At 64.1% G+C, this 112,427-nt stretch carries 112 protein-coding genes and 5 pseudogenes (2 of these 117 only partly in view); 37 read left to right on the forward strand and 80 right to left on the reverse strand.

The genetic code is table 11. The annotated features are described in order from the left end of the window. Window positions 1-6,071 carry the 5' portion of a hypothetical protein gene (locus SPYCW_RS19385; RefSeq protein WP_232014757.1) on the reverse strand. 2,944 nt of this gene lie to the left of the window's left edge, so 6,071 of the gene's 9,015 nt are visible here — the first part of the coding sequence; its start codon is at window positions 6,069-6,071; the stop codon falls past the left edge of the window. A gap of 39 nt (window positions 6,072-6,110) precedes the next feature. Here SPYCW_RS19385 and SPYCW_RS19390 point away from each other — a divergent pair. The 18 genes and pseudogenes from SPYCW_RS19390 to SPYCW_RS17890 form a co-directional block, all read left to right on the forward strand. Continuing rightward, window positions 6,111-7,709, forward strand: a pseudogene (locus SPYCW_RS19390) (BapA/Bap/LapF family large adhesin); the annotation flags it as partial. A gap of 91 nt (window positions 7,710-7,800) precedes the next feature. Further along, on the forward strand, window positions 7,801-9,144 hold the full coding sequence (locus SPYCW_RS17810; protein ID WP_172595547.1) for a TolC family outer membrane protein: 1,344 nt from the start codon (window positions 7,801-7,803) through the stop codon (window positions 9,142-9,144). After that, entirely contained in the window at window positions 9,141-11,363 is a 2,223-nt protein-coding gene (locus SPYCW_RS17815; protein WP_120217873.1) for a type I secretion system permease/ATPase, read from the forward strand. The genes SPYCW_RS17810 and SPYCW_RS17815 overlap by 4 nt, the downstream gene beginning before the upstream one ends. Then, window positions 11,360-12,616: an HlyD family type I secretion periplasmic adaptor subunit gene (locus SPYCW_RS17820; RefSeq protein ID WP_120217874.1), complete on the forward strand. Its 1,257-nt coding sequence runs from the start codon at window positions 11,360-11,362 to the stop codon at window positions 12,614-12,616. The genes SPYCW_RS17815 and SPYCW_RS17820 overlap by 4 nt, the downstream gene beginning before the upstream one ends. Next, on the forward strand, window positions 12,613-14,379 hold the full coding sequence (locus SPYCW_RS17825; protein ID WP_145986013.1) for a hypothetical protein: 1,767 nt from the start codon (window positions 12,613-12,615) through the stop codon (window positions 14,377-14,379). Before SPYCW_RS17820 ends, SPYCW_RS17825 begins: the two co-directional genes overlap by 4 nt. Further along, entirely contained in the window at window positions 14,376-14,981 is a 606-nt protein-coding gene (locus SPYCW_RS17830; protein WP_120217876.1) for an aspartyl/asparaginyl beta-hydroxylase domain-containing protein, read from the forward strand. The genes SPYCW_RS17825 and SPYCW_RS17830 overlap by 4 nt, the downstream gene beginning before the upstream one ends. 201 nt (window positions 14,982-15,182) lie before the next feature. Beyond that, entirely contained in the window at window positions 15,183-15,593 is a 411-nt protein-coding gene (locus SPYCW_RS17835; RefSeq protein WP_145986014.1) for a hypothetical protein, read from the forward strand. Beyond that, window positions 15,590-15,868: a hypothetical protein gene (locus tag SPYCW_RS17840; protein ID WP_120217878.1), complete on the forward strand. Its 279-nt coding sequence runs from the start codon at window positions 15,590-15,592 to the stop codon at window positions 15,866-15,868. Before SPYCW_RS17835 ends, SPYCW_RS17840 begins: the two co-directional genes overlap by 4 nt. 206 nt (window positions 15,869-16,074) lie before the next feature. Then, a complete protein-coding gene (locus SPYCW_RS17845) occupies window positions 16,075-17,001 on the forward strand; it encodes a D-alanine--D-alanine ligase (protein ID WP_120217879.1) in 927 nt (308 codons plus the stop codon). Between the two features lie 46 nt (window positions 17,002-17,047). Next, on the forward strand, window positions 17,048-18,070 hold the full coding sequence (locus SPYCW_RS17850; protein ID WP_197715645.1) for a hypothetical protein: 1,023 nt from the start codon (window positions 17,048-17,050) through the stop codon (window positions 18,068-18,070). Window positions 18,071-18,093: 23 nt separating this feature from the next. Continuing rightward, window positions 18,094-18,885: an O-methyltransferase gene (locus tag SPYCW_RS17855; protein WP_120217880.1), complete on the forward strand. Its 792-nt coding sequence runs from the start codon at window positions 18,094-18,096 to the stop codon at window positions 18,883-18,885. Window positions 18,886-19,136: 251 nt separating this feature from the next. Further along, entirely contained in the window at window positions 19,137-20,447 is a 1,311-nt protein-coding gene (locus SPYCW_RS17860) for a UDP-N-acetylmuramoyl-tripeptide--D-alanyl-D-alanine ligase (protein ID WP_120217881.1), read from the forward strand. 157 nt (window positions 20,448-20,604) lie between these two features. After that, the gene (locus SPYCW_RS19085; protein WP_172595548.1) at window positions 20,605-22,548 is read left to right on the forward strand and encodes a serine hydrolase; all 1,944 of its coding nucleotides are present in this window, start codon (window positions 20,605-20,607) and stop codon (window positions 22,546-22,548) included. A 178-nt stretch (window positions 22,549-22,726) separates the two neighbouring features. Next, complete coding sequence (locus tag SPYCW_RS17870) at window positions 22,727-23,467, forward strand: LuxR family transcriptional regulator (protein ID WP_232014759.1); 741 nt, start codon at window positions 22,727-22,729, stop codon at window positions 23,465-23,467. A 107-nt stretch (window positions 23,468-23,574) separates the two neighbouring features. Beyond that, the gene (locus tag SPYCW_RS17875) at window positions 23,575-24,201 is read left to right on the forward strand and encodes an acyl-homoserine-lactone synthase (protein WP_120217883.1); all 627 of its coding nucleotides are present in this window, start codon (window positions 23,575-23,577) and stop codon (window positions 24,199-24,201) included. After that, on the forward strand, window positions 24,198-25,082 hold the full coding sequence (locus tag SPYCW_RS17880; protein WP_120217884.1) for a phytanoyl-CoA dioxygenase family protein: 885 nt from the start codon (window positions 24,198-24,200) through the stop codon (window positions 25,080-25,082). Before SPYCW_RS17875 ends, SPYCW_RS17880 begins: the two co-directional genes overlap by 4 nt. Then, window positions 25,079-25,693 (forward strand): GntR family transcriptional regulator, encoded by a 615-nt coding sequence (locus SPYCW_RS17885; RefSeq protein ID WP_120217885.1) that lies wholly within the window; start codon window positions 25,079-25,081, stop codon window positions 25,691-25,693. The genes SPYCW_RS17880 and SPYCW_RS17885 overlap by 4 nt, the downstream gene beginning before the upstream one ends. Window positions 25,694-25,746: 53 nt before the next feature. Then, window positions 25,747-25,974: an EexN family lipoprotein gene (locus SPYCW_RS17890; RefSeq protein WP_120217886.1), complete on the forward strand. Its 228-nt coding sequence runs from the start codon at window positions 25,747-25,749 to the stop codon at window positions 25,972-25,974. Window positions 25,975-26,115: 141 nt separating this feature from the next. Here SPYCW_RS17890 and SPYCW_RS17895 read toward each other — a convergent pair whose 3' ends face one another. Both SPYCW_RS17895 and SPYCW_RS17900 read right to left on the reverse strand, forming a co-directional pair. After that, the gene (locus SPYCW_RS17895; protein ID WP_120217887.1) at window positions 26,116-26,505 is read right to left on the reverse strand and encodes a PIN domain-containing protein; all 390 of its coding nucleotides are present in this window, start codon (window positions 26,503-26,505) and stop codon (window positions 26,116-26,118) included. Further along, window positions 26,502-26,747, reverse strand: a complete 246-nt coding sequence (locus tag SPYCW_RS17900) for an AbrB/MazE/SpoVT family DNA-binding domain-containing protein (protein ID WP_120217888.1) — start codon at window positions 26,745-26,747, stop codon at window positions 26,502-26,504. Before SPYCW_RS17900 ends, SPYCW_RS17895 begins: the two co-directional genes overlap by 4 nt. Before the next feature lie 161 nt (window positions 26,748-26,908). On the opposite strand from SPYCW_RS17900, the gene SPYCW_RS17905 reads away from it, so the two are divergent. After that, the gene (locus SPYCW_RS17905; RefSeq protein WP_120218389.1) at window positions 26,909-27,841 is read left to right on the forward strand and encodes a nucleotidyltransferase and HEPN domain-containing protein; all 933 of its coding nucleotides are present in this window, start codon (window positions 26,909-26,911) and stop codon (window positions 27,839-27,841) included. A gap of 190 nt (window positions 27,842-28,031) precedes the next feature. Here SPYCW_RS17905 and SPYCW_RS17910 read toward each other — a convergent pair whose 3' ends face one another. Further along, window positions 28,032-28,376, reverse strand: coding sequence for a hypothetical protein (locus SPYCW_RS17910; protein ID WP_120217889.1), 345 nt, complete (start codon window positions 28,374-28,376; stop codon window positions 28,032-28,034). A 201-nt stretch (window positions 28,377-28,577) separates the two neighbouring features. Beyond that, the gene (locus SPYCW_RS17915) at window positions 28,578-29,285 is read right to left on the reverse strand and encodes a hypothetical protein (protein ID WP_145986015.1); all 708 of its coding nucleotides are present in this window, start codon (window positions 29,283-29,285) and stop codon (window positions 28,578-28,580) included. 146 nt (window positions 29,286-29,431) lie between these two features. Between SPYCW_RS17915 and SPYCW_RS17920 the strand changes: the two genes are divergently transcribed. The 5 genes and pseudogenes from SPYCW_RS17920 to SPYCW_RS17940 all read left to right on the forward strand — a co-directional run. Then, a protein-coding gene (locus tag SPYCW_RS17920) for an IS3 family transposase (protein ID WP_120217891.1) occupies window positions 29,432-30,579 on the forward strand; the annotation gives its coding sequence in 2 pieces (ribosomal slippage) (window positions 29,432-29,690 and window positions 29,690-30,579; 1,149 coding nt in all). A 264-nt stretch (window positions 30,580-30,843) separates the two neighbouring features. Next, window positions 30,844-31,659, forward strand: coding sequence for an RNA polymerase sigma factor (locus SPYCW_RS19395; RefSeq protein ID WP_232014761.1), 816 nt, complete (start codon window positions 30,844-30,846; stop codon window positions 31,657-31,659). Further along, a complete protein-coding gene (locus SPYCW_RS17930) occupies window positions 31,656-32,753 on the forward strand; it encodes a FecR family protein (protein ID WP_120217892.1) in 1,098 nt (365 codons plus the stop codon). The genes SPYCW_RS19395 and SPYCW_RS17930 overlap by 4 nt, the downstream gene beginning before the upstream one ends. A gap of 179 nt (window positions 32,754-32,932) precedes the next feature. Continuing rightward, window positions 32,933-35,464 carry a TonB-dependent receptor domain-containing protein gene (locus SPYCW_RS17935; RefSeq protein ID WP_172595549.1) on the forward strand — a complete coding sequence of 844 codons (2,532 nt, stop codon included), beginning with the start codon at window positions 32,933-32,935 and terminating at the stop codon, window positions 35,462-35,464. 14 nt (window positions 35,465-35,478) lie between these two features. Then, window positions 35,479-37,467 (forward strand): annotated as a pseudogene (locus tag SPYCW_RS17940) (Atxe2 family lasso peptide isopeptidase); the annotation flags it as partial. 90 nt (window positions 37,468-37,557) lie between these two features. Here SPYCW_RS17940 and SPYCW_RS19400 read toward each other — a convergent pair. The 14 genes from SPYCW_RS19400 to trbB form a co-directional block, all read right to left on the reverse strand. Then, window positions 37,558-39,294, reverse strand: coding sequence for an asparagine synthase-related protein (locus tag SPYCW_RS19400; RefSeq protein ID WP_120217895.1), 1,737 nt, complete (start codon window positions 39,292-39,294; stop codon window positions 37,558-37,560). Then, window positions 39,294-39,938 carry a lasso peptide biosynthesis B2 protein gene (locus tag SPYCW_RS17950; protein ID WP_120217896.1) on the reverse strand — a complete coding sequence of 215 codons (645 nt, stop codon included), beginning with the start codon at window positions 39,936-39,938 and terminating at the stop codon, window positions 39,294-39,296. Before SPYCW_RS17950 ends, SPYCW_RS19400 begins: the two co-directional genes overlap by 1 nt. Window positions 39,939-39,987: 49 nt before the next feature. Then, complete coding sequence (locus SPYCW_RS17955; RefSeq protein ID WP_120218391.1) at window positions 39,988-40,119, reverse strand: benenodin family lasso peptide; 132 nt, start codon at window positions 40,117-40,119, stop codon at window positions 39,988-39,990. Window positions 40,120-40,423: 304 nt separating this feature from the next. Further along, window positions 40,424-40,660, reverse strand: a complete 237-nt coding sequence (locus tag SPYCW_RS17960; RefSeq protein WP_120217897.1) for a DUF2274 domain-containing protein — start codon at window positions 40,658-40,660, stop codon at window positions 40,424-40,426. Beyond that, window positions 40,660-41,952, reverse strand: coding sequence for a TrbI/VirB10 family protein (locus tag SPYCW_RS17965; RefSeq protein ID WP_120217898.1), 1,293 nt, complete (start codon window positions 41,950-41,952; stop codon window positions 40,660-40,662). The genes SPYCW_RS17960 and SPYCW_RS17965 overlap by 1 nt, the downstream gene beginning before the upstream one ends. After that, window positions 41,949-42,962: a P-type conjugative transfer protein TrbG gene (trbG, locus tag SPYCW_RS17970; protein WP_120217899.1), complete on the reverse strand. Its 1,014-nt coding sequence runs from the start codon at window positions 42,960-42,962 to the stop codon at window positions 41,949-41,951. The genes SPYCW_RS17965 and trbG overlap by 4 nt, the downstream gene beginning before the upstream one ends. Beyond that, window positions 42,959-43,642 (reverse strand): conjugal transfer protein TrbF, encoded by a 684-nt coding sequence (gene trbF / locus SPYCW_RS17975; protein ID WP_120217900.1) that lies wholly within the window; start codon window positions 43,640-43,642, stop codon window positions 42,959-42,961. The genes trbG and trbF overlap by 4 nt, the downstream gene beginning before the upstream one ends. 20 nt (window positions 43,643-43,662) lie before the next feature. Further along, window positions 43,663-45,039 carry a P-type conjugative transfer protein TrbL gene (gene trbL, locus SPYCW_RS17980; protein ID WP_120217901.1) on the reverse strand — a complete coding sequence of 459 codons (1,377 nt, stop codon included), beginning with the start codon at window positions 45,037-45,039 and terminating at the stop codon, window positions 43,663-43,665. Beyond that, window positions 45,036-45,284 (reverse strand): putative entry exclusion protein TrbK-alt, encoded by a 249-nt coding sequence (gene trbK-alt / locus SPYCW_RS17985; protein ID WP_120217902.1) that lies wholly within the window; start codon window positions 45,282-45,284, stop codon window positions 45,036-45,038. The genes trbL and trbK-alt overlap by 4 nt, the downstream gene beginning before the upstream one ends. Window position 45,285: 1 nt before the next feature. Next, window positions 45,286-46,008 carry a P-type conjugative transfer protein TrbJ gene (trbJ, locus tag SPYCW_RS17990; RefSeq protein ID WP_120217903.1) on the reverse strand — a complete coding sequence of 241 codons (723 nt, stop codon included), beginning with the start codon at window positions 46,006-46,008 and terminating at the stop codon, window positions 45,286-45,288. Next, complete coding sequence (gene trbE / locus SPYCW_RS17995; protein WP_120217904.1) at window positions 46,005-48,494, reverse strand: conjugal transfer protein TrbE; 2,490 nt, start codon at window positions 48,492-48,494, stop codon at window positions 46,005-46,007. The genes trbJ and trbE overlap by 4 nt, the downstream gene beginning before the upstream one ends. Next, window positions 48,491-48,760: a VirB3 family type IV secretion system protein gene (locus SPYCW_RS18000; RefSeq protein WP_120217905.1), complete on the reverse strand. Its 270-nt coding sequence runs from the start codon at window positions 48,758-48,760 to the stop codon at window positions 48,491-48,493. Before SPYCW_RS18000 ends, trbE begins: the two co-directional genes overlap by 4 nt. Beyond that, window positions 48,760-49,104 carry a TrbC/VirB2 family protein gene (locus SPYCW_RS18005; RefSeq protein ID WP_120217906.1) on the reverse strand — a complete coding sequence of 115 codons (345 nt, stop codon included), beginning with the start codon at window positions 49,102-49,104 and terminating at the stop codon, window positions 48,760-48,762. The genes SPYCW_RS18000 and SPYCW_RS18005 overlap by 1 nt, the downstream gene beginning before the upstream one ends. Beyond that, window positions 49,101-50,084: a P-type conjugative transfer ATPase TrbB gene (gene trbB / locus SPYCW_RS18010; protein ID WP_120218392.1), complete on the reverse strand. Its 984-nt coding sequence runs from the start codon at window positions 50,082-50,084 to the stop codon at window positions 49,101-49,103. The genes SPYCW_RS18005 and trbB overlap by 4 nt, the downstream gene beginning before the upstream one ends. Window positions 50,085-50,493: 409 nt before the next feature. Between trbB and SPYCW_RS18015 the strand changes: the two genes are divergently transcribed. Next, window positions 50,494-51,600, forward strand: coding sequence for a Fic family protein (locus SPYCW_RS18015; RefSeq protein WP_120218393.1), 1,107 nt, complete (start codon window positions 50,494-50,496; stop codon window positions 51,598-51,600). On the opposite strand, the gene SPYCW_RS18020 is transcribed toward SPYCW_RS18015, so the two are convergent. The 13 genes and pseudogenes from SPYCW_RS18020 to SPYCW_RS18080 form a co-directional block, all read right to left on the reverse strand. Continuing rightward, entirely contained in the window at window positions 51,573-52,025 is a 453-nt protein-coding gene (locus tag SPYCW_RS18020) for a CopG family transcriptional regulator (protein WP_120217907.1), read from the reverse strand. The genes SPYCW_RS18015 and SPYCW_RS18020 overlap by 28 nt on opposite strands. Continuing rightward, window positions 52,022-54,085 (reverse strand): conjugal transfer protein TraG, encoded by a 2,064-nt coding sequence (locus SPYCW_RS18025; RefSeq protein WP_120217908.1) that lies wholly within the window; start codon window positions 54,083-54,085, stop codon window positions 52,022-52,024. The genes SPYCW_RS18020 and SPYCW_RS18025 overlap by 4 nt, the downstream gene beginning before the upstream one ends. A gap of 34 nt (window positions 54,086-54,119) precedes the next feature. After that, window positions 54,120-55,865, reverse strand: coding sequence for a relaxase/mobilization nuclease domain-containing protein (locus SPYCW_RS18030; protein ID WP_120217909.1), 1,746 nt, complete (start codon window positions 55,863-55,865; stop codon window positions 54,120-54,122). A 244-nt stretch (window positions 55,866-56,109) separates the two neighbouring features. Next, window positions 56,110-56,835 (reverse strand): lytic transglycosylase domain-containing protein, encoded by a 726-nt coding sequence (locus tag SPYCW_RS18035; protein WP_443029452.1) that lies wholly within the window; start codon window positions 56,833-56,835, stop codon window positions 56,110-56,112. Window positions 56,836-56,901: 66 nt separating this feature from the next. Next, a complete protein-coding gene (locus tag SPYCW_RS18040) occupies window positions 56,902-57,246 on the reverse strand; it encodes a DUF736 domain-containing protein (protein ID WP_120217911.1) in 345 nt (114 codons plus the stop codon). After that, window positions 57,237-57,836, reverse strand: a complete 600-nt coding sequence (locus tag SPYCW_RS18045; protein WP_120217912.1) for a S26 family signal peptidase — start codon at window positions 57,834-57,836, stop codon at window positions 57,237-57,239. Before SPYCW_RS18045 ends, SPYCW_RS18040 begins: the two co-directional genes overlap by 10 nt. Beyond that, window positions 57,833-58,351: a DUF2840 domain-containing protein gene (locus SPYCW_RS18050; protein ID WP_120218394.1), complete on the reverse strand. Its 519-nt coding sequence runs from the start codon at window positions 58,349-58,351 to the stop codon at window positions 57,833-57,835. The genes SPYCW_RS18045 and SPYCW_RS18050 overlap by 4 nt, the downstream gene beginning before the upstream one ends. A gap of 278 nt (window positions 58,352-58,629) precedes the next feature. Beyond that, window positions 58,630-59,469 carry a replication initiator protein A gene (locus SPYCW_RS18055; RefSeq protein WP_120218395.1) on the reverse strand — a complete coding sequence of 280 codons (840 nt, stop codon included), beginning with the start codon at window positions 59,467-59,469 and terminating at the stop codon, window positions 58,630-58,632. 49 nt (window positions 59,470-59,518) lie between these two features. Then, complete coding sequence (locus SPYCW_RS18060; RefSeq protein WP_120217913.1) at window positions 59,519-59,779, reverse strand: helix-turn-helix transcriptional regulator; 261 nt, start codon at window positions 59,777-59,779, stop codon at window positions 59,519-59,521. A gap of 127 nt (window positions 59,780-59,906) precedes the next feature. Further along, window positions 59,907-60,428, reverse strand: coding sequence for a DNA -binding domain-containing protein (locus SPYCW_RS19575; protein ID WP_172595586.1), 522 nt, complete (start codon window positions 60,426-60,428; stop codon window positions 59,907-59,909). Window positions 60,429-60,471: 43 nt separating this feature from the next. Continuing rightward, window positions 60,472-60,678 (reverse strand): transcriptional regulator domain-containing protein, encoded by a 207-nt coding sequence (locus SPYCW_RS18070; RefSeq protein WP_120217915.1) that lies wholly within the window; start codon window positions 60,676-60,678, stop codon window positions 60,472-60,474. 134 nt (window positions 60,679-60,812) lie between these two features. Next, window positions 60,813-60,971 (reverse strand): annotated as a pseudogene (locus tag SPYCW_RS18075) (DUF736 family protein); the annotation flags it as partial. Continuing rightward, window positions 60,958-61,887 carry a LysR family transcriptional regulator gene (locus SPYCW_RS18080; protein WP_120217916.1) on the reverse strand — a complete coding sequence of 310 codons (930 nt, stop codon included), beginning with the start codon at window positions 61,885-61,887 and terminating at the stop codon, window positions 60,958-60,960. The gene SPYCW_RS18080 and the pseudogene SPYCW_RS18075, both read right to left, overlap by 14 nt. Window positions 61,888-61,995: 108 nt before the next feature. Here SPYCW_RS18080 and SPYCW_RS18085 point away from each other — a divergent pair, with 108 nt between their 5' ends. The 6 genes from SPYCW_RS18085 to SPYCW_RS18110 all read left to right on the forward strand — a co-directional run bounded on the left by SPYCW_RS18085 (window position 61,996) and on the right by SPYCW_RS18110 (window position 65,635). Continuing rightward, window positions 61,996-62,748, forward strand: coding sequence for a 3-oxoacyl-ACP reductase family protein (locus SPYCW_RS18085; RefSeq protein WP_232014763.1), 753 nt, complete (start codon window positions 61,996-61,998; stop codon window positions 62,746-62,748). 35 nt (window positions 62,749-62,783) lie between these two features. Continuing rightward, entirely contained in the window at window positions 62,784-63,386 is a 603-nt protein-coding gene (locus SPYCW_RS18090) for an NADPH-dependent F420 reductase (protein WP_120217918.1), read from the forward strand. Window positions 63,387-63,418: 32 nt separating this feature from the next. Further along, window positions 63,419-63,850, forward strand: coding sequence for an ester cyclase (locus SPYCW_RS18095; RefSeq protein WP_120217919.1), 432 nt, complete (start codon window positions 63,419-63,421; stop codon window positions 63,848-63,850). Between the two features lie 65 nt (window positions 63,851-63,915). Next, window positions 63,916-64,434, forward strand: a complete 519-nt coding sequence (locus SPYCW_RS18100; protein ID WP_120217920.1) for a hypothetical protein — start codon at window positions 63,916-63,918, stop codon at window positions 64,432-64,434. Next, window positions 64,431-65,069 (forward strand): hypothetical protein, encoded by a 639-nt coding sequence (locus SPYCW_RS18105; RefSeq protein WP_120217921.1) that lies wholly within the window; start codon window positions 64,431-64,433, stop codon window positions 65,067-65,069. Before SPYCW_RS18100 ends, SPYCW_RS18105 begins: the two co-directional genes overlap by 4 nt. Further along, window positions 65,066-65,635 carry a hypothetical protein gene (locus SPYCW_RS18110; RefSeq protein ID WP_145986017.1) on the forward strand — a complete coding sequence of 190 codons (570 nt, stop codon included), beginning with the start codon at window positions 65,066-65,068 and terminating at the stop codon, window positions 65,633-65,635. The genes SPYCW_RS18105 and SPYCW_RS18110 overlap by 4 nt, the downstream gene beginning before the upstream one ends. Before the next feature lie 139 nt (window positions 65,636-65,774). Here the strand turns inward: SPYCW_RS18110 and SPYCW_RS18115 are convergent, their stop codons facing one another. Then, entirely contained in the window at window positions 65,775-66,515 is a 741-nt protein-coding gene (locus SPYCW_RS18115) for a helix-turn-helix domain-containing protein (protein ID WP_120217923.1), read from the reverse strand. 136 nt (window positions 66,516-66,651) lie between these two features. On the opposite strand from SPYCW_RS18115, the gene SPYCW_RS19090 reads away from it, so the two are divergent. Beyond that, window positions 66,652-66,813 carry a hypothetical protein gene (locus SPYCW_RS19090; protein ID WP_172595550.1) on the forward strand — a complete coding sequence of 54 codons (162 nt, stop codon included), beginning with the start codon at window positions 66,652-66,654 and terminating at the stop codon, window positions 66,811-66,813. Window positions 66,814-66,943: 130 nt separating this feature from the next. Here the strand turns inward: SPYCW_RS19090 and SPYCW_RS19095 are convergent, their stop codons facing one another. After that, window positions 66,944-67,108, reverse strand: coding sequence for a hypothetical protein (locus SPYCW_RS19095; RefSeq protein ID WP_172595551.1), 165 nt, complete (start codon window positions 67,106-67,108; stop codon window positions 66,944-66,946). Window positions 67,109-67,530: 422 nt separating this feature from the next. Between SPYCW_RS19095 and SPYCW_RS18125 the strand changes: the two genes are divergently transcribed. After that, the gene (locus SPYCW_RS18125) at window positions 67,531-67,806 is read left to right on the forward strand and encodes an HU family DNA-binding protein (RefSeq protein WP_120217924.1); all 276 of its coding nucleotides are present in this window, start codon (window positions 67,531-67,533) and stop codon (window positions 67,804-67,806) included. Window positions 67,807-67,854: 48 nt separating this feature from the next. Here SPYCW_RS18125 and SPYCW_RS18130 read toward each other — a convergent pair whose 3' ends face one another. Both SPYCW_RS18130 and SPYCW_RS18135 read right to left on the reverse strand, forming a co-directional pair. After that, window positions 67,855-68,163 (reverse strand): hypothetical protein, encoded by a 309-nt coding sequence (locus tag SPYCW_RS18130; RefSeq protein ID WP_120217925.1) that lies wholly within the window; start codon window positions 68,161-68,163, stop codon window positions 67,855-67,857. A gap of 68 nt (window positions 68,164-68,231) precedes the next feature. Continuing rightward, complete coding sequence (locus tag SPYCW_RS18135; RefSeq protein WP_120217926.1) at window positions 68,232-68,552, reverse strand: DUF736 domain-containing protein; 321 nt, start codon at window positions 68,550-68,552, stop codon at window positions 68,232-68,234. Window positions 68,553-69,034: 482 nt separating this feature from the next. Here SPYCW_RS18135 and SPYCW_RS18140 point away from each other — a divergent pair, with 482 nt between their 5' ends. Together SPYCW_RS18140 and SPYCW_RS18145 are read left to right on the forward strand one after the other, a co-directional pair. Then, window positions 69,035-69,454: a GNAT family N-acetyltransferase gene (locus SPYCW_RS18140; protein WP_120217927.1), complete on the forward strand. Its 420-nt coding sequence runs from the start codon at window positions 69,035-69,037 to the stop codon at window positions 69,452-69,454. A 330-nt stretch (window positions 69,455-69,784) separates the two neighbouring features. Further along, window positions 69,785-70,066 (forward strand): hypothetical protein, encoded by a 282-nt coding sequence (locus SPYCW_RS18145; RefSeq protein ID WP_120217928.1) that lies wholly within the window; start codon window positions 69,785-69,787, stop codon window positions 70,064-70,066. Between the two features lie 27 nt (window positions 70,067-70,093). Here the strand turns inward: SPYCW_RS18145 and SPYCW_RS18150 are convergent, their stop codons facing one another. From SPYCW_RS18150 to SPYCW_RS18220, 15 genes are all read right to left on the reverse strand, one after another. Further along, a complete protein-coding gene (locus SPYCW_RS18150; protein ID WP_120217929.1) occupies window positions 70,094-71,023 on the reverse strand; it encodes a DUF2493 domain-containing protein in 930 nt (309 codons plus the stop codon). 320 nt (window positions 71,024-71,343) lie between these two features. Continuing rightward, window positions 71,344-72,390 carry a DUF7146 domain-containing protein gene (locus tag SPYCW_RS18155; protein ID WP_120218396.1) on the reverse strand — a complete coding sequence of 349 codons (1,047 nt, stop codon included), beginning with the start codon at window positions 72,388-72,390 and terminating at the stop codon, window positions 71,344-71,346. An 11-nt stretch (window positions 72,391-72,401) separates the two neighbouring features. Then, on the reverse strand, window positions 72,402-76,754 hold the full coding sequence (locus SPYCW_RS18160; protein ID WP_120217930.1) for a strawberry notch-like NTP hydrolase domain-containing protein: 4,353 nt from the start codon (window positions 76,752-76,754) through the stop codon (window positions 72,402-72,404). 50 nt (window positions 76,755-76,804) lie between these two features. Continuing rightward, window positions 76,805-77,563, reverse strand: a complete 759-nt coding sequence (locus SPYCW_RS18165) for a DUF1826 domain-containing protein (RefSeq protein ID WP_172595552.1) — start codon at window positions 77,561-77,563, stop codon at window positions 76,805-76,807. Next, window positions 77,560-78,801, reverse strand: a complete 1,242-nt coding sequence (locus SPYCW_RS18170; protein WP_232014764.1) for a GTP-binding protein — start codon at window positions 78,799-78,801, stop codon at window positions 77,560-77,562. The genes SPYCW_RS18165 and SPYCW_RS18170 overlap by 4 nt, the downstream gene beginning before the upstream one ends. Before the next feature lie 156 nt (window positions 78,802-78,957). After that, window positions 78,958-79,761, reverse strand: a complete 804-nt coding sequence (locus tag SPYCW_RS18175) for a DUF7007 domain-containing protein (protein ID WP_120217932.1) — start codon at window positions 79,759-79,761, stop codon at window positions 78,958-78,960. Next, window positions 79,758-80,045, reverse strand: a complete 288-nt coding sequence (locus tag SPYCW_RS18180; RefSeq protein WP_120217933.1) for a hypothetical protein — start codon at window positions 80,043-80,045, stop codon at window positions 79,758-79,760. The genes SPYCW_RS18175 and SPYCW_RS18180 overlap by 4 nt, the downstream gene beginning before the upstream one ends. Further along, the gene (locus tag SPYCW_RS18185) at window positions 80,042-80,554 is read right to left on the reverse strand and encodes a hypothetical protein (RefSeq protein ID WP_232014765.1); all 513 of its coding nucleotides are present in this window, start codon (window positions 80,552-80,554) and stop codon (window positions 80,042-80,044) included. The genes SPYCW_RS18180 and SPYCW_RS18185 overlap by 4 nt, the downstream gene beginning before the upstream one ends. A gap of 38 nt (window positions 80,555-80,592) precedes the next feature. Continuing rightward, entirely contained in the window at window positions 80,593-81,339 is a 747-nt protein-coding gene (locus tag SPYCW_RS18190; protein WP_120217935.1) for a hypothetical protein, read from the reverse strand. Between the two features lie 87 nt (window positions 81,340-81,426). Next, on the reverse strand, window positions 81,427-81,849 hold the full coding sequence (locus SPYCW_RS18195; protein ID WP_120217936.1) for a type II toxin-antitoxin system VapC family toxin: 423 nt from the start codon (window positions 81,847-81,849) through the stop codon (window positions 81,427-81,429). Then, window positions 81,846-82,091: a FitA-like ribbon-helix-helix domain-containing protein gene (locus tag SPYCW_RS18200; protein WP_120217937.1), complete on the reverse strand. Its 246-nt coding sequence runs from the start codon at window positions 82,089-82,091 to the stop codon at window positions 81,846-81,848. Before SPYCW_RS18200 ends, SPYCW_RS18195 begins: the two co-directional genes overlap by 4 nt. 62 nt (window positions 82,092-82,153) lie before the next feature. Then, window positions 82,154-82,528, reverse strand: coding sequence for a DUF6915 family protein (locus SPYCW_RS18205; protein WP_120217938.1), 375 nt, complete (start codon window positions 82,526-82,528; stop codon window positions 82,154-82,156). Between the two features lie 10 nt (window positions 82,529-82,538). Next, window positions 82,539-83,012, reverse strand: a complete 474-nt coding sequence (locus tag SPYCW_RS18210; protein ID WP_120217939.1) for a DUF6878 family protein — start codon at window positions 83,010-83,012, stop codon at window positions 82,539-82,541. An 83-nt stretch (window positions 83,013-83,095) separates the two neighbouring features. After that, window positions 83,096-83,239, reverse strand: a complete 144-nt coding sequence (locus tag SPYCW_RS18215; RefSeq protein ID WP_232014766.1) for a hypothetical protein — start codon at window positions 83,237-83,239, stop codon at window positions 83,096-83,098. 152 nt (window positions 83,240-83,391) lie between these two features. Continuing rightward, window positions 83,392-85,536, reverse strand: a complete 2,145-nt coding sequence (locus SPYCW_RS18220; RefSeq protein ID WP_120217941.1) for a ParB/RepB/Spo0J family partition protein — start codon at window positions 85,534-85,536, stop codon at window positions 83,392-83,394. Window positions 85,537-85,645: 109 nt separating this feature from the next. On the opposite strand from SPYCW_RS18220, the gene SPYCW_RS18225 reads away from it, so the two are divergent. Further along, window positions 85,646-85,909 (forward strand): DUF6771 family protein, encoded by a 264-nt coding sequence (locus SPYCW_RS18225; RefSeq protein WP_232014767.1) that lies wholly within the window; start codon window positions 85,646-85,648, stop codon window positions 85,907-85,909. On the opposite strand, the gene SPYCW_RS18230 is transcribed toward SPYCW_RS18225, so the two are convergent. The 7 genes and pseudogenes from SPYCW_RS18230 to SPYCW_RS18260 form a co-directional block, all read right to left on the reverse strand. Next, a complete protein-coding gene (locus SPYCW_RS18230; RefSeq protein ID WP_120217943.1) occupies window positions 85,893-86,138 on the reverse strand; it encodes a hypothetical protein in 246 nt (81 codons plus the stop codon). The two genes, SPYCW_RS18225 and SPYCW_RS18230, sit on opposite strands and share 17 nt — an antisense overlap. Window positions 86,139-86,143: 5 nt before the next feature. Continuing rightward, the gene (locus SPYCW_RS18235) at window positions 86,144-86,986 is read right to left on the reverse strand and encodes a hypothetical protein (RefSeq protein ID WP_145986018.1); all 843 of its coding nucleotides are present in this window, start codon (window positions 86,984-86,986) and stop codon (window positions 86,144-86,146) included. A 126-nt stretch (window positions 86,987-87,112) separates the two neighbouring features. Continuing rightward, window positions 87,113-87,367 (reverse strand): annotated as a pseudogene (locus tag SPYCW_RS18240) (zincin-like metallopeptidase domain-containing protein); the annotation flags it as partial. A 381-nt stretch (window positions 87,368-87,748) separates the two neighbouring features. Further along, window positions 87,749-89,098 (reverse strand): dihydrolipoyl dehydrogenase family protein, encoded by a 1,350-nt coding sequence (locus SPYCW_RS18245; protein ID WP_016744716.1) that lies wholly within the window; start codon window positions 89,096-89,098, stop codon window positions 87,749-87,751. Continuing rightward, entirely contained in the window at window positions 89,080-89,859 is a 780-nt protein-coding gene (merB, locus tag SPYCW_RS18250; protein WP_021224338.1) for an organomercurial lyase, read from the reverse strand. The genes SPYCW_RS18245 and merB overlap by 19 nt, the downstream gene beginning before the upstream one ends. A gap of 12 nt (window positions 89,860-89,871) precedes the next feature. Next, the gene (locus tag SPYCW_RS18255; RefSeq protein WP_021224337.1) at window positions 89,872-90,096 is read right to left on the reverse strand and encodes a GDCCVxC domain-containing (seleno)protein; all 225 of its coding nucleotides are present in this window, start codon (window positions 90,094-90,096) and stop codon (window positions 89,872-89,874) included. Further along, a complete protein-coding gene (locus tag SPYCW_RS18260; RefSeq protein WP_021224336.1) occupies window positions 90,089-90,448 on the reverse strand; it encodes a hypothetical protein in 360 nt (119 codons plus the stop codon). Before SPYCW_RS18260 ends, SPYCW_RS18255 begins: the two co-directional genes overlap by 8 nt. A gap of 74 nt (window positions 90,449-90,522) precedes the next feature. On the opposite strand from SPYCW_RS18260, the gene SPYCW_RS18265 reads away from it, so the two are divergent. Then, a complete protein-coding gene (locus SPYCW_RS18265; protein ID WP_016744720.1) occupies window positions 90,523-90,939 on the forward strand; it encodes a MerR family transcriptional regulator in 417 nt (138 codons plus the stop codon). 3 nt (window positions 90,940-90,942) lie between these two features. Here SPYCW_RS18265 and SPYCW_RS18270 read toward each other — a convergent pair. The 22 genes and pseudogenes from SPYCW_RS18270 to cobT form a co-directional block, all read right to left on the reverse strand. Beyond that, window positions 90,943-91,371: pseudogene (locus SPYCW_RS18270) on the reverse strand (zincin-like metallopeptidase domain-containing protein); the annotation flags it as partial. Between the two features lie 201 nt (window positions 91,372-91,572). Beyond that, the gene (locus SPYCW_RS18275; RefSeq protein WP_120217946.1) at window positions 91,573-93,735 is read right to left on the reverse strand and encodes an integrase; all 2,163 of its coding nucleotides are present in this window, start codon (window positions 93,733-93,735) and stop codon (window positions 91,573-91,575) included. Continuing rightward, window positions 93,732-95,519: a hypothetical protein gene (locus SPYCW_RS18280; protein WP_021224414.1), complete on the reverse strand. Its 1,788-nt coding sequence runs from the start codon at window positions 95,517-95,519 to the stop codon at window positions 93,732-93,734. Before SPYCW_RS18280 ends, SPYCW_RS18275 begins: the two co-directional genes overlap by 4 nt. Beyond that, entirely contained in the window at window positions 95,516-96,865 is a 1,350-nt protein-coding gene (locus SPYCW_RS18285) for a tyrosine-type recombinase/integrase (RefSeq protein ID WP_016744724.1), read from the reverse strand. Before SPYCW_RS18285 ends, SPYCW_RS18280 begins: the two co-directional genes overlap by 4 nt. Window positions 96,866-97,021: 156 nt before the next feature. After that, window positions 97,022-97,789, reverse strand: coding sequence for an ArdC family protein (locus SPYCW_RS18290; protein WP_120217947.1), 768 nt, complete (start codon window positions 97,787-97,789; stop codon window positions 97,022-97,024). A gap of 179 nt (window positions 97,790-97,968) precedes the next feature. Next, window positions 97,969-98,100 carry a hypothetical protein gene (locus SPYCW_RS19450; RefSeq protein ID WP_269461333.1) on the reverse strand — a complete coding sequence of 44 codons (132 nt, stop codon included), beginning with the start codon at window positions 98,098-98,100 and terminating at the stop codon, window positions 97,969-97,971. Between the two features lie 142 nt (window positions 98,101-98,242). Then, complete coding sequence (locus SPYCW_RS18295) at window positions 98,243-99,574, reverse strand: PIN domain-containing protein (protein WP_120217948.1); 1,332 nt, start codon at window positions 99,572-99,574, stop codon at window positions 98,243-98,245. Further along, window positions 99,567-100,808: a toll/interleukin-1 receptor domain-containing protein gene (locus SPYCW_RS18300; RefSeq protein ID WP_120217949.1), complete on the reverse strand. Its 1,242-nt coding sequence runs from the start codon at window positions 100,806-100,808 to the stop codon at window positions 99,567-99,569. The genes SPYCW_RS18295 and SPYCW_RS18300 overlap by 8 nt, the downstream gene beginning before the upstream one ends. Continuing rightward, window positions 100,805-101,278, reverse strand: a complete 474-nt coding sequence (locus SPYCW_RS18305) for a hypothetical protein (RefSeq protein WP_232014768.1) — start codon at window positions 101,276-101,278, stop codon at window positions 100,805-100,807. Before SPYCW_RS18305 ends, SPYCW_RS18300 begins: the two co-directional genes overlap by 4 nt. A gap of 154 nt (window positions 101,279-101,432) precedes the next feature. After that, the gene (locus tag SPYCW_RS18310) at window positions 101,433-102,677 is read right to left on the reverse strand and encodes a three-Cys-motif partner protein TcmP (RefSeq protein WP_120217950.1); all 1,245 of its coding nucleotides are present in this window, start codon (window positions 102,675-102,677) and stop codon (window positions 101,433-101,435) included. A 20-nt stretch (window positions 102,678-102,697) separates the two neighbouring features. Continuing rightward, window positions 102,698-103,480, reverse strand: a complete 783-nt coding sequence (locus SPYCW_RS18315; protein ID WP_120217951.1) for a DUF5131 family protein — start codon at window positions 103,478-103,480, stop codon at window positions 102,698-102,700. Between the two features lie 87 nt (window positions 103,481-103,567). Further along, on the reverse strand, window positions 103,568-103,891 hold the full coding sequence (locus SPYCW_RS18320; RefSeq protein WP_120217952.1) for a helix-turn-helix domain-containing transcriptional regulator: 324 nt from the start codon (window positions 103,889-103,891) through the stop codon (window positions 103,568-103,570). Between the two features lie 4 nt (window positions 103,892-103,895). Beyond that, window positions 103,896-104,234, reverse strand: coding sequence for a type II toxin-antitoxin system RelE/ParE family toxin (locus SPYCW_RS18325; RefSeq protein WP_120217953.1), 339 nt, complete (start codon window positions 104,232-104,234; stop codon window positions 103,896-103,898). Window positions 104,235-104,293: 59 nt separating this feature from the next. Beyond that, complete coding sequence (locus SPYCW_RS18330; RefSeq protein ID WP_120217954.1) at window positions 104,294-105,562, reverse strand: tyrosine-type recombinase/integrase; 1,269 nt, start codon at window positions 105,560-105,562, stop codon at window positions 104,294-104,296. A 481-nt stretch (window positions 105,563-106,043) separates the two neighbouring features. Continuing rightward, on the reverse strand, window positions 106,044-106,319 hold the full coding sequence (locus SPYCW_RS18335; RefSeq protein ID WP_088440085.1) for an HU family DNA-binding protein: 276 nt from the start codon (window positions 106,317-106,319) through the stop codon (window positions 106,044-106,046). Between the two features lie 114 nt (window positions 106,320-106,433). Next, the gene (gene cobU, locus SPYCW_RS18340; protein ID WP_120217955.1) at window positions 106,434-106,964 is read right to left on the reverse strand and encodes a bifunctional adenosylcobinamide kinase/adenosylcobinamide-phosphate guanylyltransferase; all 531 of its coding nucleotides are present in this window, start codon (window positions 106,962-106,964) and stop codon (window positions 106,434-106,436) included. Continuing rightward, on the reverse strand, window positions 106,961-108,418 hold the full coding sequence (locus SPYCW_RS18345) for a cobyric acid synthase (protein WP_120217956.1): 1,458 nt from the start codon (window positions 108,416-108,418) through the stop codon (window positions 106,961-106,963). The genes cobU and SPYCW_RS18345 overlap by 4 nt, the downstream gene beginning before the upstream one ends. Further along, window positions 108,406-109,344 carry an adenosylcobinamide-phosphate synthase CbiB gene (gene cbiB, locus SPYCW_RS18350; RefSeq protein WP_120218399.1) on the reverse strand — a complete coding sequence of 313 codons (939 nt, stop codon included), beginning with the start codon at window positions 109,342-109,344 and terminating at the stop codon, window positions 108,406-108,408. Before cbiB ends, SPYCW_RS18345 begins: the two co-directional genes overlap by 13 nt. After that, window positions 109,337-110,305, reverse strand: coding sequence for an aminotransferase class I/II-fold pyridoxal phosphate-dependent enzyme (locus tag SPYCW_RS18355; RefSeq protein ID WP_120217957.1), 969 nt, complete (start codon window positions 110,303-110,305; stop codon window positions 109,337-109,339). Before SPYCW_RS18355 ends, cbiB begins: the two co-directional genes overlap by 8 nt. Continuing rightward, a complete protein-coding gene (locus SPYCW_RS18360; protein WP_120217958.1) occupies window positions 110,302-111,021 on the reverse strand; it encodes an adenosylcobinamide-GDP ribazoletransferase in 720 nt (239 codons plus the stop codon). The genes SPYCW_RS18355 and SPYCW_RS18360 overlap by 4 nt, the downstream gene beginning before the upstream one ends. Beyond that, complete coding sequence (locus SPYCW_RS18365; RefSeq protein ID WP_120217959.1) at window positions 111,018-111,587, reverse strand: histidine phosphatase family protein; 570 nt, start codon at window positions 111,585-111,587, stop codon at window positions 111,018-111,020. Before SPYCW_RS18365 ends, SPYCW_RS18360 begins: the two co-directional genes overlap by 4 nt. Next, window positions 111,584-112,427 carry the 3' portion of a nicotinate-nucleotide--dimethylbenzimidazole phosphoribosyltransferase gene (cobT, locus tag SPYCW_RS18370; protein ID WP_120217960.1) on the reverse strand. Its footprint extends 173 nt past the window's final position, so 844 of the gene's 1,017 nt are visible here — the last part of the coding sequence; the start codon falls outside the window, past its right edge; it ends in the stop codon at window positions 111,584-111,586. The genes SPYCW_RS18365 and cobT overlap by 4 nt, the downstream gene beginning before the upstream one ends.

The raw sequence follows: 112,427 nt of genomic DNA on the forward strand, positions 1-112,427 counted from the left end.
CCGATGCGGACGCCGACGCTGATGCGGACGCCGACGCGGACGCCGATGCGGATGCTGATGCTGATGCGGACGCCGACGCCGACGCCGATGCTGACGCTGACGCTGACGCTGATGCCGACGCTGATGCGGATGCTGATGCGGACGCTGACGCTGACGCCGACGCCGACGCGGATGCCGACGCTGACGCGGATGCCGACGCCGATGCTGATGCGGATGCTGATGCCGACGCTGACGCCGATGCCGACGCTGATGCCGATGCCGACGCTGATGCGGACGCTGATGCGGATGCCGACGCAGATGCCGACGCCGATGCTGATGCGGACGCCGATGCGGACGCGGATGCCGATGCCGATGCGGATGCCGACGCCGACGCTGATGCCGATGCGGACGCTGACGCCGACGCTGACGCCGATGCGGACGCGGACGCTGATGCGGACGCAGACGCTGATGCGGATGCCGACGCAGATGCTGACGCGGACGCCGACGCCGATGCGGATGCCGACGCGGACGCTGATGCCGACGCGGATGCTGACGCTGACGCTGACGCGGATGCCGATGCTGATGCGGACGCCGACGCAGATGCTGACGCCGACGCGGATGCTGACGCCGACGCTGACGCGGATGCGGATGCCGACGCGGATGCGGACGCCGATGCTGACGCTGACGCCGATGCTGACGCTGACGCTGACGCTGACGCCGATGCTGACGCCGACGCCGACGCCGATGCGGACGCCGACGCTGATGCGGACGCCGACGCGGACGCCGATGCGGATGCTGATGCTGATGCGGACGCCGACGCCGACGCCGATGCTGACGCTGACGCTGACGCTGATGCCGACGCGGATGCTGACGCTGACGCTGACGCGGATGCCGATGCTGATGCGGACGCCGACGCAGATGCTGACGCCGACGCGGATGCTGACGCCGACGCTGACGCGGATGCGGATGCCGACGCGGATGCGGACGCCGATGCTGACGCTGACGCCGATGCTGACGCTGACGCTGACGCTGACGCCGATGCTGACGCCGACGCCGACGCCGATGCGGACGCCGACGCTGATGCGGACGCCGACGCGGACGCCGATGCGGATGCTGATGCTGATGCGGACGCCGACGCCGACGCCGATGCTGACGCTGACGCTGACGCTGATGCCGACGCTGATGCGGATGCTGATGCGGACGCTGACGCTGACGCCGACGCGGATGCCGACGCTGACGCGGATGCCGACGCCGATGCTGATGCGGATGCTGATGCCGACGCTGACGCCGATGCCGACGCTGATGCCGATGCCGACGCTGATGCGGACGCTGATGCGGATGCCGACGCAGATGCCGACGCCGATGCTGATGCGGACGCCGATGCGGACGCGGATGCCGATGCCGATGCGGATGCCGACGCCGACGCTGATGCCGATGCGGACGCTGACGCCGACGCTGACGCCGATGCGGACGCGGACGCTGATGCGGACGCAGACGCTGATGCGGATGCCGACGCAGATGCTGACGCGGACGCCGACGCCGATGCGGATGCCGACGCGGACGCTGATGCCGACGCGGATGCTGACGCTGACGCTGACGCGGATGCCGATGCTGATGCGGACGCCGACGCAGATGCTGACGCCGACGCGGATGCTGACGCCGACGCTGACGCGGATGCGGATGCCGACGCGGATGCGGACGCCGATGCTGACGCTGACGCCGATGCTGACGCTGACGCTGACGCTGACGCCGATGCTGACGCCGACGCCGACGCCGATGCGGACGCCGACGCTGATGCGGACGCCGACGCGGACGCCGATGCGGATGCTGATGCGGACGCCGACGCCGACGCCGATGCTGACGCTGACGCTGACGCTGATGCCGACGCTGATGCGGATGCTGATGCGGACGCTGACGCTGACGCTGACGCCGACGCGGATGCCGACGCTGACGCGGATGCCGACGCCGATGCTGATGCGGATGCTGATGCCGACGCTGACGCCGATGCCGACGCTGATGCCGATGCCGACGCTGATGCGGACGCTGATGCGGATGCCGACGCAGATGCCGACGCCGATGCTGATGCGGACGCCGATGCGGACGCGGATGCCGATGCCGATGCGGATGCCGACGCCGACGCTGATGCCGATGCGGACGCTGACGCCGACGCTGACGCCGATGCGGACGCGGACGCTGATGCGGACGCAGACGCTGATGCGGATGCCGACGCAGATGCTGACGCGGACGCCGACGCCGATGCGGATGCCGACGCGGACGCTGATGCCGACGCGGATGCTGACGCTGACGCTGACGCGGATGCCGATGCTGATGCGGACGCCGACGCAGATGCTGACGCCGACGCGGATGCTGACGCCGACGCTGACGCGGATGCGGATGCCGACGCGGATGCGGACGCCGATGCTGACGCTGACGCCGATGCTGACGCTGACGCTGACGCTGACGCCGATGCTGACGCCGACGCCGACGCCGATGCGGACGCCGACGCTGATGCGGACGCCGACGCGGACGCCGATGCGGATGCTGATGCTGATGCGGACGCCGACGCCGACGCCGATGCTGACGCTGACGCTGACGCTGATGCCGATGCTGATGCGGACGCCGATGCGGACGCCGACGCCGATGCGGACGCAGATGCTGACGCTGATGCCGATGCTGATGCGGATGCCGATGCGGACGCCGACGCTGATGCGGACGCCGACGCTGACGCAGATGCGGATGCCGACGCTGACGCCGATGCGGACGCGGATGCTGACGCTGATGCGGATGCTGACGCCGATGCTGACGCCGACGCTGACGCCGATGCGGACGCGGACGCTGATGCGGACGCAGACGCTGATGCGGATGCCGACGCAGATGCTGACGCGGACGCCGACGCCGATGCGGATGCCGACGCGGACGCTGATGCCGACGCGGATGCTGACGCTGACGCTGACGCGGATGCCGATGCTGATGCGGACGCCGACGCAGATGCTGACGCCGACGCGGATGCTGACGCCGACGCTGACGCGGATGCGGATGCCGACGCGGATGCGGACGCCGATGCTGACGCTGACGCCGATGCTGACGCTGACGCTGACGCTGACGCTGACGCCGATGCTGACGCCGACGCCGACGCCGATGCGGACGCCGACGCTGATGCGGACGCCGACGCGGACGCCGATGCGGATGCTGATGCTGATGCGGACGCCGACGCCGACGCCGATGCTGACGCTGACGCTGACGCTGATGCCGACGCTGATGCGGATGCTGATGCGGACGCTGACGCTGACGCCGACGCGGATGCCGACGCTGACGCGGATGCCGACGCCGATGCTGATGCGGATGCTGATGCCGACGCTGACGCCGATGCCGACGCTGATGCCGATGCCGACGCTGATGCGGACGCTGATGCGGATGCCGACGCAGATGCCGACGCCGATGCTGATGCGGACGCCGATGCGGACGCGGATGCCGATGCCGATGCGGATGCCGACGCCGACGCTGATGCCGATGCGGACGCTGACGCCGACGCTGACGCCGATGCGGACGCGGACGCTGATGCGGACGCAGACGCTGATGCGGATGCCGACGCAGATGCTGACGCGGACGCCGACGCCGATGCGGATGCCGACGCGGACGCTGATGCCGACGCGGATGCTGACGCTGACGCTGACGCGGATGCCGATGCTGATGCGGACGCCGACGCAGATGCTGACGCCGACGCGGATGCTGACGCCGACGCTGACGCGGATGCGGATGCCGACGCGGATGCGGACGCCGATGCTGACGCTGACGCCGATGCTGACGCTGACGCTGACGCTGACGCCGATGCTGACGCCGACGCCGACGCCGATGCGGACGCCGACGCTGATGCGGACGCCGACGCGGACGCCGATGCGGATGCTGATGCTGATGCGGACGCCGACGCCGACGCCGATGCTGACGCTGACGCTGACGCTGATGCCGACGCTGATGCGGATGCTGATGCGGACGCTGACGCTGACGCCGACGCGGATGCCGACGCTGACGCGGATGCCGACGCCGATGCTGATGCGGATGCTGATGCCGACGCTGACGCCGATGCCGACGCTGATGCCGATGCCGACGCTGATGCGGACGCTGATGCGGATGCCGACGCAGATGCCGACGCCGATGCTGATGCGGACGCCGATGCGGACGCGGATGCCGATGCCGATGCGGATGCCGACGCCGACGCTGATGCCGATGCGGACGCTGACGCCGACGCTGACGCCGATGCGGACGCGGACGCTGATGCGGACGCAGACGCTGATGCGGATGCCGACGCAGATGCTGACGCGGACGCCGACGCCGATGCGGATGCCGACGCGGACGCTGATGCCGACGCGGATGCTGACGCTGACGCTGACGCGGATGCCGATGCTGATGCGGACGCCGACGCAGATGCTGACGCCGACGCGGATGCTGACGCCGACGCTGACGCGGATGCGGATGCCGACGCGGATGCGGACGCCGATGCTGACGCTGACGCCGATGCTGACGCTGACGCTGACGCTGACGCCGATGCTGACGCCGACGCCGACGCCGATGCGGACGCCGACGCTGATGCGGACGCCGACGCGGACGCCGATGCGGATGCTGATGCTGATGCGGACGCCGACGCCGACGCCGATGCTGACGCTGACGCTGACGCTGATGCCGACGCTGATGCGGACGCCGACGCCGACGCCGATGCTGACGCTGACGCTGACGCTGATGCCGACGCTGATGCGGATGCTGATGCGGACGCTGACGCTGACGCCGACGCGGATGCCGACGCTGACGCGGATGCCGACGCCGATGCTGATGCGGATGCTGATGCCGACGCTGACGCCGATGCCGACGCTGATGCCGATGCCGACGCTGATGCGGACGCTGATGCGGATGCCGACGCAGATGCCGACGCCGATGCTGATGCGGACGCCGATGCGGACGCGGATGCCGATGCCGATGCGGATGCCGACGCCGACGCTGATGCCGATGCGGACGCTGACGCCGACGCTGACGCCGATGCGGACGCGGACGCTGATGCGGACGCAGACGCTGATGCGGATGCCGACGCAGATGCTGACGCGGACGCCGACGCCGATGCGGATGCCGACGCGGACGCTGATGCCGACGCGGATGCTGACGCTGACGCTGACGCGGATGCCGATGCTGATGCGGACGCCGACGCAGATGCTGACGCCGACGCGGATGCTGACGCCGACGCTGACGCGGATGCGGATGCCGACGCGGATGCGGACGCCGATGCTGACGCTGACGCCGATGCTGACGCTGACGCTGACGCTGACGCCGATGCTGACGCCGACGCCGACGCCGATGCGGACGCCGACGCTGATGCGGACGCCGACGCGGACGCCGATGCGGATGCTGATGCTGATGCGGACGCCGACGCCGACGCCGATGCTGACGCTGACGCTGACGCTGATGCCGATGCTGATGCGGACGCCGATGCGGACGCCGACGCCGATGCGGACGCAGATGCTGACGCTGATGCCGATGCTGATGCGGATGCCGATGCGGACGCCGACGCTGATGCGGACGCCGACGCTGACGCAGATGCGGATGCCGACGCTGACGCCGATGCGGACGCGGATGCTGACGCTGATGCGGATGCTGACGCCGATGCTGACGCCGACGCGGACGCCGACGCGGATGCCGACGCGGATGCCGACGCTGACGCTGATGCCGATGCTGACGCGGATGCCGATGCTGACGCGGATGCGGATGCCGATGCGGACGCCGATGCTGACGCTGATGCGGACGCTGACGCTGACGCTGATGCCGACGCTGACGCCGATGCGGATGCTGATGCGGACGCCGACGCTGATGCGGACGCCGACGCTGATGCCGACGCGGATGCTGACGCCGACGCCGACGCCGATGCGGACGCCGACGCTGACGTCGAAGCTACGGATGATTATGCGACCGTTGACCTCGATATCCTGCCGGCGGATGCCGGTTCGGTAAGTAAGGATGACACTGCGCTCATCCTGATCGACCTTGGCGGTATCGGTCAGGCGATTTTCGACGCCTATCCGCGCGTGACCTTCACTGTTGAGGAGGGACACACCGGCGATGCGACGATAACCGTCAGCGCCGGGTCGCTCGTTGGTCTGTTCTCAGGTGCTCAGGCTCAGATTCAAATTCGAGACGAATCTGGGGACTGGGTCACCATGACCAGCATCGGTGATAACGGCATTCTTGATCTGATCGGTATTGGTGCCAACTCTGCTCAGATCGAGATTCCGGACCTTGGCCCGGGCGAGTACCGTGTAATCGGTGGGGCAAGCGGCGTCGGGATCGATACGCTCCTGACGGTCAACGCTGGCGTCCAGTTCTACGATCATACCACTATCGGTGGCTATGAAGCGGAAACGGTCACCGGCAACGTCATTGACGAAAATGACACGGTCACCGAGACGACCGTCGTCACGGAAGTCAATGGCCAGCCCGTCGGCGGCCCTGGCACCGTCATCAACGGTGACCACGGCGTGCTGACGATCAATCCGGATGGCTCGTACAGCTACACACCGAATGAGGTGGGTTCTGCGATCGGACAGGTGGACGCGTTCACCTACACGATCGAGGACGCCGACGGTAACGTCGACACTGCGACGCTCTATGTGGGCATCGACAGTGAAGGTCAGGGCCTGATCTGGACTGATCCGACCCAGCCGGCGGCGCTCGAAATGGTCGCGAATGACGATGATGGCACCGCCGTGATCGACAGCGCTAACCGGGTCGAGGCTGGCGGGCCAAGCGCCTCCGGTACTGCTGCTATCAGCGGCGGTTTTGGTGGCACGTCTGCTACTGTCACGAGGACGTTCACCGTCGACGCGAACGACGAGGCTAGCATCAAGTTCGTCGCCAGTTCGCGGGACGAGGCGGACGAGGCGTTGCAGTCGGGTTCGCTGACGGTGACCATCACCGGGGACAATGGCTTCAGCCAGACTCTAACCGGTACGTCGGGTCTCTTCAGCGGGTTCGGTGTGGATCAGGTGCTGAGTGGTCTGCCTGCGGGCAACTACACGGTTACCGCGTCCTACTCGCGGCCGGGTGCCTCGCTTCTCGGCGGGACGCTCAGTCTCGAGTTCACCGGGCAGTCCATCACCCATCTCGACGAGTTCGTCGTCAACGACACGGACCCGGCGACCGGGAATGTGCTTGAGGACGACACGCTCGGTTCCACCTACACCAAATTCCTGGTGGACGATGGAACAGGCAACTTCGTCGAGGTGACCGACGGCAGCACCATTGTCGGCGACCATGGGACGCTCACCATCAATGCCGATGGCAGCTACTCCTATGAACCGAACTCGGATCTCGGGGAGATCGGTGGGGTGGACGAGTTCACCTACCGCCTCGAACATCCGAACGGGGCAACCGAGGACGCCACCCTGTCGATCTCGGTCGGCCATGGTGACGGTCCGTTCGAGCCGCCCGCTGTCGGTCTGTTGGCGGACGCCATCTCGTTCGAACTGGCCGACGATGGTCAGGCCGACGATCAGGCGACCGACGACGATGACGGCGGCAGCGACGTCGATCTTCCGCTGGAAGAGAATGACGGCGATGTTGATCTGGATGCTCTGGGTGTGCCGAAGGGCGAAGACACCCCGATCGTTCCGGAGACCGGTACGGAAAGTGACGATCTGCAACATTACGCGGATCTGATCACGTTGGACGACGATCTGGAGAGCCAGATCTAAGTTCATGATCCTAAAGTCAAAATTTGGGAGTGCCGGGCGGAGGCCCGGCACTCCTTTTCTCCCAAGAACAAGCAGTATCGAGGATAGCCGGGTGGCAAAGTTCAAACCCGCAATCCGCTTGACCGTCACCGGCGGGATCGCGCTTTCCATGAGCGTCGCCGCGGTGATCCCGGCGTCGGCAGAGGCCCAGGATGTGGCGCCTCTCAGGGCTGCGCAGCAAGCGGTGCTTACATTGGAATCGGCCGTGCAGGACGCGGTCGGATGGCATCCTTCAGTTGATCGGGCCATCGCCGCATTGTCGGCGAGCGGCCAGGAAATCGAGGAAGCCAAGGCAGGATATTATCCCCAGATCAGCGGCGGTATCGGTCCAAGCCTGTCGGTCGTCGGCGGAACGAGCTGGCGCCCGCGCGCGACGCTCTCCGGCACGCAGATGCTCTATGATTTTGGCAAGGTCCGCAGTTCGGTCGATGGTGCAAAGGCCGGCGAGAGAGTCAGCCGCGCAGAACTGCTGCTGGCTGTAGACGGGCTGGCCCGCAACACATCCTTCGCGGTCATCGAGGTCCAGCGATATCATGCGCTCCTGACCGTAGCTCAGGAACAACTGGAAAGCCTGAATGCGATCAACCGCCTCGTTCAACTGCGTGTGCGGCGCGGCGCCAGCACGCGTTCCGACGGCACACAAGCCACTGCGCGCATCGACTCCGCGCGCGCGACCATTTTGCAAATCACGGCCGAGCTCCAGCGCTGGCAGAGCAATCTGCGCTATCTCGTCGGGCGGGAAGGCTCGGCCGATGTCGCCCCCGATGTTCCCGTCTGGCTGAACCGGGCCTGTCAGGTTGGCAATCCGAACTGGGACGAGGTGCCCGCGATCATGCAATCGCTCGCGCAGCGAGACGAAGCACAGGCGGCCTATCGCGGCGCGCGCGCTGCCCGCCTTCCGACCGTTTCTTTGGGCGCCGAAGTCGACACCGACATGCGCGATCCCTTCTCGCAGCGGAATGACGTGTCCATCGGCATCACCGTCTCGAGCAGCCTCTATCAGGGCGGAGCCCGGAAGGCGCGTGAACGGGCATCGTTCCACGCGCTGCAGTCGGCGGACGCAGCGCTCGCCGCGGCGCGCCTCGAGACGCGCCGTACCCTGGCCGAGGGCCAGGAACAGATCGGCAATCTGAAAGAGCGGATCGAAGCCATCGGTCAGCGCCGCGCGAGCATGCAGGAAACCGGCATGCTCTATCGCCTGCAATATTTCGAGCTGGGGACCAGGACCCTCCTGGATCTGCTCAATGCCCAGCAGGAACTCCATCAGACCCGCTTCGACGAAGTGAATGCGGAGCACGATATGCGCCGCCTGGGCGTCGAGTGCCTCTACTCCAGCGGCGCGCTCCGCGACGCCTACGCGCTGACCGGCACGGTCGTGCGGGGGGTGATCCTATGACCAATGTGAATGACAACCGGCCAAACATCGCGCCGGTCACCGCTCTGGCCGAACCTGCGGCCACCCCGTTCCCCGTCGAAAATTGGGTTTCGGCGCTGCGCGTCGTCGCCGATTATTATGGACTGCCGATGTCGACGCAGGCCGCGACCTTGTCGGGCCGCTGGGACAAGAGCGAGGACGAGCAGGAGCGGCTGCACAATCTGGCCCGGCAATTGGGGCTGAGAGTTCGCTTCGAAGATCCACAGGCGTTCGACCTGACCGCGTCGGGCTGGCGGTTGCCGCTCGTGGCGGAACTACGCAGCGGGCAGCTCGCCGTGGTGCGCGCACTCGACGGTGAAGGCGGAGCGCAGTGCGCGCTCGTCGGTGACGACGGGCTGGAGACGACACTGTCTGTCGCCGAAATGACGGATGGCCTGCGCCGCGTCGTCATCCTTCGACCAATGCGCCAGGCCCCCGACGCGCGGGTGGACGCCTATATCGAGCCGTTCGACGGCCATTGGCTGCGCAAGATCGTGCTGCGCGACCTACGCCCCTACGGCCATGTGATGCTGGCCTCGCTGGTGGCGAACATATTGACGCTGGCGAGCATCATCTTCTCGATGCAGGTCTATGACCGGGTGGTGCCGTCGGGCTCCTATCCGACGCTCTATATCCTCTTCGGCGGGGTCTTGCTCGCGATCGCGCTGGACTTCATCTTGCGGCGCGCGCGCATCAGCATCATCGACAAGCTCGGAAAACGGGCGGATATCCGTCTGTCCGACAAGGTCTTCGGTCATGCGCTGAGAGTTCGTAACCGGGCGCGCCCGACCTCGACGGGATCCTTCATCTCCCAATTGCGGGAGCTGGAGCAGGTCCGCGAAATGCTGACCTCGACCACCGTCGGGGCGCTCGCGGATATCCCCTTCTTCCTGATCTTCCTCGTCGTTTTCTGGTATCTCGGCGGCGTACTCGTGCTGGTGCCCATAGGCGCCCTCATCCTGCTCATCATTCCCGGGCTGCTCGCGCAGAGGAAGCTGCGCGCCTGTGCACAGGAAGCGATGCGGGAGTCCTCGCTGCGCAATGCGCTGCTCGTCGAGACGGTGCAGGGCATCGAGGACATCAAGATGCTCCAGGCGGAGGAGCGGTTTCAGCGTCAGTGGAACCACTACAACGCCGTCACCGGCGAAGCGCAGCTCAAGCTGCGGCATGTGACGAACAATCTGACGACCTGGACCGCAAAGGTGCAGGGCGGCGTCTACGCTTCGACCGTGTTTTTCGGTGCGCCTTTCGTGATGGGCGGCGACATCACCACCGGCACGCTGGTCGGCCTGTCGATGCTGGGATCGCGCATGATGTCGCCGATGGGGCGGGTCACGCAGGTGATGAGCCGCTACCAGCAGGCGCGCGTCGGGGTGAACAGCCTCAACAACATCATGAAATTGCCGGTCGATCACCCAGAGCGGGAAAGCCGGATCCACAAGCCCGCGATACGGGGCGACTACCAGCTCAACACCGCCATGTTCCGTTATGGCGACGAGAAGTCGCCGGTGGCGCTCGCGATTGACAAGCTGCGTATCGGACAGGGCGAGAAGGTCGCGCTGCTGGGACGTAACGGCGCCGGAAAATCGACGCTGATCCAAGCGCTCTCCGGCCTGCTCGAACCCGCGGTGGGCGAGGTTTTGCTGGATGACGTTGCGCTGGCCCATATCGACCCGGCCGACGTTCGTCGCGACGTCGGGATGCTGACCCAGAATGCGCGGCTGTTCCACGGCACGATCCGCGACAACATCCTGATGGGAGCGCCGCAGGCCTCCGGCGAGGAAATGTTGCAGGCCCTCACCATGGTCGGGGCGGAAAGCTTCATCCGCCGCCTGCCCAAGGGGCTGGACCAGGTGATTCTCGAAGGCGGCAATGGCCTGTCAGGCGGACAGAAGCAGGCCTTGCTCCTCGCGCGGCTGATCATCCGCAATCCATCGATCGTGCTGCTCGATGAGCCGACCGCCGCGATGGACGAGGCGACGGAGCGCCAATTCATCGCACAGTTCGGCGAATGGTGCCGGGGGCGGACCCTGGTGGTCGCGACCCACCGAACCCGGGTGCTCGATCTCGTCGACCGCGTGATCGTGATCGATGGCGGCACCATCCTGCGGGACGGCCCGCGCGAACAGGTGATGAAGGGGGCAAGCGCAGCACCTCGGAAAGCCGCACCAGCATCCTCGGTAACGAAAGCCAAGCCATGACGACTAACAAGGAAAACGGCTGGCGTGCGCTCGCGATCCGGTTCGGCATTGTCAAAGAGCGGAAAGCCGAACTGGCCGGTGAGGACGCCGGCCATGTGTTCGGCGAAGATGATGACGTTGGCCTGACCCGGTCGAGCCGGGTGGTGCTGATCGTCTTTGCGGGGTTTGTAGCCTTCCTGCTTTGGGCCTGGCTGGCCGATCTGGACGAGGTGTCGACGGGAACCGGACGCGTCGTGCCGACCATGCGGGAGCAGGTCATCCAGTCGCTCGAAGGCGGGATCCTCGCCGACCTCAAGGTTCGTCAGGACGATATCGTCGGGCCGGGCCAGATATTGGCGCGCCTCGATCCGACCCTGACCGAATCCAATGTCGATGAAACGGCCGCCAAATATCGCGCGGCGCTGGCAAGTGCCGCGCGGCTAGCCGCAGAGGTGAACGGCGCATCGCTGAACTTCCCGAAGGAACTGAACGGCTATTCCGATCTGATCGCATCGGAAACCCGGCTCTATCATAGCCGGCGGGACAGCCTCGCCCAGTCGCTGCGCTGGCTTCAGGAAGCGCTGAAGCAGACCCGCTCCGAACTCAACATCAGCGAATCGCTGATCTCCGTGGGCGCGGCCAGCAATGTCGAGGTGCTGCGCCTGCGGCAGAAGGTGGCGGACCTCGAGCTTCGGCGGGCCGACCTCCAATCGCAATATATGGTCGCCGCGCGCGAAGAGCTCGCGAAGGCCAATGCCGAAATCGAGACGCTTTCGGCAACCGTCAAAGGACGCACCGATTCCCTTTCGCGTCTCATCCTTCGTTCACCGGTCCGTGGAATCGTCAAGAATATCGAAGTGTCCACCGTGGGCGGCGTCATTCCGCCGGGCGGACAGATCATGGAAATCATTCCGCTTGACGATCAGTTGCTGATCGAAGCGCGGATGTCGCCCCGTGACATTGCCTTCATTCACCCCGGGCAGCGGGCGACGGTCAAGATCACCGCCTATGATTATGCGATCTACGGCGGCCTCGAAGGAGCGGTGTCGAGCATCTCGCCCGACACGATCCAGGACGAGGTGAAGCGCGACGAATATTATTACCGTGTCTTCGTTCGCACCCGGACCAACGCGCTCGTCAACAAGGACGGCAAGCGCTTCCCGATCGTTCCCGGGATGGTCGCGACGGTCGACGTGCACACCGGCAGCAAGACGGTGCTCGACTACCTCCTCAAGCCTCTGAACCGCGCCCGCGAGGCGCTGCGCGAACGATGAGCCGCGCAGCCCTCCGCTCCGGCGCGGAAGCCGCCCGTCGCGATGATTTCAATGAGTTCCACATGACCGATGATGTGATTTCCGTTCTGCTCGACCCGATCTTCCTCCGCCTGCAGGACGTTGCCGTCCCCGTGGGAGAGGCCGGGTCGGAATATATCCTCTTCTTCTCCTATACCGACAGCCACACCCGCGCGCGGGTCGAGACATTCCGGGGGCAGACGCTAGCCGATGCCTGGCGCCGGGGAACCGCGCGGCTGCGCAAGGTCGCGGCAAGGAATCCGGACGCCATTCGCTGGTTGCGCATCGATATCGTCGACGAGATGCGCCAGAATGACTGGGGAACGCTGAAACGGCAGCTTACCCAGGTGAAGCGCAATTATTGCCGGCAGGGCATTTCGCTCGATCCCAATTGCCGCCACGCTTTTCTGGAAACCGAAATCAACGCCAACGCCATGTTCTACGGCGGCCCCAAATATTCGCATTGCGTCGTCAATGAGAAGAACTTCGTGCGCTATGCCCGGCGTCGCCATGGGCTTGCGAGCGTGGATTTTGGTGACGAAACGCCCGTATGGATGTTTTCATCCCGCGGCTTCTTCATCGACAAGGATAAGTCCCATGCGGTGCATGAGATTGCCGGTCCGGGCAGGTCTGCAGGCCGCCGCATCATCGAACCGTTGGACGAGGATGTTCTTTCAGCGCTGATCGAAAGCAGCAGCACTTTTCTGGCCGGACAGGTCGGGGAGGATGGCTGTTTCATCTATGGCTGGCACCCCTGCTTTGACCGGGAAATCCAAGCCTATAACGGTCTCCGGCACGCCAGCACCACCTATGCGATGATCGAGGCCTGGGAGGTAACGAAGGATGAGGCGTTATGGGCCGCGATCGAACGCGCGCTCGCCTGGCTCCGCCGGGAGGCGATCCGCACAATAGCTCTACCCGACGGCACCGAAGCGGCGTTTCTCGTCGACGTCGGCAATGAGATCAAGCTCGGCGCCAATGCGGTGGCGATCCTCGCCTTCACCCGGCATGCCGTGGTGACGGGATGCACTGATCATCTTCCGATGCTCGAAAAGCTCGCCCTGGGTGTCCAGTATATGCAGCGCAGCCGGGATGGCTCCTTCGTCCATGTGCTGAACTATCCGGATCTCACGCTCAAGGAAGCGTTCCGCACCATCTATTATGAAGGCGAGGCCGCCTTCGGATTGATGCGCCTCTACAGCCTGACGCGCGACGAGCGCTGGCTGGAAACGGTGGTGAAGGCCTTCGAGCATTTCATCGCGAAGGAGCATTGGAAGCACAACGACCATTGGCTGAGCTACTGCGTCAATGAGCTCACCCGCTATCGTCCGGAGGAACGCTACTTCCGCTTCGGCATCCAGAATGTGCAGGACTATCTCGATTTCGTCCTGAACCGGATCACGACCTTCCCGACCCTGCTCGAGCTCATGATGGCTGCCCAGGCGATGCTGGAACGCATCGGTGAGATGCCGGACATGCGCCACCTGCTTGATGAGGTCGATCTGCCGAAGTTCCACCGCGCGCTCCACTTCCGCGCGCGCTACCTTCTGAACGGCTATTTCTGGCCCGAGCTGGCCATGTTCTACGCGAATCCCCAGCGCATCGTCGGCAGCTTCTTCATCCGCCACCACGCCTTCCGTGTCCGCATCGACGATGTGGAGCACTACCTGTCCGGAATCGTGGCGTACCGCAGCAAGATTGCCGGGAAAACCAGTCAAATCGAAAAGGAGGAGGTTTCGTCATGAAGTCAGAGAATTATATATTCGCCAAGCTCAATGGATTTTCGGCGGATGTGGACCGGCTCAAGAAGCATTTTCTTGAAGAGGTGACCAGTGTCGACCCAATATTATACAAGGACAATAACGTTAAATATTATGGTTGGGCGGTTCTGAGCCGTGACGGCAGTCTCGAAGACGGCATCAAGCGAATATCAGCGAGCGTAAAGAGCGTTCGCGGCGTGACGCCGACAAAAATCTGTTCGGGGTATCTGCTGGAAGTCATCCAACGCCTGAAAGAAATGGGTGTGGCGCCCTATCGTGCGCGTCTGATGCAGCTCGAAGCGGAAGGCGACGAAATGCCCTTCCACACCGACGCGGCCAAGGAAACCTGGCGCCTTCACATCCCCATCGTCACCAATCCGGACAGCCTCTTCGAATGGCGAAGGGAGGATGGCGAAATCGAGTCCGTCCATCTCCCGGCGGACGGCTCGGCGTGGTTGGTCCGCGTTGACGTCAATCATCGTGCCATCAACAGAAGCAAAGGCCAGTCGAGCCGGGTTCATCTTCTGATGGGATGTGGTGACGGGCTGAAGCAGGGCATGCTTTCAGAGCCCGCTATCCAGCTCTGACATCGATCGGCCAAGCTCGTGCGCCACCGCGTGCTTCAGCAAATCTGCCCTTTTCCTTGGAACAGCCAATGCATGTTGGCCTGTCTAGTGTGAATGACCATGTCGACACCAAATAGCAGCCGCTTCCGGCGTCAGTCTGTGACGAGAGCCAGGCGAGGGCGGCACGATACTACTCAGAGCTTTCTGGAAGCCGTCGAGCGCTTGGAGAAGGCAGTCGGTTCCCTGAGCCATCTGATTGCCGATCACGCTCAAGCAGTCGCGAGTATGGCGTCTGGCGAGGTTCGCGCCGACGTCCAGAGCGATGGCCCAAGCATCGAGGAAATCGGTGACGTATTCGGGCTGCCCAGAAGAGGGCCTGCGCGTATCGTTCATGCCTTGGCGCAGACGGGCGGCGAGGTCATCCCAGATACTGAGCTTTGCGCGCTCATTGGCTGTTCGATGCCGACGCTGAAAGTCTATACCAGCGAGGCACGCACGGCGCTCCACGATCTCGGGATAAAGGGCGGCATCAACCGGGAACGTGGGCGCGGTTATTATATGCGGCGCAATGCGATCCCGAGCCTGATCCAGCTATGTGCTACCGCACGACGCGGACGCGGAACGTATCGATGATCGCGCGCGATCCCGCTGAGTATCGCGCCATCCCCGCAAGTGATGAGCGTTTCCGCGAGGACCTGTTGCAGGAATTTTTCGAGTTTCGGAAGGACGCGCGCCTCCACCTGCGGAGCATGGACAGCGGCCTATCGATCTTCCGCGGAGAAGCAAACGCCTATCAGCGAACATTTACGTCAGCGACGCGCTGGATGCGCTCTCTGCTTCTGATCCTGATCGCCCTCCACATCATCGCGATTGGGCTCATGATCTATCTGATCGCTGCCGATTCATGAATGCTGCCAGCCTTCACGCAGTTCGCTCGAATTCGACAAGTCTACTGATGGCGTGGCGCGATCAATGCAAATTGTTGAGGAGCTTTGTCACGACGGGCCGGGTTCGACGGGGCATCGCGAAGAGAAAATGGGAACGACGGTGAAATGATTGAAGAATTTGGTTCCGCTGCTTTGGGCATCGGTTTGGCCATGATGCGAGAATTGCAATGACAAGCAAGCATATTGCCGTGCTTGCTGGAGGCTTTTCAACGGAACGGGAAATCTCTCTCGCTTCTGGTGAAGGCTGTGCCGCTGCGCTCGATGCGGAAGGCTATCAGGTGAGCTTTGTCGATGTTGGGTATGACATCGCCGAGGTTCTTGCCAAGTTGAAGCCCGACGTCGCTTTCAATGCACTTCACGGTCCTTTCGGCGAGGACGGCACCATTCAGGGCATCCTCGAATATCTGGGCATCGCCTACACTCATTCGGGCGTCCTCGCCTCCGCGCTGGCTATGAACAAGGAGAAGGCCAAGAAGATCGTCGCGCTCGCAGGCGTGCCGGTCGCCGAATCCCTCATCGTTGATCGCCGATCGATCGGGAACGCCCACCCTATGGCGCCGCCCTATGTGGTGAAACCTGTCAACGAGGGATCGAGCTTCGGCGTGATCATCGTGCGGGACACGGGCGAACAGCCGACACGGATTTTCGGCGCTGAGGATTGGGGATTCGGGGATAGCGTCATGGTCGAACGCTATGTTCCCGGAAGGGAACTCACCTGCGCCGTCATCGGCGACAAGGCCCTGGATGTGTGTGAGATCATCACTGCCGGGCATGCCTTCTACGACCACGATTCCAAATATGCCCCCGGCGGGTCAGAGCATGTCGTGCCGGCGAGAATTCCCGATGACATCGCTGCGCGGATAAAGGATTTGGCGCTCACGGCGCACCGCGAGATCGGGTGCCGCGGCGTCAGCCGATCGGACTTCCGCTACGATGACCGGGCGGTCGGTGGCGGTGAGATCATCTGGCTCGAAATCAACAACCAACCCGGCATGACGCCAACTTCGCTTGTCCCGGATATCGCCGCAAGGGCAGGCATGTCCTTCGCCGAACTCGTTCGGTGGATCGCAGAAGATGCGTCGTGTCCTCGGTAGCATCGGACAAGAGCGCCCCCATGCAAGACGCGCGAGAGTGGCTGGCATGCTGAGGATCCGCTTCCGGCGATGGCTTCCCGCCACATTGCTGGCTCTCACTTTCGGCACGAGCGGTTCGATGGCGGCGCCATCGGAGACGGAACCGCTGCGCTGGAATGTTCCTGCCGAGCAAGCTGAATGCCCGGCAGGCGATACTGCCGTCTGGAGTCGGTATCGCGGAGGGCGCGATTGCATTCGCTATTTTGCAGCGGGCGATCTTGATAGCGCGCCCCTCGCCATGATCGTCTTCTATGGCGATCGAACGTCGAGGGCGCGCCGCGACCCTTCCATGATCCCGAACAATACGGTTCGCGCCCAGCGCGCCTATGCCGCCCGTCTATCAACCAGGTTCGGGTTGCCGGTGATCATTGTCGCAAGGCCGGGAACATATGGATCGAGCGGCAATCATTTTCATAGGCGGCAGGCGGCAGAATTTCTGGCCCTGAATGGAGCGCTGGACGCGATCCGCAAGCGCCATCGCATTGGTCGCTTCGTACTCGTCGGGCAGAGTGGCGGGGCAACGGCGGCGGCTGCGCTCCTAACGCTCGGCCGTACGGATATTTCCTGTGCCGTACTGACGTCCGGGGCTTACGCGTTGGTGGAGCGGGCCGAGTTCCTGCGCAGGCAAAATGGACTTCCCTCGCGTCCGGGGCGCGATGAGACGGGCCTTCGGAACCCCTATGACCCGCTGGCGTATGTAAGTGGCATCGCCCCCGACAAGAACCGCTTGATTATCGTCATCGGCAGTCCGGAAGACCGGTTGACGCCGTTTCGTTTTCAGAAGGAGTTCGCGGACGCCGTCGAGGCGCGGGGTCATCGCGTGCGCCTGACAGAGCACGCAGCGCCGCCGCCTCTCCATCATGTTCTGACCGGCGTCGGTCTGAGAACTGCCGCACAATGTGCAACCGGCGGAAGAGGGCGAGGCGCCACAGTCGAGACCCTGTCCGGTCGCTCGCAGATCGTACCCAGCAAAGCGCCTCGCGGCCCTAACGGTCAAATCAGAAATATCCTTAGCGCAACGGCATTATAATAATTTAATATGGGAAACAGATAATGGACAAGTATAAATCTCTAATGGATCTGAGAGAGCTGACGGATAGAATCGGACCTTACTATGGCACCGAAACCAGGAGCATGTTCCTATATTGTCTCATTAAGATGCACAAACCCACTCGCGTGTTGGAGCTGGGAACGGGTTTTGGCATTTCGGCTTTGTGGATGGCTCGTGCTCTCTGGGAAAACGGAAGCGGGACCGTTCATGTCGCCGATCGGGGCTTTGTGTTCGACGAGAAGAAGAGCAGCCTCTTTCGCCCTGACGAACTGAAGCCGACCTTCCCCGAGTATTTTGATGCGATGGTTCGCCGGCACGGCTTGGAAGATCATGTCAATTTCATAGAGACGTCATTCCCTCCTTACCCTGCCCCGGAAGCCGAGCTCGATTTCGTTTTCTCGGACTTCAAGCATGGGCCGGCGAATTTGCTGGAGATTCTGGGTTTCTATCTCCCGAAAATGGCGAGCGTATCCAATTTCTTCATCGATTCTGCACCTTCCCTTTTCGGGTCGTACATGATGCTCCAGGAGCTCATGGCTATGTTCAGTCGCGGACAGGTTCCGGAATTGTTGCTACAACGAACCGCCCCCGGCGAAGTTGAAAAGCTAAGGCAGTTTGTTCAGACGCACAGCATCCAAGCAATTCCCGTAACGGAAAATATCGATCGTAGCCAGAATTCCTTCATGTGGCTGCGCATTCAGCCGATTGATGTCATGCCGAGACCGCTTCATCATTACAGACTGGACGACAAATATTATATGTCGTCGAAGCGGATAAATCGCAACGTCGATTGAAAGGGCCTGGGCTTGGCTGACGAGAGACCCGGCCCGGCCCCCCAATGCCGTCTGCCATCTGACTGCCCACAGGCTGAGCGAGCCGGCAGTCGGCATCGGAGAAATAATGATCCCGATAGCGCGAATGGATCGCGGCGACCAAGCAGGAGGATTAAGTGGTCGAAGATATAGCGAATTGTGGCTGGTCCTCTGCAGAATTGGAAGTGGTGGCAGGCGGAAGATGGGTCGTGCGTCCCGACGATGGCTGGAGAATGACCGGTGTCTGCGCCGACGTGACGCAATTCACTGAAGGCCAGATGCTGCTTGCTCGGGCGGGCAAGTACGGACTGGGTCCTTCTGTGATCGGCAAGCTTCATTCGAGATCGACCGGTATCATCACCGAAGCGGCAGAGGCCTATACCGGCTATGGCGTTCCGATCCTGGAAATTGCTGACACATTCAAGGCCGTGACGGCGCTTGCCGTCGCCGCGCGCGAGCAATTTCCGGGATGCATGATCGGAGTGACCGGCAGCGTCGGCAAGACCTCGACTGTCGCGATGGCCGCTCATGCGCTTTCGGGCCTGGGGAAGGCCGACAGAAGTCGGACTTCGGCTAACTCGCCCTATGGCATCGCCTGGAATCTCGCCTCGATGGACCGAGCCGCTGATTTCTGGGTCCAGGAGATGGCGATTACAAAGATGGAGGTTTGTTCGCAACTTGTGCGGCCCGACGTCGCGATCGTCACTGCGATCGCCCCTGCGCATACTTCCCGCTTCGGCTCGACCGACGACATCGCCCGTCTCAAGGCGCGCATCTATGAAGGCATGGTCGCCGGCGCGATCGCCGTCATCAATGGCGACATGAACGAGGCGGGCATCTTCGAAGCTCTCGCACGCGATGCTGGTTTGCGTATCGTGCGTTTCGGCGAAGGCGAAGGAAACGACGCCCGGCTTCTCGGCCTCGAGCGCTCCACCGTCCATGCCGAGATTTTCGGCACGATCTGCTCGTTCGCGCTCGGTGCGCCAGGGCGCCATATGGCAATGAACGCGCTTGCGGTGCTCGCGGCGATCGCTGCCATGGGACGCCCGGTCGAACCGGCAGCGGCCCGACTAGAGAGTTTCGAGGCGCTGCCAGGGCGAGGCAGGCGCAGCCAGCTCCTCTATGAAGGCAAGTCGATCGAAATCTGGGACGAGGCCTTTAACGCCAATCCCGCCTCGATGCGGGCAGCGCTCAAGGTGATGCGGGATGCCAAGGACGTTCTGGCGGAAACACGCGTGCTGGTGCTCGGCGATATGCTCGAGCTGGGGCCCGGCGCGCAGCAAATGCACCTCGAGCTCGAAGCGGATATCCGTGCCATTGCACCTGATCGGGTATTGTTCTGTGGCCCGCTCATGCAGCCACTCGCGAAGCGCGTGCTGCCGGATTTCAAGGGCTGCGCCTTTCCCGATGTGCAGGCGCTCATCCAGGACATTCCCTATTGGTTGAAGGATGACGACGTCGTCCTGGTGAAGAGTTCACATGGAACCGGGCTTGGCAAGCTCGTCGCCCATTTGACGGCAAACGCGCGCACCGGGGCAGTGTGACAATCTCTGCGTCCATCGTGCAGCTGCGCCGCTGTGCCTCGGGAGTGATCAGGTGCAGTCAGCCTCGCGAGCATGTTTCTCATGTCGGCGTCGACGTGGCCCGGGGCCGGATCGTTGATCCGGTATCCGGGACGTGAGTTGAGGGCAGGAGCCGGCTTTGGGCATTTTGATAAGAACCGTCCCCATCTCGCTCAGCAGATGCTGGCGCATCGTCAAATGGACCTGCATCAAATATTCCTATCGTCTTCTGGGATGGCCGAGGATCAAGAGCACTCTCGACGCCGATCTCGAGACGCTCGGTCCATTCGACAGGCTCCGCCCGACCCCGCTCTCCATCACGATAGGTAATACACCGTTCCCGGCAGAAGAGGCGCTCCATGGAACGACGGCAACGCCAGAGCTCTGTGCACGGGTTCCTGACAGCCTATGGGTCGAGGTCGATGGCCAGGGAGAGTGCATTCGTTACTATGGCCATGGCCTGAAGGACGGTGAGAATCCTCAGCTACTCGTCTTTCTGGGTGGCGATCTTCTTTTTACGGCCAGCAATGGCGTGCGTCACATCGCTCCCTCCTATCAGTCACAAACCCCCGCCCAGCTCCAAGAGGCGATGGCCGACTGGTCGCATCAGGCCAATGCGCCGGCTCTGTTTCTGGCGCGTCCCGGCATTTATGGATCCTCTGGCAATCATCACTTGCGACGGGAAGCCCGCGAGATCGCCTTGATCGACCGGGCGCTGGATGCCCTCAAGAGCCGGTTCGGTATCGGCGCCTTCATTCTTGCCGGTCAATCGGGAGGCGGAGGAATCGTGGCGGCATTGCTCGGGCGCCGGCGGGATATTGCTGCTGTCGTCCTTTCCTCTTCGCTGCTTTCCGTCAGACAGGCGGCCGCGCATTGGGAGTTCCAACGCGATATTCCCGGACGCTTCCTGCGCGACGCGCGAAGACTCTACGATCCGATCGAAGATATAGAGCGGATTCCGAGCGACCCAGCCCCCGCCATTTACGTGATTTCGGACCCCGAGGACCAGGCCGTCTCCTTCAGCCTTCAATTGCGCTATGTTCGCGCGCTGCGCGAAGCCGGGCGCGAGGTGCAACATATCTTCGCACATGCCCCCGCTCCCGCCCATCATGTACTGACCGGACATGCGCGGCTGGCTGCCGCATTAATCGCTCGGGGGGAGACGGCGCGGAACATACGAATCCAACTGGGCCGGCTGGACCGGCAAATTCTTTTCCAGGACCAGCAGCCTGCGGCACCGCGCCCCTTCCGGCTCTACAGCCCACCCGCGATCGAAGCGCAAAGCGCCATCTGCCTGAAGGTGGGAGATGGAGAAATTGGCGAGGTGCTGTTCGAAAAATCGCCGAACCGGCGACTGCCGCCTGCTTCGCTCGTCAAATTGATGACGGCGCTTCTCCTCCACGGGCTGATAGAACGATTTGGGCATTCCTCGACCGACTATCTGGCCATTGAGGAGGCGGATATCGTTGGCGGATCGGGCCGTAACGTGGAGCCGGGGGAGCGGATCAACTACGGCGATGCCTTTGCCAATCTCATGCTTCCGTCGTCCAACATCACCGCGAATGCGGTTGCGCGAACATTCGGGCAATTGCTGCTGGATGCCGACGGCCTTTCTACGGGCGGCCCCCGGGCACGCTTCGTTGCCGAGATGAACGCAAAGGCCAGTTCAGTTGGAATGGACCGCACGCTGTTCAAGAATCCCAGCGGTGTGCCCGCGCGCGGGCAGATGACGAGCGCTGCCGATATGGCAAAGCTCATGCTGGCCGCAATGAAGGTGCCGGCGATCACAAGTTGCTGGGGGAAACCCACCCACGTCATGCGCGTGAAGGGCCAGAAGCTCCGAAATCAGAAGATTGTCTCAACGATCAAGGTCGTGAACGACTATGACGTGCTTGGCGGGAAAACGGGGACGCTGCTACCGGGCTGCTACAACCTCGCGCTGGTGTCGCAGGCACCCAACGGAGAGACCATCGTCACCGTGCTCCTGCGGGCGCCTGACCCCCAGGCGCTCTATACGGACACGCGGCGCATTCTCGATGCGGTCAAGCGAGGCCGGGATTGGCCGCTTAAGTCGCCGATATGAAGTCTATGTGCACCCGCCGAGATCCAGACAAGCGCCAATTCAAATCAAAGGGATTTTCCAGCAGGACATCAGGTACGGCGTGAGACAAGAAATCTGGTGTCCACCAGTCGAAAGGCGATCCGCGCGCTGCGGGTTGGGAACGCGCGCGCGGTCGTGACGGGGCACTATGAGACTTAATTTGGTAGAGTTACTTGGAGATTCGATACTGACTGCGCCTTCCATAGACGACCTGCATGAATCGCTGGCGCGGGCGACCCGTGACATGGGCTTCGATCATTTTGCATTGGCACTGGAGACCGGAAGCAGCAGTGATAGCGGTGCATCCGTGTTGGTCCATGATTATCCGGCGAGCTGGGCCGATGTATATATAAGTCTCAATCTGGCGGCGACAGATCCCGTGCGCCGCGCGGCTGAACGCAGCATATTGGGCTTCAGGTGGCGTAACATGCGCGACCTGATCCCGATGACCGAGATCGAGGAAACCACTTTCGAAACTGGCCGGCGCAATGGCCTTGCCGACGGGTTCACCGTTCCGCGGCACCTTCCCGGCGATGTCACCGCGTCATGCACATTCGTGACCGGCACCGGGTCGTCAATCCCCGAGGCCATGCTGATCGTAGCCGAGATGCTTGGCGCAATGGCAATTTCCAATGCGCGACGCATTTCTGGATGGAGGGGCCAAACCGAACCCGCCAGACTGACAGATCGGCAGCGCGATTGTGTGCTGTGGGCCGCGCGAGGAAAGACCGATTGGGAAATCTCACGAATTCTTGGCATCAGCCGGGGCACGGTGATCCAGCACCTCAAAGATGCTCGCGAACGCTATGACACGCACAAGCGTGCGTCGCTGATCCTTTGCGCCTTGTACGACGGCCTTATCAGCTTCGCCGACATTTTCCGCTGGTTGGCTCGACGCTAAAGATCGATTCTCAGGCCTTCGACCGCGGCCCTCCCCATTTCTTGGTATAGGCGGTTCTTAAGCCGCGATGTTCTCTCGCGCTGGGTTCAACCAGCGGAGAAACGATCATGCCAGAGAGTATAGGGGGAGAGATCGACGTCAGCGAGGACGGCGCGCTGCGGGCAATGTTCCGGGCGCGCAAGGAGGTCTTCGTCGATCTTCTGAAGTGGGATCTTCCGGTCCTCGCCGATCGCTTCGAAGTCGATCAGTTCGACACGCAGGCGGAATATCTCATCTTGCTTGAGAAGGGCATCAAGCACCGCGCTTCGGCGAGATTGCTGCGGACCGACAGGCCCCATCTGCTCGGCGACCTCTATCCATTCCTCTGTGCCGGGCCGGTGCCGACCGGGCCGACCATTCGGGAGATCACTCGCTTCTGCCTCGACCGACACCAGAAGGCGGAGGAGCGGCGGAGCGCGCGCAACCAGCTCGTCACCGCGCTGGCGGAGTATGCCCTGGCGACCGGTATCAGTGCCTATACCGGGGTGGCTGAACGGCACTGGTTCGAGCAGGTCCGGCAGTTCGGCTGGGCTTGCGAAGGGCTTGGTCAGCCGGTCCAGTGCGACGGACGCTGGCTGACCGCGCTTCGCATCGAGATCGATGAAGAAACGGTCGCCGGGCTGAAGGCGACCGGTGTTTACGAGCAACCAGGACTGACTTTGGCGGCCCATCGGATCGGAGGACAGGGGCAATGAACGCGGCCACATTCAGCCGGTCTGTCGGCAGTCACTGGACTGCGCAGTTGCTCAGCGAAGGCTATTGCATCATTCCCGATGCGCTGCCCGCCCGGATCATTGCAGGTCTCGAAGCCGATCTCGATCCCGTCTTTGCCGCTACCCCCTTCTGCAAAGGGCGCTTCTACGGCGAAAGAACGAAGCGGATCGGCGGCCTGCTCAAGCGTTCGGTCCATGCCAGCGCACTCGTCCTTCAACCGACGATCCTGGCGATGGTCCAGGAGGTACTGGGGGCCGCCTGCGACAGGATTCAGCTCAACGTCGCCCAGGCGATCGAGATCCATCCTGGAGAGGTGCGCCAGTTTCCACACCGCGATCATGACATGTGGCAGGGCGAGAAAGGGACTTACGAATATCTGGTCAATGTGATCTGGCCGCTTTCGCCCTTCACCTGCGAAAATGGCGCGACGCTTATCTATCCGGGGAGCCACGGAGCGGATGGCATGGCGCGCGCGGATCCGGGCGAGCCCATCGCGGCCGAATGCGGCGCTGGTTCGGCGATCTGCTTCTTGGGCTCCACGGCGCATGGCGCCGGCGCCAATCGAACCGCGGATGTACGGCGCGGTGTTGTGATCGGATATAGCCTCGGCTGGCTCAAGCCCTATGAGAACCAATGGCTTGCCTACCCGCCGCAGATTGCCCGAGGCTTTCCGCCGGAGCTGGCGGCACTCGCTGGATATGTGCAGCATCGGCCCAATCTCGGCAATTATGAGGGACAGTGCCCCTCGATCCTGCTGGGCGAGACGGTGCCGGAGCATATCGGTGCGATCGATGCGCTCAGACCCGATCAGGAAGCGATGATCGCGCAGTTCAGCGATCCGCCTCGGGAGCTGGCACCTTGAGCCCGGCCTTTGTCCTCGAGCCGACGTACGACACGCTGAGGCGCAGGATCCTCACCGGCGCCTGGCCGTCGGGCCATCGGATCGAAGCTGCCCGGCTCGCCGCGGAACTGGGCGTCAGCGTGACCCCGGTGCGCGACAGCCTGAACCGACTTGCCGGCGAACGACTGGTGCATGCCTCGCCGGGCGCGGGCTATCAGGTGCCGCTGCTGGATGAGACCGAACTGCGAGGGCTTATCGACTGGCATCACGGATTGGTCGCGATCGCCCTCCGGTCATCGGAAGCGGAAGCGATGGGTGTAACGATCCCGCAAGGCCATGATGGCGTTGGTGAGCGGACAGCACTGCTGTTCGCGTCGATTGCCGGTGTGGCGCGCAATCGCGAGCTCGACTGGACAATCGCCAACGTGGCGGCGCGGCTGGGGGCATACCGGCGCCATGAGGAGGTGGTGCTCGGCGATGCCGTTGCCGAACTGGAACAGCTCGAATTGCTGGCCCGCGAGGGTGATCGGAACCAGCTTGCGCAAGCGGTCGAGCATTATCATGGCCGCCGTCATGCGGCAGCAGCCGAGCTCGTACATGCCGCGCGATCTGCAGACTTTCCGGATGAATGACGGCAGCCGTGTAGATCGCCTACGCAACATATCTGACGAGGGAGATCGTAACGATGAAGAAAGTGATTTTGGTTGTGCTTGCCGCCGCCCAAGGGTTGGCGGGCTGCGGCAAAGCCGAGCCACGAAGCACGCAGTATTTCGCGGAGTATCTGGACGAGGCGCGCGAAATCGTCGCTGGCTGCCGTGACGGATCGACGCGCGGGCAGGAATGCGAGAACGCAAATCTGGCGGTCGAGGAGGCCGATGCGAAGGAACGCTTCAGACGGTTCAGAGGCCGATAAGGGCGTGGTTTGGGACGAGTGGCAGCTTTGTAGGCCGCTCCCCGTGCGGACCGCGAATGCGGCGATTGGCGGCTCTATTCACCGCAGACAATGCGGTGAATAGAGCGCATAGACGTATCGCTGGCGCTCGAGAAATGCAGGTTACCGAATGACCTGCACGGTCACGCCAGCGGCGTCCGCGATCATCCGCCACCTCTTGTCCGCCGTGAGCGCGGGCAGACCGTCGCGCAGCGCGAGCGCCAAGCAGAATCGGTCGCCGAGGGACAAGCCCGCCTCGGCCGTCACGGCTCTCAGCCTTCCGGCGATGGTTGCGAGAGCCTGGTCCGCCTCGACAATGGTCATCGGCAAGGGATGCAGCATGGCGTCGACTTCACTTGCAGGCATGCCCGCATAGATGAAATGGCTCACCACCTCGGCATAGTTGACCGAGGTCATCCGCGATGCGGCGATCGCATCGGCCACCTTTCCGGCTCCGGCTTCTTCCTTCAGCAATGCCAGCAGCGCCGACGCATCGAGAACGGCTTCGCTCATTCGCCCGAGTCCTCGCGGCGGCCCGCAAGGAACGCATCAACCGACGCCTCGGGCTTCCCGGCGGTATATTTTTTCGCGAGCGCCTGCGCATGCGCGATCGACTGGGCAACGGTTCGCAGGATCACGCCGTCAGCCGTCTCCTCGACGAGCAGCGAGCCGCCGCCTGCAAGGCCCAAGCGTTTTCGGATATCGGCAGGCAAGCTCATCCGGCCGTTCGGCGTGATCGTGACCTGAACCGTCATCGCGTACCTCTTAAATCCTACGCTCCGTGCGTGTCGAAGCCAATCGTTGCCCAATGGCGTTGATATGCCATAAATTGCCACTCATGTCGCGATTCAATTTTTGAGGCATAGTGCGTGTTTCATGGGTGCAAAGCGCGCCCTGTGCTGTTAGGCTGTCAATGATGCGAACCGAGCTTGAACATCTCCCTGCCAACAAGAGGCGCGAACTCGAGCGCGTCGTGCAGATCATCTTCGAGGAGTTCGACGACGCGCTGGCGCTTGCGAAGCATCAGTGGAAGAAGAAGGGCCGGATCGAGAAGATCATCCTCTACGGCAGTCATGCGCGCGGCGACTGGGTGGACGAACCTTATACCGCCAAGGGCTACCAGTCCGATTTCGACATTTTGATCATCGTCAACGACAAGCGCCTGACCGATCGCGTCGATTACTGGCTGAAGGTAGAAGACCGGCTCAATCGCGAACTGGCGATCACGCACACGCTGCGCACGCCGGTGAACTTCATCGTCCATACGCTGCAAGAGGTGAATGACGGCCTTGCCCATGGCCGCTATTTCTTCATGGACGTGCGGCGTGACGGCATCGCGCTCTATCAGTTCGACGACAGCGAACTGCATGTCGCCAAGCCCAAGACGCCCGAGGCGGCGCTGGAGATGGCGAGGGAATATTTCGAGGAATGGTTCCCCGGAGCGATGCGCAAATATGACTTCGTAAAATTTGGGATCGAGAAAGGCCATCTGAAGGAAACGGCGTTCGAGCTGCATCAGACCACGGAAACGCTTTATCACTGCGTTCTGCTGGTGGTGACCTTCTACACGCCGCATGTTCACAATCTCGGCTTCCTCCGGACGCAGGCCGAGCGGCTCGATCGTCGGCTGATCGATGTCTGGCCGCATGACCGGCGCTTCGACCAGATCGCGTGGGAGAAGCTCAAGGAAGCCTATGTGAAGGCGCGCTACTCGAAGCATTACCGCATCAGCGCTGAGCAACTCGAATGGCTCGCCGCACGCGTCGAGGAACTGGGCGCCATCGTCCACATGATCTGCACCGAACGTCTCGCCGCCCTCGAGCTGGACGTCGCGCGGGAGGGATCGTAACCCTTCCGGGCCGGGACGCGCGCGGCCCGGTCGCCGCAACGCGGCGATAGAGCCCGACGGCCGCAAGGCCGTCCCGCCCCTCATTTGTCGCTGGTTGCGGGTGCGGCACACCTGACCGTGTCCTGGAGGCCGCCTTGCGGGAAGCTGCTGCGGGGTGCTGATAGCCGCTCTTTGCGAGGAGTGGTGACGCTCAAGTACTTGAGGAGCCTTCACGATCGGACCGCCATTCCCTCGCCTTCTGCAGTTCCTCACTCATTCCGCCATCCCAAACGCCCCGTGTCTGACGCCAGCAACAATAATCTAAGAAAAAATCGTGACGTTCATCGAATAGCCAGTTTGCCCAACCAACGCTCAAAACATCTTGAGACATATCGCCAAACGCACTGCCAAAAGCTAAATCCCCCCAATGGGACAGCTCTGGATAGAACTTGCGCAAGGCTGCGATCTCCTTCCGCATTTCATCGCTGTATTCGCCTGGATCCAGCTCATGACCATGGGCCACGAACGTCGCTGCATCAAAAGTAAACTCGGTCATCGTTCAATACCCATTCTTCTTCATACACAAGAACGGCGAGTGGTTGATAGGGAACTCGTTCGATGGAGGCTGCGCGATCTGTCTACTCCCAATATACCGGCTTGAGCCAGCGCGCCCTTCAACTGGTACGGTCAGCCAGATCAGGATACAACCGCCGCGCAGGGCGGGGCACACCTGCGACCAGGCGGCCGCTCGCGGTTATTAGCGTGATCTGGGAAGCGGCAACGCGCTAGGCGGCCCTGCTTCGGGCGGAGCCATGGGCGGTGCGTCGAACGACGGTTCGGGGCGCGGCTCGGGCAGAGATATGGGCGGTGGCTCAATCATCTTTGGCGGGCTCGGCGGTCCCAACCTAGGGCCGTTCTTCGTTCCTGGCCGCTTTTGCGCGGTGATGAAGGCCGTGCAGTCCCGGAGCGCCCCGGCCGCACCGTGATTGCCGGCGAGTTCTATAGCATAAACCTGCTTGCCCTCGACCATCGCGGTCAGGATGACGCTGTCGGGCAGTGCGGCGAGCAGATCGATAACGGTCGGAATATTTCCGGAATCGACAACGAGCGAGCCGCCGAGGTCGGTTGCGAAGCCCGAAACCGCGAAGCGCGCCGTGCCCGCAACGAGTTCGACAGGGAATTCACCATGCCTGTCGCCTTTTGGCAAAACATAATGGCTCTGGTCAGCCAAGTGAATGATGCTGCCCGAGGCCGCCTCACCGGGCTTGGGAAAATAGGGGCCCATAAAGCTCAGTACTGTGTTGCCATCGAGACTGAAATCGGCCTGACATCGCTCTTCGCCACTGTCCGTAATGACCCAGCCATTGGCTTCATAGGTCGGGAAGTGCGCATAGTCCTCCGCAGTTAGCGGTGCTGCCGGTGCAACGAGAGCCAAGAGGAATGCTGTCGCGCAAAAGATTCTCATTTCATTTGCCTTCTTTCTCTTTTGCAGCGGACGCGTTTAGCGATCGCATAGCTTTTGCACCCTGACCGGGCGCGCGGACGTCCAGTGGCCTGCTGCCGGTTTGGTGGACACCGAGATAGGGTGTTTCCACCTATCGGAGGTCCAGAATGCAAAGAAGGAAGTTCAGCCGCGAGTTCAAGCTTGAGGCGGTGAGGATGGTCCGCGAACGCGGGGTGACGATCGCCCAGGCGTCGCGCGATCTGGATGTGCATGCGAACGTGCTGCGTAAATGGGTCCGGGAGCTTGCCGCCGATCCGGGTCATGCCTTTCCCGGTCACGGTCAGATGAAGCCGGAGCAGATGGAGATCGATCGCCTGCGGCGCGAGCTGGCCAAGCTGAAGGCGGAGCGCGACATCCTAAAAAAAGCCGCCGCCTACTTCGCGAGGGACTCGATATGAAGTTCCAGTTCATCGCGAAGCACCGAGGGATCTGGCCGGTGGCATGGATGTGCGGGGCGCTCGGTGTCTCGCGAAGCGGTTTCCATGCCTGGCTGATCCGCCCGCCGTCGCAGCGTGCCCGCGACGACGAGGTGATCGGTGCGAAGGTCCGTGCCAGCCATGTAGGAAGTTATCGCACCTATGGTGCGCGCCGTGTCTGGCACGATCTGCTGGCCGACGGGGTATCCTGCGGCTTGCACCGGATCGAACGACTGATGCGGGCGCAGGCTCTGCGAGCAAGGCCGCGGCGACGCGGGCTTCCCAAGGATCATGGCGAACGGTCGGTCATCGCCGGCAATGTGCTGGATCGCCAGTTCACGGCCGACAGGCCGAACCAGAAGTGGGTCGCAGACTTCACCTATATCTGGACGGCCGAAGGATGGCTCTACGTTGCGGCGGTGATCGACCTGTTCTCGCGCCGGGTAGTCGGATGGTCGATGAGCGCCACCATGACAGCCCAGCTCGTCACCGATGCGCTGATCATGGCGATCTGGCGGCGTGGCAAACCCGACGCGCTGCTGCATCACTCGGATCAGGGCAGCCAGTATACCAGCGAGCAGTTCCAGCGGCTGATGGCCGACAATGGGGTCACCTGCTCGATGAGCCGGTCCGGCAATGTATGGGATAATGCCGCCATGGAGAGCTTCTTCTCCTCGCTCAAGACCGAGCGGATCGGGAAGAAAATCTACCGCACGAGGGCGCAGGCGAAGGCCGACGTGTTCGATTATATCGAATGCTTCTACAACCCGACCCGCCGTCACTCGACCCTAGGTTACCTCAGTCCTATCGACTTCGAACGTGAAGCTGGGGTAGCCTGAATGAACTTATCTCGGTGTCCATCAAACCGGCAGCAGGCCACAGCGGCATGACGATGACTTGTTGCGCCAGCCTGCCTAACAAAACCACGAGCCGCGTTGGCCCGGCCCGAAATCATCGCCGCCGGCAGCCAACACTGCTGTGTGGTATATTGAAGACGTGTCGCCAAATTGCCAGCGCGCAAGACGCGGACGACCGGATGCTTGTCGAGCAACTGGGTGTGAGAAAAAACGCTTTGTTCGGCGAAGTACCTCTGGCTTGCCTTCTTGGTTCGTTCCCGCCATGTTCGGGCCGCGAGGCGAACGGTCCGGCGATCGTTCGCACCTCATTCGCGCCAGGCATCAAGAACGCCGGTCCGCGAGGGACAGGCGGCCGTACCGAACAAGGGCATCCGTCAGGATCGCCTGACGGCGGCACAGCGATGGAAGTATAATGGCCGGTTCCCGGCCATTATGCGCTGCTGCCCCGGGAAGGTTCTCGTGTCGTCCGCTCCGCCATTTCGCCGTCATCGGCCTCCCTTTTCAGTCTCATCGGGAGCGCATAACTGCCCTGCCGAGGTCCTCGAGCCTGCCTGTGAAGAGACCCCGGCAACCAGTCTGGACGAGACGTTTCGCGCCGAACGCAGGTCGCTCCTGCGCTATCTGGGACGCCGTGCGGGTCATGATACCGCGCCCGATCTGGTGCAGGAAGTGTTCGCACGGGCGGCTGGCAGCGCGCAGGCATCGCGTCTCGCCAATCCGGCGGCGTTCGTCAGGCGCATTGCCAGGAACCTGTTGATCGACCGCGCGCGCCGACGCGAGAGCGATAATAATATCGTGATCTTTCCTCTCGACGAGCAGCGCGATCTGAGCGTGCCGCCGGAACAAACTCTAAATCTCGAAGCGGCCGACCTGTTGCGCATCTACGAACAGGCGGTCAATGATCTGCCCGAGAAAACGCGCCGGGTCTTTGTGATGAGCCGGGACGAAGAACTCACCTATAGTCAGATCAGTGAACAGCTCGGGATCAGCATGGCGACAGTGCAATATCATATGGTGCGTGCGATTGCGATCGTCGCCGCGGCGGTGAAGGATCATCGATGAGCGACGAAGAATGGCCGGGCGGCGAGCCCCCGTCGCCGACCGATCTCGAAGCGGCAGCCTGGTGTTCCCGGTTGAAGGAAATGCCATCGGACGCGCTGCTCGCCGAATTCCGGTCCTGGATCGACACGTCCGAGGCCAACGCCGAGGCGTTCGCCAATGCGATGCTGGTGGCACCGATGAAGCCCGCCGAGCGCGAACGCATCGAACAGTTTCTGGGGCAATCCTTCCCTGCCCTCTACCGGCCCGGTCGTAAGGCGCGAGCCGGTTCGCCGGGCGCCACGATCCACGCCTTCCCGGTCAACGACCATGCGACTCGGGTTAAACCTGCTGGGTCCAGCCGCACAGGGCGCAGATGGGCGACCGCCGCGATAGCAGCGGCAGCCATGGTCGCGCTGACCGTCGGGCTCCACCCGGACTCGCCGCTTCAGTCGCTCTTTTCGCCCGCCCGGGCCGAGACCTATGCGACGGGGCATGGAGATATTCAGCTTTTCACGCTGGCGGACGGATCGCTGGTGACACTCGACACCGACAGCCGGGTCGAGGTGGCGATCGATCGGAGCGAACGCCATGCCCTGCTGCGCCAGGGCCGCGCGCGCTTCATTGTGGCGGCCGATCCGCGCCCCTTCACGATCCAGGCCGGGAATGGCGATGTCGTCGCGGCCGAAGGGGCGATCGATGTCGGGGTGGACGGGAATGCCCAGGTCGAATTGCGTCTGCGGTCGGGCTCGGCCAGCGTGCAGGCACGCGATACAAAGGATAAGCAGAGCGAGAGCGTTCCGCTCACGATCGACCGTCCCGTCCTCTACGCGGGAGAGGATTTCGCGCCGCGGGTGGTTACTGCGCCGACGGCCGATACGCGCGACTGGCCGGACGGATGGGTGGAATATCGCACGATCCCGCTCGGCGAGTTGATCCGCGAAGCCAATCGTTATGCGAAGAGGCCGATCATCCTCGACGACCCGAAGCTTGCGAACCTCACTGCAGCGGGTCGGTTCCAGCTCACCGAGACGGACAGGTTCGTCGACCGTATCGCCGAGCTGTTCGAGCTCCGCATCTCTCGCCGGGCCGACGGCATCCATCTGCGGCCCCAATAGCATCGCTGTGCAATAATTTGCGGGGGTGACTGACGGCACCTCCGCAAGCTGCGTCGATACCCCGATCAGGAGCGAGCCGACCGGCATAGGCTCATGATCATCAGGGGGATATTATGGCGGAGAAACGGCTTCACGGGCTTGCGGCGCTGCTGGCGGGTGCCGCGATGGCGACGTCACCGATGCCGGCGCTGGCGCAGAGCGATCAGACATATCAGTTCGACGTCCAGGCGCAGGATCTGGGCGATGCGCTGCGCAGCGTCGCGGCCAAGGCAGGCTGGGAGCTTTATGCGTCGGCCGAGGATGTGAACGGCGTTCCCGCGCCCAAGCTTGAAGGCGCGCTCACCGCACGGCAGGCGGTCGAGCGCCTACTGGCCGGCACGAACCTGCGCGCGAGCTTCCGCGACGGAACCGTGATCATCCGGGGGCGATCGGCAGCGATAGCGACGGCGGGCGATGAGGCTGCCGACAGCGAGATCATTGTGACTGGCACCCATATCCGCAGCGGGGAAACCACATCCCCGGTGATCTCTGCGTCCCGGGACGCCATAGAGAAGAGCGGTCGCACGAACCTTGGAGATTATATTCGCGACCTGCCTCAGAACTTCAATGGCGGGCAGAATCCCGGCGTGGTCGGCGGCGGCATTCAGGGTGGCAGCGAGAATCTCGCATCAACCTCGACCCTCAATTTGCGCGGCCTTGGTCCCGATGCGACGCTGACGCTGATCAACGGCCACCGCGTCGCGTATGACGGCGCATTTCAGGGCGTCGATATTTCGGCCATTCCGCTTGCCGCTCTCGACCGTCTGGAAATCGTCGCGGACGGGGCATCAGCTCTATATGGATCGGATGCCGTCGGGGGTGTCGCCAACATCATCCTGCGCCGGGACTTTGATGGCATTTGGTCATCCGCGCGTATCTCCGGCACAACCGAAGGAGGTAATTTCCAGCAGCAATATGGCTTGGTCACCGGCGCGCGGTGGCAGGGTGGCGGTTTCATGGCCGCGGGCGATTTCAATCGCTCGACGGCCATTGTTGCGGGTCAGCGCTCCGTCACGGACCACCTTCATCCATCGGCCACGCTGCTTCCCGCGCAGCGCCAGTACAGTGCGGTCTTCGCCGGGCACCAGCGTCTGTCAGACCAGATCGAATTCGAGTTCGACGGCCAATATACTCGGCGCCGGAGTAATTCCGCGAGTCCGCTGACGACGACCGCCCCAGCAATGACGAGCGGCTATCTCTATTCGCCGAGCGTTGAAAGTTACTCGGTCACCCCATCCGTTAGGCTCTCGCTGTCCAGCGGATGGGAAGTGAGCCTTAGCGGCACATTGGGGCGCAGCCTGACCGAAGTCGAATCCCGAAGCTTCAGCGGCGGCGCGCTCGCATCGGTTACCCAGGTCGCATATGATAATCAGATCCGGTCGATCGAACTTCGCGGTGACGGCACCCTCGTCAACCTTCCGGGCGGCGATGTGGGACTTGCCCTGGGTGCCGGCTACCGCGGCTTCTCGCTGGATGCTGGGTCCCGGCGACATATCGGTGCATCGACGGTCAATCTTCTGAACATCGACCATAAGGAAAATGTCGTCTTTGCCTTTGGCGAAGTCGCTATCCCCGTGTTTGGCCCGGGCAATAGTCGGCCGTTTCTCGACTTCTTCCAGCTCACCGGAGCGGTGCGTTATGAAAGATATGACGGGCTGGCCAGCGTCGCATCGCCCAAGCTCGGTTTCGTCTATCGCCCGTCGCCTGCATTCACGATCAGGGGCGGCTGGGGCAAGTCGTTCAAGGCTCCCACCTTCTATCAGCGCTACAAGACCTATCAGGCCCTACTCCTCCCGGCCGCGTCGCTTGGCGCCGCCGGGGACACCGCGAGCCGTCCGGTTCTATACGTCGCCGGCGGTAATGCTGACCTACAACCTGAGCGTGCGACGGTCTGGAACATAAGCGCGAGCTATGAACCTCAGGCGATGCCCGCGCTCCGTCTCGAGGCCAATTACTTCAACGTGCGTTACCGGAACCGCGTCGCAGATCCGATCGCATCGGTCCTCGGGGTGCTGACCAATCCTGTCTATGCAAGTCTCGTCACGTTCGATCCGGACAAGGCCTTGCTGGACAGGCTGATCGCTCCGGCGGCGAGTGCGCTCGGTCTCCAGAATATTACCGGCAAACCTTATGATCCTTCGACCGTCTATGCCGTCGTCGATGCGCGCTCGAACAATACCGCCTATCAAAGCGCCGAAGGCATCGACCTGTCTGCCCGCTACAGGTTCGACATGGATGCGGGAGGGCGCGTAGATTTCACAGCCGGCGCTAGCTACATCAAGAGCGAGCGGCGCCTGATCGAAAGCGAACGCCCCGCCCCCTTTGCCGGTGTCATTTTCCGTTCGCCTCACTGGCGCGCCCGCGGCGGCGCAACCTTCGAGCAAGACAATGTCGCGCTCTCAGCCTTCCTCCAATATGTCGGGGGAGTCACCGATGATCGGATTGACCCCGATGTCAGGGTTGGATCGTTTCTCGCGGCCGATCTCTCGGCCAAACTGTCGGGGTCGACCGGCATATGGCGCGGCATTGATTTGACGCTGACAATCTCGAACATCTTCAACGAAATGCCAGATCGGATTCGGTCCCGATCAGCGATCGATCCGGGTTATGATTCGACCAACTATTCGATCCTCGGTCGAACGATCGGCGTAACGCTCGCAAAGCGCTGGTAGCGGTGGGCGCTCTCATGGCTGCGCTGGTTGGCGTCGCCGCCGTGGCACCAACCGGCAATGCGCCGACAACCCTGTGCGCAGACATCGACTGGTCGAAGGCGAAGCCGCTACCGGTCATCCGGACGCTCGCGCCCGAGGATCTCGTTGGCCTGCGCGATGTAGGGCCAGCAGGTGACCTTGCATCCGGTGAGCGTGCCTTTTCCCTTTCACCCGATCGCCGCTTCGTCGCTTTTCAAATTCGGCAAGCTGATGCCGAGGCGAATGATTACTGCATCGCGAGGGTCGTCCTCCCCCTCTTTGGAGACCGGAAACCCGTCATCGTAAACGCGGGTGGAGAGCTGCGGCGAAAAGCTGCCGGCGGCGATAGCCTGCCCCAGCGCATGACAGGGCTACCGGTGGCTGATGCGCCAATCTGGTCGCCGGACGGGAGTTGGATCGCCTTCTTGCGGCAGGACGAAGGTCGAACCAGGCTTTGGCGCGCAGCGATCGACGGCAGCGGTTCGGAACCCATTGCCGCTGTCGATTCAGACATTCGTGATTTCCGCTTCGTGGACGGGACGACGATCGTCCTGAAACTAGATGGAGACGAGCAGGAAGCTCGGGCAAATATCGAACGCGAAGCCAGGGTTGGTTTTCACTTTGACAGCCGGTTTGCGCCCTTCAGTGCCAGCCGCCCATACGCCCCGGCTTCGGCGCCCGATCGATTGGTCACGCTCGACATCCGCTCGGGAAGTCTCCGTCCTGCAAATCCCCACGAGGCCCAATTATTCTTACCGGCCCGAGACGCATCAACACGATTGACCAGTGAGCAGGCAAAGGGGGACTGCAACATCGGACGCGATCATACGGGGAACGGGATTCCCCCGATCACGCGGCTGACGCTCCGCTGTCCTGGCCGGGCCACTCGAACTTGCGACCAGCCTGTCTGTTCTGCTGGCGTGGGGGCGGCCTGGCTCGTCCCTGGAAGCGCCACTGTGCAATTCGTCCGAGGGGAGGGCTGGGCTCGAAGCGAAGCAGCCATTTACGAATGGGACAGTGAGCGTGATACCATTAGAAAACGCTACGCGACGACGGCATTGCTGATCGATTGCCAGCCGCGCGATACGCGCGAACTCGTATGCCTGCGCGAGACATCGCTGAAACCGCGGCATCTGGCCGCAATCGATCTTGACCGCGGACGAGCCCGCGTCATTGCAGATTTCAATCCGGAATTCTCGTGCCTCAAGATGGGACGAGCGGAGCGCATACCGCTGAAGAGCTCCGCTGGCATCCAAGCCTTTGGCGACCTCGTCTACCCGACGGATTACCGTGCGGGCCAACGCTATCCTCTGATCGTGGTTCAATATGAATCCCGTGGTTTCCTGCGCGGAGGGACGGGCGATGAATTTCCGATTCAGGCTTTTGCGAGCAATGGATTTGCGGTGCTCAGCATCCAGCGCCCCGCGCCGGTCGGAGCCTTGTCGAGGCCGAAGGACTATGTCGAGGTCGATCGTATCAATTTGCAGGGGTTCGCCGATCGGAACAACGTGCTGTCGGTTGTCGAACAGGGCGTCAGATTGCTCATTGATCGCGGGATCGCCGATCCCGCGGCTATCGGGATAACCGGGCTCAGCGACGGATCGTCGACGGTGCAGTTCGCCGCGCTCAACAGCTCTCTCTTCTCGGCCGCGATCGTTAGCGGATGCTGTTGGGACATGAGCCAGACCGCGCTGCTCGGTCCGGCGGTTGCCGATCGATATGCCCGTATCGGGTGGCCGGGTATCAGCGAGGATGCTTCGTCATTCTGGTCGCGCATGTCGCTATCCCGCAACGCCCGTCGGGTCGCATTCCCGATACTCTTTTCGATGGCGGATGAGGAATTTCGAATGGCGCTCGAGGCGTTCACGGCGCTCCGCGAGGTCGGAAGACCTGCAGACCTTTATGTGTTTCCCGACGAGCACCATATCAAATGGCAGCCTGCGCACAGGCTCGCGGCCTATCAGCGCGGGATCGACTGGTTTCGCTACTGGCTTCGTGGCGAGCTACCCGTTGACCACAGACGGCGAGAGGAAGCGCTGCGCTGGCAGGCGATGGACCGAAGACTGGAGGACATATCACAGCCAGCTGGGGCGCAAATCGGCCGTGCTCCAGCCATCGATCCAAGCTTCGGCATCAAGCAGCGAGAGGATACGCGTGTAACGGCCTCCGCTGGCCAGGCTGGTTTCGGACAGCGCCACCTCCAGGGCGCGCCGGTCGACGATATGGTTGCGCACGAGCGCCCCGTCCATCAGACGTGCGCGGATGGCCGGAAGATGCGACCGGAGGATTTGCAGGGCGAAGTGATCGGGGCCGCCCTTGATCCGCCGCTCAATGACGGTCGGCGGTAGATCGCCGGTAAAAGCCCGCCTCGCGAAGGATCGATCGCTGCCGCCGCGGCAGGCTTCCCAGCTCGGCACCGAAAGGCACGCCTCGATGATCGGTTGGGACATCAGCGGATGTACTGGCTCGAAGGGAAAGCGCCGATCCTGTGCTTCTATATAGCCTTGAGCCCGAATGATCATCGCGACGTGCGCCGCTTTCCCAGGCAGGCTATCGACCGGCCCGTCGAGCCAGGGATGGGTCAGCTGCTCCTCCTTGAGGTAGTCGATAACGGCAGGCGCCAGCAACTCGGCATTGGGTCGCCAATGATATTTCGGACCGGGCACACGCGGAATTTGAAGGGCTTGCCTGAAGACCTGCCATGGGGTCGATCCGGTAAGCCGACAAATGTCCAGCAGTGTCGAACGCAGCTCGACGAGCGTCCCGCCCATGAGATGTCGGTCGACGAGCGGACGGGCCGAGCTGGTCAGGTAGAAAACATTGTCGCCGCCCACGCCGGAGAAAAAGGCCTTTGCCGAATGGCGCTCCGCGAGATCAACGAGCAGCTTGTCATAGGCCTGTAGCTGCGCCCGTCCGCCGGGGCGAGACGCGTGGACGAAGCTGGAGCGAGAAATATCGACTGCGGCAAGATCATAGGTGGCTTCAAACAGCGGAATGTTGAGAGCGTGGGCGAGGCTGCGAGCAAAGGAGCGCTCGTCGCCGCGCGGATCGCCGGTGGCGATTGTGAAGGCATGAAGTTCAGTGTGATACCGCGCGCCGAGCGCAACGATCGACGAATCGAGGCCGCCGGAAACCCCTATGAGGATCGAGGGGAATTGCGTGGCCCACGCCGTGATGCAATCGAGGACGATCTGCCGAAAGGTATTGAGGTTGGGAGCCTGACGATCGACGCAGGTCCAAGGGGACCAAATGATCGCCTCATCGGCCCGCCCCTTCACAATCTTCAGCGTCATCCCCGGTAAGAGCTGAAAGATGCCTGCAAGGGCGGTTGTCCTTTGCGGCAGACCGTTGACGTATAATGTCCTGCCCAGTTCGTGACAGTCGATCGCCGGCTGCTGGCCGCTTGCCTCGCAAAGGAGGGGGACGTCCGATGCGACGTAAAATATGTCGTCCCAGCTCCCATAATAGCAGGTCAGCATCCCTGAAGGGTCGCGCATGATTTCTACGCGATCATCGCTCTCGAAGCACAGGGAATAGCCACCCCAATAATGACGCAGAACCTCGGCGGGGCAGCGAATATCAAGAATGGTGCTGGGCTCTGCACTAGGTGCCGGCATAGCGTCTCGCTCGAACAAATGGCCGAAGACCACCATTTTCCCCAACCGCCGCACCGCATCCGGCTGATTGGCGAACAGGCGCACACGGGAACTCGAATAGAGGAGCTGGAAACCCAGCTGAGACAGGCGACGCGCGACAGACTCTGATTCTGCTCGCCCGGGATCACGGACCTCAAAGAGGAACCGGCGGGCCATCAGAAAGCAAGTATGGGCGTGAAGCAGCGAACGCGTTCAAGGCTGTCATTGGCAACACAGTCTTCCGACTGGACCCAGCAATGGGCTGCAAAGGGGTCGAGTTTGATCCCCAGGACCAATGTGGGAGCGAAACCGAGGCGAAAGGCGAGCATCCGAAAGGCTATGGAGCGCGCGAGACATTGATCTGCCTCGCCCATCCACAGTGACGCGCGCCGAAACGCTGCATGAAGCTTCGCAAGCGTCTGAGTCGAGGGGTTATGAGAACGCCGCGGCGCTCGACGTTGTTCGTACGCCAGAAGACGTGCGAACGGCCAGCGTTTCAGCCGCGATTGAACCAGCCAATGCGTCGCGCCGGCCCGAAGCACTGAAGATGCCTTATCGGACAACGCCATTTCCTTGGTCGGCATCGCATGCGTATTCCGCCGAGCGGCAAAATCACGCGGTGCTGGATCTTCAATTCCCAGCGCGCGCAGACGCTCAGCATCGGCGCTGGCCATTGCGTCTCCATCGATCACCGTCCGGACAAAGGCTTGATTCAGCTGCGATGGCAGGCAGAAATAACGGTCTCGTTCGACATCGAGGAACACGGCACGATCATCGCACACGCAATAGCTGATTCCGGTTGTCGGAAGTTCCCCCAGCATATCCGTCAGTGGGCCGGCACGCCCGGGCTTGCCGGGCGCGCCAAACCACTCAGTCGTCCGACAGACCGGCGAAATTCTGTTCGGTCGAAACGCTGTCGAGGATGAGCTCACCCCCGCCTTTGGTTTCGGCCGACGCCTTGCCGAGGTCGATGACCTCCTCGGTTACTTCGATGCGTTCCATGTCCTTGCTCCTTCCTTCACGCGACTCGAATAGCCGCAAGCGGAAGGGTTTCAGATCGGATTGCATCGAGCTATTTTATAATCGGATTATAATCCGATTATAATCGTGTCATTCCAATAGACGCGAACGACCTGCGATCTATTCAATAGTGACCGAGTAGTGAGATCGCGCGTTGGGAGCACGAACCGACGCCTTTAGCTTGAGCCTGGACATGCGCGCCAGTCACCCGGTCACCTCCGCTCAAAAGCAAGCGGCAGAGCTGTTCTAACGGATATGGAGCCCATGTATATCCGCTATCCGAAGCTTAATCCGATTTGGACCCGGACTGGTTTCTGTTCCGAACAAAGCCGCGATCGGTGGCCATGAACCGTTCGAGCATCGGCGAGATCAGGCGCTCGACGGGGAGCGGCTGAGAAAGGCCGGTCTGGGCGGCGTGAACCCTGGCATAGGCATTGAGTTCACGGTGGACGGCTGCAGGCAGCTCCAAGGTCAGCTTGACCGGCTTGTCATCATCGATCGGACCCAGTTTCAGCTTGCTCATCACTGTTCCTTCCGTAGCGGCTCGAGTACGAGATCGCGCGTCACGATGACGCGAAGTACATGGCCTGGGCGTATGGTGAGCGTCGGCGGGACGCTGAGCTGGCGCTGCACCACCTGCCGCCCCGTCTGATTGATCGTGTCCTGCGTGCCGTAGCGCAACGCCTCGACCAACGCGTCGTCGCTGTCGGTTGCGAGCTCGGTGCCGACGCCCAGCAACGTCGAGATCAGCGCGGCTTTCAGCATGCTGCCCCAATGATAGTTCACGCGATCCCGGATCCCTGCCATGCCGGACGCATCGGCACCTGGCTGGCGGTCCAGCAGGATCGAGCGGCCGCCTGGAAGAATAAGCCGATCCCAGGCGAGCAGAACGCGGTTTTGGCCCGCCGAGACTTCGCTGTCATATTCACCGATCAGCCGCGAGCCCTGGGGCACGAGAAGAATACGTCCGGTCGGGCTGTCATAGACATTCTGCGTGACCTGCGCGGTGATCTGGCCGGGGAGATCCGACTGGATGCCAGTGATCAATGCAGCGGGGATGATGCTGCCCGCCTGCACGATATAGGGCGAGACCGGCGGCACGATCCGCTCATTGCTGGCGGTGGAGCGGTTGGCGGCGACGGCCATAAAGCCCTGCTTGCCAGTCGGCGCGGGAGCCGGATTGGCCGCAATACCAACGGAAGCGGGCGGCATAGGCTGCTCGGCAGGCACCGCCGAAGCGCGCGCGCCGCTCATTGCCTCGCCGAGGAACAATCGACTGGTGCGCGCGGTGTCGCGCTCCTGCATGATGCGCTGGCGGGCCTGTTCCGCCGCAGCGATGCGCGGGTCCACGGATTGAGGGGCCGCCGCCCCCATGGACGGCACGGGAACAGGCTGACCATTTTGCTGCGCCGAAAGGATCGGGCGGCCGAGGTCGCCCGGGAGCGGCTGACCGAGCTTGGGAACCTTGTCGTAGCTGGCCGGCGCCGCGGTCACATTGTCCGCCTTGTTCCGGCTCTCGGTTTCGACGAGATTCGGTGCGTCGATGGAACGCGCGGGCAGAAGCGCATAGACGAGCGCGCCGCCGATACTGAGGCAGGCCACCGCAACGACAGAGGCAAGCGCCTTGCGCGAAAGGCGCATGACGGGCGGCGGATCGCCGCGCAACCGGAATGCCTGCCCATCATGGACGGGCGGCAGGCCGGCAGCTGGCGCCGCTTCCGGTTCCTCCCCGACATTCGGCCTGGCTGCCGGATCCTGCGGCAGGCCGACGACCGGTTCCCCAGCTTCAGCCCTTTCTCCTCCCGGCCCGCTCATGACCTGCCCTTACGGCGCGGGCTTTCGCGCTCGATGCTGACCCTTGCCTCGCGTTTGCCCGAAGCAAGCCGCAGCTCGGCACGGGAAAAGAGCCGGTCGACGATCATGTAGCGGCCCGCCACCCGATAATTGACCAGCTCGGTAGGCCCGGTGTCGCCAGTGACGAACAGCGGCGGCATGTCCGTGCGCTCCACGCCTTCGGCAAATTCGATGAAGACCTGCCGGCCATCATCGAACACGCGCACCGGCCGCCAGCCGGGCCTGTCGCCGTCGATCCGATAGCCAAAATTGAGGGCGGTGACGTCCACACCCGAAGCCAGCGGCGTATTGCGCACCCGCTCGGTTTCGGCGGTCCGCAGGGCGATGAGCTGATCCTGCGGATAGGTCCACGACACCGAGGCCATCCAGGTGGAGGGCGTTGCACGCAGTTCCAGATGATAGGTGCGCCGGTCGGTATTGATGATCAGATTCGTGGATATGTCCGGCCGGGTGGGCTTTGCGAGGATATGCACGCGCGCCGTCGGACCAGCCCCGCTCACCGTGTCGCCGATGATCCAGCGCACGGTGTCACCGGCCGCGACCGGCCCGGGGCCGACAAGCTGTTCGCCTTCCTGAAGCGCGATGTCGGTCACCTGGCCGGGCGCGGCATAGACCTGATAGAGCGCGCCATCAGCCCAGGCATATTGCTGGATCGCGTTCACATAACCGTCGCGGCTGGGCTCCACTCGGGCGGCGACATTGGCGGCGCCCACACGGCGGCGCGGATCCTCCGGTTCCAATGCCGGCGCGCCGTTCCCGAGCGGCTTCAACTGGCCGGGAAGCGGCAGCGGCTCGGGGATGGCCACAACCTGCACGGCACGCGCCGGTTCCGGCGTTGGGATCGCCAACGCTTCACGCGGCGCTTCCTGGACGGTGGCGCGCGGCTTCGCGGACGTCGTGGCGCAGGCGCCGAGCGCGGACGCGGAGATCAGCAAGGCCGGAACAGCCTTGCGAAATGAAATCTGTCTCATTGGCTGAGTTCCTTCGACCAGTTGAGGGCATTGACGAACACGCCCAGCGGGTTCTTCCGCAGGCCGTCGGGCGTGCGTGGGGTCTGGACGGTGACGGTGAGGATCGCGGACCAGCGCGAGGTCTCGGCGAGCGCACCGTCAGAATAGCGGCGCTCGGTCCAAGCGACGCGGAAGCTGTCGTTCGAGGCGCGGATCACGCTCGATACGTCAACCGCGACCTGCACCTTGCCGACCAGTGCGAAGGGATCGTTGCTGCGCGCATAGTCGTTGAGCGCGAGCCCGCCTTTGTCGGTGGTAAAATCATAGGCGCGCAGCCAGTTCTGACGCAGCACGATCGGATCGGCGGGCACCGAGCGCACTTCTTCGATGAAGCGCGCGAGGTGGAATGCGATCTGCGGATCGGTCGGTCGATAATCGACGTCGGCGGGCGCAACGGCCTGCGCCGCACCCAGCTTGTCGACCTCGACTACCCAGGGGGTGATATGCCCCCGCGCCGATTGCCAAACGAGGCCGGCAGACAATCCGCCCGAAAGCACGAGGCATCCGAAAAAGGCGAGCCGCCAGTTTTTCGCTGCGGATCGCGCCGAGCCGATGCGGTCGTCCCAGACCTGCGCGGCACGCTGGTAGGGCGTGACCGGCTCGGGCGATTGGCCGTAGCGAATGGAGGGTCGTCGAAACATGCGGTTGTCCTTTCGAGAATTCAGCTCTTGTCGGAGACGTCGGGGCCGTTGCCGCCGCCGTGGCTGTCGCCGCCCTTGAGGGTGTGCGTCGCCATGGTCGCGCCCTGCGTCATGGCTTGGCGATGCTTCATGGTTTTCGCCCAGGAGGGCGGCCCGCTCGATGAAGACGCCGTTCCCGCTCCAGACCCCGCAGGAGCGGCGGCAGCCGGAGCAGCCGGGCCTTCCGGCGCCACTCCGAATGTGGAGCGGGCGCCGCTACGAAAGTTCGACCGCAGTGCCTGCCCAGACTTGTCGGCCATCTTGCGCAACGGCGAGACGGCGGCCCTGCCAGCACTGGCAAGCGCGGCCTCTCCCGTAGCGGCCATCCCACCGGCAACGGCGCTGGCGCCGGTCTTGCCGAACGAGCCCATGCTGTAGGCGGCAGCCGCGGCGCCGGAGGCACGGGCGGCACCGCTGGCGGCAGCAGTGGTCGCCCTGCCGCCCGCCGCGACTGCGGAACCAGCGGCGCCGGCTGCAAGCTTTGCGCCTGCAGCGCCGCCGGCCAGCGAAGCGCCCGCAACAAGCGCCGTTCCGGCGGCAGCGCCAGCGCCGAGCTGCGGACCTCCGGCGACGATGCCATTGGCGATCCCGGGGCCGAAGATCCCGAGCCCAAGGAGCGTCAGCGCGCCGAGCGCGATCGCCATGACCTGTTCGATGTCGGGTTCGGGGCCGACGCCGGCATTGACGAACTGGGTGAACAGCGTCGTGCCGATGCCGGTGATGACGGCCAGTACCAGCACCTTGACGCCCGACGAGATGACATGCCCCAGCACCTTCTCGGCCATGAAGGCGGTGCGATTGAAGAAGGCGAAGGGAAGCAGCACGAAGCCGGCGAGCGTGACCAGCTTGAACTCGATGATGGTCACGAACACCTGGATGGCGAGCACGAAGAAAGCGAGCACCACGATCAGCCAGGCGACGAGCAGGATCATGATCTCGGGGAAATTGGTGAAGAGGCCGACCGGCCCGACCAGATCCTCGGTCGCGTCGAGCAGCGGCGCGCCGGCATCGAGGCCGGTCGCCGCGACCGTGCCGGGCTTCATGAAATCGGCGAGCGCCATCCCGCCGCCCGACGCCTTGAGACCGAGCCCGGCGAAGCTGTCGAACAGGATGGTGGCGAGACTCGAGAAATTGCCGATGATGTAAGCGAAGACGCCGATATAGAGCGTCTTCTTGACGAGGCGCTGCAGCACGTCCTCGTCGGCGCCCCAGGCCCAGAACAGCGCGGCGATCGTCACGTCGATAACGATCAGGGTCGAGGACAGAAAGGCGACCTCGCCGCCGAGCAGCCCGAACCCGCTGTCGATATAGCCGGTGAAGACACCCAGAAATGTGTCGATGACACCCGTATCGTTCACGGCCGGTCCTCCTTGCGATAGAAGCGGCGGCGCTTTTCTTCCCAGGCTGCCTCGCAGCCGCTGTCGGGCATGGTGAGCGTCCGGCAGCGGCGAAGATCGCGTGTCTGTGGATCGGCAGCGCTCTCATCTGCCGGGACGATGACTGTCTCGACGTGGCGGTCCTCGCGGATCGTGATGCCGATCGTCAGCGCCATGAACAGCCCACCAAGCGCGCCGGCCGCCGCGATCTTCGCCGTGCGGCTCATGTCAGTTCTTGCCCCGGAAGCGACGGAACCGTTCGCGTGCCTCGGCCTCGATCGCAGCGTTGCGCGCGGATTCGAGCGCCTGGGCGCGGCCCTGCGCGGCAACCGCGGCGGTGAGGTCGGCGAGCTGCTGCGACTGAAGCGCGAGAAGCTGATTGCCTGCCTGCGCCGCCTGCAAAGCACCACTGGCCGATTGGCTGGCGCCGACGAGGGTATCGATCGACGCGCGGGCGCCATCGATATTCCCGACGACGCCCGCTTGTACGCGCAGCGCATCCTCGAGCGCACCGACGCTGTCCTCCCAGCGTGCATTGGCATTGGCGACCATCTGGGCATGGTCGCCGGTGAGCGCACTGCCCTTGTAGCGGCCCTCGAACGCCTGCTGGATGCTCTGCACATCATAGGCGATGCGCTGGGCCTGGCTCAGCAACTGCCGGGTCTGGTTGACCTGGTTCTGGAGAGTGGACAGCGTCGACACCGGCAGGCTGGCGAGATTCTTCGCCTCGTTGATGAGGCTGGTGGCCTGGTTCTGGATCTGTTGGATCTGATTGTTGATCTGCTGCAGCGCGCGGGCCGCCTGCAGGACGTTCGACGCATAGTTGGTCGGGTCATAGACGATGCCGCCGAAACCGAATTGCGCCTGCGCCGGAACGGCGGTCATCGCGCCGCTGACGGACAGCGCGATAGCGCCGGCCAGCAGAGCGCGACGAAGCGGATACTTCTTCATGAGCGTAACTCCTCGGGATCGAGCGGGAGCAAGGGCTCTTCGCTCGTGATGGATGCTGTCAGCGGATCGGGTTCGGGCAGCAGGCCAGCGGCCCAGCCGAGGCTGCGATGCCTGAGCCAATGGACGGCGAAGGCGTGCGCCCCATGCGCGGCGACGAGCTCGCCGATGCGGAGCTGGTCGGACTTTGACGATGCGGCGGTGAAGGCGAGCGCAACCTCGCCCAGGCCCAGCTCGAACAGCCGGTTACCGCGCCGCGACTGGCAGTAATAGTCGCGCTTGGGCGTTGCCCGGCTCAATATCTCGATCTGTCGGGCGTTGAGCCCGAAGCGTTCATATACGCGTGAGATCTGCGGCTCGGCGGCGCGCTCGTTCGGCAGGAAGATGCGCGTCGGGCAGCTTTCGATGATCGCGGGCGCGATGCTCGAAGTTTCGATGTCGGCGAGGCTCTGCGTGGCGAACACAACGCTGGCGTTCTTCTTGCGCAGGGTCTTCAGCCATTCGCGAAGCTGCGCGGCGAAGGTGGGACTGTCGAGCACCAGCCAGCCTTCGTCGATGATGATGAGCGTGGGTCGCCCGTCGAGCCGGCCTTCGATCCGGTGGAAGAGGTAGGCGAGCACCGCGGCGGCCGATGCCGCCCCGACCAGCCCTTCGGTCTCAAACGCCTGGAAGCTTGCCTCGCCCAGATGCTCGGTCTCGGCGTCGAGCAGCCGCCCCCAGGGGCCGCCGACGCAATAAGGTGCGAGCGCCTGCTTCAGTTCCTGGCTTTGCAGCAGCACGGCCAGCCCGGTGAGCGTGCGCTCGGACGGCGGCGCCGAGGCGAGCGAGCCGAGCGCGGTCCAGAGATGCTCCTTGGCGGCGGGATCGACCGTGACGCCTTCACCGGCAAGGATGGCAGCGAGCCATTCCGCGGCCCAGGCACGCTCACCCGGATCGTCGATCCGAGCGAGCGGTTGCAGGGTCACGCCCTCACCACCCTCCCGGTCATGCAGCGCGCCGCCAAGATCCTGCCAGTCGCCGCCACAGGCGATCGCTGCCGCCCGGATCGAGCCGCCGAAGTCGAAGGCAAAGATCTGGTTGTCGGCATAGCGGCGGAACTGCATCCCCATCAGCGCCAGCAGCACCGACTTGCCGGCACCCGTCGGCCCGACGATCAGCGTATGGCCGACGTCGCCGACATGAAGGGAAAGACGGAACGGGGTCGAGCCTTCGGTCTTGCCGTAAAGCAAGGGGGCGTCACCGAAATGCTCGTCCCGTTCCGCCCCCGCCCACACCGCTGACAGGGGGATCAGGTGGGCGAGATTGAGCGTGGAAATCGGAGGCTGGCGGACGTTGGCATAGACGTGACCAGGCAACGATCCGAGCCAGGCCTCGATCGCGTTCATGCCCTCGATTATCGCCGTGAAGTCGCGGCCCTGGATGATCTTCTCGACCAACCGCAGCTTCTCGGCCGCCAATGCAGGATCGCGATCCCACACCGTCACGGTGGCGGTTACATAGGCGATGCCCGAATGGTCCGCGCCCAGCTCTTGCAAGGCGAGGTCCGCGTCGGCCGCCTTGTTCGACGCGTCGGTGTCGGTCAGCACCGACGCCTCGTTGGTCATCACCTCTTTGAGGATCGCGGCGACGCTCTTGCGCTTGGCGAACCACTGGCGCCGGATCCTGGTCAGCAATTTGGTGGCGTCGGTCTTGTCGAGCATGATCGCCCGGGTCGACCAACGATAGGGGAAGGCCAGCCGATTGAGGTCGTCGAGCAGACCGGGAAAGGTCGCCGTCGGAAAGCCGGTGACGGTGAGGGTGCGCAGATGATGCTCGCCCAGCTTCGGCTCCAGCCCGCCGGTCAGGCCCTCATCGGTGAGCAGCGCATCCAGATAGCAAGGCGTCTCGGGCGCCCGCACGCGCTGTCGCTTGGTCGATATGCATGAATGGAGATAGGTCAGGGTCTCGGCGTCATCGAGCCAGCCCACCTCGGGCATGACGCCTTCGACCAGATGGAGCGCCCGGTTCGTCCGATCGGTGAAGCCGGCCAGTTGCTCATGCGGATCGGCGCCGCTGCCCGAACGGCCTTCATAGATCCAGTTCTCCGCGCGCGCGGCCTCCTCGGCGGGCGGCATCCAGAGGAGGGTCAGATAATAGCCGCTCTCGAAATGGCTTCCCGCTTCGCGGAACTGCTCGCTGCGCTCCATATCGACGAGTGCCGAGACGGGGTCGGGAAAGGCACTGTCCGGATAGTCCAGCGCGGGAACGCGCTGTACTTCCACGAACACGGCCCAGCCGGAGCCGAGACGGCGTAGCGCGTTGTTCAGCCGCGCGGTCACCGAAACCAGTTCGGCGGGCGTGGCACTGTCGAGATCGGGGCCGCGAAAGCGCGCCGTGCGCTGGAACGATCCGTCCTTGTTCAGCACCACGCCCGGCGCCACGAGTGCGACCCAGGGCAGAAAATCGGCAAGGCTGGCAGCCTTGGAACGATATTCCGACAAATTCATCATGGCCGCATCCAAACCGGATATTTGAGGTGGCGGCGGGCGACGTCGACGAACTGCGGATCGCGCCGCGCGGCCCAGACCGACAGCGCATGGCCGATCGCCCAGAGCGCGAGACCGGCAATCCACAGGCGCAAGCCGAGACCGATGGCGCCTGCGAGCGTGCCGTTGACGATGGCAAGGCTGCGCGGCGCACCGCCGAGCAGGATGGGCTCCGACAGCGCCCGATGGACGGGCGCGTAGTAGCCGGGAATGTCGTCTGCGCGGTTCATCACACCAGCGCCCCGCCACCAAAACTGAAGAAGCTGAGGAAGAAGGAGCTGGCGGCAAAGGCGATCGACAGCCCGAACACGATCTGGATCAGCCGCCGGAACCCGCCCGAGGTGTCGCCGAAGGCGAGGCTGAGGCCGGTCACGATGATGATGATAACGGCAACGATCTTCGCCACCGGGCCTTCGATCGATTCGAGGATGGACTGGAGAGGCGCCTCCCAGGGCATCGACGAACCGCCGGCGCGCGCTGGCGCGGTGATGAGAAGGCCGGCGGACGTGACGGCCAGCACGCCAAGGCGATCGAGGGCGGTCCCGGCCAGCAGCCGGGTTTTCTTTGCTTTCATTTGGAGTCTCCTGCTTGTTCGGATGGGAGAAGGATGAGCCGGTAGTCGCCATCGGCGCCGAGCCCTTCGACGCGGGCCAGCTCGGCGAGGCGGCGGCCGTGGCCGTCGCGGACCAGCACGGCGACGAGGTTGATGGTCTCGGCGATGAGTGCACGCGGCACGGTCACGACCGCTTCCTGGATGAGCTGCTCCATCCGGCGCAGCGCACCCAATGCGCTGCCGGCATGGATGGTGCCGACGCCGCCGGGATGACCGGTGCCCCAGGCCTTGATCAGATCGAGCGCTTCAGCGCCGCGGACCTCGCCGATCGGAATGCGGTCGGGGCGCAGCCGAAGCGAGGAACGAACGAGATCGGAGAGCGAGGCGACGCCATCCTTTGTGCGCATCGCCACGAGGTTGGGCGCGGCGCATTGCAGTTCGCGCGTGTCCTCGATCAGCACCACCCGGTCGCCCGTCCCGGCGACCTCGGCGAGCAATGCGTTGGTGAGCGTGGTCTTGCCGGTCCCGGTTCCGCCTGCGACGAGGATGTTCAACCGCGAAGCGACACCGGCGCGCAGCACCCCAGCTTCGGCCGCCGACATGATGCCCGCTGTGACATAATCGTCGAGCGTGAACACCGCGACAGCGGGCTTGCGGATAGCGAAGGCGGGCGCGATCACGACCGGCGGCAGCAATCCTTCGAAGCGCTCGCCCGTCTCCGGCAGTTCGGCCGAGACACGAGGAGAGCGGGCATGAACCTCGGTGCCGACATGATGGGCAACGAGACGGATGATCCGTTCGGCATCAGCCGGAGCCAGCCGCCGTCCGGTATCGGCAAGGCCGGTGCCCAGCCGGTCCACCCACAGACAGCCGTCGGGGTTGAGCATGACTTCGACAACCAGGGGATCGGTCAGCCAGTGTCCGACCATCGGGCCGATCGCGGTGCGCAGCATCCGCGCACCACGCGATCTCGCTTCTGTATCGGTCCAGCTCGATGCCATCATGATCCCCGTTTCCGGCGCGGATCAGGAATGTCCGCGCGACGGGGATGATTAAGAGACGCAGAAAAAGTGCGGATTCAACAAGGATTTGCGATCGTAGCAGGCTGGCGAAGTAATACAGGAAATGGCGTAGGCTGCCGCGACCTGAAACGCCGCATCGAGGATGAGCAGCGCGCCATCGCTTGAGGATGCCTTCAACGTGATGAACCGCCGGATAGGGTGACGGTCGCCGCTGACCGGCGGTTTAGGGATTCGCCGAAATGCCAAGTGTGGCTGTACGTTTGGACCGTTTCGTAAACTGCCTGCAGATGCGGTGAATAGCCGCCTTATTCGCCGCGTGTCATGCGGCGGATATTCTTGCCCTTTGCGGTGAATGACCGCTATATTCGCCGTAGAAAGTGCGGTGAATATGACCTATATCCATGAGCTGCCGGACTGGCCTAACCTGCGCTGGAGCGACGAGCAGCTTGCCCAGCCGCTCGCCGCCGTGCGCCACCGACAGGGGCGGTTGATCGGGCACATGGAGGCGCTTGGCTTCCCGTTGCGCGAGGAAGCCGTCTTGCGCGCCCTGACCGAAGATGTCCTGAAATCCAGCGAGATCGAAGGCGAAGTGCTCGATAGGGAGCAGGTGCGCTCCTCCATCGCCCGCCGCCTTGGCATGGACATTGGTGGCTTGGTTCAAGCTGATCGCAACGTCGAAGGCGTCGTGGAAATGATGCTCGATGCCACGCAGAACTATGCGCAGCCCCTGACCGCCGAACGGCTGTTCGGCTGGCACGCGGCGCTGTTCCCCACCGGACGCAGCGGCATGAGCCGCATCACCGTGGGCGCATGGCGCACCGCCGAAGCTGGCCCGATGCAGGTTGTGTCGGGGCCGATTGGCCGCGAGCGCGTCCACTACGAAGCCCCCGCATCGGAGCGGCTCGACGCGGATATGTCCCGCTTTCTCGACTGGTTCGAGACAGCCGCGCCGGATCCCGTCCTGAAAGCCGGAATCGCGCACCTATGGTTTGTCACCATCCACCCCTTCGATGACGGCAACGGACGAATTGCCCGCGCCATCGCCGACCTCGCGCTGGCGCGCGCGGAGGGAAGCGCGCAGCGCTTCTACAGCATGTCCGCGCAAATCCGCACCGAGCGCAAAGCCTATTACGACATGCTCGAATCGACGCAGAAGGGTGGCCTTAACATCACGCCCTGGCTGTTGTGGTTCATCGGCTGCCTGGATCGCGCCTTCGACGGCGCTGAAACCATCCTCGCCAGCGTCATGCGCAAGGCGCGGTTTTGGGAGTCCGTCGCGGGCCAGCCCTTGAACGAACGCCAACGCAAGGTCGTCAACCGCCTGCTGGACGGCTTCGAGGGCAAGTTGACCAATGCCAAATGGGCGGCGATCACCAAGGCATCGTCCGATACCGCCTTGCGCGACATCAATGATTTGCTCCGGCGCGGCATCCTTGAGAAGGAGCCGGCCGGTGGGCGCAGCACCAGCTATTCACTGGTGCTGCCCGAGTCCTGATCCGATCGAGTCGATCTCGTTGCATCTTGAGCGATCTCGTTCCTGAACCGCGGCCCCAACTCCATGCGCCGGTTCAGCATGTCTACAAAGCGCTCCCATCGCTCGCGGCCCTGCGCCCTCGCGGCCTGCGTAGCGCCATCCGGGAGCGATGGTGTCGCATTGAGCCAGTTTCGCACAAACAGCGCGAGAGTCTCGTTTGACAGTTCGACATGCCATTCGAGGCGGCCGAGATCACGGGTCAGGCGGTCGAGCCGACGGGCAAGTGCTGCTTCAAGTCGCTCGGCGGCATCGGGCGACAGGAAGGACTCCAGCGCAGCCTCGATGATCGCGGCCTGGCTGGTGCTGCGCGCAGCGGCGTGATCGGCGAGACGGCGCACCAGATCAGCCCGCAGCCGGATGCTGCGCTTGACGTGGCCTCCACTCACAGCACGATCCCGTCATCCGGGTCGAGCGACGCATTACGGGCATTGCGGCGCATGGTCCGCTCCGCCTCGCGTTTCGCCCGGGCGGCATCCTCATCCTGATTGTCCTCATCGGGCGTTTCTTGCCCAGACATTTCCTTCGCAGGAGGAACGATTTCCTCATGCTCGCCAAGATCGGGCTCGCGGCGGATGCCAGCATTGGCTGCGTCGGCGGCAGCGTCAGCCTGATCGCCTTCCCCGGTGCCCTGCGGCTCCGCATCATCGGCTTCCGCCTTCCCGCCCCCGTCATCAGCCGCGGGCAAATTGGAGGATGGGGCTGACGGCGCATTCACCGGTATGAGAGTGGACCAGTCATCCTTGGGCCGTCGCTTCGGATCGAGTGGTTTGGGTGTCGGTGGCGGCAGCAACCGCACGGTAAAGCGCGGATCGGTGAAGTAGCGTGCCTTCATAGCCCGAATTGGCGGTACGCCCCCCACCATGACAATCTCCTCCTCCGGGGATAGCTGTATGATCTCGCCAGGCGTGAGTAAGGGTCGCGCCGTCTCGGTTCGCGAGACCATCAAATGTCCGAGCCAGGGCGAAAGCCTGTGCCCGGCATAGTTTTTCATCGCTCGCATTTCGGTGGCGGTGCCGAGCGCATCCGAGATCCGCTTGGCGGTGCGCTCGTCATTGGTCGCGAAGGCGACACGGACATGGCAATTGTCGAGAATGGCATTGTTCTGCCCATAGGCCTTCTCGATCTGGTTGAGGCTCTGGGCGATGAGGAACGCCTTGATCCCATAGCCTGCCATGAAGGCGAGCGCGCTTTCAAAGAAGTCGAGCCGCCCGAGTGCGGGGAACTCATCGAGCATCAACAGCAGCCGGTGCGGACGACCTTTGGGGTTGAGCTCCTCGGTCAGGCGTCGGCCGACCTGATTGAGGATCAGGCGAATGAGTGGCTTGGTGCGGCTGATATCGGAGGGCGGCACCACCAGATAGAGCGAGGTGGGCACGGCTCCGTCGACGAGATCGGCGATGCGCCAGTCGCAGGCCCGCGTCACGGTCGCCACAATCGGATCGCGATAGAGCCCTAGGAACGACATGGCCGTGGACAGCACGCCCGAGCGTTCGTTCTCCGACTTGTTGAGCAACTCGCGTGCCGCGCTGGCGACGACAGGATGAACCCCGGCCTCGTCCAGGTGCGGCGTCGTCATCATCGCCCGCAGCGTGGTCTCGATCGGGCGGCGCGGATCCGAGAGGAAGGCGGCGACGCCGGCCAGCGTCTTGTCTTCCTCCGCATAGAGAACATGGAGGATGGCGCCGACCAGCAGCGCGTGGCTGGTCTTTTCCCAATGGTTGCGCTTCTCGAGGCTGCCTTCGGGATCGACCAGCACGTCGGCGACATTCTGGACATCGCGCACTTCCCACTCGCCCTTCCGGACCTCGAGCAGCGGATTATAGGCGGCGCTGGCCGTATTGGTGGGATCGAACAGCAGCACGCGGCCGTGCCGCGACCGGAAACCGGAAGTGAGCTGCCAGTTCTCGCCCTTGATGTCGTGGACGATGCAGCTTCCCGGCCAGGTGAGCAGCGAGGGTATGACGAGGCCGACGCCCTTGCCCGAACGGGTCGGCGCAAAGCATAAGACATGCTCGGGACCATCGTGGCGCAGATAGCGCTGCGCGAAATGGCCAAGAACGACGCCATCGTCGCCGAGCATCTTCACTTTTTTGACTTCGCGCTCGCTGGCCCAGCGCGCCGAACCATAGGTTTCGGCCTTCTTCGCCTCGCGGGCGCGCCACACCGACATGGCAATCGCGATGACGATCCCGGCCATCGCGCCCGACACGGCGATCAACGCGCCGGTCTCGAAGATCTTCGGCGCATAGGCGTCGAACGCGAACCACCACCAGAAGAAGGCCGGCGGCGGATAGATCGGCCATGACCCCAGCGAGAACCATGGCTCACCCAGTTCGGGTTGATAGGCGAGTGCGTGCGCAGTCCACTGGGTTGCCGCCCAGATGCCGGTCAGCGTCACGCAGAAGACGGCGATGACCTGGCCCCAGAGGATACGGGTTGCGTTCATGGGATGAAGCTCCTGCTGATGAAGATATCGAGGATCACAGGCCAAGCCCCCGGCCGCGGCCGAGCGACCAGTCGACGCCGCCACCGGGCGTCATGGTGCCGCTGATGTGCTGGCCCAGATGCTGGTCGAGTGCCGGGCGCCAGGGCACGAGTTGAAAGCCAAGGCCATTGTCGATCATCGCGAACCGGCCCGAGGCGAGCGTCACCCGCTCGCCATAGACGCCGCTCACATAGTCCCCGGCCGCTGACGGTTGGTGAGCAAGACCTGTGCGCCGGGCGATGGCGTCGATCTCCTGGCTGAGCTCATTGCCCTTGAGGGTCGTGATCAGGTCGCGCGCGAACAGGAAGCCAGCCCCGCGCCGGTGCGCGAGCCCGGCGCCTTCGAGATGGAGGGCGCGTGCTTCCATCGCCTCGCGGATCTCGAGTCCGAACCCGGTGCCGGCCACTACCGGTTCGCGGGCGATAAGTTGGCGATCGAGCCAGGTGGCGCCGGGCGCGTTCACCTGTTCGGCCAGCGTCAGGTCGGAGCGGGTCGCCAGCGACAGGCGCGTATTGCCCCTGGCGTCCTGCCAGCTTCGCGTCTCGACAATCGCCCCGGGTCTGGCGTCGCCGGTCATCTCCATATCGTCGAAGCGCAGATGATGCGTTCGCCCGTCGGCGCCGTCGATCACGGCATAGGCCGTGCCCACCAACTCATCGTGCAGACCGCGCTCGACCAGGCGGCCGATGATGGGATCGGCCGGAGCTTCACCATGGAGGGCGAAGCGGCCGGTATCGGGCACGCGGCCGCCGTCGCTCATCGCCCGGTGCATGGTCTTGATGATGTCGGTGCGGATGGAGAGGTCGCGCAGCGTCTTTTCCGCGCCGGGCCTCAGCGACCAGACCGCCGGTCCTTGCCCGTAGGCAAGGCCCAGCCGTTCGAGCTTGCCGGCACGGCCGATCAGCAGGCGGCGCATTTCGGGATCGTTGCCACCACCCGGACGCAGATCGACCATGCCGGTCATCTCATCAGCCATGCGCTGCAGACGGCGATCGAGGCTCGTCCAGCGATCGGCATCAACTTCCCGCTCCAGGGCGGCGCGGATCTCCTGTTCGGTGCGCGGTCCGAGTTCCATTGTGACGCGCTCCTCCGCGCGGGCGCGCATGCCTTCGCGGATATAATCGCGGTCGACGACGAGATCGGCACCGGTCTCGTCGACGCCGCGCACGAGGACATGGATATGGGGATTGTCGGTGTTCCAGTGATCGACCGCCACCCAGTCGAGCCGGGTGCCGAGATCGGCCCTCAAATCGTCCATCAGTTCGCGGGTGAACGCCTTGAGGTCGGCCATCTGGCCTGCGTCCTCGGGCGAGACGATGAAGCGGAAATGATGCCGGTCATCCTCGCAGCGTTCGACGAAGGCGTCACCGTCCGCAGAATCGGAGCGGGCATCGAACAGGCTGGCGTCGCGCCCGTCGCGCGTCACGCCATCGCGTTTCAGATAGGCGATATGCCGGGCGAGCGGCGCGGCGCGGAAATTCGATCCCTTGTGCCTGACCACACGGGCCTTGATGACGACGCGCCTGGCGTTGGCCGGAGCGCGGGTGCGCAGACGCGCAATGCGGCCTCGGCCATGGCGCCCCGTGCCCTTGCCGCGCGATGGCCCCCGGCGGCTGTACCCCGCCTTGGCCGCTGCCCGGCGGACCTGTGCCGCGAGGCTCTGGACCTTGCGTCCCGAGCCCTTGCCAGCATCGCGGCTCCTTCCCGGCCGAACCCGGAAATCATCGTCGCCCGTGGTCATCGCAGCCCCGAAATCCGCGCTGCCACCCGCCGACAGATTGAAATCACGCCATATTCGGAAGATCGCGCCACCCGGCCGATCAGGGTGCCACTTGAAAATCTCCCTGACTTACAACCACATGATACCCCACAGGTGGCATCCTTTTTATCTCGCCATCGACTTTCCCCTTCGATTCCAGTGCGTTGACTTCTTTTCCGACGCGGTAGATTCCACGCCTGCCAACACCAGCGGACGCCATGACCGCTCATTGTTCGCTCCGCCCGGGAAGCGGGACGAAGAGGCCGTGCGAACCAGGCGATGAAGGGCGCGGCGGGAGGCACGACGGCGACGAGACAGACGCGGATGCGATGCCGCCCGGCTGCGCGACGGGTGCAGGGGCGGCGGTGATCTCACTGCCGTCCAACGCGCCGTCGCCGCGCAGCACGAACAGCGCCGCATCGCGCCAGGATGGCGCAGCCGGTGCGCGCGGAATTGCAGGCACGACGGCAGGCGAAGCGATGCCGGAGGTGCCGAGGTTGGGCGCGAGCTTCGCGACATAGGCGATCGTCTCGGCGGGAAGCGGGCGGCCGCGCCGGCGCCAGTCGTCGACACGGCCCGGCCCCGCATTATAGGCAGCAAGCGCGGTGGGCAGATCGCGATACCGATCGACCATCTCGCGCAAATAGGCCGCGCCGGCGTGAATGTTGGCGCGCACGTCCCACGGATTGTTGCCGAGCCCATAGCGCGCGGTGAGTTGACCCCAGGTGCCGGGCATGATCTGCATGAGCCCCATGGCGCCGGCGCGCGAAGCCGCTGCCGGATCGCCGTTGCTCTCGGCGCGCATCACCGCCCAGATCCATGCCTCGGGAATGCCGAAGCGCTGTGCGGCTTCGGTCACATGAACGGCATAGGGATGCGCCGTCGCGGCGGCGGCAGGCGCGGTGGCCAGCGCCGTCGTGGCCGGAAAGAGGGAGGTGAGTGTGCCGGTCAAGGCCGATGCGCCAGCAAAGCGAACGGCGCAGGACCGGCAGCGCGACGCGAAGCGGATGCGCACGGTTCACTCCGCTTTCGGACGCCGCAGGCGCGGCGACCAGAGCAGGACATGGCCGTCATCGCCGCGATTGGAGCGCAGCAGATTGGCGCGGACCGGGCGGGCAAAGCCCGGACAATCGAGCTGGACCGTGACGAAGGCGCCGGCCTTGCCGTCGTGGTTCCAGCCCGACCCGACCTCGGGACCAATGCCTTCAGGCACGCTGTCGTCGGCGAGATGGACGCGCCAGTCCGGTGCGCGGCCGTGCCCGGTGAAGCCGGTCGGCACGAGCCGCAGCGCGATATTGAGCGTGAGCGTGCGCAGACGGCCGACGAACCTGTCGCCGTCCTGGGTGAAGCAACCTATCTGCATAAGAGGTCTCCTTCTTCGCTGGTGAGAGGGGCACCCTGCACACAGCCGGAGCGCCAGCGCAGCGGTGCATTCGGCGTGTCGCGGGTGAGGATCGGGGTAGCGCGGCCGATCAGGCCGGAGGCTGGAATCGGCCCGAAATAGCGCCCGTCGAGACTGTCGGGCGCAGCGTTGAGCAGGAACAGTTCGTCGGCCCCGAGGACGCGGCAGCCGCGCCAGACCGGCAACGGTCGGCCATGGCTGTCGGACGCGCGCGCGACCGCGACGGTGCGACCGTCGATCGTCACCGCCCCATCGAGGCGGCAGATCAGCGCGCCCGGACGCGCGGCGACATGCTTGAGCAGCGGCACGCCGATGGGCAGATAATGGCGCTCGGCCATGAACTGTGCGAGCGCGGGCGGCGGCGCGACGGCGACCATGTCGCCGACCGCCGGCCGGGCGAGCGGATGGACGCGGTAGAGCCCGATCGGCGCACTGGCGCTGGCGTTCCAGAACAGCAGCTTGGGCAGCGGCAGCACTGCCGCGACCAACGTGACACCAATTACAGCCCCGGCGATTTGCGGCACGAAGCGAGAGAGCGGACGGCGGCTCATTGACCGAGCGCCTTGCGCTTGAGCCATGCCTGATGGCGCTCCGCTGTATAGGCACGCGCCGGTTCGCCTGCGCTGAGCCGGTTATGCACATGCCGCCAGTGCTCGGGCGCAATGTCGCAGGGATCGAGGTCTTCGGCCTCGATCCTGTCGATGATCTCGAGGACCTTGTGGACCTTCGGCCAGCCCTGGATCGAGAGCAGCAACTCACCGCCTGGCCGCACGAAGGGCGCGGTCGTATAGGCCTCGCCGGGACGAACCGCGCGCAAGATGTCGATGCGCGAATGGACAGTACCGAAGTCGTTGGCCGACCAGCGCACGAACGCGACGAGGGCATCGGGCCGGAAGCCGACGATGCGCGTCTTGCGGTTGACGATGCGCTCCGACGCTATCCGGCCGAAACGGATCCAGTGCTCAAGCCGCTTCTCGATCCAGATCAGTTCGATCTCGGCGCAGTCCTTGCGCAGCGGCGATACGGTGCGCGTGGGGACGCACCCGTTGGCAAGCGGGTGGTTCATGGGAAACATCTCCGGGAAAGGGACGAAGTGCAGCCGGTTCGCCGCCGAGCTGCAGCGTGGCGGCAATGCGGGCGTCGGCGCGCGCGGCGCGAAATCCACAGCTCCGCGCCGGGTTAGGAAGAATATGAAATATTCTTCTCTATTAGGATGGTTAGAGGGACGCCGATTTTGCGCGGATTTCTGCGGGTTTCCGAAGCTCCACGGTTCCCGATAGGACGACTCTCGGGTTCCCGATGGGACGACTCCGGTGGTTCCTGATAGGACGACTCCCATGGGCCTTATCCACAGGCCGGTAGCTTGAGCCGGCGCATGGCTGCGTGGAGCGGATCGACCGGAACCGGCGCGAAATTGAGGCGCTCCTTGCCCAGCGCATGTTCGATCCTGAGCGTGTAGCCGGGAAGCGGCTGGCGCTGCACGATCGCGCGCAATTCGAAGGCGAAGCGCTTCAATGGCGAGAGTGCGCCCGACTTCATATGCAGATGCTCGAAGTCGAAGCTCCAGCCCGCCGCTTGGCGGCCGCCGTGCTTGCGCACGATCCGGTAGAGCCAGCGTTCAAGGCCGCCGGTCAGATCGAAATAAGCCCGGTCGATCGTCAGCACCAACGCGCGGTCGAGCACGCCCGCATAGAACCAGTCGGGCAGGATCAGCTCGATCCCGAGCGGCCGTCCTTGCGCATCGAGCCGCTCCTGCCACTCGTTGATCCACGAGAAACGATGGCGGCGGCGCTGATGCTGCTGGCGGATCGATGTGGCGACGGTCGTCGATTGCAGCCGGTCCAGCGCGGCTTTGAGGCGGTCATAATTGTCGCGGCCCGTCCCGCGCCGGATATAGGTCAGTATCTCATGCGGGGTCGTGGCCATGAGCCGCGAGGTCGGCAGTCCGGCATCGCGTGCCTCGACAAGCTGGCTCGCCGCCCAGATCAGTATGTCGGCGTCCCAGATAGTCGCCATGCCATGTTCGGGCACGGCTTCGACCGAGATCCACGTCTCGCCCATCCGGAAATCGATTGGCGCGACGCGCCGCGATTTGGCGAGGCTGAAGAAGGGCCAGGACATGAGATCCTGCGCGTCGCGCGGCGCCGGATTGGCTGGCACCGAGCGGAACAGGTCGAGCTGCATGCGCTCGACCTTCGTCACGGCAGAGGATGATGAGCGGCGTGGCACTGTCTCAGCGCTCCGGCAGCGCGCTGAACCGCTTGGCGGGAAGGCAGACACCGGTGCCCGGATCGGAGGTCGAACGCCGCCGGCCAAGTTCCGCCCAGGCGTCGAGTGCCTCGATCGAATAGACGACGCGGCCGCCCAGCTTGTGGAAATTGGGGCCGGTCCCATAGCAGCGATGCTTTTCGAGGGTGCGCGGGGAAAGGCCGAGCCGCGCGGCGGCATCGGGTGTCTTCAGAAATTGCGGCGAGCGCTGTGCTGCTTGCTCCATGATGTTCCTCCATCGAAGCCGGGATCACACACGGCGGCGATCGACCGGACTGGAGGAAAGTGGCGGAGCATGAGCGTCGGGATGGAGCGGCTGTTTTGGCCCATGCATTTTTGTCGCACCGGCAGGATCAGCCCCGCAGCAAGGCGCGGTATCCCCCGTTCATGAGAGCGAGCGCCTCGTCGATCAGGCGCTGGGTGCGGCGGCGCTCGGCGGAGGATTTCCATTCGTTGCCGCGGCCGATGGTCATCGCAGAATAGACATGGCGGCGGGCGATCTCGTGGGTCGTGACCCCGGTCCGCTCGCGGCCGAGAACGGCATCGAGAATGTCGAGAAGCATGCCGAGACGCCGCCGCTGGAACGATGTCGGCGCGAAACCGGTCGGCAGGCGCATGGGCGGGGCGCCTGCCAGGCGCCTATCGAGCCGCTGCGCTGCCGCGTGGCGCAGATCGACCGCCTCGTCGCGCACGATGACATAGGCAAGCGTGCTGCCCCTGAGCGGATCGCGGACCCAGAGGCGGTGCGGCCCGTCGATATCGCCGAGGATGAGATGCCGGCCGGTCGAGAGTGTGCGGTCGACAAGGATGATCGGCCAGGCGTCGAGATCGAACGGCGCAGCTTCGGCGAAGCCGGACGGCGCCGTATCGAGGATGACCGTCGTCGGTGCGAGCGACGCCTGCCAGAGCGCGGGTTCGTCAGCCGCGAACGAGCCAGGCGCGCACGGGAAAGGCGAGGCCCCAGTGCCGGGCCATCACCTCCTGCTCCTCGGTGGAGCCCCGCCTCGCGCGCATGACCTTCTGATAATCGGACCGATAGCGGGGATTGCGCCGCAGAAACTCCTGTGCAAATCCGGACTTGTCGAGAAGGCGTCGATCGCCGTCGCTTGGCTGATTGCAGGACATGCGCGCTCCCCCGAAAGCAGGAGCGCAGGCTGTCGTTTGATGTTTTTGCGGGCCATTCCAGCAACTGGGGAGGCGGATCCCCATTTATGGGGATGTCCGCCGGCTCGGTGAGAGCCGGCGGACCTTACCGGGCGTCAGTCGCGCTCGCGGCGGGCGGGCCGGTTCCAGACCAGGTCATGTTCGCCATCCTCGCCTGCGAAGAGCTGCGCGAAGATGGGAGCGACGAAGCTTGGATCATCGAGCTTGAGCGAGAGATAGGGGCGGTCGTCGTTGGTCCGCTTAGCCGATGCTGCCAGCGAAGCGTTCGGCGAGCTTCTGCTTTTTAAACGCTTCGGCAACCCCGTCCACAAACATGCGGGTCTTCGCAGGCAACAATGTCCGTGACGCATAATAGATCGAGATGCCCCCGGCATCGGCATACCAGCGGGGCGCGAGGCGAACGAGCGCACCGCTCTCCAATTGCGGAAGCACATCGGGCACGGCGAGCATCGCCACGCCAAGCCCGAGCAATGCCGCTTCGCGCATGGCGGCCGGATCGTTCACGACGATGGTTTCCGGCAACAGGGCGGGCATCTCCTCGCCTGCCGCGTTGCGCATACCCCATTGCCGGATGCGCCCGGATTGCAGCGAGCGCATCACGATCCCATCGAACTGAGACAAGGCCGTGGGATCGGCGGGCGGGACGCGCTTCTTCATGTAGTCGGCAGACGCGACCGCGATAATATGCGCAGGTGCAAGGGTTCGCGCGACGATCCCCGACGAGAGGTCGAACCCGCCGCCGATGGCTGCGTCATAGCCTTCGGCGATCAAATCGACGGCGCGGTTTTCAAAATGGATTTCGGGCCGGACGCGCGGATAGCGTGAGAGAAACGACGGAAGCAGTGGCAGGATATGCGTTACGCCGAAGGTTGGCGCGACGCTGACCTTTAGCGTTCCCGCCGGTTCCCCGCTGTCGCTGGCCACCCCAGCGATGGCGGCCTGAATGTTTTCAAGGTTGTCGGCAATCGCCAGGCGGAACGCTTCCCCGGCCTCGGTCAAGGTCAGCTTGCGGGTCGAGCGATGAAACAGGCGAACGCCAAGATTGCGCTCCAGCATGGCGACGTTGCGGCTGACCGCAGCGGGCGTCAGCGTCAGTCGCCGGGCGGCTTCCGAGAAGCTGCCATGCTCGGCGCTGCGCACAAAGGACTCCAGGTTGGCGAGGGTTTCCAAAAGGCATCTTTCAATTATTCATTGAAAGTGATGCAATCAAATACCCACTGATGCAATCGGAATGTTTGCGGCATCTTTACTCCATCAACCACGCAAGGAGTGAAGATCGTGAACCAGAATCCCCAAAACCTCGCCGGCAAGGTAGCCCTCGTCACCGGCGGCTCGCGCTCGATCGGCGCGGCCATAGCCAAGCGGCTCGCCGCCGATGGCGCGTCCGTCGCGCTGACCTACAGCGCATCCCCCGACCGTGCGGCCCAGGTGGTTGCCGAGATCGAAGCCAAGGGCGGCACCGCCATCGCGATCAAGGCCGATGCAGGCGATCCCGTCGCCGTGCGCGCGGCGGTGACGCAGACCGTGGCGGCGCTTGGGCGGCTCGATATTCTCGTCAACAATGCCGGGGTCGCGGTGAATGCGCCCATCGAGGATTTCAAATTCGAGGATTATGAGCGGATGCTGGCGGTCAACGTGACCGGCGTGTTCGTCGCCACGCAGGAAGCGGTTCGCCACATGGGCACGGGCGGGCGCATCATCCATATCGGCTCGTCGATGACCCGCTATGCGGCGTTCCCGACCGCCTCGGTCTATACGCTGACCAAGGGCGCAGTGACCGGGTTCAACCGCAGCCTCGTGCGCGATCTCGGCCCGAAGGGCATCACGGTCAACACGGTCCATCCCGGCCCGACCGATACCGACATGAACCCCGCCGATGGTCCGGTCGCCGCCATCGTCGGCCCCGGCATGGCCATTGGCCGCTACGGCCAGCCGAGCGAGATCGCCAGCGTCGTTGCCTTCCTTGCTAGCGAGGAAGCCGCCTTCGTGACCGGCGCCGACATCGTGGCGGATGGCGGCCTGACCGCCTGACGCATTCATCACCCCGAATCTGAAAGGACAGGAACATGCCTACCATCGGAATCATCGGAGCAGGCCAGATCGGCCGCGCCATCGCCACCGCCCTTGCACATCGCGGAATCGAAGCGACGCTTTCCAACAGCCGTGGCGCGGAAAGCCTTGCCGAAACGGTCGCATCCATCGGCCCGAGCATTGCAGCGGGAAGCCGCGAAGAGGCAGCAGCGAAGGATATTGTGTTCGTCGCGGTCAACTGGTCGAAACTGCCCGCCGCGCTGGCAGGGCTGCCGGATTTTGCCGGACGGATCGTGATCGACGCCAACAATCCCATCGAAGCCCCGCTGTTCAAACCCGCCGACCTTGGCGGGCGGGTCTCGTCGGAGGTGGTCGCCGGGCTGGTGCCGGGCGCGCGGCTGGTCAAGGCGTTCAACCATTTGCAGCCGCATCTGGTGGCGGGCGATCCGGCGAGTGAGGGCGGCAAGCGCGTGCTGTTCTATTCCGGCGACGATGCCGCCGCGAAAGCGGAAGTTGGCGCGTTGATCGAGCAACTCGGGTTCTTCGGAATCGATCTGGGCTCGCTCGCCGTGGGTGGGCAACTCGTCCAGTTCCCCGGTGGCCCGCTCCCGGCGCTCAATCTCGTCAAGTTCGGCTGAGCGCCGCGTCATCCAACCGCACGGAGGTTTTCATGTCCAAGCTCGAACAAGCACTCGCCGACCTCAAAGCCGTGGTGCGGCTGGCCAATGACAGTGTGCAGCGCGACGGCGATTTCGACCTGTTCGAGCGCCTCTATGCAGAGAATTACATCGACCATACGCCGTTCGGTGCGTTCGCGCCGGATCGCGAAGGCACCCGCCAGATATACCTGACGTTCCGGGCAGCCTTCACCGGATGGCACGCCCAAATCCATGACCAGATCGCCGAGGGCGATCTGGTCACCACCCGCAAAACCTATGTCGGCACGCATGACGGCGAGTTTTTGGGGATTGCGCCAACAGGCTGCACCATCCAGTTCGCGGTGAACGACATCATGCGCGTGCGCGATGACCGGATCAGCGATCATTGGGCAGTTGCCGATGCGCTGGGACTGTTTCGCCAACTCGGCGTTGCGGCACCTTGACTGCGGTGCAGCGTGGCTCCGCAAGTGTCGCTAGGATTGGCGACCGGGGCTGATATAAATGCCCTATGGATGCAATTCACGAAAACTGGCCAGATATCGTCACCGCCATCGCGGCGGTGATTGCATTAGTTCTGTCGATTTTCAGTATTCACTATGCACGGGCCAGCCTTTCCTTGTCGAAGGAACAAGATCGCCGCAGGCTCCCCAAGCTGACCAGCGGTTTCCTCCAAGGCTATTATACAGCGGATACCGCCAGTGGCAGCCGCGTCTATCGGATCGAGATTTCCGTCAGCAACCCGAGTGATTCCGACAATGCGTTGGTGCGCGCGGAACTGCGCCTGACTTATCGATTGAACGATGGCACCGAGATGACGGCTCGGCTTAGCCAGGCAGGCGGTGACGGGCAATTGCGGCTGCCGATGCGCATTGCCGCCCATGAGGCGGTCGCAGGCTGGTGCCACTTTCAGGTGCCACCGGCGATTGTCACCGGCAACATGATCGACCAGTATGTGGTCGAACTGACGGATACGCACGACCAAATAGCCTGCGTGACACCCCTTATTCTTTCTGAGCGTCCATCGTGATCCGCAGGCCGAAGCTCACCGAAATCCCGGTCTATCATCCACGCGAAGCGACCCCCGTGGAGATCGTTGGAGACGGAGCGATATCCACCGTTGGTGTGGGCGATGGCCGTATGTTGCCGGTGCTAATCCTCGGCACCCATGGACGGCCCGATATTGTCGAGCATATCCGGCTCCACCAGCATAGCGGCCCCGGCGACGTAAACGTGCAGTGGGGCGAAATGCGCGAGTATCCCGATACCGTGATGCTCATCCTGAGCTTCATCCGTCCGGTTCAGATGAAAGTGATCGTTGCGTTCGATCTGCGCCGCAATCACGGTTTCCTGGTCGAGCAAATCCTCTCCACCAGCGGCGTTTACATTCAGGCAGGCGCGAACGGCGACCGGCTCAAGAACACGATGGATCGACCGCGGATCGTGATCGAAATTCCCGATACGGGTTTCCGTCGCCGCTGGGATCGCCTGTACCTACAGCATACGGTAAGAATGCTGCGCGAGCGCGGTTTGGACCGCAAGCAGGCTAAAGCGGCAGCGCCAGAAGCGATTGCTCAGCTTCGCGAAATCGGTGCGTTCCGCATGGGATCGACCACGCGTCGCAGCGCGCCAGAGGGCGATGCAACCATGGAGATTAGCAAGTGAACGATCCATCCGGCACCATCGCCTGCCTCGGCTGGGGATCGCTCGTCTGGCAGCCAAGGGAATTGCCGGTCGTCGGCGATTGGCACCATGACGGGCCTGCACTCCAGATGGAGTTTGCGCGCCACTCGGGCCAGAAGGCTGGCGAGGATCGGTTGACGCTTGTGCTCACCGCGTCCGGGCCGGTCGTTCCGGCCCGCTGGGCAAAACTTGACGTATCGGACATCGACGAAGCGAGGAGCGTGTTGCGAAAGCGCGAAGGCTGCAACTCACGGGATATTGGTTTCACCCCCGGCGGATCGTCCGACGTGTTCGCGGCCACGATCGCCGAATGGGCAAAAGCCAGGCATTTGAAGGGCGTCGTATGGACGGCGCTCCCCGCGAAATTTGCTGATGAAGATGGCCGCGTGCCGACCCAGGATGAAGCGCTTGCCTTCCTGTCCAGCCTCACCGGTAGGCCGAAGGCGTTGGCCGAGGAATATGTTCGGATGGCACCGCTTGCGGTGCAAACGCCTTATCGCACGGTCTTCGAACACGAATTAGGCTGGACCGCGCTCTCGAAGGACTAGCGCTTGCCCGTTGGCGGTCGTGCGAACCGCTACCGCACGAGCGCATAAACCAGGAACACCGCGATAGCCGTCGCTACATGGGCGGCGCTTTTTCCAAGCTGCCTCGCGAATGCCTCGATGAAGAGATGGTGGGCGGTTTTCACCGCGTATGCTCCATGGCGTCCTTCCACGACACCTTCTGTTGGCACCAGACGGTCTTTAGCTTGGCAGCAGCGGGATTGCGCTTCTTCGAGCGAAGGGACAGGACTGCGACAGTCGCGGTCGGGAGAGCGCGGCTGTCTGTCTCGGCGGTGTAGGTGCCGACGAGGCACACGGCCTGATGACGCGCCTGAAGCTGCGTCAGGTGCTGGAAGAGATCATCGTACAGTTCGCGCATCCGGAAACCGCGTTCGGGCTTCGGGCCAATATCGCCAGCGGCAGTGGCGCGGACGAAACCGGTCAGATCGATCCATTCCCGCAGCCCGTCGATGTCGCCCTGCGCCTCCTCGTCGAGATAGCTGCCGATCACTATCATGTCGGTCGAGGCGAGTTCGCGTAGCTGCCGCTCCTTGGTCAGCGGTGCAACCGGCACCTCGACAAGACCATCCATCCAAGCGACGGATTGTTGCAAGGATTCCCATGCTTGTTCTTCGGTCAGCTTTTGCCTGGGCGCTGTCAGGTAGTCGGCTGGGCGACCGAGGGCGACAGCAATCTTCGTCAGGCAGTCCGGGGTGACAGTTTCACCGCGCTCCACACGCTGAATGGTCGAATGGGAAACGTCCGCCATCGCCGCCAACGTTTCCTGTTTCCAGTGCAAAATCCCACGTTGCGTCCTGACAAAGAAGGCGATGCTCTCCGGCGCAGGGGTGACGAGATTGGGTGTTTCAGATGTGCTTGGCATGAGAGGATTATGCCGGAGCGTTTTGCAAAAGACACAGGCAAATGGACTTCAGCGGTAGCGGTCAGCACGGATGAAGATGTGACGCGCAGGTCTTGCGCCGTGTAAATAAAAAGCCAGCCGATAGGGAGGGCATCAAATGCTGGCAGCCAAGGAAATGCAGGGGCACCTGAGAGCGAAAATCGTCCTGCGTGATGCATTCCGCGCGCGGAAGTTCGCCCCCGATTATGAAATGCCGATCCTGTCGAGCGGCAGCTACGCGTCAACGTGGTTTCGCCGGGGCCGACGCTCACTGATCTAGCGCCCGACGTGGTCGGCAGACATGACGCCGCCGTCCGCGTCTGCGTCATGAGTCTGAAAAACCGACTTGGCCAAATCGATGTCGCAAAGGGCGCCCACCCCAGCGCTTTACTGTCGGGCGTGGCCTCCGATCAGGATGAAAACGGGTCGTATTCGTGCAGCACCTGCGCCGGATTGCCGTCGAACTCGTCCCAGGGCATCACCGCGTAGCCATTGTCGGTCCTGATAAGGACGATGACTGTCATCAGTGTCTTTGCGAGGTTCCAGGCGAGCGACTGGGCGGCGGAAAGCGGCATGGCACGAGCTCCTGTCCGGGAGCGGAGACCATCCCCGCTCGACAGGTGCCCCGGCGGCCGGGGTCTGGCCGCTATCACCGCGCCGGCTTGTCCAAGCGGCCGCACGCGCATGCGTAGCGGACCCTTTACGGGTTGATTGAAGGAGGCCGGACTTCGGCCAAGGGATCAGCGCCTTATCAGAGCGGTGGTGGTTTTCGGTCCCGGACGCGGCCAGCATATTGCCGCTTTCCATCGCCCAGTCGCTCGCCTGGAGCCTCCCTTCGACCGACGGGCCTTCTTCCGGCCACCCGAACAGCGGCGCTCCACAGGTGATGCAGAGAGAAGATGACCGCGAAGCGAGCGCTGCCTAGAGACGGTCGAGCTGCCTGGGCCGATCGTGATTCGGATCCGGGCGTGAGTGTTTGAGAAGTGGAGTGTTATTCATGAACAACAATGATCTTGCCGACGTCCTTGCCGCCGCGAATGGCCTTACCAAGGCAGACGCGCGCAAATATGTCGATGGCGTCTTCGCCGCGGTCGCGGATGCAGCCGCCAAAGGCGAAGAAATTTCGCTGAATGGATTCGGCAAGTTCAAGGTCAAGGACAGCCCGGCGCGCGAGGGCCGTAACCCGTCCACCCGTGAAACCATCCAGATCGCGGCATCGAAGAAGCTGACCTTCGCGCCGGCAAAGGCCGTCAAAGACAAGTTGAACGGCTGAGCACAGCAATACCGGGACAGGTCCAGGCCTGTCCCGGCAAAGGCCGGATCAGCGCATCGGCTGGCCAGTTCGTTCAGCGAACGAACATCGTGCCGGTTGCGCGGCTTCCCGCGCCATATCGGCAACATCCTCGTCCGCGAGATTGTCCAGCGCATATCCTCCAGCCTCGACGGCTGCGACCAGCGACGGAAGATCGGGATATTCGTCGAAACGCGTACCGAGCCACAGGCCGGGTTCATCGCTTTCGATATCCTCGAACGCTTGGAGGAAATAGGTCCGCATCGGTGGGTCATAGCCGATGACGGCATTGTCGTCGGTCCGAGTGGACGACCGGACAGTAACGGCGTGACGGCTCATGGGGCTCGTCTCCTTTTCATCTGGAACAATAGGAAGCGGCCCCGCCCGAAGGCGGGGCCGCAGCCGGATCAGGCCGGCGGGTTCCAGATGATGACCTTCTTCATCGGGTCATCGCCGGGCGCGTTGGCGACGTTGCCGTAGATGGTGCCGAACTCCGGGGCGGACAGCGACACCGAGACATATTCGGCGCCCGTGGTCTGCGAATAGCGGTTCCAGCCAGCGCCCAGCTCGAAGCCGTTCTTGCGGCTGATGATCCGGAAGTCGGGTTCGCTTTCCTTGGCCTTGCGGGCGTTGGGGATGATGGCGATCGGTGCCGTGACGTTGAGCGTTGCCAGCGTGCCTTCCAGGCTGCCGTCGTTCTTCACGGTGAGGTTAGCGATAGTGGCCATGATGAAAACTCCTTCGGTTGATCGGGGACCATCCCCGATGGCGCCCAAAGGAGAGCCCGGTTGCCGACGTCACCGCAGCGCAAGCGGAGGGGAACCCCCTCGCGGGGTTGACGGCACAAGGCATGCCGAGGATCGTATGCAGGCGACAAATGAGGGGTCGGTCTCCAGCAGCCGGAGAGTCCATTTGTTCTGGCCACCGCTTTCCCAGTGAAGTCACTGGCTGCCGGTGCGCTGAGCTATGTGTGCGCTCCCTGCACGATCGCTTCGTCAACTGCCGCTGACGGGTGATGCTGATCCGATGCTTGGAATCGGCCCCGCATCATGGCCGTAGCCGGCAGCTTCAGGAACGCCTCCCGCAATCGGGTGGCATTGGCTCCGAAATGAGCTTCGCGATGGTGGTTGGGCCTTGTTGGCAAAAGACTTCAGCCATAGCCGTGCGGCGGCGAGGTTGAGGGTTTCGGTTCCTGCACTATGCTGACCGGATGACCTTAAGCATCACCATACCGCAAAAAGCATCGAATGCTGATTACGAAGCGGTTCTCCGACCTTTGCACGAATATAATGTCAGCCGTGCAGGCAATCCAAATATTCGGCCCGTCGTCCTATTATTGACCGATGAGGCTGGCACCGGAGTCGGCGGTCTGTGGGGGCAGATTGCGTATGACTGGCTCGTCATCGAACTTCTCGCGGTTCCGGAGAAGTATCGGGGCGCAGGTTTCGGAAAAACTCTAATGGACCAGGCGGAAGAAATTGCAAAATCCGATGGCTGCATCGGGATCTGGCTCGATACCTTTGAGTTTCAGTCTTGCGAATTTTACGCAAAACTGGGCTACGAAACATTCGGGATTCTCGACGATCATCCCGTAGGGCAAAGGCGTTTCTTTCTCCAGAAGCGAATTTGAGCGTGGCGAACGTTCCCCCAGACATTATCAGAATAGGGGTAATCAGGCTTCTATTCAGCGCTGGCGCTTAGATGAAGCGCAATGGACGAGAGACGTCCGCAATCCGGTCGATTCCGGAAGGGCCGTTCGTCCAGATGCATCTCCCCGCCCGACTTGCCGAGCCTGGCCTTGCAAACGAGATCATGCACGAAATATTTGCGTGCCGGTCGGATGTCTTCGAGCATCGTCACGCGGGCAGTATGTCGCGCGGCCGATAAGAATTGTCCGATGCCTCGTATTTGTTCGTACTTTCGGACTTGCGGTCAGCGCTCGATATGAAATGCTGCCGCGATGAGCGATCCCGAACCCGAGCCGCTGATCCAGCTCAACTTCGCGCCAGAGTTGCCGCATTTCGGCAAGCATTTCGTCTATCACGGGGTGAGCGGTGTCTTGACGTTCCGCATCGATGTTCAGCACCATACCCATGACGGCCATGTAATTGTCGGCGGCACGATTCTGCATGGGACCGAGACATATCCGGCCGGCGTGAAGAAGGATCTCAGAGGAGAGCAGCTCTCTGTTTTCGTGACGGAGAGCGAATATATGCGCCTGTCAAACGCGCCCCTGGACTGACACGGGCAAGTCCGCCGCAACAGTCGATCACCCGGACCGATTGCGGAAATCCCAGACGCGGATGCCCATCTTGCGGGCCTTGTCGGCGAGATTGTCCTGGATGCCGGTGCCGGGGAAGACGATAACCCCCTTAGGCATATCCTCGAGTATCGCATCGTTGCGCTTGAACGGCGCCGCCTTCTTGTGCCGGTTCCAGTCGGGCTTGTAGGGCTTCTGCGGCACATTACGATCGCGTGCCCAGCAGCCGGCGATACGTTCCGCGCCGGTCGGCGTCCCGCCATGTAGCAGGATCATCTGCGGCAGTTGCGCATGCACCTTGTCGAGCACCGCATAGATGCGCTGGTGATTGTTATAGTCGGCGCCACCGGTGAAGGCGATGCGCACGCCGTCGGGGTTCAGCACCAGTGCGTCCTGATAAGCGCGGCCATCGAGCTGCCTGCGGCTGTCAAGCACCGCCGAGGTCAACGCCTTGCGGTTGACCATCGGCCCGGAGCGGGGAAGCCAGGGCTTGCGCAGATGAATGCGGAACTGGTCGGCGGCGGCGTCGCGGAAAAATTCCATCGTGTCGCGGCGTTCGAGCAACGTGATGCCCTCGGCGATCGCGCGCTCCAGCTCGACAGACTTGACTTCGCTGCCATCCTGTTCGCGCTGCATCCGTTTCTGCGCCTGCTCATTATCGTCGAGTTCGCGTTCGATCCGCTCGCCGGCGCGGTGGAAGACATTGACGATGCCCCAGGCAAGATCCTCAAGATCGGGTTCGATCCGCGTGTCGATCAGGCAGGAGACGAGAGCATCGAACATCTCGGCGACCGCGCCACCGGCGATGCGATCGTCCGGCAAGGGGCGATGATCGGGCTCATCTTCGAAAGGCCGGTGACCGTAGAGTTGCATTTCCTGAAGCAGATAGGCGGTGGAACCGGGCTGTGCTTCCCGTTCGTCGTCATGATCGCTCGCCATCTTATGTCTCCGTCGTCTGACAGCCGCGCCTCTCGCGGCCTTCGTGGCGACGAAAGGCGGCAGACGGAGCGGGACAGAACCGAAGCCCGAAGGGCTCGGCCGGAGCGCAGCGAAGGATGGCGGACAGCGGCTATTTTGCTTCGCGATGCAAAGGGGCGGCCGTAGGCCCGTCCCGGCGGAAAATAGCCGCGTAGCTGCCATTGCCGTCCCGCTCCGTTTGCCGCAGGCGCCCTCTGACGAAGGCCGAGCGCGCGGCATCTCGAAGAGGTTGGAGAGGATGGCGACCAGACGTGGCGGGGGGATGCTCTGCTTCCCGGCATTCACCCCTGCATCAGAAAATGCCCTGCGTCCTCAGCCCGCAGTTGAGCTCGCAGCTCTGCCGCAAGACGCTCCCGCCCGAAGGCGCGCAAGTCGTCATTGAAATCGCCAAGCCTTGACTCGAGCGGCACGACCTCGATGCCCGCCTTAATCGCCCGCCCGGTCAGCGTCTTCAACGCCCCCACACCGGCAGGATCGTCATCGCGTGCGACATAGAGCCGGCGCAGCATGGCCGGGAACAGAATGGCTGCGAGATGAGCAGCGGAGAGTCCCGCGATCGCGGGCATTGCCGCCATGACCTGACGCAGCGACAACATGGTCTCGATGCCTTCACCCGCCATCATGACACGGCCGCTCTGCCCGAACCGGACCCCATGTCCCAGCAGATTGCCCATGGCGCGGCGGGGATAGGCGACCGGCGCTTTGTCAGAGCCGTCCAGCCTCAGCCAGGTGCGATGGACGCCGGTGACGCTGCCATCGAGATCGGTCACGGCCGCGATCATCGCCGGCCATGCGGGACGGACCTGCGCGTCGTCCTCGTCGGACGCGCGATACCAGCAATTGGGATGGAACCGCAGTGCCTCGCAGCCGGAAAGGTCGGTGATCTTCCGGGTGGCGAGATAGGTCCTGACCAGACTGCCCGCGACCGGCTTCGAAACCGCGTGCAACCGCCGCGCTGCCTCTGGCGTCCCGGTCGGCGCCTTGCTCCGCGTGACAGGCCTGTTCTCAGTCGGAGGCGGCATAGGCATGCTGAGGAAGCGCCGGGCCTCGTCGAGCGTCTCGCGCATGGTCCGGCAGCCCTTTGCGATGGCGATGATGTCGAGCAGGTCGCCATGATCGCCATTTTGCGCATCGGTCCATTTGCCCGCCGCTCCGCGTCCGTCGGGGGATGCGGAGAGACGGACATAAAGGCTGCGTCCAGGCGTGTTGTGAACGTCGCCCACCAGCCAGTATCGGCCTTCCTTATGGCCCTTTGAGAGATAATGGCGGCACACGGCCTCGGCGTTATGCGCCAAAGCATCGGCGATCTGGCCGGCAGGGCTTTGCATCATGGGGCTCCTCAGGCTGCCTTGCGCGAGGAGAGCCGCTCGATCGGGAAACGGTCGAACAGGCTATCCAGCACATCGGCACCGACAGCCCCTGTCGGCACGTAGAGCTTGAGCTTCCACGAGACGATCTCGGAGATCAAGCCCATGGCTTTGAGGCGCTCGACGCCCAGATCGTTGAACCCGGTCAGTTCGATCCGCCAGTCGTTCATGGCGCGGACACGCTGGAGTTTCTGGTTTTGCGCCAGATGCAGAACCGCATCGCCCGACATCAGCATGGACAGCGCTTCTTCGCCCGAAAGCCGCACCGGACCATCATCGTCATTGGCGACGCTTGCCGCCCAGGCAGGAGACACGCGGCGACCGATGACACGCTCTCCGTCATCGCTCTGGAGCCGATAGACACGCGTCGATTCGTTGGGCAGCAGTTTCCAGATCGGGAGCAGCAGGCCCGACACCATATGCAGGGTCGAGGTCTCATGGCTTGGCAGTCCGGCAAGCTCGGCCTTCCAGGCCGCGCTGAACGCCGCACGATCCGCTTCCTCCCAATGGCTCGATGCGAGCACCTCGGCTGGAATGACGGAATCCGTCAGCGGCCAGATCAGGCGCACGCGGGGATGCACGGCACCATCGTCATCGGTCACGCTGCGCGCCCTGCGCTGGACGGCGCCGCGACCGGTCTTGCCATTGACCAGCAGCTTTGCACCCTTGCCTTCGACTTGTCCCAGCGCGTCCTCGAGCTGCAGCGGCGTCAGCCGGTCTTTGCGTTCGATGGTCAGAAGCTGCGTCTGCGCCCCCGTGCCGGGATGCGTATAGATCGTCGCGCGGCCGACGATGCGGAAGCTTTCGGCCTGCAAGGTCTCCAGCCCGACCTCGTAGCTACCCGAAGCCCGCGCCTGCTCAATCCGTGCGACAAGCAGGCCCTCGAACGCCTCGAACAGCAGGTTCTGCATCGCGACCGTCAGCGCGAGCATGCGGTTGAGGAAGGTGTTGATCCCCGGTAGCTCGTCCTTGAGGCCGCCATCGCTGTCGAGAAGCGACAAACCGGTTGCCGCTTCGAAACGGGCGAGCGAGCAGCCTTCGACCTTGCCGCGCGCGAGAAGAACATAGAGTTGGCGCAGCGCATCACGGGCATACCAGCTTTCGAGATTGTCCTCGGGCCGGAACATATTCTGGCCGCCGGTTTGGCGCTGACCCCGCGTGATCGCGCCCAGCGAGTCCAGACGCCGGGCAATGGTAGAGATGAAGCGCTTCTGCGCCTTTACATCGGTCGAGACCGGACGGAACAACGGTGGCTGCTTCTGATTCGTCCGGTTGGTGCGTCCGAAGCCCTGGATCGCGGCATCGGCCTTCCACCCGGCTTCGAGCAGATAATGGATACGCCGACGCTGGTTCATCGCCCCAAGGTCGGCGTGATAGCTGCGCCCGGTACCGCCGGCTTCGGAGAATATGAGGACGCGCTTCCTGTCCTGCTGGAAGGCGTCGGTTTCGTGCAGCGCGGCGGAGGTCGGGCGGTTCTCGACCGCGAAGCGAACCGAGCCGTCGTCATTGCGGCAGGGAACCACGCGGCGCGAGCGGCCCGTGACCTCGGCCACCATGTCGGTCCCGAAATGCTGGACGATCTGGTCGAGCGCGCCCGGAACGGGCGGCAAGGCCGCAAGCCGCTCGATCATCGCATCGCGGCGGCGCACGGCGTCGCGGTTGACGACAGGCACGCCATTCTCGTCGTGGACCGGACGGGAGGAAAGATTGCCGTCCCCATCGGTGAATGGCTCATAGAGCTGCACCGGGAAGCTGTGTTGGAGGTAGGACAGGACGCCGTCCCGAGGCGTGATGTCCACCGATACGTCACCCCATTCATCGGCCGGGATTTCGGCGAGGCGGCGTTCCTGCAAGGCCTCGCCGGTCGAGACGATCTGCACCACGGCCGCATGGCCTGCTTCCAGATCGCGCTCGATGCCGGCGATGACGCTGGGCGTCTGCATGCTGGTGATGAGATGGTTGAAGAAGCGCTGGAGCATGCCCTGATAGGCCGACTTCGCCGCCGCCTTGGCCTGGCGGTTCAGCGTGCCATGGCTCGGACTGGTGACGCCGGCGGCTTCGAGCGCTGCATCCAGGTTATTGTGAATCACCTCGAACGCGGAGGCATAGCTGTCATAGATGCGGACCTGCTCGGAGGTCAGCTTGTGCTCCAGCATCTCATATTCGACGCCGTCGAAGGAGAGCGAGCGGGCGGCGTAGAGGCCGAGCGCCTTCAGATCGCGGGCCAGAACCTCCATTGCGGCAACGCCGCCATTCTCGATGGCGCCGACGAACTCGCCCCGTGTCGCGAATGGGAAATCCTCGCCGCCCCACAGGCCAAGACGCTGGGCATAGGCCAGGTTCTGGACCGTGGTCGCGCCGGTCGCCGAGACATAGACGATGCGGGCATTGGGTAGCGCGTGTTGGAGCCGAAGCCCGGCACGGCCCTGCTGCGAAGGCGCGACATCACCGCGCTCGCCCTTGCCGCCGGCAGCATTGGCCATCGCATGCGCTTCGTCGAACACGATCACGCCGTCAAAATCCGGCCCCAGCCATTCGACGATCTGCTCGACTCGAGACTTCTTGCCGCCACGTTCCTGCGAACGCAGCGTCGCGTAGGTCGTGAACAGGACGCCCTCGGCGAGCCGGATGTCCGCGCCCTGACGGAACCGCGACAGGGGCGTCACCAGCAACCGTTCCTGCCTGAGCGCGGACCAGTCGCGCTGGGCGTCTTCGAGCAGCCGGTCGGAAACCGACAGCCACACGGCACGGCGACGGCCCTTGAGCCAATTGTCGAGAATGATGGCGGCGACCTGCCGGCCCTTGCCCGCGCCGGTGCCGTCGCCCAGGAACCAGCCGCGGCGGAACTTGACCGCGCCATCCATATCGTCCGACGCCACGGTCACGGTGTCGAAGGTCGCATCGACCTTCCATGCGCCCGACAGATGCCCAGAATGGGCTTCGCCCGCATAGATGACGGATTCAAGCTGGGCGTCGGACAGGATACCGAGGGTCACGAGTTGCGGCGGCAGATGCGGCCGGTAAGCGGGCTTGGGTGGCGCCACCGATGCCATCGCCGCCGACTGGACCAGCGGGGTCGGATGCGGGTGTGCGCCCTCGATCCGCAGCGACTGGAGTGCATAGGGTTCATAGATGCTGTCGCCCAGGCGCTCGGCGGGCGGCGTCCAATCGATCGTCTCATAGGCCAACTCGACCGCTTGGGGTTCGAGAGCCGGGGATTCAGCGGCCGTGGCGACAGCGCAGATCCTGGCGCGACCGGGCGCGGCCGATGTGGTGACCGCCAGGGCTCCGATTGGCGACGGCGTGATCGGCGAGCGCGGCGGCACCTGCGCTTGCACCCATTGGAGCAGCGTCGCAGTATCGGGCGTCTTGCCCGCGCTCTCGACGAACTGACCGGGACTTTCGGCGGGCAGCTTATCGACGACGGTCAGGCGCGTCTCGACGGTCGTGCCATGCTTGGCATAGACCTTCCCGTCGATGGCTGCGGTGAAGACCACGCGGGCCTGCTCCTGCAACCGCATGAACGGCCCGCGCCAGTCCGGCGCTGCCGGAGCGCAGTTCGCGCCCGTGATCGCGACCAGTCGCCCGCCCGGTTCGAGCCGCGCCAGCGCAGACTCGATATGGCGAAGCGCGGCGTCCCGCATGGTGCGATCAACATTGGCGACCGCTGAGAATGGCGGGTTCATCAGCACGACGGTAGGGCGGATGGCGACGGGCAATCGATCGTCGATCGAGGCGGCATCGTGCGCGAAGACCGATATGTCCGGGAACAGTAGTTTCAACAGTTCGGCGCGGGTCTCGGCCAGCTCGTTGAGCGTGAAGCCGGCCCGCGCCAGTAGGGCATGGACGCCGAGCATGCCGGTGCCGGCGGACGGCTCCAGCACATGGTCGCCGGGATTGATCGATGCTGCTACGCCGGCGACGAAGGCAAGGCCCGGCGGGGTCGAGAATTGCTGGAGTGCCTGAGAGGTTTCCGAACGGCGCGTGTGGGTGGGAGTCAAAGCGGCGACACGCTCGATCAACGCTAGCGCGCTCGGCGCGGCACGGCCGATAATGGCTTGACCATAGCGGCGCAGGAACAGGATCTCCGCCGCCTCACAGGCGTCATAGGCGGTTTTCCAGTCCCAGGCCCCTTCGGCATCGGTGCCGCCAAAGGCGTCGGTCATGGCCGTGCGAAGCTGCGCCGCATCGATCGCGCGGCCCGCCTCGAGTGCCGGCAGGAGAGTGCGCGCCGCGGCCAGCAGGGCACTGGCGCGGCCAGCGAAGCCAGGCGCAGCGCTGGGACGAGCGGCGAAAGGCGCCGCATCGGACAGGATATGGGTCATGGGTGAGGTCTCCGGGAGAGCGGGAAGTCCAGCCCCGGCGGACGCTCTCTCTAAGCCCGGCCGGGTTCCCTCTTCCCGGCCATGCCTCTCCCTCTCACCCTTGATTGACGGTGAGGTCGGTCGGGAATCTCAGACCGCGATCCGCTCGCGCGCCGCCTTGGCGAGGTGCCACTCGATATCCGGTCAATCGGCATCCTCGGCTCAGACACAGGATCGAGCGCAAGAAGCAGTCTGCGCCCCCGCGTTCCGGCAATGGGCGGCGAACGGTGAAGGATCGCCGGTTCGTCGGCGTCGAGCCGCCCTTTGAATATCGCGACATCGCCAACGGCGAGCTGATGGACCGGCGCGTCGGGTTGCGCCTCCACCTCGATCCATTGCGTAGCTTCTCCGGCAAGCGTCATCAGCAGCCGTGCGCGCACATAGTCCATATGGAATTTGCGGCAGGCGTCGGATTCGATCACTTCGAGACGCAGACGCAGGTCCAGGCAATCCATGATCTGTGCGAAGCGTATGGCTTGGCCCTCGACCTCGCTCACCAGCATCTCGCCCTGCGCAGTCTGCGGATAGCCCGCATCGCAAAGCAGGCGGGTGATCGCGGGCAGGAAATCCGGCCCTGTGATCGGCGCATCGATGTCGTCGATCACATCCCATTCCAGCCCGTCGATCCAGTCGAGCATGGGCGGTCGCGGGCGCGACCAGATGGCCAGTTGCACCGCCGGGTCCGTGATGCGGGTCAGCACGTCCGGATCGCGTCCTTCAGCGGCAGGGGAGAGTGTCGTCTCGGTGGCCGCCAGAGCGAGGACCGTCATTCCGCTGTCTCCAGCGCGCGCTCCCATATCGGGAAGGGATCGCGCAGGCCCGTCCACTTCTCCGGAGCGAATTTCGTCGCGGGCAGCAGGCAGGCATCGAGCCGCGCGCGGATGTGCGCTTCGTTCATGCCGATGCCGATGAACACCAGCTCCTGCCGCCGATCGCCCCAGACCTGATCCCAATGCCCGGCAACGAAGCGTTCGAAGCGATCGTCGTCGGGCCATTGATTCTTCGGAATGCTGGCCCACCAGCGCCCCATTCGCGCGGTCATCGTCTGGCTGCCCGCAACCGCCAGTTCGCCAACCCAGTCGGGCCGCGTTGCCAGCCGGAAATGGCCCTTTGCGCGGACCACATGGTCGAGTCCGCCGTCGGTCAGGAAGGTGTGAAACTTCGCGGGGTCGAACGGCTCACGCGCACGATAGACGAAACTTTCGATGCCATATTCCTGCGTTTCGGGGACATGGTTGGCGTAGCCGTAGAGCTCCTTGGCCCAAAGCGGGTGTTGTGCCGCCTTCTCCTCGTCGAACAGGCCGGTGTCGAGAATGGCGTCGAGGGACACCTTGCCGTGATCGCAGGTCAGGATCCGCGCATCCGCATTCAGGCTGGCCACCAACTTCTTCACGATGGAGAGCTGATCCGGCGAAACGGCCGACACCTTGTTGATGACCACCACATCGGCGAACTCGATCTGCTCGACCAGAAGGCCGACCAGGCTGCGCCTATCGTCCTCGCCCAGCGATTCTCCGCGATCGGCGAGGAAATCCTGGCTCGAATAGTCCTTGAGCAGATTGATGGCGTCCACCACCGTGACCATCGTATCGAGCCGCGCCACATCGCCCAGCGATACGCCGGCGTCATCGCGGAAGGAGAAGGTGGAAGCGACCGGCAGCGGCTCGGATATACCGGTGCTCTCGATCACCAGATAGTCGAACCGTCCGGCCTCGGCGAGCGCGCGCACCTCTCGCAAAAGGTCATCACGCAGCGTGCAGCAGATGCAGCCGTTGGTCATCTCGACCAGCGTCTCCTGCGACCGCGCCAGCGCCGCATCGCCGCCGCGCACGAGATCGGCGTCGATATTCACTTCAGACATGTCGTTGACGATGACGGCGACGCGACGTCCCTCGCGATTGGCGAGGATATGGTTGAGCATTGTCGTCTTGCCCGCGCCAAGAAAGCCGGAAAGAACGGTTACGGGAAGGCTATCCTGCATAGGCATCGCATGGGCGGACATCGTCATCGGAACTCCATCGAATCAAGAGACGTTATATCGTATCTTTATCGATATGATACCGGGAGCGGAAGGCCATTCAACAGGGGCCGCTCGGCTCTACAAGCCGGGCAAAAAAAGGCCCGTCTCGCCGGATCGAGACGGGCCGTATGAAAGGTCAGGAATTCAGCCGTTCATGACCTGGTGACGTTCCGGATCGATCACGAACCCGTGTCTGCCGGCATGATATTCGCCACTTGGAACGAGGTAACGGTTCGTCTCAGTCCCATCACGGCGGCCACCGATCGTGGCAATCGTCTCGACGAAACCGGGATGCCGATCCGATCGCGCCGCCGAGATGACTACCCAGTCGTGGGCATGCTCACGCTGGAAACGTTCCCGGTCTCGAGTAAAGGACTCTGCCGCTGTCAGAGCACGGCCGTAGACGGCTTCCCAGGCATCCGGTTCCCAATCGCGTAGCGTGCGATCGGCCATTGCTTTCTCCCGGTCGGTGAACAGATTGGGATAGCCCACAGCGACGCGTGCCCAGTCACCATCCTCTTCATACCATCCACCCTTGATCCGCAGTGCGGAATGCAGGGCAGCGTTGCGTGCGCGATCGAGCTTGAACCCGCCATGCGAGGCAGTGCTGTGGAAGACGACGCCTTCGGCATAGACGGTCGCGCCCTGTGACATGCCCCACGGCGTCGAGAGACGCATACGCACTTCCTTGCGGCCGAGGGCCCCACGCTGTCGCAGATGGATCGCGACCTCCTCGATATGCGCGCGAAAACCCGCTTGGTCCGCAACGATACCTTCGCTGCCAAAGACATCATGCTCGGTCCAATCGGCAATGGGCCGCGACATACGCCATCCATATGCGAGGCGGTAACCGCCTGGTGCTGGAACGGCGATATAGCCCATGTCGCCTATGCGCGCGGCCAGGAGCCCGTCGGCGGTCCTGCCATATTCGATGGCGACCGCGCTCATGCCATCCCCCTGTCGATAACGCGAGCAGGCGCATAATCTGAGCCGTAGCAGCACGACCGCTCGAAGGTCTGGTCACCGGCCTCATCGACCAGATATTCGATGACCTCCTCGGCATAGTCGGCGTCGATGATCGCCGGATGGGCCGGGACGAGCCGGACTGCATGATCGCCCTCGAACAGCACCGCATCGGCGGCTTGCATCGCAGTGCGATGATCCCCGGCATCGACCGCGACCTTGATGCGAATGGTCGTATAGACATGCACGAAATGGCGCCGGATGGTCATGCCGCCCTCCCGAGGCTCGAGGGCAGGATCACCGGATCTGGATCGGGAACAATCTCGGCGCGCATGTCGGAATAGCGATTGCGCGCCATCCATTCCTCGGCAGCCGCCATATGCGGGGCAAGATGGCGCAGCTCCTCACGGCCACCGAAGCTGGAGATCACCCGCACTGTGCCGGGCCTGGGTGTCTCGGCGATTTCGAAATGCAGCCTGCTCTCAACCGAATAATGCCGGCACACGACGATCGCGATGATGCCCTGACTGCCATAATTGCCAAGATGAAGGCAGAAGCCCGCGGGCGATCGATAGGTTGGCCGGATCTCCTCAGCACTGCGCTCGACCAGACGGCCGATGCCATTGTCATTGTTCCAGGCCTTGAGCTTGCGGGTAAAACGCTCGGGCGGACGCGGCTCGCCGTTGGAATAGCGGATGAGGCTGCCGAGCGGCGCTGTGTCGTAGATCAATTGTGCGGACATATTTGCGTCTCCTTGAAACGCGAAAGCCCGGCGCATGGCCGGGCTCTCGGGGGTTGTGGTCGGTTGAGAAAGGATCAGGCGGGCGTGCCGCGCGCGATCCCGATGGCCGCCATGGCGGTGCTGAACTCGACGTTGCGGATTTGCTCGTCGAGATTGAGCTTGCCGATCGTCGCGACGCAGGCTTGGCGGATATGCGTGTCGCTGACCTCGATGGCAGCAGTATCGGTTCCGGCATAAGCCTTCTGGATATCCGTCAGCATCGAACGGACATCCTCCTCGGCGAGCATCAGAACGGGATGTCGGCCATGACCCGGTGCGCAGCCGAGTTCGCCATGTTCGGCCTTGTCGAGCAGCCGGCATTCCATCTCGTTGGTCGAGCTGGACAGGATATGATCGGCGGTCACCACGGTCACGCCGCCGCCAAAACCGTCCGGCCGCATCTTCGTGCAGGTCCAGGCCGATGTGATGGTGATGTGGTCAAGCTGGTCGCAGCGCCGCACGATCTGTTGGAAGATCGCAGCATCGCCCAGATCGGAAAGATCGAGTGCCAGCTCGGCTTCATCGGGGTCGGCTTCGGCCAGCTTCGTGCGGATCATCTCGACGATACGGCCCGATGGCATGGGCTCGTCCTCCAGCATCGCCCTCAAATCGGCAATGTCGAGCCAGACCATGTCTGATGGCCCTTCGCTCGAGTAGAAATAAATCGCGTCGCCATCGGATTCATGCTCGAATACGCCGGTGAGCAACGCATGTTCGAGGCGGGTGATCGCGCTGGCCGGAATGCTCGGCCGCACGACGGTCGGGGAATGATAGTCTGCCATGAGAGGTCTCCTGAAACGCGAAAGCCCGGCTGACGCCGGGCTTCCAAGGATAAAAATGATGGGGGCGATGATCCGCGTGCGTTGAATTCAGCCATCGTCCCACGGATTGATCAGCTCGATCCCGCAATCCTCGAAATCGCGGACATTGCGAGTCGCTGCGGCTGCGCCATAAGCGCGAGTGATCGCTGCGATCTGGGCATCGAATTGACTGATCGGCCTTCCCGCCTGTCGCCGGTCGGCCGCGATGACAGCAAACCAACGGGCGGCATCTTCGTCGAAAGCAAGGATTCGGCCACCAAACTCTTGCGAAAACATCGCATGGGCCGCCGCCTGCAGATCGTCGCGGCGACGACCGTCAGGGAGAATGCCGATACCATAGAGGATTTCAGCCTGTGTCGTTGCCGTGATGAACAAGGACGTCAGCGGACGATGTCGAAGCCAATCGGCGATGCGCGGATCCGGTGAGGGCCGAAGGGCTTCCGAGATCACATTGGTGTCGAGGACGATCACGAAAAATCCACCGGCTCGCGCATCGGTTCACGCGGAACCTCGGTAAGATCGACACCACCAAGGGGACCGAAATGCTCGCGGATGGCATCGAACAGATTGTTGGGACGAGGCGTGCTTGTGGACAAGGCTGCTCGCAAAATGTCGCGTGCTTCTTCCTCCATGGAACGGCCATGTTCGGCGGCGCGGATTCGAAGCCGTGTCTTTAACGCTTCGTCGATATTGCGAATGGTCATGCTGGCCATGACGGATCTCCTTTCAAGGAAAATTAATCATTGATTGCCAGGAAATCAATGATTGCAGATAGTCATGCAGTGTCGCTGCGAGACTCGGCAAATGGATCAACCAGCCGGTGGATCGCTTGTGCGCGACCCATCCAAGGCTCGGGACGGATGCAGCGCACCCAGTCCGCGAAGCTAGGGATGAACCCCAGATCCTCGCGAACATGCTGCTCGCCGATCAGGCGAACGGGAACGACGCGCCCCGTCGAGACGGTGATCGTCGCGCCGAAGAAGCGCTCGAGCATGAAGATGCCCTCGGCGTGATGACGCAGCGCGCGGTGCCGGAAATCCGCGGTGATCGCTTTAGATTCATCGAACCACTGGTGAAGCGGCAAATAATCGTCGGGCGCGCCACCCCATTTGCGGACCGAGGAGAGCGCGTGGTGATAGCAATGTCCCATTGCCGCCTCCTCACCAGCTGTAAGAATGATGTTCGGACGAGGTGAACCGCTCGTTATAGTCGAGCGTGATCGTCCGGGCGGTCACGTCGAAGGTGAACTCACCATAGGCGCCGTCCGAATTCTCCCAGCCCGCATGCTTCTCGCGCAGAAGGTCGTAGGCGAGCGTTTCGAGCGCCAGTGCGGTGCTGTATCGGCATAGCTTCGGCTGCATTTCGCCATAGGGCAGGTCGAGATAGTCCACTTTGCCATCAGACAGCGACGCCTGTTCGTCGCCGACATAGGCTTGGATATCCTCGATCTGGCCACTGTCGCCTTCACCGTCGAAGATGACGACGACGCGCGTGATGTTCGCCGAGGCGAGGTGTGCGAACAGCCGCTGTTTGTTGTCGGGAACAAGTCTCGCGGCGGCGGCTTCCCACGCCGCGTATCGTTCCATGGTCTTGGCCATATCGATGGCGGGCTGGGGTGGGGTAGCGTCCGTCATTGCGGATCTCCTGAATGGCGAAAGCCCGGCGCGAGGACCGGGCTTTCGAGGATTGTGGGTAAAAGGTGGAATGGCGGTGTCGGTCAGTCCCGAAGGCCACCAGAGGCGATGTCGGCGATCCATTCGGCCGCCTCGTCGAAATCCGCGTCGTCGTCCTCGACTTGCCGCGCGAGGGCGATGGCGCCGGCGCGGCCAAGCTGCCCAAGCCGCTGGAGGGCAATCAGCAATGTGGGCGCCAATTCGTCGGGCGTCGCTGTATCGATTTGAGAAGTGCGCATCTTATGTCTCCAGAAAAGGCAAAAGGCCCGGCGCGGGTGCGCCGGGCCGGGTAGGTGAACCGGAGAAGGAGCGGGGCGACCGGAGCCGCCCCGACCGGTTGTCAGGCGGCCGCCGCGATGGTCTCCTCGTCGTCGCTGCCGGGATTTAGCGGCTGTTCCTCGTCGTCGAGGAACGCAGGCAACGCGGCCCCTTCGTCCTCTGCCGCCGGCTCGCCCGCGGCCGCGTCGAGCAACTCGGGCGTCCGCATCGGCTCGGGCAACCAACCGGCGTCTTCCAGCAGCCGCTCAGCCTCGTTCGCCATGTCGCCCTTCTTGAGATGATCGATCATCTCGGCGAACTTCGAGCCCTTGGCCTCCGCCACATCGGCGAGGATGCGCGGCTTGGTCACGCTGCGGAAATAGCCCTCGACGGTCGGACGCCAGCCCGCACCGACCAGGTCGAGCCCGACCGCCCGCGCAAGAACGTGGCTGTGCGCGACGCGCCGCTCGACGCTGTGCTTCGAGATGCGGCCGTTGTCATATTTGGGCACCACCTCCTGCTGCGCGTTGAGGGCCTGCGAGGCGCAATGGGCAAACAATGCGGCCTGTTCGGCGCCGTCGAACTGAAGCAGCGCGTCCCACAGGTCCTTGTCATCGTCCGGCAGACGGTCAGCCCAGCGCTTGTGGCGCTCGTCGATCGCCTTCGCCGGAGCGCTACTACGAAGGCCAGATGGCGCGAACCCGAACGATATCTTGTTCAGCGACACCTCCAGGCAGGATGCGCGGCTGTAGGTGTAGAAAGTGCCGAGCACGAACGCATGCAGCACCGCCGCGAAGGCCGTGGACGGGTTCTGTGCGAAGGCGTCCTGCAGGGCGAGCGTGCGCCAGGCGGTCAGTTCGGCGACAAGCCTGTCAGGCAGCGGCTTGAGGATTTCGCCATCCTCATCCTCGTCTCCACCCGACGCCGCATTGATCGAAACGACGTTCGAGACGGCCGGATCGGCCGCCGCAGCTCCGCCTTCATCGTCACCATCGGCACCGGGACCCGCGTCACCCTTACCGGTATCCGCCTCGATCACGGGCTCATCCTCAGGGCGGACATAGCCACGCTCGATGCAGAGCGACCCATCGGATTCGATCGACACGAACACGCCGGCCCGTGCCATCTCTTCCGGATCGAAGGTCACCGGCCGTTCGACCAGCGCGCCGATCTCGGTGTCGATGGCGGCAAAGCGTTCATGCACCTCATCGGGCACGTTCGGTTCCTCGGACCATTGCTCTTCGAGCGCTTCGGCTTCCGCTTCCAGTTCGGCGAGACGCGCATCCTCTTCCGGCGTCCGCGACACCGGCACGCCGTCGAGTTCGCGCAGATCATCGGTCACGCCCCAGGGCAGATCGACCGCGGTCGCGACCCACTTCCAGCCCTCGGCACCGATTTTCTCGCCCTCGGCCTGAAGCTTCTCGCTCACGAGCCGGTCGAGCAGCGTCGGATCGGTCAGCCAGCCGCCATCGTCATCCTCGAACAGGTCGCGCATGACATGACCGCCCGCCGCGACATAGGCATCGACCCCGACGAACCGCACTCGCCGATCGGCAACGCGGATCGTGTCTTCGGTCAGCTTGCCGCGGATATATGCGCCGGACCTGTTGTAGCTGTGGGCGAGCAATTCCCACACCTGTTCCTGGCGTTCATGATCGTCGGACACCGAGAAGGCCATGAGCTGTTCGAGCGTCATGCCATCCCCGGCATAGATCTCGTGCAGTTTGGGCGAGACCTTCGCGAGGCGGAGGCGCTGGTTGACCACCGCTGGCGTCACATTGAAATGCGCGGCGATGGACTCGATGTCCTGACCCTTGTCGACCATCGCCTGCATGCCGGTGAACTGGTCGAGCGGATGCAGCGGCTCGCGGAAGGTATTCTCAGCATAGCTGTCCTCTTCGGCCAGTACGACGTCATTGGCCGGTTTGACGACACAGGGGATCGGTGCGTCCTTCGCGAGGCGCTTCTGCTTCACCAGCCGCTCGAGCGCGCGGAACCGCCGGCCACCGGCCGGCACCTCGAACCGGCCGGTCTCCTGGCCCTCGCTATCGAGGATGGGCCGCACGTTGAGGCTCTGGAGCAGAGTGCGACGGACAATGTCCTCCGCCAGTTCGCCGATCGATACGCCGGCCTTCACGCGCCGGACATTGGACTGGGACAGGACCAGCTTGTCGAACGGAATGTCCCGCGAACCGCTGAGGACAAGCTTCTGAGCTGCTTTTGCCATGGGTAACATCTCCATGACGGGCTGCCGCGAGACTCTCTCTCGGCTCCAGGCCCGTCACGAAGCCCCGGCTTCCCTCTTCCTCTGGCGGCCTGCCGCAGGCAGGCCATGCGTGCTTGCCGACCTGACAATCACCGTTCGCCGCAAGCACCTTGCAACAAAGTTCTCTATTTGTTCTCATGCCGGCATGGAACGAATCGAACGACAGGAATTGTCCGCCATCTTGCTGGCAGCGCCCGGTTGGGCGCGCGTCGGTCTGACGATGCCGGACGAACGGATGCGCGAGCGCGCCGCCGATACGCTGGCGGCGGCGATCATCGAGAAGCTGGAAGGATCATCCCCGCCCGATATAAACCAGCTCAGGCTTCCGCTGTAGGTGAAGGCACAGGTTCGTGTGCCACATCGATCATGCCGCGCCGGACACCGAAGCGGTCGGAGAAAGTGACGACATTGGTATGGCCATCGCGGTCGACCTGCGTGAACCGCAACATGTCACCCTTGAGGATTTCGATTGTGACCGGCGGCAGCTCATCGCGCGGATCGTGGAAGGTCATGCGGTTCTTGGGCATCATTGCCTCCAGCGCGGCGACGATCAGCGCGATCACTTGTTTCAGGGATCAGGCCATTCCGTCTTCATCTCAAGTAGTCCGAGCATCCCCTGATAGCTCAGATCGGGGCGAATTTCACCTTCGTAACCCGCCTCACGCAGTTCGGATGCACGCTCATTTGCCTCGAAAGGCTGGAGCCTCGGATCGAAGCTGATCGATCGGAACAGCATATTGGGATCGATCCGCATCGCACGAACGTCGGGGACGGGCTGATCCTGAGACCATTCACGGCTAATCAGCATGAAACGGACCTCCTGCTCATGGGCAAAATAGTGCCGCTTCCATAGCAGGGACTCCGCTCGCCCTTGGACCGTCTGGAAGAAACCTGGACCGTGTTCGCCGTTGCACGCATTCACAATGCGCTGCCAGATCTCCTTGTCAGTGAGATATTCGACACCGCCCGCGACAACATGCGCATCGGCACCTTCGGCATGCCAGCCTTCCGACGCAGCGAGGAGATGCCGAACTGTCGTCGTGACGGTCACACCTTCATTCAGGCGGTCGGCGTTGCGTCGGTTCTCATCCAGCCGTACCCGTGAATAAGCGCGCAAAAGGGTGTCCGAACCCGGATTAAGCGACCAGCATTGTGCCCATGCCGGAGCCAGATAATCGGCAAGCTGGCGCTGGCCTTTCGCAGGTGTGAGGCCTCGACCGTCCAGCATGCAAAGTGAGGGGGCATCTTCCCTCGGGTCCTCCCAGATCCGTGGCCTGACCAGGGCCATTTCCTTGTTCTTGACCGCATCAAGGAGACGACCGAGTGGAAAAATCCGGCGCACCTCCTGATCCAGATTCTCGATCCGTGCAGCCAAGCTACAAGGATCACCGTTGATGGGTAGCAGCTTCATGGATTCTCCCCTCCAACATGCCCCGTAGCGCACAAGCATGAACAGCTTGCCTACATCGACCGGGCATAGGTCAGGGGCATCACCGATGCTTTTTGGGCCGTTCGCGCAGGTCTGGCGTCAGGAGGATCATGCTGCGATCCTCCTTTCCAGCGCCATTCCGCAATCGGGATCGGGGTCCGGATCGTCGTCATTGGCTGCAACCGCCGCATCGGGCCGGAACGCGAGCAGATAGTCGGCCGCCTTCGAGGCCGCACTGGCGGCACGCAGGATCGCGCGATTGTCCTCCCGGATGATCTCCAACCAGGAACCCAAATAGTCCGCGTGCCGGACGGTAGGCGTGATGCCGAGCGCCGCGCAGACGAAGGCGCCGGTCAATTCCGCGCAATATCCTGACAGTCCAGCCCAAAATGGCGGTTGGAAGGTGAAAACCATCGGTTGCCTCCAGCACTGCCCAAAAGCCCCATGGCCTCCCCCGAGGCGGGGGTGGGCGGCGAGAGCGACCGGAGAGGCCTGCTGAAGCGGCGGGCTGCACCCGCAGGGGCGAAATGAAATGGAGCAGCCCGGCGAAGCCGATGCTTGCAGCGCGCCGCGGCGGGCCTAGCAGGGAGCGCCGACCACTCCCGCATCGAGGGAGAGGCCAAAAAATCGGAGCCGCCGCGCAAGCGGCGTCCGCTTAATGGCGGGCGACAGCCCGCATCGACATGCATCGCGAAGCGGCCGATCGCGCGAGGGATCGGCCGCCATGGCAGTGGCGCTCGTGCGTTAAGTCAGCATGTAGCCGACGTCGGAGGCGCCGGTCGGATAGGCGAACATGGTGGAGCGAAGATCGGCCGCGGTGAGGCCGTGGCGGATTGCCAGACCGAAAACGTTGATTACCTCGTCGGCGTTCGGCCCCACGAGATGCGCGCCGAGGATGAGGTCCGTGTCCTCGTCGATCAGCAGCTTATGGCCGTAGACCGGCTCGGCGAGGCGGCGGGCGGTGAACCAGTCTGGCGTCGAGGCTGCGTTGACCCGGAGCGCGACGCCGCCGCGGCGCGCCGCCTCCTCTGACAGTCCGACGGCGGCGATCGGCGGCAGAGTGAAGGCCACGCTCGGCACGCCGCGATAGTCCGGCTGGTGCGTCGGGCCATCCAGGAGGTTGGCGGCAACTACCTTGGCATCGTGGCTGGACACCGGCGTCAGCCGCGGCCCGACTCCGGCAGCGTCGCCGGCGGCATAGACCCGCGGGTTGGAAATGCTCCGCAGATGCGCGTCGAGCTGCAGGCGCCCGTCCTGCACGGCCACCTCGCCGGCGGACAGGTCGAGCGCCTTGAGGTCAGGACCGCGCCCGGCGGCATGAACGACGAGATCGGCGGCGACGCTGAGATCAGGCTCGCCCTGGCGCTCGGCGTGGACCAGCAGACCGCTCCCGCTGCGCTCGACCCGGGTAACGGTGGCACCGGTCTCGACGCGGATGCCGAGCGCCTCGAACCGGGGCGTCAGCCAGCCCACCAGGTCGGGATCGAAGTGCGGCAGGAGCCGCTCGGCCCGCTGTAGGATGGTGACCTCTGCGCCCGCTCGGGCCGCCAGATGCGAGAACTCCGCAGCGACATAGCCGCCGCCGATCAGCACGATCCGGCGCGGCAGGGCCTGAAGCTCCAGGAACGCATCGCTTGTGCTCACCAGATCTTCGCCCGGAATGCCGAGCGGGACTGGACGCGCGCCGCTGGCGATCAGGATATGGCGGGCCCGCAATGTCCGGCCTTCCACCACGATCGTGTCTGGGCCGGCAAAGCGAGCAACACCGTGTAATGCGTCGACACCGAGCTCGGCGTAGCGGTGCGCCTGCTTGGCGGGGATCGGATCGGTGAAGGTCCGCTTGAACGCCATCAGGTCGGGCCAGTCGATCGCCAGCGTGCCGTCGACGCCATGTCTGGCCATGCGCCTTGCCGCGTCGATCGCTTCCTCGCCGCTGACCAGCATCCTCTTGGGATCGCAGCCACGCAGCGCACAGGTGCCGCCGAACGGACGGTGATCGATGACGGCGACGGACCATCCAGCGGCACGGACCCGGCCGACCGCGACCTGCGCTGCCGTGCCACTGCCGATGACGATCAGGTCGTAGGAAGCCATGGTCGCATCTCCATCCGCATCGGCGCAAAAATCGCGCGCCCAACCTCGAGCGCTTCGGCCAGGCACAGACGAATGCCGTCATCGGCTCCGACCGGACCGCTCGCGCACCAGGCCGCCAGATGATCGTCATCGCAGAAGAAGGCCTGCAAGGTGCAGAGCGACGATGCCGCGCAGCCACTGGCATAGCGACGGCCGGACCAGACGACGATCGCGCCCGGCTCAACCTCTTCCAGCTCGCGGCCGCGGCTGGGGGTATGGATGGCGAGCGTGCGCCGGCACTGGCGGCAGGCCGAGCGGATCATGCAGTCCCGCTCCAGCATGGCGCCGATCCCCAACGCGTCGATGGCGCACATGGCGCTCATGGTCACTCCGCTGACTTCGACTTGATGTTCGCTGGGGCCGTCGGTGAACGGATAGGCGCCGGTCACCCGGCCCGCGCCGTCGAGGACCACGAGATCGCGCCCGGCGAGCCGCTGCAGGGCCGAGCCGACCTCGCCGGAGGGGAGTCCCGATGCGGCGGCGATCTGTGCCGGCACCGGCGAGCGACCATCGGCAGCATAGGCTTGAAGCACGGCGCGCCGGACCCGCTCCTCGACGCCGTCCATCCCGCGCCACTTCGAACCGATGAACGCCGCGAACAGTGCCGTCAGGGCTGCGCGGGCGCTGGGTGTTGTGACTGCGCTCCAGTCCGGGACAACGGCACCGCCGGGAAATGTAACCGTCGATCCAAAGGCGGCTTCAGCGGATGATGCGCGCGCCATCGCCCGCCCTCCTCAGCCGCAGCACGCCTTGCCGCCGCTCTCCTGGATCGGCGGACAGGGCACGTCGCCGTAGGAGCAATAGACGCAGCAATCGCCCGGCTTGGGCTTGAGGACCGCGCCGCAACCCCGGCAGTCGTAGAAATACTGGCAGGCATTGGTCGGCATGGTCTCCGTCGCCCGATGACCGCAGTGGGGACAGGTCAGCGTCGAGCGCAGCTCGGGGGTGGCATCAGACATAGCGATAGCCTGCCCAGAGCAGGGCCGCACCGAGCAGCAATCCGATGAGCGTGAGAACACGCATCCAGCGCGGCGTGCATATGCCGCCCGGCCCACAGCGCGCCGCCGTAACTTGCTGGCGCAACAGCAGCGCCGCGCCGGCAAGCAGGCACAATGCGCCAATGAGGAGAAGCGGCGTGCGATACGGCGCGGCGACAATGGCCACGCCGCCGAGCCAAGCTGCGCCGATCCCGGCGGATGCGAAGAGGATCGGCAGCGCACAGCAGGCGGCGACGCCGAACGCCGCAGCGATCCCCGCCAGCGTGAGCGTGGCGGTGCCGATCCCCTTAGGCGGGCTTGGCGTCTGGGTCACGGGCGACTCCTTGTGGCGGGCATTGAGCTGTCCTAACATCTGTAGCGACTACAGACTCAAGAGGTATTTTGGGGATGGCCGCAACCGGCGCGATCCAGATCGGCGAACTCTCACGCCGCACCGGATGCAACATCGAGACGATCCGCTATTACGAGCGGATCGGGCTGCTGCCCGCTCCGCCGCGGCGGGGCCGCTACCGCAGCTATGGCCGGGAGGACGTGGCTCGCCTGGGCTTCGTGCGCCGCGCGAGGGAGCTGGGCTTTACCCTGGACGAGGTACGCGCCTTGCTCGGACTCGCGGTTGGCGGTCAGGCCTCCTGCGCCGAGGTGCGCGAGCTCGCGGCGTCGCACCTGAAGGACGTACGCGCGCGGATCGCGGACCTCAAGCGGATGGAACGGGTTCTGGCCGACTCGGTGCGCGCCTGCGATGCCGGTCGGGATCCGGGCTGTCCGCTGCTCGACACACTTGGCGCCGAAGTGCGGGTCGCGTGAGCATTACGGCTGTCGGGCGTGCATCCAGTCGGCTGCCGCCTGCGCCTTGCTCGCCGCGGTGAAGATCGCCCGAGGCTCGTCCTTGAGCAGTTGCAGCCAGGAGGCGATGTAGGCCGCATGATCGGGTCGCGGTTCGTGCGCGATCCCGAGATCGGCAAGCAGGAACGATGCGGTCAGCTCGGCGGTTGCTTCCTCCATCGCGAGCGCGTGCCTGGTCCACTTGGCGCTGAAATCCCGGTCGAGCCGATGGACTGCGCCACTGGCATGAGCCGCTTCGTGAATGTGGGTGGCATAGAAGCCGTGGGCGTCGTGGAAGGCGCTGAAATCCGGCAAGTGGATGCGGTCTTCGGCGATGTGATAATAGGCACTGGCCGAGCCGTAGACGGTATCGATGCCGAGCGCGGCGATGAAGGCTTCGGCGGCGGCGACGCGCGCATAGACGTCTGAGCGTGGTGAGGCTGACATGATCTGTTCTCCGTTCTCGCGCCGGGGACCATCCCCGGCGGCGGAGGCCCGTTCGCGCCGGGCACAGGGGGCTCGCGCACCCGTCAGGGCCGCAGCGAAGCGGAGGACGGCGAAGCCGTTGCGCGGGTGCGCCGACCGGCGCAGGACTCCGCCAACAGCCGGGGTGGTCTACGGCGCGGGAGGGTCGATCCCGGCAATCACCGCGGTCAGGCGGTCAAGCTCGCCCTCAAGCGCGCGGCGCTGGAGATCGGACATGCGCCGTTCGCGTAAATGCGCCCTGGCATCATCGGCCGCGCGCTCCCACGCCGGCCTGTGGCGGGCGGTGATACAGGCGTTGGGGCAGCGGGTCGGCTCGCACAGAGCGGTGAGCGGCTGCCTGGGATCGGGGGTCGTCACGCGCTTGAGGCAGAGCGCGGTCGCGGGATCGAAGAAGCAATCCGCGAGCAGACCGACGTGGAAGGTGCGCGCGACGCTGGCGAGCATGACGCGCAGGCGGGCCCGATCGGCGATCATGGCGGGCAGTGGCCCGAGCTTAACGGCGGCATCGTCGAGGGTCCGCGCGATGCGTGGTCCCGCCGGTCCGCCGAGTGATGCGCCGCCCTGCCGCCGGTCGAAATAGTCCAGCAGATCGTCAATCTGACCGAGCCGGCGCTGCGCCTCGACCTCTGCGCGAAACCCCGATCCACTGGTCCCGGCATAGCCCTCGAAAGCGGCGACCGAGGCATGCTTGTACTGGATCATGCCGGCGATGGTGCCGAACGGACGGTTGGCGATGTGCCACGCGATGGTGCGCCGGAACTGCCGCGTCGTGATGCGCCACGGCTTGCCATCGGGGCCGGGTGGGATGACCGGCGCATCGGGGCTGCCGAAGACGGTGTTGAGGTGGTCGCGGAAGGCGTTGAGCTGGCGGACCACCTCGCTCGACAGATGCGTCTTGGTGACAGCGCGGGGACGAAGCACCGGCCAGAGCGTGTCGCTTCCAGTCTTCCGTGCCGCGTGTTCCGACAGCCGTTCGAGCACCGTGATCGCCTCGGCCACCGGTTCGATCGTCACCCAGCTCGCCGACTCACCGGCGCTCGATCGGCGCTTGTAGAGGGTCGATCGGACGCGTTGCCGCTCGATCAGGCCGTCTTCGCTGCGCGCGATCGAGAGGCAGCCGCGCCGCATCGCCTGGACCTCGCAGTCGCGCATGCCGGTCAGATAGGCGCATACGATATAGGCGGCGGCCTGCAGCATCCGCTCCTCGATCGCTAGGGTCTTCACGTCGAAGCGGGCACGCCATGGCCGACCTCTCTCGGGAGCGATCGAGATCGGCGTGTCCATGCCGCCGACCTCGGTACCAAGCGATGCAACCGCTTCGCGAATGACATCCGGTGCGCCGGTAGTGAGCATGAGATGCATGGCCGGCTCGGCGACGGCATCGATGCCGGCATGCAAATGGAGGAGATGGGCGTTGATCGGCGGGGTTGCATCCCCGGTGAGGGGATCGATGCGCGTGGCGCCGTTGTGTGCCGTCGTCCAGATGGGCACGCCGCGTCCTTGCCGGGCTCGGCGCGCGAGATAGCGCTCGAGGCGCGCGCGCTGCCGCAGGCGGCGCTCTGCATCAGGCAGTCCGCGTTCGGCGGCGAGCAGCCGAGCGCGGACTGCCTCGAGCCGATCGAGCGCGACCCGAGCCGCCAGAATATCGGTCGCGAAGGTCGTGACATAGCGCAGCGACCAGGCGAGCAGCGGCGTGACAATCTCCTCCGGCATGCGTGGGGTGCGGTTCTCGCGCACATGCCGATATCCGGCGACGCGCGCAGCCGCTTGCCCGGCCCACGGCTCGAACCCGAGACCGCCTCCAGGCAGGTGATCCCGGAGATGGTAGAGATCGGTGACCACCTGCAAGAGCTGGCCGACGATGACGGGGCGCCGCGCTGAATCATCCCGCAGGTGGCGCGCATAAGCGTCGATCAGCGCCTGATCGATGCGGCCCAGGTCGAGCCGCCCAAGCCGCTCGCGCGCGAAGGCGAAGAACCGGCGAGCCCGGTTGAATGCCTGTCGGATGCTGGCGGGCGGCAGCTTCGGGTGGTAGCCGGGAAGACCGACGTTGAGGCGGGCGTAGAGATAGGCGCGCATTGCCGCCTGCACATCGGCATGTTCGAGCACGTCGAAATGCACGGTGACGTGGCAGCGCCGAGCGTTCTCGCGGAAGACGGCGGGACCGAGATCCCAGGTCGGGTCGCCGACGTGCGACAGCTCCTCGCGGGCATGGCCCGCCTTGAGCGGCGCGCTCGCCAGCACAGGGCGATCGTCGAACGCGGGCACGAGGGCATGGACGGGCGTGGTCATGCGCGTGCCTCCGGCGGCAGATAGAGCCGTTCGCTCCCCATCTGCCGGCGCGCTTCGGCGATAACGGCATCGGAGAAGACCGGCAGGACCTGGACCGTGATCCGGGTGTGGACGCGGCCGAACTTGGCGGCCCAGTCGCTCGCCGGCAGGCTGCATCGCTGCTCTTCGACGAACGCGAGAAAGGCGAGGATCGCGGGGAGCTTGCGCGCGGTGATGACGGCGTTGGGACAATCGAGGCAGCCCCAGAAGGGCTGCGCGCAGGGCGAACCGGGCTCGGCGAAAGGACTGCTATGGAAGCCCGCGCAGGCGGCGAGCCAGACATCCTGTTCGCCGTCGAGCACCGGACCCACCGTATCAGCCGACATCAGCGACGCGACCTGTTCGGGCGCTTCGCGCAGCGCCTGCTCGGCGGTGGGTGGAAGCACGGTCGGCATCGCCGCAGCGACCGCTGCGCGGAAGGCATCGGCGACGGCCGCCTCGTGCAACGGCCGGAGCGACGGCAGATCGGCATAGTGGCGCGCCGCGACCTCGCGGGTGTGACCGACCGCGAAGCGGGCCATATGCCCCTCGGTCTTGGTGTACCATAGCGCCTTGTGGGTCTTGCGCAGCCGGGAAAGCAGCAGATGGAGCGGCTTCCCATCATCGCCGGCGATACCATGGCGACGAGCCCAGGCGGCGAGTTGGAACTTGGGATCGACGATGCCGGCGCGAAGGCCGCCAACGTTGTGATAGAGCCAGAGGCAATCGTCGGTCAGATGCTCGCGTGCGACGGCGGTGACGTCGATCAGGCGACGCATGAGGCCGCCGGGTGTGCCGCTACCACCATCGCGGACCCGCATGCTCTTGTGCTCGGCACCGCGGGCGCGGCGCTTCAGATAGCGTAGCTCCACCGTGCCGGCATGCGGGTTGGTGAGACAATCCACGGTCAGCGTCTTCAGGCACTCCGGCTCGAGGCCGGTATCGAGCGTGAGCAGCACGAGCAGCGCCGGCAGATCGCGCGCGAGCAGATGATGGCGGCCATGCAGGTCGTCGATGAGCGTGCTGATCGGCAATCCGCGCCGCATGCGCATGAAATAGAGGCGCTTCAGCGCGGGCTGGTCTGCGACGATAAAGCCCTGCCGCGCGATGATCGCTTCGACATCGGCGCGCGCCCTGGCGACGACAGGGTCGCCCTCATCAGTGCGGTCGTCGGCGCCGAGGCGGCGAAGCATCGCTTCGATATCGGCCCTCGCGGCGTCGCGCAGCGCGCGGGCGACGAAGGGGCTATAGGCATCGCGCGGGGTCGAGCGGCCCGCCGAAGTGGCCAGCGTGTAGCGCAGCCGCTCATGCAGGTCGGGCGCGATCCGATCGGGCCGGTCTGCCTCGATCGCGCGCAGCGTGTTGATGACCTTGCCGACCGTTATGTGCCGGTGGATCGCGCCCATCCCACGCCGTTCGAGCGCGGACGCAAAGCCATCGATATGGACTGCGCGCAGGTCGTTGACGCCGGTCACCTCCGGCGCATCATCGCCAAGCCAGGCGAAGAAGTGGCGATAGACCTGAACATACTGCTTGATGACGCTGGCCGCACCGATGGGGCCGCCGAGCGCCGCCGATCGACGCAGCGCACCGGCGAAAGCGATGGCGAGTGGGCGAGGATCGAGCCCGGTCATATCGACTAGGACCGTTCCGCCATGCCGCGCCTCGATGGTGAACTTGAGGCCGAGCACAGGATCGGGCTGCGATCGCTCCGGCGTGATCGGCGCAAAGGCGACAGGCCGGCCCTTGCGGGGACGCCCGCTCATACGCCTTGCGGCCCCGGCAGTAACGCCAGCAGCCCCTCGACGGCCGCGTCCACCGTATCGGCGCGGGTCGCGATATGGTCGAGGTAGATATAGGTGGTGGTGAGGCTGGCGTGGCCAAGCAGGCGTTGCACCTGTTGCAGCGGGTCGCCCAGGATCAGCCGATAGCTCTCCACCGGCCCCACCGGCAATGCCGCTTCGCGCAGCCGCTGCTGGATCAGCAAGGCGAGCATATGGACTGCGAAGGCGTGGCGAAGCTGGTGCGGGCTGATCGACAGCGGGAAGCCGTTCTGTGCGCACCGCTTGCAGGCGCGGGTGAAGATCACCTCCCACGAGTTGGGGCGGACAGGCTGGCCGACCTCGGTCAGCCATAGCGCCGCCGGCTCGCGGGGCGTTCCATCCTCGTCGCACAGGATCAGGCGGCATCGTTCCTCCGGGGTGCAGATATCGCGCATGCGGTCGAGACCGGCGCGGGTGACAGGGATCGGTCGGTCGAAGCTGGCCGCACCGTCGCGCGCGGCGAACTTGGCCACGCCCGCGGCGCGCTCGACCGCGACATAGGCGGCGATCTGACGAAGCAGCCGGCGTGGGACCAGAACGCTGCGTCCGCGGTCGCCCTTGGTGAGCGGCGGCGGAAGGGGCAACCAAAGTTGTTGGACGTCACCGTCCTCGCGGTCGATCGCCGCGAGCTCGGCAGTGAGCAGGCCCGACGCCTCTTCGAGGCGCAGGCCGGTGGTGACGAGAAGATCGGCGAATAGCGCGTTGCGCAGCCCGTTGCGATCGCGAGCGCCGGGGCGCTCCGTGCCGTCAGGGGTGAGCCCGCGCAGGCCGAGCTCGCGGAAAATGCGGTAATCGTCCATCGTGACGAACCGGACGTCCGACCGCCTGGCGACGCGCTCATAGGCGTCGTTGCGCGCCGCGATCATGCCGCGACGGCCACCCTGCGCCGGTCGCCAAACGGCGCGGCGGCTGAACGGCGCGTCGGCGATCAGCCCTTGCTGCTCGCCCCAGCGGTAGAGGCGATCGAGGCTGGCGACGGCCCGGTTCCAGCTTGCCGCCGTGATCCGGTGATCGGCCTCGTCGCGGCGTCGCTCACGATGATAGGCGCCGACATCGTCGCGGGTCGCAGCCCACACGGTCTTGCCGCAGGCATCGAGAAAGCGAAGCCAGACCGCGACATCATAGGCGTAGGCGCGAAGCGAGTGCCGCGAACGGACCCCCGACAGCGGCAGGTCGAGAAAGAAGCGATCCAGATCGGGATGATAGAGCGCATCGCCACGCAGGATCAGCGGCACATGCGCATCGAGGCCCCTGGCCTCGCGCCGCTCGCAAACAGCAATGATCGACACCGGCGCGAAACCCTCCCCCCGGACCCCCCACCCGGAAACTGACCTCGCACCGTTGCGCCCTATGGCCCGGCAGCTATCAGGCTGGCCTCCGCCAGCTCTTGGGTCAGCGCTACGGCCAGCCTGATAACTGCCTACCGTGGGCGTCCATCGCCGACCTTACTGCAATGTTGCGGACGGCGCAGACTGTCCAGATAAGGCGACCAGTTCCTCCTTTCCGTACGCGACCGAGCCGAAGGCACCGGTCTGGTCGCGATTCAAGCGAGACGAGCCGCCCGCCCAGTGACCCAGCTCGTGAAAAGCCGTCCGGTGCCAGTTCACCGGATCATGGAAATCGTCGGGCCGTGGGACTTGCACATAGTCCTGGCGGGGCGAATAGAAGGCGGAAGGACCGCCGATACGGAAGTCGGCGCCGGTCGCCTCGATCAGCGCTTCGGCCTGCGGCGAGATCAGGCCCTCGGGGATCGGCGGCGGCGGTTCGCAGATATGCACGGGCAGATCCTCGCACTGCTCGACCGAGAAGACCGTGAACGATTTGAGGAAAGCTATGCCACTCGAAAGCTCGCGCCCCTCGACGTCGGCGCGGTGCCGTTCCTCCTTTGGAATGAACCGACGCGTGTAGATGACGCCGATGCCCCGTTCGCCGCGCCGGACATGACCGCCGAGCGCCAGCGCCTGTCGGAACGTCAAGAAGGCGTGGGATGCAAAGCCGCGCGAGACGATTGCGTCCCAGAGCGTGAGAATATTGATCCCACTGTAACGTCGTTCACTGACGGCATTATAGGGCATGCCGATACAAGCCCTTGGCGAACCCCAAGGCTGGACCCAGGGGACGCGGCCGGCCTCCAGTTCGGCGATGACCCGGTTGGTGATCTGTTTGTAGAGGTTCGCCCGCTCTCCAGCGGAACGGTGGCGTGCATGTGCCATTGCAGCTTCTCCGCGACGAGCCGGCGGCGAGCCGCTCTCGCCACACTCAACCCGTCACGGCCAATCGGCCGCACTCTCCCTCTGGCGGGGCGTTACGGGGCAGCAGCCCCGTTCGAAGGGGTCCGGGGAGACTCGCAAAGCGAGGCTCCCCGGTAGGGGAAGCCATTCCCCTCGCGACATCAATGCTGCAGGATCAGATCGAGCCGGAGGATCGCGGTCGCCACGGTGACGGCCGCCTGCGCGCCGAGGCCGTCGAACCAGGAGCGGGACGGGCAGGAGCCGTCATCGCGAACATAGTCCTCTACGATCAACTACGACACCGTTGGCAACATAGATGTTCGCATGTGTTCAGCGGCTCCAGTCGCGGCGGTTCTCGCTCGGCATCACCCCGATTGTTGACGGAGGTCCAACACATCGTTCAACTCCGAAATGCGGCGTGATCCGGATCGGGGTTTAATTCCGGACTTCTTCGCATTCGGGTTTGGGGATGACGACGAGCTTTTCCCATCGCTTGTCCGTCTCGTTGCAGGTGATCGACACCTGGATCTCGAAGGGTTTCATGTCCTCGCGCGAGGCAAACCGAACCAGCACCGGCTCCAGTTCGAACGCGCAATCATGCTTCAGCGTCTGGAGAAAATATTCGACGTGCCGTTTGTCCTGGGCGACCTGGGGCTCGCCTTCGAGCAGAGCATGTGCGGGCTGATGGGGCGAACCCAACGCTACAGCCCGGCCCATCGTGACTGCACGGCGATTTGGGTGTGGTTTGCTCGGTGGCTCGGGCTCTACGGGCTCATCCGGCGCGTCCTCGGCAGCCATGACCTCGACGTGCTTGGGAAAAGCCAGCAGGACGTCGATATTGGTTGCGGGCGATGATCCGCCATTCGCAAGCGTGAAAGCCAGTTCGATTGTGCGCGCCTCCTGTTCACCCCAGGCACCGTGCTTTGCGAGAAACGCCACATAGTCGCCAAAGAAGGTCTCGAGCTCGTCATTATAGCGATCGACCGGGCCGCGTTCATACACGCGGGGTCCGGGCTCTCGCCGTTCATCTGACGACATATATTCCTCGAACGTCATCGGAGGTAGCTCGGCGCGCATCGCGTCGACCGATGGTGGGGGCTCGATCGGCTCGGGGCCAACCGCAATTTTCTTCCCACCTCCGTCGAACTGGACCTCGAGCGTCGGACGACGATTGCGCTCGCGCTCAAGCTCCCGCTTCATCTGGCGAAGCTCGGCGCGTTCTTCGTCCACCGCGTCCGGCAGCCGCCAGGCCTTATCAGGGGCGAGGAAACGGATCGGCCGGCTGCGCAGCTTGAGCGCGAAGCCGCTATCGTCAGTGGCGATGGCGACATCATGACCAGTTCGCTGCGCCCAGGCGAGTGCACTCGCGATCAGATGATCGTCAGCGATCTCACGCGATAAACGCTGCTCCGCAAAATCGATGAGGGGCTCCTGATCATCGAAGAGCAGGGTAACACCATCCCGGAGTCTGATCGGATCATCTTCCGCGATCCGATCGCCAAGCCACGCAATCATGTCCTTCGCGCGCTGGCGCAATTTGGCGTTCGGATTGTGAACCTTGTTGCGCTCGAGTTCGCGCATCAGCACCGGCGTGATCACGATCGAGCAGGCTGAAGCGCCGGCCAGCTTGCACCAGTCGAGTTCCTCCACGCGGCGAAAGTGAAGGACAAGATTGGTGTCGATGAGAATATCCATCTGCGAATGGCACATGGCTGCTCCGGGCACATTCGCGCGCTGTTGGTCAGCGGCTCCGAGTTCGTCAGGCATTGTTGCGCGCAAATCTCAGGGTGCGGTCGGTGCGAATCAGATGCACGGCCCTCCAAGGCGCCGACGCCAGCGCAGTGCGCGCTTTGATCACGCCCGCCCGCAACAGATAGCAGATCGCGCTGTTGATTCTGCGCGGTTCCCATTCAAGTTCTTCGGCGAGGCTGGCGGTGTAGACGGCTCGATCGTCCCGCATGACCAGCTTGTTCGCCAGGGTCCGCGCATCTTCGGCCGGACTGAATGGCATATAGGCTTCGTCAAACTCGGCGAAGAGCGCGCAGTCCGCGGCTACATGACCCGGAAGCCGGCCCTCCCAAAGATAGCCGGCGTCTTTGAGGTCGAGCACACCAACCCTGGCATCGTCCAATCCTAGCCCCGTTTCTTCGGCGAGTTGCTCGATCGTCTTGATCGGATCGTGCGACATGGCGTGCGTACTGATCTCGACGAAATGGCGCCCGATGGCCAGTGCAGCCGGCGACCAGCCAGTGAGCCCGGTCGGTGCCGACTGCACATAGCGGGGCTTGGATCCCATCGCGGGCTTCCGGCTCACGCCGTGCAACCGGTCGGCCAACTCCTTGAGGTCATCCTCGTCGGTCGGATCGATCTTCAAACAAAGCATGGCCTGAAAGAAAGGCGAAAGCGCCTTGTGGTCGAGCCCGATCATGACCGGCACGAACCGGCTTTCGCCTCCGACCTGGCGGACCATCCCGACATCGATTTCTTTTGCGACCCAGGGTTTGGTGATCGATTTGGGTGTGAGAACGACGACAAAATGGGTCATCGCGTCCAGGCCTTCCTCCATCTTCTGCCGCAAGCTGTCGCCCGGCTCGATCTCCCATTCGTCGAACCAGACCTCGATGCCATTCCGTATCAGATATTCAGCAATGGGTCTGACGACCGGCTTGTCGTCGCTGGCATGCGCGAGATAAACCTTTGGATGCGGGGCACCGTCGGCGACATTCATGACTATAACTTCTCCTGCGCCGATCCCGAGCCGCTGTTCGAGCAGCCTCGCGAACGCTGGTGATCCCGTAGTTCGAAGTGCGACCCTGTTTCCCGGCAATCGATCGACGAAGACATCCGCATAGCGACCCGTCTCGGGATCGACGAGTGACGAGGCAGCCCCTCGCGCCTTTTCTTCGAGCGCGGTCATGCCGAGTTCGATTGCCTTTGCCCGGATATTTTCGCCGAACCGCTTGGCGTTGAATGGCCGTCCGTTGTGCGTGATCTTGATCATCGCGTATGACGCTGCACGTAGCGGCGCAGCTGAACGATGTCCTCGTCAGCCAGGAGGACGCCCATGGTCGGATATTCATTCTGGATCGACGCTCGCACGCGGCCTTCGGCGACGTTGGGGACCACGAGTGCGAATGCGGGATTGAACCGGCGGCGCTCCCAACCCACGGCCTGTTCGAGGTTGCGTGTGTTTCCGCCGAGCCTCGGATTGTCGATCAGCATGCGTGCGAGGACCACCGAGTCCTCGACTGGGTCCTGCCCTGTTATCGCTGCGTCGCAGGAGACAAAGAGGTCGACGGTCGTGCGAACGCGCGGAAGATGGGGGCCAATGACGTGCGACAGGGTGACGAGCCCTTCCGCCTCCAGTTCGGCCAGCGCGAGCGATATCGATTTGCGATCCTCGTCGGGAAAGGCCGTCAGCAGTTCATCGTCGAAGTGCCCGGGCAAACCATCGACGCAGCGTTCAGCCATATATCGGCCCATGTGTTGCGCCAGCGGGCTCAGATCATCGTGCAATTTCGTGTTCGTCTTTCCACCTTGGCGTGAAGAACGGACCTTTTTTTCCGAATCTTCGATTTCGATCCATAGCCACAAAGGAACGTAAAAGGAACATTGATCGAGCGGTCTATGCCGGATCGAAAAACATCGGGAAGAAACTGGTCTGCCGCTTGAGCTTCACCACATCGCCGACGGCGATGGCCCGGGCGCTGCGGCGTTCGCCGCCTGCCGGGGTCACGACCTCGAGGTCGGGATTGTCGATAATCGCTTGATGGATATCTTCGCTATGCGCTGGAGTGGCGTTGTAGATGCCTTCGTAAAATTCGCCGACGCCGATCACATTGCCCGATTCCGATATCAGCCGGGGGATGTCGATCAAAAGCCGGTCCCGCGCGCTCTCTCGCCCCGTAACGTCGAACAGGTATAGCAAGCCATCGTCGTGCCGCGGATCGTAAGACAGCATGTGCAGGCCGGCCCGGCCATAATGGGCCTGCTCGGAGCTGTTGGCGTGCAGCAGATTGTTATAGACCTGCCGTGCGCGATACGAGTTGGCGAAATGAATGAGCCAGTAGCGCCAGCCATCCGGATTGTTGATCGAGAAGGGGCTGACATAGGTCGCGCAGCCATTGAAGGAATCGAACACCAGCCGCTCGGCCGCGCCGAGCCAGTGCTGCTTGTTCATGCCTAGGGTTTGCGATTGGAGGTCGTTCACCGAAATGTCGAACGGCTGGAGCTGGCTGGCGAGCCTGGTGGGATCGGTCGTCTGCAGATAGGTGAGCAGCGTCTGGATCGCGAAGGTGTAGAAGATTTCGACCGACTGATAGGAGCGCATGATGTCGACGAGAGTCGCGCGCTGAACCTTGCTGTGGCCGCACTGGTCGAGATTGAACAGCACGTTGCGGTAACGCCCTTGTTCGAGCAGTTGCTTGATCTGCGGATAAGCTTCCTCGAAACTCTGGTTCAGATATTCCACGCGCAGATGCAGGCGCGGTACATTCGCCGCGATCTCCGCCTGCAACGGGGCCAGATTGGCTTTCAGCGTCTCGATCGCGTCGCGACTGTAATCATTGGGAATGAACAGGCATTCGATCTCGACCGGGCCAAGCCCTTGCGTCGCGCGATGCGTGTTGACGGCCTCGATCGCGCGCTTCAGTTCCTCCACGAAGATCAGCGGTGACCCGGACGTGCCGCAGCTATATTTCCCGCCGCCCGCGAACCCATCGACGATCGCCAGCCGGAATCTCTCCATCTGCGCGATCTGGCAGCGCACGCTCAGATAATTGAAGAAATATTCCCTGAGGATCTTGTGCTTGCGCCTGGAGTGATCCTCCAGAACCGCGCCTTCGGCCCACTGATATGGTTTTTCCGCCATTCCGCCCCCGTTGCCGAACCTTACAGGCTTGCCGCGAAGGCGGTCGGCATATCGTCCCATGTCTGGCCGCGATATTCGCGACCATTGGCTTTTTTCGACCGGCGCTTGTTGTCCTTCCCCCAGGTGCCCCACTGCTTGAAGAAGAAGGCCGTCTCGAACGCCAAGCATTGATCGTGAATTTCGTCGATCCATTCTTCCCGGATGGGACGCGCGCTGCGGCCGCTTTCTCCGCCGACGATCGCCCAATGAATATCGGTCAGGTCGACGTCGCCAACCGATCCGATGAGCGGCTCGAACGAAATGAAGCGGATGGCGGCCGGCACGGCGCGCAGATGCTCGATGCGATCGACGACTTCCGCATCCTCAATGCTCGTCCCGAGCCAGACATTGGGCAGGACGTCATCGATCAACTCGGACACGATCTGCGCCATGCGCTCGGGGCGCTTTGTCAGGATCTGATAGTGATGGTGCGGCGTGTCGCGCATAACCTGCCAGACCTGGAGAATGAAGGCATCGCTGACCTGTTCATGGAACAGGTCGCTCATCGAGTTCACGAAGATCTTGCGCGGCTTGCGCCAGCGAAGGGGGATGGCCAGCGATGCCGGGTCTTCGCGAACAAGACCCTTCCAGATTGTCCGTCCGCCGCTCTTGCGGGTCAGCCCGTCATATTTATTGACCTTCATGGCTTCCAGGCGCCGCGCCATCTCCATGGCGTAGCAATGGGTGCAGCCCGCACTGACGATCGTGCAGCCGGCGACCGGATTCCATGTGGCGTCGGTCCATTCGATTTGCGTCTCAGCCATGCGACACCTGCAGCGACATTGCCTCTTGTTCAGATTTCGATACCGATTGTAGCCTGATGAGAACGCATAGGGAACAACTATGTGGCGTCATGCGGCCTCCACCGCATGCGCCTCGATCGCAACTCCGAGGCGCTTGCGTACGGCGCCGAAGATCGCGGCGAGATTGTCCATGCTGGGATTGCCCTTTTCGGACAGCATGCGGTGCAGGCTCTTGCTGGGCCGGTTGGTCTCGGCAGCAAGCGTTTCGAAGCCGACGGAGGCGTTCACCAGGTCGCGCAGGATCAGCCGCGCGACATGCGGTTCGCCGTTGAGGAACGCCGTCGCGGCTTCATCGAGCATCGCCTTTGCGAAGGCGGGCTCGCGCGCGGCGCGATCCTTCACCGTTTCCTTGAAATCCCGCGTCAGTACCATCTCGTTACCTCTTTGTTTTCTTTGCCGTCGCTTTCCGGCCCTTATACTCAGCCATCAGCATCGCCGCGCGATCGATGTCGGCCTGTTGCCGCTTCTTCGTTCCACCGACGAACAGGATGACCAGTTCATCGCCGTCACGGGTCAGATAGAGACGGTAGCCCGGTCCCCAATCGATCCGATATTCGCCCAGCCCGCCGCCGATCCATTTGACGCTGGACATATTGCCCAACTCCAATCGGACGATCGCGGTCGTCACCTTGGCCGCCGCTTGCACATCCAGACCGTCGAACCAGGATCGGAACGGGCATGTGTCGTCTTCGCGAACATATTCCTCGACGATCACTTACTGCTCCATTGGTAACATATATGTTTCTGCTTGCCCAGCGATTTGCGCACGGCGCATCAGGCCGCCAGCTGCAGCCGATCGGCCCGGCGCGCGCCAAGATCGAGCAGGCGGGCGATTTCGTCGGATGTTCGCTGGACCGCCAGCTTCAACGCCTCGTCGATGTGGATATAGTCCTGCGTCACATTCTGTGACGCATGTCCGAGCATCGCGCGGATCGTCAGCTCCGAGAAGCCGAGATCGCCGGCCACGCTGCCAAATGTATGGCGGAGCGTATGGGGCGTGACGCCCTTGATCCCGGCCAGCTTGCAGATCCGATCAAGGCAAGCGCTGACCGCCGTGAACGGACCGTCAGCGATCGCCGAGGGAAAGGCATGCGGATTGCCGACGATCAGCGGCTGCGCCTGGATGACCTTTATCGCCGCCAATCCAATGGCCCGGACCTGTGCATCGCCCTTGGTGTCGGGGAAGGCGACATATCCGGCCGGGGCGTTGAGCCAGGCCCGGTGCATCGCCTGCGCTTCCTCCCGACGGTATCCGGTCAGTAGCAGCGTCCGCAAAACCGCGAGTGCGACCGGATTCTCGCCGACCCGCTCGGCATAGGCCATGGCCTTGCCGATCATCACGATCTCGTCGACGCTGAGGCGACGGTTCTTCTTGTTTCCGGCGAGTTTCTTCGCGCCTTCCGTCGGATGCACGGCGAGCAAGCCCTTGTGCTTGGCATGGCCGATAATCGCTTGAATCGTCCCCACGCAGCCAGATGCGGCAGCGGGGCCGCCTGTCGCCCGGCCGCCCCGGCCACCTCCGCGCTCCTTTGCCGTCTTGCCGTTCTTCACATCGGTCTGCATCTGCTCGATGTCGGCGCGGGTCAGGTGCCGCACGATCCGCTTGCCGAGAAGCGGCTTGATGTGCGTCTTGATTCGGCTCTCGTCCTTGCTGAGCGAGGATGCCTTGATCGGCCGGTTCTTGCGGCCGAGGATGTTCCCGGCGCGCGCCTCGACCAGATACCAGTCGCACATCTCGGCGACACTCATGTCCTTTCGTGCATCATGCACCTCCTTGGCCGGGTCTTCGCCCTTGGCGACGGCTCCCAGCTTGATCTTTGCCTCGTCACGAGCCTGCTCGACCGTGAGCACCCCATAACGACCGAGGTTGAGGCGGCGCTTGATGCCTTCGACGTTGCGATACTGGACGATGAAGGTCTTGAGTCCGGACGGCAGCACGCGAACGCCGAAGCCCTTGATCTCGGTGTCCCACAGGACGGTCTGCTTCTCTGCGGGCGCCGCCAGGGCATCGACGGCACGCTTGGTGATTTTTGCAGTCGGCATCGTCGTCCTCCAGTTTGGAGACAAAGCGCGATGCAATCTGCTTTGTCTCCATATTGTCTCCAGGAATGGTCGTTTGGCGGCCAGCTATGGAATACAATGTCGCAGGAGCTTAATCAATAACTACTTGAAAAGTAGTAAGAAATACAACGATGGATAAGCCTGTCGTAGGCCGGGATTGGAGTTGCCAAGGTTGGGGTCGAGGGTTCGAATCCCTTCGCCCGCTCCAGTTTTTCTCAAATTATGCAAAGTTCTGCCTCCTTTGGGGGGCGATGCGCTTGCTGCGCAGCAGGCCATGCCGCTGGAGGCCGTTTCGTGGCTGGCATTATCCCGATCGACGGGATTAGGCGGCACGCTGTGGCCGCGGCGCGGCGGGCTGTAACGATACTTTGCTGCGCCGCCGGTCGTTCATAGCGCAAGGGCTCCGCCGATGGTTCGGCGGAGCCCTGCGTACGGCGTTGAGCCGCAATCGATCAGCCGTGGATTAGCCGTTCAGGCGGTCCTTGACGGCCTTGGCCGGGCCAAAGGTCAGCTTCTTGGCGGCCTTGATCTGGATCGTCGCACCGGTCGAAGGGTTGCGGCCTTCGCGGGCCGGGGTTGCCTTGACCTTGAACTTGCCAAAGCCGTTGACCGAAACTTCGTCGCCCTTGGCGGCGGCATCGGCGATCGCGGCGAAGACGGCGTCGACGGCCTTGCGCCCGTCGGCTTTGCTCAGGTCCAGCGACGCGGCGACGGCGTCCGACAGTTCGGCGTGATTCATAAATTCTCTCCTGGTCTCGACCGGGCGATTCCCGATCAATGCGCTGCCATAGCCGCATGATACGGCGTTCGCCAAGTCCCGGTTTTACGGGCGGTCGATGCGCGAATCGGCGCGTTATGGCGCGATGGCGCGCGGCTTGAGCGTCAGCGGTAGCCCGGCGGCGAGCAGCACGACCTCGGCCGCGGTCGCCGCAACCGCCTGATTGAGCCGCCCGGCGGCGTCGCCGAAACGCCGCGCCAGCGCGTTGGCGGGCACGATGCCCAGCCCGACCTCGTTCGATACCAAGATGATATGACCGGCAAACCGGTTGATTGCGCTGCATAATTCAATTTCGCCTCGGTCCGGGTCGGCGCCCGCGAGCAGCAGGTTCGACAGCCACAACGTCAGGCAATCGACCAGCACCACCGCGTCGGGCGCGCTCAGCGCATCAAGCACCGCGGGCAGGTCGCGCGGCGCCTCGATCGTCTGCCAGCGCGCGTCGCGATCGGCCTGATGCCGCGCGATGCGGTCGCGCATTTCATCGTCGAACGCTTCGGCGGTTGCGACAAAATGATGGCGGCCGCCCAGCATCTCGGCGCGCGCCTGCGCATAACGGCTCTTGCCCGACCGCGCCCCGCCGAGGACGAAGAGGCTCGATCCCGTCATGCGCGCACCCCCGCGAGCGCCAGCAGGCCGTCGAGATCGGCGTGGCGCGCCAGTTCGGCGGCGATGTCGTCGAGCGCGGCATCGACATCGGCGGCGTAGTCGCGCGCGCCGCCGGTAACCCCGATGCGCGCGAGCAGTGCGCGACGCAGATCGGTCGAGGCAAACAGGCCGTGGAGATAGGATCCGATCACGCGGCCATCGCTCCCGACCGCACCGTCGCGCGCACCGTCGGCCAGCACCGCAAAGGGCTGGTTCGTGCCGGGGCCGCGCGTTTCGCCCATATGCATTTCATACCCCTCCACGGCAGCGCCAAGCGCCGATCCAATGACGTGGCGCAATGTCTTGGCAGGCGACAGCGTCGTTTCCACATCGAGCAACCCCAGCCCGTCGACGGCCGCGGGCGCGCCCTCGATCCCCAGCGGGTCGGAGACCCGCCGCCCGAGCATCTGGTAGCCGCCGCACAGTCCGATGATCATCCCGCCGCGGCGGTGATGCGCCCTGATGTCGATATCCCAACCCTCGGCGCGCAGCGCCTTGAGATCGGCAATCGTCGCTTTCGACCCGGGCAGGACGATGATCGCCGCTTCGGCGGGGATCGGCCGCCCCGGCGGCACCATCACCACCTCGACCCCGGGCTCGAGCTTGAGCGGGTCGAGATCGTCGAAATTGGAGATGCGCGGCAGGATGGGGCAGGCGATCATCCGCCGCGCCTCGCGCGGGTCGGCGGGACGCTCGAGGATCACCGCATCCTCGCTCGGCAGCCGCGCTGCGGCGCCGAGCCAGGGAATGACGCCGAAACCCGCCCAGCCGCTGCGCTTTTCGATCTCGCGATAGCCATCGTCGAACAGCGCCGGATCGCCGCGAAACTTGTTGATCAGGAACCCGCGGATCATCGCCGCATCCGCGGGATCGATCACTGCGCGGGTACCGACGACCGACGCGATCACGCCGCCGCGGTCGATGTCACCGATCAGGATGACGGGGACATTGGCGGCGCGGGCAAAGCCCATATTGGCGATGTCGCCGACGCGCAGGTTGATCTCGGCGGGCGATCCCGCGCCCTCGACCACCACGATATCGCACTGCGCTTGCAATCGTTCGTAGCTTCGCATGACCTCGGTCAGCAGCGCGCCGCGCGCTTCGCGAAAATTGCCGCTGCCCAGCGTCCCGCGCACCCGGCCATGGACGATCAGCTGCGACGTGCGGTCGGCCTGCGGCTTTAGCAGCACCGGGTTCATGTCGCTGTGCGGCGCGGTCCGGCACGCCATCGCCTGCAGCGCCTGCGCGCGCCCGATCTCGCCGCCGTCGATCGTCACTGCGGCATTGTTCGACATATTCTGCGGTTTGAACGGGCGAACCGTCAGCCCGCGGTTGGCAAAGGCGCGGCACAACCCCGCCACAAGCACCGACTTGCCGACGTCGGAGCCGGTTCCCTGAAGCATCAAAGCAGCCATAAGGTGCCTCCTGCGATCAACCATAGGAACAGGCAAGCGCGCAGATAGATCGTCAAGGCGCGGTCGATGTCGCCGGCATCGGCATCGACGTGGCCATCGCCGATCCAGGCCTTGTCATGCATGATCCCATCATAAGCGATTGGTCCCGCCAGTCGCAGCCCCAGCGCGCCCGCCATTGCCGCCTCGGGCCAGCCGGCGTTGGGCGAGGCGTGGCGCCGCGCATCGCGCTGCATTACGCGCCACCCGCCGCGAGCGGCAAGGCAGATCAGGGCGCCCGACAGCCGCGCCGGGATCCAGTTGGCCAGATCGTCGCTGCGCGCGGCGGCCCAGCCGAAGGCGCGCCAGCGCGCCTCGCGGTGACCGATCAGGCTGTCGGCGGTGTTCACCGCCTTATACGCCCAGATACCGGGCAGGCCGAGGGCGAGGAGCCAGAACAGCGGCGCGGCGACCCCGTCGCAGAAACTCTCGGCAAGGCTTTCGATCGCAGCGCGCGCGACTCCGGCCCGATCGAGCGGCGCGGTGTCGCGGCCGACGATCGCGCCGACCGCGCCGCGCGCCGCGGGCAGGTCGCCGCGGTCGAGCTCGTCGGCGACCGCGCGAACATGGTCGAACAGGCTGCGCTGCGCCAGTGCGGGCCATGCCAGCACAGCGACGCCGACCCAGCCCCAGCCACCGAAGAATGCGAGCAGCCCATATTGGATTGCCCACGCCGGACCCGCGGCGACGATCAACAGCAGCAGCAGGGTCAGCAAGCCAAAGGCGCGACGCCGCCGATCGCTGCGCTGCGCGTGATTCCCTCGCGCCTCGCAGGCAGCGATGAACTGCGCGAACAGCCCGACCGGGTGGCCGATATGACGATAGAGCCGCCGCGGCCAACCGAATGCCGCGTCGAGCGCCAGCGCGGTGAGCGCGATGGGCTCAGCCATCTGCGAGCGCCGCGTCGAGCCGCGCCAGCGCATCGCCATCGGCAGGCAGGCCGATGCGCAGCCACCGCGGCTGATCGTCAAAGGGCCGGGTCAGGATCGCGCGCCGCGCGAGCCGTTCGAACAGCGCGCGCGTGTCATCGACGGCGATCAGCCGAAACAGGGGGCAGGCGCCGATGGGCTGGTGGCCATGGCGGCCCAGAACCGCGTCGAGCGCGGAGGCTTCGCGCAGCAGCCGCGCGCGCGTCGCGGCGATCCAACCCTGATCGGCGTAGGCCACGGTGCCGATCGCAATCGCCGCCGCCGCCAGCGGCCATGCGCCCAGCCGGTCGCGCAGCGCCGCGAGCAACGCGGGTGCCGCGATAACAAAGCCCAGCCGGGCGCCCGCAAGCCCGAAAAATTTGCCGAACGAGCGAAAGACGACGAGCCGCTGGTCGTCGCCGACCGCCGCCGCGACGCTGTGCGCCGGATCAGTGTCGGCGAACGCCTCGTCGACCAGCAGCCAGCCGTCGCGGTCGGCTAGCAGCTCCAGTACCGCCGCGCCGTCGATGACGCGCCCGTCGGGGTTGTTCGGGTTGGCGAGGATCAGCGTGCCGCGACTTTCGCGCGTTGCTTCGGGATCGACCGCCGTGCCTCCCGCGATCATCGCGCCATGGGTGCGGTATCCGGGCGCCATATGCTGCGCCGGACCGCCCACCAGCGCCCCGACCAGCCGCAGCCCGATCTCGCTGCCCGGCACCGCGCAGACATGGCGCGGATCGACGCCGAAATACGACGCCGCGGCGGCTTCGAGCGCCGCCAGCGCCGCGGGGTCGGGCAGGCGCTGCCAGTCGAACACCATGTCGGCGGCGCTGGGCCAGGGATGCGGGTTGATCCCGGTCGACAGGTCGATCCAGTCGGTGCCGCCAAAATAGCGCTGCGCCGCTGCCAGCGCGCCGCCGTGCCAGGTCCATGCGTCGCTCATGCCAGATGAACGACCAGCAGCGCGGTGGCGAGCAGTGCGCTTTCGCCGAGTTCGATCCCGGCGCCATGGCCGTCGCCCGAAATACCGCCGATCTTGCGCTTCAGCCACCAACCCCACAGCAGAAAGACCAGCGGCGCAGCCAGCAGCGACGGCGACGCCCAAGCCGCTGCCAGCAGCAGCGCGCTCCAGATCGCAAAATCAACGGGACGCACGACATTGCGGAACCGCGACCCCAGCCCCGCGTGCAGATCGGGCAGCGCACGCGACCAGACGAGCGGGCCGATCCGCGCCGCAAAGGGAATCAGCGCAATCGCAACAAACTCTTGGCGATCGACCAGTGCATGGAGCAGCACCAGCTTGGCGATCAGCTGCAAGGCGATCGTCACCACCGCAAAGCTGCCAACATGCGGGTCCGCCAGCACCGCCAGCAACCGGTCGCGATTCTTGTGCGCCGCGCCGTTCGCGTCGGCAATGTCGCCCAGCCCGTCGAGGTGCAGCGCGCCGGTGACCGCAACCCAGACCAGCAGCGCCGCGAGCGCCCCGGTCCAGGGATCGATCCGTCCCCCCGCCCAGCCTGCACCCGCGACAAGCACACCGACGATCAGCCCGACCGCCGGGAACCAGCGCATCGACGCGGCGAATTCGTCACCTGTCACGGTGATACGCGGCGTCGGTAGCCGGGTCAGGAACTGGACCGCGATCAGCAAGCCCTTCATGGCACCAGTCCGACGACCTGCGCGCTCATCGGCTCGCCCGGCCAGGCGTGGAGCGACAGCCGCGCCGCATAGGGCAGGTCGAAGGCCCACAGCTGGCGCTGGTCGAAGCCGCAGAGGATGTGCAGCGCCGCGCGCATCGAACCACCGTGCGCGACGACCAGCGTCGGCACCGGCGCCAGATCGGCCAGCGCGGCCGCCACGCGCGCGACCAGCGCCGACCAGCGTTCGCCGCCCGGCGGCGGGTTCGCGTCGGGATCTTCCCAGAACTGCCCGAGCGTGTCTTGATCGACCGCGCCGCTCGGGTATCCGTCCCAGTCGCCGAAATCGAGCTCGCGCCAGCGTGGATCGATCGTGAGCGGCAGCGCGAGGGCGCGGCTGATCGCTTCGCCCGCAGCGTGGCTGCGGCCAAGGTCGGATGCGATAATATGCTCAATGCCCAGCCCCGCCGCCTGCGCTGCGCACGCCGCGATGCCCGCGGGCGTCGGTGCGCAATCGGTGCGCCCCATCAGCAACCCCGGGGTGCCGGGCGCCCCGTGGCGCAGCAGATGGAGCGCAAAGCCGCTCACAGCGACGCCGACACCTCTGCCTCGGCAAAGGTCGCCATCTCGTCATGCACGGCGAGCGCGCTGCGGATGATGTTCGCCGCCACCGCCGCGCCGCTGCCCTCACCCAGCCGCATATTCAGCATCAGCAGCGGATCGAGCCCGAGCTGACCCAGCAGGCGCCGGTGCCCCGGCTCGGCCGAACAATGGCCCGCGATGCAATGCGCCGCGATCGCCGGATTGGCGGCGGCGAGCGGTGCGAGCGCCGCGCCGCAGATGAAACCGTCGAGCAGCACCGGGATCCTCAACTGGCGGGCGCGGACAATCGCGCCCGCGATCGCCGCAATCTCGCGCCCGCCGACGCGGCGCAGCGTCTCGAACGCGGTCACCGGCGCCCCGCCATGGAAGGCGAGGGCGCGCGCGACCACCTCGGTTTTGCGCGCGACGCCATGGCCATCGACCCCGGTGCCGGGGCCGACCCACGACGCGGCGTCGCCACCGAAACTGCGCGCGCAGAGCGCTGCCGCCGCGGTCGAATTGCCGATCCCCATTTCGCCCAGCATGATCAGGTCGAGCTCGGCATCGACCGCCGCGGCGCCACGGTTCAGCGCATCAAGGCACTCCCCCTCGTTCATCGCCGCCGCGACGGAAAAATCGGCAGTGGGCCGGTCGAGGTCGAGCGCGACGACCGCCAGTTCCAGCCCCGCCGCGCGCGACAGCGCGTTGATCGCCGCGCCGCCGCTCGCAAAATTCGCCACCATCTGCGCCGTCACGCTCGCCGGAAAGGCGCTGACCCCGTGCACGGTGACGCCGTGGTTGCCGGCAAAGACGATGGCGCGAGCGCGCTCGATCCGCGGCCGCGCC

It is taken from the genome of Sphingopyxis sp. EG6, from assembly GCF_003609815.1.
Lineage (GTDB): Bacteria > Pseudomonadota > Alphaproteobacteria > Sphingomonadales > Sphingomonadaceae > Sphingopyxis.

What these genes read in the sequence shown, in the direction of transcription:
- SPYCW_RS17845 (WP_120217879.1), top strand. Translation starts at nt 16,075, where the DNA reads ATGACAAGCAAGCATATTGCCGTGCTTGCTGGAGGCTTTTCAACGGAA.
- SPYCW_RS18040 (WP_120217911.1), bottom strand. Translation starts at nt 57,246, where the DNA reads ATGCAGATAGGTTGCTTCACCCAGGACGGCGACAGGTTCGTCGGCCGT.
- SPYCW_RS18280 (WP_021224414.1), bottom strand. Translation starts at nt 95,519, where the DNA reads ATGAGCGGGCGTCCCCGCAAGGGCCGGCCTGTCGCCTTTGCGCCGATC.
- SPYCW_RS18295 (WP_120217948.1), bottom strand. Translation starts at nt 99,574, where the DNA reads ATGCCTGACGAACTCGGAGCCGCTGACCAACAGCGCGCGAATGTGCCC.
- SPYCW_RS18070 (WP_120217915.1), bottom strand. Translation starts at nt 60,678, where the DNA reads ATGTCCTGCAATCAGCCAAGCGACGGCGATCGACGCCTTCTCGACAAG.
- SPYCW_RS18025 (WP_120217908.1), bottom strand. Translation starts at nt 54,085, where the DNA reads ATGAACGCAACCCGTATCCTCTGGGGCCAGGTCATCGCCGTCTTCTGC.
- SPYCW_RS18140 (WP_120217927.1), top strand. Translation starts at nt 69,035, where the DNA reads ATGACCTTAAGCATCACCATACCGCAAAAAGCATCGAATGCTGATTAC.
- SPYCW_RS17900 (WP_120217888.1), bottom strand. Translation starts at nt 26,747, where the DNA reads ATGACGGTTCAGGTCACGATCACGCCGAACGGCCGGATGAGCTTGCCT.
- SPYCW_RS18200 (WP_120217937.1), bottom strand. Translation starts at nt 82,091, where the DNA reads ATGGCCAGCATGACCATTCGCAATATCGACGAAGCGTTAAAGACACGG.
- SPYCW_RS18030 (WP_120217909.1), bottom strand. Translation starts at nt 55,865, where the DNA reads ATGACCACGGGCGACGATGATTTCCGGGTTCGGCCGGGAAGGAGCCGC.
- SPYCW_RS18095 (WP_120217919.1), top strand. Translation starts at nt 63,419, where the DNA reads ATGTCCAAGCTCGAACAAGCACTCGCCGACCTCAAAGCCGTGGTGCGG.
- SPYCW_RS18205 (WP_120217938.1), bottom strand. Translation starts at nt 82,528, where the DNA reads ATGGGACATTGCTATCACCACGCGCTCTCCTCGGTCCGCAAATGGGGT.
- SPYCW_RS17840 (WP_120217878.1), top strand. Translation starts at nt 15,590, where the DNA reads ATGATCGCGCGCGATCCCGCTGAGTATCGCGCCATCCCCGCAAGTGAT.
- SPYCW_RS17950 (WP_120217896.1), bottom strand. Translation starts at nt 39,938, where the DNA reads ATGCTGGGGGAACTTCCGACAACCGGAATCAGCTATTGCGTGTGCGAT.
- SPYCW_RS18160 (WP_120217930.1), bottom strand. Translation starts at nt 76,754, where the DNA reads ATGACCCATATCCTGTCCGATGCGGCGCCTTTCGCCGCTCGTCCCAGC.
- SPYCW_RS18220 (WP_120217941.1), bottom strand. Translation starts at nt 85,536, where the DNA reads ATGGCAAAAGCAGCTCAGAAGCTTGTCCTCAGCGGTTCGCGGGACATT.
- trbJ (WP_120217903.1), bottom strand. Translation starts at nt 46,008, where the DNA reads ATGAAGAAGTATCCGCTTCGTCGCGCTCTGCTGGCCGGCGCTATCGCG.
- SPYCW_RS17815 (WP_120217873.1), top strand. Translation starts at nt 9,141, where the DNA reads ATGACCAATGTGAATGACAACCGGCCAAACATCGCGCCGGTCACCGCT.
- SPYCW_RS18275 (WP_120217946.1), bottom strand. Translation starts at nt 93,735, where the DNA reads ATGACCACGCCCGTCCATGCCCTCGTGCCCGCGTTCGACGATCGCCCT.
- trbG (WP_120217899.1), bottom strand. Translation starts at nt 42,962, where the DNA reads ATGAGACAGATTTCATTTCGCAAGGCTGTTCCGGCCTTGCTGATCTCC.
- SPYCW_RS18335 (WP_088440085.1), bottom strand. Translation starts at nt 106,319, where the DNA reads ATGAATCACGCCGAACTGTCGGACGCCGTCGCCGCGTCGCTGGACCTG.
- SPYCW_RS18235 (WP_145986018.1), bottom strand. Translation starts at nt 86,986, where the DNA reads ATGAAGCTGCTACCCATCAACGGTGATCCTTGTAGCTTGGCTGCACGG.
- SPYCW_RS17905 (WP_120218389.1), top strand. Translation starts at nt 26,909, where the DNA reads ATGCGAACCGAGCTTGAACATCTCCCTGCCAACAAGAGGCGCGAACTC.
- SPYCW_RS18150 (WP_120217929.1), bottom strand. Translation starts at nt 71,023, where the DNA reads ATGGCGAGCGATCATGACGACGAACGGGAAGCACAGCCCGGTTCCACC.
- SPYCW_RS17830 (WP_120217876.1), top strand. Translation starts at nt 14,376, where the DNA reads ATGAAGTCAGAGAATTATATATTCGCCAAGCTCAATGGATTTTCGGCG.
- SPYCW_RS18060 (WP_120217913.1), bottom strand. Translation starts at nt 59,779, where the DNA reads ATGGAGCAAGCAGCACAGCGCTCGCCGCAATTTCTGAAGACACCCGAT.
- SPYCW_RS17910 (WP_120217889.1), bottom strand. Translation starts at nt 28,376, where the DNA reads ATGACCGAGTTTACTTTTGATGCAGCGACGTTCGTGGCCCATGGTCAT.
- SPYCW_RS18180 (WP_120217933.1), bottom strand. Translation starts at nt 80,045, where the DNA reads ATGACCATCCGGCGCCATTTCGTGCATGTCTATACGACCATTCGCATC.
- SPYCW_RS18315 (WP_120217951.1), bottom strand. Translation starts at nt 103,480, where the DNA reads ATGGCTGAGACGCAAATCGAATGGACCGACGCCACATGGAATCCGGTC.
- SPYCW_RS18170 (WP_232014764.1), bottom strand. Translation starts at nt 78,801, where the DNA reads ATGACGATGTCCGCCCATGCGATGCCTATGCAGGATAGCCTTCCCGTA.
- cbiB (WP_120218399.1), bottom strand. Translation starts at nt 109,344, where the DNA reads ATGGCTGAGCCCATCGCGCTCACCGCGCTGGCGCTCGACGCGGCATTC.
- SPYCW_RS18100 (WP_120217920.1), top strand. Translation starts at nt 63,916, where the DNA reads ATGGATGCAATTCACGAAAACTGGCCAGATATCGTCACCGCCATCGCG.
- SPYCW_RS18165 (WP_172595552.1), bottom strand. Translation starts at nt 77,563, where the DNA reads ATGACGGTCCTCGCTCTGGCGGCCACCGAGACGACACTCTCCCCTGCC.
- cobU (WP_120217955.1), bottom strand. Translation starts at nt 106,964, where the DNA reads ATGACGGGATCGAGCCTCTTCGTCCTCGGCGGGGCGCGGTCGGGCAAG.
- SPYCW_RS19090 (WP_172595550.1), top strand. Translation starts at nt 66,652, where the DNA reads ATGCTGGCAGCCAAGGAAATGCAGGGGCACCTGAGAGCGAAAATCGTC.
- SPYCW_RS17825 (WP_145986013.1), top strand. Translation starts at nt 12,613, where the DNA reads ATGAGCCGCGCAGCCCTCCGCTCCGGCGCGGAAGCCGCCCGTCGCGAT.
- SPYCW_RS18355 (WP_120217957.1), bottom strand. Translation starts at nt 110,305, where the DNA reads ATGAGCGACGCATGGACCTGGCACGGCGGCGCGCTGGCAGCGGCGCAG.
- SPYCW_RS17820 (WP_120217874.1), top strand. Translation starts at nt 11,360, where the DNA reads ATGACGACTAACAAGGAAAACGGCTGGCGTGCGCTCGCGATCCGGTTC.
- SPYCW_RS17960 (WP_120217897.1), bottom strand. Translation starts at nt 40,660, where the DNA reads ATGAGCAAGCTGAAACTGGGTCCGATCGATGATGACAAGCCGGTCAAG.
- SPYCW_RS17850 (WP_197715645.1), top strand. Translation starts at nt 17,048, where the DNA reads ATGCTGAGGATCCGCTTCCGGCGATGGCTTCCCGCCACATTGCTGGCT.
- SPYCW_RS18045 (WP_120217912.1), bottom strand. Translation starts at nt 57,836, where the DNA reads ATGAGCCGCCGTCCGCTCTCTCGCTTCGTGCCGCAAATCGCCGGGGCT.
- SPYCW_RS18345 (WP_120217956.1), bottom strand. Translation starts at nt 108,418, where the DNA reads ATGGCTGCTTTGATGCTTCAGGGAACCGGCTCCGACGTCGGCAAGTCG.
- SPYCW_RS18155 (WP_120218396.1), bottom strand. Translation starts at nt 72,390, where the DNA reads ATGCAAAGCCCTGCCGGCCAGATCGCCGATGCTTTGGCGCATAACGCC.
- SPYCW_RS17895 (WP_120217887.1), bottom strand. Translation starts at nt 26,505, where the DNA reads ATGAGCGAAGCCGTTCTCGATGCGTCGGCGCTGCTGGCATTGCTGAAG.
- trbE (WP_120217904.1), bottom strand. Translation starts at nt 48,494, where the DNA reads ATGATGAATTTGTCGGAATATCGTTCCAAGGCTGCCAGCCTTGCCGAT.
- SPYCW_RS18055 (WP_120218395.1), bottom strand. Translation starts at nt 59,469, where the DNA reads ATGCAGCTCGACCTGTTCCGCTCGGTGCCAGCCAATCCGGCGCCGCGC.
- SPYCW_RS18300 (WP_120217949.1), bottom strand. Translation starts at nt 100,808, where the DNA reads ATGATCAAGATCACGCACAACGGACGGCCATTCAACGCCAAGCGGTTC.
- trbK-alt (WP_120217902.1), bottom strand. Translation starts at nt 45,284, where the DNA reads ATGAGCCGCACGGCGAAGATCGCGGCGGCCGGCGCGCTTGGTGGGCTG.
- SPYCW_RS18015 (WP_120218393.1), top strand. Translation starts at nt 50,494, where the DNA reads ATGACCTATATCCATGAGCTGCCGGACTGGCCTAACCTGCGCTGGAGC.
- SPYCW_RS18360 (WP_120217958.1), bottom strand. Translation starts at nt 111,021, where the DNA reads ATGAAGGGCTTGCTGATCGCGGTCCAGTTCCTGACCCGGCTACCGACG.
- SPYCW_RS18185 (WP_232014765.1), bottom strand. Translation starts at nt 80,554, where the DNA reads ATGCGCCGGGCTTTCGCGTTTCAAGGAGACGCAAATATGTCCGCACAA.
- SPYCW_RS18190 (WP_120217935.1), bottom strand. Translation starts at nt 81,339, where the DNA reads ATGGCAGACTATCATTCCCCGACCGTCGTGCGGCCGAGCATTCCGGCC.
- SPYCW_RS18310 (WP_120217950.1), bottom strand. Translation starts at nt 102,677, where the DNA reads ATGGCGGAAAAACCATATCAGTGGGCCGAAGGCGCGGTTCTGGAGGAT.
- SPYCW_RS18130 (WP_120217925.1), bottom strand. Translation starts at nt 68,163, where the DNA reads ATGAGCCGTCACGCCGTTACTGTCCGGTCGTCCACTCGGACCGACGAC.
- SPYCW_RS18305 (WP_232014768.1), bottom strand. Translation starts at nt 101,278, where the DNA reads ATGGCTGAACGCTGCGTCGATGGTTTGCCCGGGCACTTCGACGATGAA.
- SPYCW_RS17855 (WP_120217880.1), top strand. Translation starts at nt 18,094, where the DNA reads ATGGACAAGTATAAATCTCTAATGGATCTGAGAGAGCTGACGGATAGA.
- trbF (WP_120217900.1), bottom strand. Translation starts at nt 43,642, where the DNA reads ATGTTTCGACGACCCTCCATTCGCTACGGCCAATCGCCCGAGCCGGTC.
- SPYCW_RS17915 (WP_145986015.1), bottom strand. Translation starts at nt 29,285, where the DNA reads ATGAGAATCTTTTGCGCGACAGCATTCCTCTTGGCTCTCGTTGCACCG.
- SPYCW_RS17965 (WP_120217898.1), bottom strand. Translation starts at nt 41,952, where the DNA reads ATGAGCGGGCCGGGAGGAGAAAGGGCTGAAGCTGGGGAACCGGTCGTC.
- SPYCW_RS18290 (WP_120217947.1), bottom strand. Translation starts at nt 97,789, where the DNA reads ATGGCACATGCACGCCACCGTTCCGCTGGAGAGCGGGCGAACCTCTAC.
- SPYCW_RS18175 (WP_120217932.1), bottom strand. Translation starts at nt 79,761, where the DNA reads ATGAGCGCGGTCGCCATCGAATATGGCAGGACCGCCGACGGGCTCCTG.
- SPYCW_RS19400 (WP_120217895.1), bottom strand. Translation starts at nt 39,294, where the DNA reads ATGGCCCGCCGGTTCCTCTTTGAGGTCCGTGATCCCGGGCGAGCAGAA.
- SPYCW_RS18210 (WP_120217939.1), bottom strand. Translation starts at nt 83,012, where the DNA reads ATGACGGACGCTACCCCACCCCAGCCCGCCATCGATATGGCCAAGACC.
- SPYCW_RS18265 (WP_016744720.1), top strand. Translation starts at nt 90,523, where the DNA reads ATGGCCGCAACCGGCGCGATCCAGATCGGCGAACTCTCACGCCGCACC.
- SPYCW_RS18135 (WP_120217926.1), bottom strand. Translation starts at nt 68,552, where the DNA reads ATGGCCACTATCGCTAACCTCACCGTGAAGAACGACGGCAGCCTGGAA.
- SPYCW_RS17935 (WP_172595549.1), top strand. Translation starts at nt 32,933, where the DNA reads ATGCCGGCGCTGGCGCAGAGCGATCAGACATATCAGTTCGACGTCCAG.
- SPYCW_RS17880 (WP_120217884.1), top strand. Translation starts at nt 24,198, where the DNA reads ATGAACGCGGCCACATTCAGCCGGTCTGTCGGCAGTCACTGGACTGCG.
- SPYCW_RS18255 (WP_021224337.1), bottom strand. Translation starts at nt 90,096, where the DNA reads ATGTCTGATGCCACCCCCGAGCTGCGCTCGACGCTGACCTGTCCCCAC.
- SPYCW_RS19095 (WP_172595551.1), bottom strand. Translation starts at nt 67,108, where the DNA reads ATGCCGCTTTCCGCCGCCCAGTCGCTCGCCTGGAACCTCGCAAAGACA.
- SPYCW_RS18050 (WP_120218394.1), bottom strand. Translation starts at nt 58,351, where the DNA reads ATGAACCACCCGCTTGCCAACGGGTGCGTCCCCACGCGCACCGTATCG.
- SPYCW_RS18320 (WP_120217952.1), bottom strand. Translation starts at nt 103,891, where the DNA reads ATGGTACTGACGCGGGATTTCAAGGAAACGGTGAAGGATCGCGCCGCG.
- SPYCW_RS18005 (WP_120217906.1), bottom strand. Translation starts at nt 49,104, where the DNA reads ATGAAAGCAAAGAAAACCCGGCTGCTGGCCGGGACCGCCCTCGATCGC.
- SPYCW_RS18145 (WP_120217928.1), top strand. Translation starts at nt 69,785, where the DNA reads ATGAGCGATCCCGAACCCGAGCCGCTGATCCAGCTCAACTTCGCGCCA.
- SPYCW_RS18115 (WP_120217923.1), bottom strand. Translation starts at nt 66,515, where the DNA reads ATGCCAAGCACATCTGAAACACCCAATCTCGTCACCCCTGCGCCGGAG.
- SPYCW_RS18000 (WP_120217905.1), bottom strand. Translation starts at nt 48,760, where the DNA reads ATGAACCGCGCAGACGACATTCCCGGCTACTACGCGCCCGTCCATCGG.
- SPYCW_RS17860 (WP_120217881.1), top strand. Translation starts at nt 19,137, where the DNA reads ATGACCGGTGTCTGCGCCGACGTGACGCAATTCACTGAAGGCCAGATG.
- SPYCW_RS17930 (WP_120217892.1), top strand. Translation starts at nt 31,656, where the DNA reads ATGAGCGACGAAGAATGGCCGGGCGGCGAGCCCCCGTCGCCGACCGAT.
- SPYCW_RS17875 (WP_120217883.1), top strand. Translation starts at nt 23,575, where the DNA reads ATGCCAGAGAGTATAGGGGGAGAGATCGACGTCAGCGAGGACGGCGCG.
- SPYCW_RS18125 (WP_120217924.1), top strand. Translation starts at nt 67,531, where the DNA reads ATGAACAACAATGATCTTGCCGACGTCCTTGCCGCCGCGAATGGCCTT.
- merB (WP_021224338.1), bottom strand. Translation starts at nt 89,859, where the DNA reads ATGGCGCGCGCATCATCCGCTGAAGCCGCCTTTGGATCGACGGTTACA.
- SPYCW_RS18330 (WP_120217954.1), bottom strand. Translation starts at nt 105,562, where the DNA reads ATGCCGACTGCAAAAATCACCAAGCGTGCCGTCGATGCCCTGGCGGCG.
- SPYCW_RS18090 (WP_120217918.1), top strand. Translation starts at nt 62,784, where the DNA reads ATGCCTACCATCGGAATCATCGGAGCAGGCCAGATCGGCCGCGCCATC.
- SPYCW_RS18245 (WP_016744716.1), bottom strand. Translation starts at nt 89,098, where the DNA reads ATGGCTTCCTACGACCTGATCGTCATCGGCAGTGGCACGGCAGCGCAG.
- SPYCW_RS17890 (WP_120217886.1), top strand. Translation starts at nt 25,747, where the DNA reads ATGAAGAAAGTGATTTTGGTTGTGCTTGCCGCCGCCCAAGGGTTGGCG.
- SPYCW_RS17955 (WP_120218391.1), bottom strand. Translation starts at nt 40,119, where the DNA reads ATGGAACGCATCGAAGTAACCGAGGAGGTCATCGACCTCGGCAAGGCG.
- trbB (WP_120218392.1), bottom strand. Translation starts at nt 50,084, where the DNA reads ATGGCATCGAGCTGGACCGATACAGAAGCGAGATCGCGTGGTGCGCGG.